The 115,343-nt window shown below is 72.7% G+C and carries 90 protein-coding genes and 2 pseudogenes (2 of these 92 cut by a window edge); 50 read left to right on the forward strand and 42 right to left on the reverse strand.

Annotated features, from left to right (window positions below):
• Positions 1-1,699, reverse strand: the 5' portion of a protein-coding gene (gene typA / locus ACFV3R_RS18600; RefSeq protein ID WP_385583570.1) for a translational GTPase TypA. Its footprint begins 206 nt before the window's first position; the window shows 1,699 of its 1,905 coding nt (coding positions 1-1,699); the start codon lies at positions 1,697-1,699; its stop codon lies beyond the left edge, outside the window.
• A 299-nt stretch (positions 1,700-1,998) separates the two neighbouring features.
• Positions 1,999-4,575 (reverse strand): ABC transporter substrate-binding protein, encoded by a 2,577-nt coding sequence (locus ACFV3R_RS18605; protein WP_385583574.1) that lies wholly within the window; start codon positions 4,573-4,575, stop codon positions 1,999-2,001.
• Between the two features lie 418 nt (positions 4,576-4,993).
• On the opposite strand from ACFV3R_RS18605, the gene ACFV3R_RS18610 reads away from it, so the two are divergent.
• Complete coding sequence (locus tag ACFV3R_RS18610; protein ID WP_385583846.1) at positions 4,994-6,880, forward strand: NAD-binding protein; 1,887 nt, start codon at positions 4,994-4,996, stop codon at positions 6,878-6,880.
• Between the two features lie 111 nt (positions 6,881-6,991).
• Here the strand turns inward: ACFV3R_RS18610 and ACFV3R_RS18615 are convergent, their stop codons facing one another.
• From ACFV3R_RS18615 to ACFV3R_RS18650, 8 genes are all read right to left on the reverse strand, one after another.
• Positions 6,992-7,213, reverse strand: a complete 222-nt coding sequence (locus ACFV3R_RS18615) for a hypothetical protein (RefSeq protein ID WP_385583577.1) — start codon at positions 7,211-7,213, stop codon at positions 6,992-6,994.
• Positions 7,200-7,484, reverse strand: coding sequence for a DUF6400 family protein (locus tag ACFV3R_RS18620; protein ID WP_385583580.1), 285 nt, complete (start codon positions 7,482-7,484; stop codon positions 7,200-7,202). The genes ACFV3R_RS18615 and ACFV3R_RS18620 overlap by 14 nt, the downstream gene beginning before the upstream one ends.
• Positions 7,485-7,729: 245 nt before the next feature.
• Positions 7,730-10,459, reverse strand: coding sequence for a SpoIIE family protein phosphatase (locus tag ACFV3R_RS18625; protein ID WP_385583583.1), 2,730 nt, complete (start codon positions 10,457-10,459; stop codon positions 7,730-7,732).
• Positions 10,460-10,757: 298 nt separating this feature from the next.
• The gene (locus ACFV3R_RS18630) at positions 10,758-11,222 is read right to left on the reverse strand and encodes an ATP-binding protein (protein WP_385583586.1); all 465 of its coding nucleotides are present in this window, start codon (positions 11,220-11,222) and stop codon (positions 10,758-10,760) included.
• Between the two features lie 341 nt (positions 11,223-11,563).
• A complete protein-coding gene (locus tag ACFV3R_RS18635; protein WP_385583849.1) occupies positions 11,564-11,956 on the reverse strand; it encodes a (deoxy)nucleoside triphosphate pyrophosphohydrolase in 393 nt (130 codons plus the stop codon).
• Positions 11,957-12,015: 59 nt separating this feature from the next.
• Positions 12,016-12,195 carry an SPOR domain-containing protein gene (locus tag ACFV3R_RS18640; protein WP_385583589.1) on the reverse strand — a complete coding sequence of 60 codons (180 nt, stop codon included), beginning with the start codon at positions 12,193-12,195 and terminating at the stop codon, positions 12,016-12,018.
• Between the two features lie 261 nt (positions 12,196-12,456).
• Entirely contained in the window at positions 12,457-14,160 is a 1,704-nt protein-coding gene (locus tag ACFV3R_RS18645; RefSeq protein ID WP_385583593.1) for an APC family permease, read from the reverse strand.
• A 318-nt stretch (positions 14,161-14,478) separates the two neighbouring features.
• On the reverse strand, positions 14,479-15,231 hold the full coding sequence (locus tag ACFV3R_RS18650) for a GntR family transcriptional regulator (RefSeq protein ID WP_385583852.1): 753 nt from the start codon (positions 15,229-15,231) through the stop codon (positions 14,479-14,481).
• 260 nt (positions 15,232-15,491) lie between these two features.
• Between ACFV3R_RS18650 and ACFV3R_RS18655 the strand changes: the two genes are divergently transcribed.
• The 6 genes from ACFV3R_RS18655 to ACFV3R_RS18680 all read left to right on the forward strand — a co-directional run bounded on the left by ACFV3R_RS18655 (position 15,492) and on the right by ACFV3R_RS18680 (position 21,868).
• Positions 15,492-16,262 carry a PIG-L deacetylase family protein gene (locus tag ACFV3R_RS18655; RefSeq protein WP_385583596.1) on the forward strand — a complete coding sequence of 257 codons (771 nt, stop codon included), beginning with the start codon at positions 15,492-15,494 and terminating at the stop codon, positions 16,260-16,262.
• Positions 16,263-16,797: 535 nt separating this feature from the next.
• A complete protein-coding gene (locus tag ACFV3R_RS18660; RefSeq protein WP_385583599.1) occupies positions 16,798-19,272 on the forward strand; it encodes a nitrate- and nitrite sensing domain-containing protein in 2,475 nt (824 codons plus the stop codon).
• A complete protein-coding gene (locus ACFV3R_RS18665; RefSeq protein ID WP_385583602.1) occupies positions 19,269-19,676 on the forward strand; it encodes a roadblock/LC7 domain-containing protein in 408 nt (135 codons plus the stop codon). Before ACFV3R_RS18660 ends, ACFV3R_RS18665 begins: the two co-directional genes overlap by 4 nt.
• The gene (locus tag ACFV3R_RS18670; protein ID WP_385583605.1) at positions 19,673-20,038 is read left to right on the forward strand and encodes a DUF742 domain-containing protein; all 366 of its coding nucleotides are present in this window, start codon (positions 19,673-19,675) and stop codon (positions 20,036-20,038) included. Before ACFV3R_RS18665 ends, ACFV3R_RS18670 begins: the two co-directional genes overlap by 4 nt.
• A 13-nt stretch (positions 20,039-20,051) precedes the next feature.
• The gene (locus ACFV3R_RS18675; RefSeq protein WP_385583608.1) at positions 20,052-20,588 is read left to right on the forward strand and encodes an ATP/GTP-binding protein; all 537 of its coding nucleotides are present in this window, start codon (positions 20,052-20,054) and stop codon (positions 20,586-20,588) included.
• 68 nt (positions 20,589-20,656) lie between these two features.
• Entirely contained in the window at positions 20,657-21,868 is a 1,212-nt protein-coding gene (locus tag ACFV3R_RS18680; protein WP_385583611.1) for a cytochrome P450, read from the forward strand.
• A 178-nt stretch (positions 21,869-22,046) separates the two neighbouring features.
• Here the strand turns inward: ACFV3R_RS18680 and ACFV3R_RS18685 are convergent, their stop codons facing one another.
• From ACFV3R_RS18685 to ychF, 3 genes are all read right to left on the reverse strand, one after another.
• Positions 22,047-22,301, reverse strand: a complete 255-nt coding sequence (locus tag ACFV3R_RS18685; protein ID WP_385583616.1) for a Txe/YoeB family addiction module toxin — start codon at positions 22,299-22,301, stop codon at positions 22,047-22,049.
• Entirely contained in the window at positions 22,298-22,579 is a 282-nt protein-coding gene (locus ACFV3R_RS18690) for a type II toxin-antitoxin system Phd/YefM family antitoxin (RefSeq protein WP_385583620.1), read from the reverse strand. The genes ACFV3R_RS18685 and ACFV3R_RS18690 overlap by 4 nt, the downstream gene beginning before the upstream one ends.
• A 174-nt stretch (positions 22,580-22,753) precedes the next feature.
• The gene (gene ychF, locus ACFV3R_RS18695; protein WP_385583623.1) at positions 22,754-23,842 is read right to left on the reverse strand and encodes a redox-regulated ATPase YchF; all 1,089 of its coding nucleotides are present in this window, start codon (positions 23,840-23,842) and stop codon (positions 22,754-22,756) included.
• A gap of 411 nt (positions 23,843-24,253) precedes the next feature.
• On the opposite strand from ychF, the gene ACFV3R_RS18700 reads away from it, so the two are divergent.
• Complete coding sequence (locus ACFV3R_RS18700) at positions 24,254-25,018, forward strand: DUF6542 domain-containing protein (RefSeq protein ID WP_385583626.1); 765 nt, start codon at positions 24,254-24,256, stop codon at positions 25,016-25,018.
• A gap of 66 nt (positions 25,019-25,084) precedes the next feature.
• Here ACFV3R_RS18700 and ppgK read toward each other — a convergent pair whose 3' ends face one another.
• Positions 25,085-25,861: a polyphosphate--glucose phosphotransferase gene (gene ppgK / locus ACFV3R_RS18705; protein ID WP_385583629.1), complete on the reverse strand. Its 777-nt coding sequence runs from the start codon at positions 25,859-25,861 to the stop codon at positions 25,085-25,087.
• Positions 25,862-25,996: 135 nt separating this feature from the next.
• The gene (locus ACFV3R_RS18710) at positions 25,997-27,040 is read right to left on the reverse strand and encodes a 4-hydroxy-3-methylbut-2-enyl diphosphate reductase (protein ID WP_385583632.1); all 1,044 of its coding nucleotides are present in this window, start codon (positions 27,038-27,040) and stop codon (positions 25,997-25,999) included.
• Positions 27,041-27,238: 198 nt separating this feature from the next.
• On the opposite strand from ACFV3R_RS18710, the gene ACFV3R_RS18715 reads away from it, so the two are divergent.
• The 4 genes from ACFV3R_RS18715 to ACFV3R_RS18730 all read left to right on the forward strand — a co-directional run bounded on the left by ACFV3R_RS18715 (position 27,239) and on the right by ACFV3R_RS18730 (position 31,311).
• A complete protein-coding gene (locus ACFV3R_RS18715) occupies positions 27,239-28,741 on the forward strand; it encodes an APC family permease (RefSeq protein ID WP_385583635.1) in 1,503 nt (500 codons plus the stop codon).
• 69 nt (positions 28,742-28,810) lie between these two features.
• Positions 28,811-30,031, forward strand: a complete 1,221-nt coding sequence (gene xseA / locus ACFV3R_RS18720) for an exodeoxyribonuclease VII large subunit (protein ID WP_385583638.1) — start codon at positions 28,811-28,813, stop codon at positions 30,029-30,031.
• Between the two features lie 9 nt (positions 30,032-30,040).
• Positions 30,041-30,370 (forward strand): exodeoxyribonuclease VII small subunit, encoded by a 330-nt coding sequence (locus ACFV3R_RS18725; RefSeq protein WP_385583641.1) that lies wholly within the window; start codon positions 30,041-30,043, stop codon positions 30,368-30,370.
• Between the two features lie 347 nt (positions 30,371-30,717).
• Positions 30,718-31,311, forward strand: a complete 594-nt coding sequence (locus tag ACFV3R_RS18730) for a malonic semialdehyde reductase (protein WP_385583644.1) — start codon at positions 30,718-30,720, stop codon at positions 31,309-31,311.
• Positions 31,312-31,451: 140 nt separating this feature from the next.
• Here the strand turns inward: ACFV3R_RS18730 and ACFV3R_RS18735 are convergent, their stop codons facing one another.
• Positions 31,452-34,103 carry a GH92 family glycosyl hydrolase gene (locus tag ACFV3R_RS18735; protein ID WP_385583647.1) on the reverse strand — a complete coding sequence of 884 codons (2,652 nt, stop codon included), beginning with the start codon at positions 34,101-34,103 and terminating at the stop codon, positions 31,452-31,454.
• A 372-nt stretch (positions 34,104-34,475) separates the two neighbouring features.
• Between ACFV3R_RS18735 and ACFV3R_RS18740 the strand changes: the two genes are divergently transcribed.
• Positions 34,476-37,133 carry a PA14 domain-containing protein gene (locus ACFV3R_RS18740; protein ID WP_385583649.1) on the forward strand — a complete coding sequence of 886 codons (2,658 nt, stop codon included), beginning with the start codon at positions 34,476-34,478 and terminating at the stop codon, positions 37,131-37,133.
• Between the two features lie 139 nt (positions 37,134-37,272).
• Here the strand turns inward: ACFV3R_RS18740 and ACFV3R_RS18745 are convergent, their stop codons facing one another.
• Together ACFV3R_RS18745 and ACFV3R_RS18750 are read right to left on the reverse strand one after the other, a co-directional pair.
• The gene (locus ACFV3R_RS18745) at positions 37,273-38,175 is read right to left on the reverse strand and encodes a DUF2797 domain-containing protein (protein ID WP_385583653.1); all 903 of its coding nucleotides are present in this window, start codon (positions 38,173-38,175) and stop codon (positions 37,273-37,275) included.
• A 200-nt stretch (positions 38,176-38,375) separates the two neighbouring features.
• Positions 38,376-39,878, reverse strand: coding sequence for a family 43 glycosylhydrolase (locus tag ACFV3R_RS18750; RefSeq protein WP_385583659.1), 1,503 nt, complete (start codon positions 39,876-39,878; stop codon positions 38,376-38,378).
• A 594-nt stretch (positions 39,879-40,472) separates the two neighbouring features.
• On the opposite strand from ACFV3R_RS18750, the gene ACFV3R_RS18755 reads away from it, so the two are divergent.
• From ACFV3R_RS18755 to ACFV3R_RS18765, 3 genes are all read left to right on the forward strand, one after another.
• Positions 40,473-41,939, forward strand: coding sequence for a sodium:solute symporter family protein (locus tag ACFV3R_RS18755; protein WP_385583854.1), 1,467 nt, complete (start codon positions 40,473-40,475; stop codon positions 41,937-41,939).
• A 106-nt stretch (positions 41,940-42,045) separates the two neighbouring features.
• Entirely contained in the window at positions 42,046-45,177 is a 3,132-nt protein-coding gene (locus ACFV3R_RS18760) for a glycosyl hydrolase 115 family protein (RefSeq protein WP_385583662.1), read from the forward strand.
• A 443-nt stretch (positions 45,178-45,620) separates the two neighbouring features.
• A complete protein-coding gene (locus ACFV3R_RS18765; protein WP_385583666.1) occupies positions 45,621-45,791 on the forward strand; it encodes a hypothetical protein in 171 nt (56 codons plus the stop codon).
• Between the two features lie 100 nt (positions 45,792-45,891).
• Here the strand turns inward: ACFV3R_RS18765 and ACFV3R_RS18770 are convergent, their stop codons facing one another.
• Positions 45,892-46,509 carry a flavin reductase family protein gene (locus tag ACFV3R_RS18770; RefSeq protein ID WP_385583669.1) on the reverse strand — a complete coding sequence of 206 codons (618 nt, stop codon included), beginning with the start codon at positions 46,507-46,509 and terminating at the stop codon, positions 45,892-45,894.
• Positions 46,510-46,562: 53 nt separating this feature from the next.
• On the opposite strand from ACFV3R_RS18770, the pseudogene ACFV3R_RS18775 reads away from it, so the two are divergent.
• Positions 46,563-46,652: pseudogene (locus ACFV3R_RS18775) on the forward strand (CBS domain-containing protein); the annotation flags it as partial.
• Between the two features lie 725 nt (positions 46,653-47,377).
• Positions 47,378-48,325, forward strand: coding sequence for a zinc-binding alcohol dehydrogenase family protein (locus tag ACFV3R_RS18780; protein ID WP_385583672.1), 948 nt, complete (start codon positions 47,378-47,380; stop codon positions 48,323-48,325).
• A gap of 74 nt (positions 48,326-48,399) precedes the next feature.
• On the opposite strand, the gene ACFV3R_RS18785 is transcribed toward ACFV3R_RS18780, so the two are convergent.
• The gene (locus tag ACFV3R_RS18785) at positions 48,400-49,383 is read right to left on the reverse strand and encodes an Acg family FMN-binding oxidoreductase (protein WP_385583675.1); all 984 of its coding nucleotides are present in this window, start codon (positions 49,381-49,383) and stop codon (positions 48,400-48,402) included.
• A gap of 598 nt (positions 49,384-49,981) precedes the next feature.
• On the opposite strand from ACFV3R_RS18785, the gene ACFV3R_RS18790 reads away from it, so the two are divergent.
• From ACFV3R_RS18790 to ACFV3R_RS18800, 3 genes are all read left to right on the forward strand, one after another.
• A complete protein-coding gene (locus ACFV3R_RS18790) occupies positions 49,982-50,317 on the forward strand; it encodes a hypothetical protein (RefSeq protein ID WP_385583678.1) in 336 nt (111 codons plus the stop codon).
• Positions 50,318-50,757: 440 nt separating this feature from the next.
• The gene (locus ACFV3R_RS18795) at positions 50,758-52,368 is read left to right on the forward strand and encodes a GAF domain-containing protein (RefSeq protein ID WP_385583681.1); all 1,611 of its coding nucleotides are present in this window, start codon (positions 50,758-50,760) and stop codon (positions 52,366-52,368) included.
• Positions 52,369-52,555: 187 nt separating this feature from the next.
• Positions 52,556-53,425 (forward strand): universal stress protein, encoded by an 870-nt coding sequence (locus ACFV3R_RS18800; protein ID WP_385583684.1) that lies wholly within the window; start codon positions 52,556-52,558, stop codon positions 53,423-53,425.
• A 44-nt stretch (positions 53,426-53,469) separates the two neighbouring features.
• On the opposite strand, the gene ACFV3R_RS18805 is transcribed toward ACFV3R_RS18800, so the two are convergent.
• From ACFV3R_RS18805 to ACFV3R_RS18815, 3 genes are all read right to left on the reverse strand, one after another.
• Positions 53,470-54,426, reverse strand: coding sequence for a universal stress protein (locus tag ACFV3R_RS18805; protein WP_385583687.1), 957 nt, complete (start codon positions 54,424-54,426; stop codon positions 53,470-53,472).
• Positions 54,427-54,523: 97 nt separating this feature from the next.
• Complete coding sequence (locus tag ACFV3R_RS18810; protein ID WP_385583690.1) at positions 54,524-55,417, reverse strand: universal stress protein; 894 nt, start codon at positions 55,415-55,417, stop codon at positions 54,524-54,526.
• A gap of 138 nt (positions 55,418-55,555) precedes the next feature.
• A complete protein-coding gene (locus ACFV3R_RS18815; protein ID WP_385583693.1) occupies positions 55,556-58,006 on the reverse strand; it encodes a glycoside hydrolase family 65 protein in 2,451 nt (816 codons plus the stop codon).
• A gap of 184 nt (positions 58,007-58,190) precedes the next feature.
• Between ACFV3R_RS18815 and ACFV3R_RS18820 the strand changes: the two genes are divergently transcribed.
• Positions 58,191-59,180 (forward strand): Acg family FMN-binding oxidoreductase, encoded by a 990-nt coding sequence (locus tag ACFV3R_RS18820; protein WP_385583696.1) that lies wholly within the window; start codon positions 58,191-58,193, stop codon positions 59,178-59,180.
• 68 nt (positions 59,181-59,248) lie between these two features.
• Here the strand turns inward: ACFV3R_RS18820 and ACFV3R_RS18825 are convergent, their stop codons facing one another.
• Genes ACFV3R_RS18825 through ACFV3R_RS18835 form a run of 3 tightly spaced genes read right to left on the reverse strand, consistent with a single transcriptional unit; the run spans position 59,249 to position 61,851 of the window.
• Complete coding sequence (locus ACFV3R_RS18825; protein WP_385583699.1) at positions 59,249-60,022, reverse strand: FAD:protein FMN transferase; 774 nt, start codon at positions 60,020-60,022, stop codon at positions 59,249-59,251.
• Positions 60,015-60,443 carry an FMN-binding protein gene (locus ACFV3R_RS18830; protein ID WP_385583702.1) on the reverse strand — a complete coding sequence of 143 codons (429 nt, stop codon included), beginning with the start codon at positions 60,441-60,443 and terminating at the stop codon, positions 60,015-60,017. The genes ACFV3R_RS18825 and ACFV3R_RS18830 overlap by 8 nt, the downstream gene beginning before the upstream one ends.
• Positions 60,444-60,474: 31 nt before the next feature.
• On the reverse strand, positions 60,475-61,851 hold the full coding sequence (locus ACFV3R_RS18835; protein ID WP_385583705.1) for a ferric reductase-like transmembrane domain-containing protein: 1,377 nt from the start codon (positions 61,849-61,851) through the stop codon (positions 60,475-60,477).
• A 177-nt stretch (positions 61,852-62,028) separates the two neighbouring features.
• On the opposite strand from ACFV3R_RS18835, the gene ACFV3R_RS18840 reads away from it, so the two are divergent.
• Both ACFV3R_RS18840 and ACFV3R_RS18845 read left to right on the forward strand, forming a co-directional pair.
• A complete protein-coding gene (locus ACFV3R_RS18840; RefSeq protein ID WP_385583708.1) occupies positions 62,029-62,760 on the forward strand; it encodes a response regulator transcription factor in 732 nt (243 codons plus the stop codon).
• Entirely contained in the window at positions 62,760-64,205 is a 1,446-nt protein-coding gene (locus ACFV3R_RS18845; RefSeq protein WP_385583711.1) for a sensor histidine kinase, read from the forward strand. Before ACFV3R_RS18840 ends, ACFV3R_RS18845 begins: the two co-directional genes overlap by 1 nt.
• Positions 64,206-64,241: 36 nt before the next feature.
• Here ACFV3R_RS18845 and ACFV3R_RS18850 read toward each other — a convergent pair whose 3' ends face one another.
• Positions 64,242-64,796 carry a hypothetical protein gene (locus ACFV3R_RS18850; protein WP_385583715.1) on the reverse strand — a complete coding sequence of 185 codons (555 nt, stop codon included), beginning with the start codon at positions 64,794-64,796 and terminating at the stop codon, positions 64,242-64,244.
• A 193-nt stretch (positions 64,797-64,989) separates the two neighbouring features.
• Here ACFV3R_RS18850 and ACFV3R_RS18855 point away from each other — a divergent pair, with 193 nt between their 5' ends.
• The 4 genes from ACFV3R_RS18855 to ACFV3R_RS18870 all read left to right on the forward strand — a co-directional run bounded on the left by ACFV3R_RS18855 (position 64,990) and on the right by ACFV3R_RS18870 (position 68,510).
• Entirely contained in the window at positions 64,990-65,727 is a 738-nt protein-coding gene (locus ACFV3R_RS18855; protein ID WP_385583719.1) for a response regulator, read from the forward strand.
• 147 nt (positions 65,728-65,874) lie between these two features.
• Positions 65,875-66,759, forward strand: coding sequence for a universal stress protein (locus ACFV3R_RS18860; protein ID WP_385583722.1), 885 nt, complete (start codon positions 65,875-65,877; stop codon positions 66,757-66,759).
• Positions 66,760-66,855: 96 nt separating this feature from the next.
• Positions 66,856-68,211 (forward strand): nicotinate phosphoribosyltransferase, encoded by a 1,356-nt coding sequence (locus ACFV3R_RS18865; RefSeq protein ID WP_385583725.1) that lies wholly within the window; start codon positions 66,856-66,858, stop codon positions 68,209-68,211.
• Between the two features lie 2 nt (positions 68,212-68,213).
• Positions 68,214-68,510 (forward strand): dsRBD fold-containing protein, encoded by a 297-nt coding sequence (locus ACFV3R_RS18870; protein ID WP_385583728.1) that lies wholly within the window; start codon positions 68,214-68,216, stop codon positions 68,508-68,510.
• A gap of 69 nt (positions 68,511-68,579) precedes the next feature.
• Here ACFV3R_RS18870 and ACFV3R_RS18875 read toward each other — a convergent pair whose 3' ends face one another.
• Entirely contained in the window at positions 68,580-69,050 is a 471-nt protein-coding gene (locus ACFV3R_RS18875) for a universal stress protein (RefSeq protein ID WP_385583731.1), read from the reverse strand.
• 151 nt (positions 69,051-69,201) lie between these two features.
• A complete protein-coding gene (locus ACFV3R_RS18880) occupies positions 69,202-70,935 on the reverse strand; it encodes a GAF domain-containing sensor histidine kinase (protein WP_385583734.1) in 1,734 nt (577 codons plus the stop codon).
• Positions 70,936-71,158: 223 nt separating this feature from the next.
• Between ACFV3R_RS18880 and ACFV3R_RS18885 the strand changes: the two genes are divergently transcribed.
• From ACFV3R_RS18885 to ACFV3R_RS18900, 4 genes are all read left to right on the forward strand, one after another.
• Positions 71,159-71,902 carry a CBS domain-containing protein gene (locus ACFV3R_RS18885; RefSeq protein ID WP_385583737.1) on the forward strand — a complete coding sequence of 248 codons (744 nt, stop codon included), beginning with the start codon at positions 71,159-71,161 and terminating at the stop codon, positions 71,900-71,902.
• Positions 71,903-71,935: 33 nt separating this feature from the next.
• Positions 71,936-72,973, forward strand: a complete 1,038-nt coding sequence (locus tag ACFV3R_RS18890) for an alcohol dehydrogenase catalytic domain-containing protein (protein ID WP_385583739.1) — start codon at positions 71,936-71,938, stop codon at positions 72,971-72,973.
• A gap of 133 nt (positions 72,974-73,106) precedes the next feature.
• Complete coding sequence (locus ACFV3R_RS18895; RefSeq protein WP_385583742.1) at positions 73,107-75,884, forward strand: cation-translocating P-type ATPase; 2,778 nt, start codon at positions 73,107-73,109, stop codon at positions 75,882-75,884.
• Positions 75,842-76,540 carry a potassium channel family protein gene (locus ACFV3R_RS18900; protein ID WP_385583745.1) on the forward strand — a complete coding sequence of 233 codons (699 nt, stop codon included), beginning with the start codon at positions 75,842-75,844 and terminating at the stop codon, positions 76,538-76,540. The genes ACFV3R_RS18895 and ACFV3R_RS18900 overlap by 43 nt, the downstream gene beginning before the upstream one ends.
• A gap of 99 nt (positions 76,541-76,639) precedes the next feature.
• Here ACFV3R_RS18900 and ACFV3R_RS18905 read toward each other — a convergent pair whose 3' ends face one another.
• Positions 76,640-79,042 carry a phosphoketolase gene (locus tag ACFV3R_RS18905; protein WP_385583748.1) on the reverse strand — a complete coding sequence of 801 codons (2,403 nt, stop codon included), beginning with the start codon at positions 79,040-79,042 and terminating at the stop codon, positions 76,640-76,642.
• Positions 79,043-79,307: 265 nt separating this feature from the next.
• On the opposite strand from ACFV3R_RS18905, the gene ACFV3R_RS18910 reads away from it, so the two are divergent.
• A complete protein-coding gene (locus ACFV3R_RS18910; RefSeq protein ID WP_385583751.1) occupies positions 79,308-79,799 on the forward strand; it encodes a hypothetical protein in 492 nt (163 codons plus the stop codon).
• Between the two features lie 160 nt (positions 79,800-79,959).
• Here ACFV3R_RS18910 and ACFV3R_RS18915 read toward each other — a convergent pair whose 3' ends face one another.
• The 10 genes from ACFV3R_RS18915 to ACFV3R_RS18960 form a co-directional block, all read right to left on the reverse strand.
• On the reverse strand, positions 79,960-81,342 hold the full coding sequence (locus ACFV3R_RS18915) for a Ni/Fe hydrogenase subunit alpha (protein ID WP_385583754.1): 1,383 nt from the start codon (positions 81,340-81,342) through the stop codon (positions 79,960-79,962).
• Positions 81,339-82,133 (reverse strand): oxidoreductase, encoded by a 795-nt coding sequence (locus ACFV3R_RS18920; protein ID WP_385583757.1) that lies wholly within the window; start codon positions 82,131-82,133, stop codon positions 81,339-81,341. The genes ACFV3R_RS18915 and ACFV3R_RS18920 overlap by 4 nt, the downstream gene beginning before the upstream one ends.
• 1 nt (position 82,134) lies before the next feature.
• A complete protein-coding gene (locus ACFV3R_RS18925; RefSeq protein WP_385583760.1) occupies positions 82,135-82,941 on the reverse strand; it encodes an FAD/NAD(P)-binding protein in 807 nt (268 codons plus the stop codon).
• On the reverse strand, positions 82,938-83,408 hold the full coding sequence (locus ACFV3R_RS18930) for a cyclic nucleotide-binding domain-containing protein (protein WP_385583763.1): 471 nt from the start codon (positions 83,406-83,408) through the stop codon (positions 82,938-82,940). Before ACFV3R_RS18930 ends, ACFV3R_RS18925 begins: the two co-directional genes overlap by 4 nt.
• Entirely contained in the window at positions 83,405-84,574 is a 1,170-nt protein-coding gene (locus ACFV3R_RS18935; RefSeq protein WP_385583766.1) for a 4Fe-4S dicluster domain-containing protein, read from the reverse strand. Before ACFV3R_RS18935 ends, ACFV3R_RS18930 begins: the two co-directional genes overlap by 4 nt.
• 88 nt (positions 84,575-84,662) lie before the next feature.
• Positions 84,663-85,283: a hydrogenase maturation protease gene (locus tag ACFV3R_RS18940; protein WP_385583769.1), complete on the reverse strand. Its 621-nt coding sequence runs from the start codon at positions 85,281-85,283 to the stop codon at positions 84,663-84,665.
• Between the two features lie 488 nt (positions 85,284-85,771).
• The gene (locus ACFV3R_RS18945; RefSeq protein WP_385583857.1) at positions 85,772-87,286 is read right to left on the reverse strand and encodes an AAA family ATPase; all 1,515 of its coding nucleotides are present in this window, start codon (positions 87,284-87,286) and stop codon (positions 85,772-85,774) included.
• 565 nt (positions 87,287-87,851) lie between these two features.
• On the reverse strand, positions 87,852-88,373 hold the full coding sequence (locus ACFV3R_RS18950) for a hypothetical protein (protein WP_385583772.1): 522 nt from the start codon (positions 88,371-88,373) through the stop codon (positions 87,852-87,854).
• Positions 88,374-88,733: 360 nt separating this feature from the next.
• Entirely contained in the window at positions 88,734-89,501 is a 768-nt protein-coding gene (locus ACFV3R_RS18955; protein WP_385583775.1) for an alpha/beta hydrolase family protein, read from the reverse strand.
• A 130-nt stretch (positions 89,502-89,631) separates the two neighbouring features.
• Positions 89,632-91,176: an FMN-binding glutamate synthase family protein gene (locus ACFV3R_RS18960; protein ID WP_385583778.1), complete on the reverse strand. Its 1,545-nt coding sequence runs from the start codon at positions 91,174-91,176 to the stop codon at positions 89,632-89,634.
• 951 nt (positions 91,177-92,127) lie between these two features.
• On the opposite strand from ACFV3R_RS18960, the gene ACFV3R_RS18965 reads away from it, so the two are divergent.
• From ACFV3R_RS18965 to ACFV3R_RS19000, 8 genes are all read left to right on the forward strand, one after another.
• Positions 92,128-93,024 carry an alpha/beta fold hydrolase gene (locus ACFV3R_RS18965; RefSeq protein WP_385583781.1) on the forward strand — a complete coding sequence of 299 codons (897 nt, stop codon included), beginning with the start codon at positions 92,128-92,130 and terminating at the stop codon, positions 93,022-93,024.
• A 394-nt stretch (positions 93,025-93,418) separates the two neighbouring features.
• Entirely contained in the window at positions 93,419-93,583 is a 165-nt protein-coding gene (locus tag ACFV3R_RS18970) for a hypothetical protein (RefSeq protein WP_385583784.1), read from the forward strand.
• Positions 93,584-94,997: 1,414 nt separating this feature from the next.
• Entirely contained in the window at positions 94,998-96,476 is a 1,479-nt protein-coding gene (locus ACFV3R_RS18975; protein WP_385583787.1) for a cytochrome P450, read from the forward strand.
• A 126-nt stretch (positions 96,477-96,602) separates the two neighbouring features.
• Positions 96,603-98,180 (forward strand): NAD(P)-binding domain-containing protein, encoded by a 1,578-nt coding sequence (locus tag ACFV3R_RS18980; protein WP_385583791.1) that lies wholly within the window; start codon positions 96,603-96,605, stop codon positions 98,178-98,180.
• Positions 98,177-99,289 (forward strand): alpha-hydroxy acid oxidase, encoded by a 1,113-nt coding sequence (locus ACFV3R_RS18985; RefSeq protein ID WP_385583794.1) that lies wholly within the window; start codon positions 98,177-98,179, stop codon positions 99,287-99,289. The genes ACFV3R_RS18980 and ACFV3R_RS18985 overlap by 4 nt, the downstream gene beginning before the upstream one ends.
• Positions 99,283-101,031, forward strand: a complete 1,749-nt coding sequence (locus ACFV3R_RS18990) for an MFS transporter (protein ID WP_385583797.1) — start codon at positions 99,283-99,285, stop codon at positions 101,029-101,031. The genes ACFV3R_RS18985 and ACFV3R_RS18990 overlap by 7 nt, the downstream gene beginning before the upstream one ends.
• Positions 101,032-101,128: 97 nt before the next feature.
• Entirely contained in the window at positions 101,129-102,196 is a 1,068-nt protein-coding gene (locus ACFV3R_RS18995; RefSeq protein WP_385583800.1) for a DUF6282 family protein, read from the forward strand.
• Between the two features lie 120 nt (positions 102,197-102,316).
• Positions 102,317-102,868, forward strand: coding sequence for a carboxymuconolactone decarboxylase family protein (locus ACFV3R_RS19000; protein WP_385583803.1), 552 nt, complete (start codon positions 102,317-102,319; stop codon positions 102,866-102,868).
• A gap of 163 nt (positions 102,869-103,031) precedes the next feature.
• Here the strand turns inward: ACFV3R_RS19000 and ACFV3R_RS19005 are convergent, their stop codons facing one another.
• Positions 103,032-103,970: an Ig-like domain-containing protein gene (locus ACFV3R_RS19005; RefSeq protein ID WP_385583861.1), complete on the reverse strand. Its 939-nt coding sequence runs from the start codon at positions 103,968-103,970 to the stop codon at positions 103,032-103,034.
• Positions 103,971-104,702: 732 nt separating this feature from the next.
• Between ACFV3R_RS19005 and ACFV3R_RS19010 the strand changes: the two genes are divergently transcribed.
• The 3 genes and pseudogenes from ACFV3R_RS19010 to ACFV3R_RS19020 all read left to right on the forward strand — a co-directional run.
• The gene (locus ACFV3R_RS19010; protein ID WP_385583806.1) at positions 104,703-105,098 is read left to right on the forward strand and encodes a hypothetical protein; all 396 of its coding nucleotides are present in this window, start codon (positions 104,703-104,705) and stop codon (positions 105,096-105,098) included.
• 377 nt (positions 105,099-105,475) lie between these two features.
• Positions 105,476-107,500, forward strand: coding sequence for an ATP-binding cassette domain-containing protein (locus ACFV3R_RS19015; protein WP_385583808.1), 2,025 nt, complete (start codon positions 105,476-105,478; stop codon positions 107,498-107,500).
• A 58-nt stretch (positions 107,501-107,558) separates the two neighbouring features.
• Positions 107,559-108,596: pseudogene (locus tag ACFV3R_RS19020) on the forward strand (methyltransferase); the annotation flags it as partial.
• Between the two features lie 134 nt (positions 108,597-108,730).
• Here the strand turns inward: ACFV3R_RS19020 and ACFV3R_RS19025 are convergent.
• The gene (locus tag ACFV3R_RS19025) at positions 108,731-109,624 is read right to left on the reverse strand and encodes a LysR family transcriptional regulator (RefSeq protein ID WP_385583811.1); all 894 of its coding nucleotides are present in this window, start codon (positions 109,622-109,624) and stop codon (positions 108,731-108,733) included.
• A 101-nt stretch (positions 109,625-109,725) separates the two neighbouring features.
• Between ACFV3R_RS19025 and ACFV3R_RS19030 the strand changes: the two genes are divergently transcribed.
• From ACFV3R_RS19030 to ACFV3R_RS19055, 6 genes are all read left to right on the forward strand, one after another.
• Positions 109,726-110,814: an alcohol dehydrogenase catalytic domain-containing protein gene (locus ACFV3R_RS19030; RefSeq protein ID WP_385583813.1), complete on the forward strand. Its 1,089-nt coding sequence runs from the start codon at positions 109,726-109,728 to the stop codon at positions 110,812-110,814.
• A gap of 267 nt (positions 110,815-111,081) precedes the next feature.
• Positions 111,082-111,615, forward strand: coding sequence for a chloramphenicol phosphotransferase CPT (gene cpt, locus ACFV3R_RS19035; RefSeq protein WP_385583816.1), 534 nt, complete (start codon positions 111,082-111,084; stop codon positions 111,613-111,615).
• A gap of 330 nt (positions 111,616-111,945) precedes the next feature.
• Positions 111,946-112,974 carry an ABC transporter ATP-binding protein gene (locus ACFV3R_RS19040; RefSeq protein ID WP_385583819.1) on the forward strand — a complete coding sequence of 343 codons (1,029 nt, stop codon included), beginning with the start codon at positions 111,946-111,948 and terminating at the stop codon, positions 112,972-112,974.
• Between the two features lie 17 nt (positions 112,975-112,991).
• Positions 112,992-114,194, forward strand: a complete 1,203-nt coding sequence (locus ACFV3R_RS19045; RefSeq protein WP_385583822.1) for an ABC transporter substrate-binding protein — start codon at positions 112,992-112,994, stop codon at positions 114,192-114,194.
• A gap of 68 nt (positions 114,195-114,262) precedes the next feature.
• Positions 114,263-115,066, forward strand: a complete 804-nt coding sequence (locus ACFV3R_RS19050; protein WP_385583865.1) for an ABC transporter permease — start codon at positions 114,263-114,265, stop codon at positions 115,064-115,066.
• A 60-nt stretch (positions 115,067-115,126) separates the two neighbouring features.
• Positions 115,127-115,343, forward strand: the beginning of a protein-coding gene (locus ACFV3R_RS19055; protein ID WP_385583827.1) for an ABC transporter permease. It continues 599 nt past the right edge of the window; 217 of the gene's 816 nt are visible here — the first part of the coding sequence; it begins with the start codon at positions 115,127-115,129; its stop codon lies off the right edge, out of view.

Genomic DNA, 115,343 nt, shown 5'->3' on the forward strand with positions numbered 1-115,343 from the left:
CCTTGGTGATGTTGACGTCCATGTCGTCGGAGCGGGAGTTCTCGCCGACGATCATGCCCTCGTAGACCTCGGTGCCCGGCTCGGTGAAGAGCACGCCGCGCTCCTGGAGGTTGGTCATCGCGAAGGCGGTGACCGAACCGGCGCGGTCGGCGACCAGCGAGCCGTTGTTGCGGGTCGTCAGGGTGCCGAACCAGGGCTCGTGGCCCTCGTGGATGGAGTGGGCGATGCCGGTGCCGCGGGTGCCCGTGAGGAACTCGGTGCGGAAGCCGATCAGGCCGCGCGAGGGCACCACGAACTCCATGCGGACCCAGCCCGAGCCGTGGTTGGACATGTTGTCCATGCGGCCCTTGCGGACGCCCATGAGCTGGGTGACGGCGCCCATGTGCTCCTCGGGCACGTCGATGGTCATCCGCTCGACGGGCTCGTAGGTCTTGCCGTCGACCTCCTTGGTGACGACCTGGGGCTTGCCCACCGTCAGCTCGAAGCCCTCCCGGCGCATGGTCTCCACCAGGATGGCCAGCGCCAGCTCACCGCGGCCCTGGACCTCCCAGGCGTCGGGGCGCTCGGTGGGCAGCACGCGCAGCGAGACGTTGCCGATGAGCTCGCGCTCCAGGCGGTCCTTGACCAGGCGGGCGGTGACCTTGCGGTCCTTGACCGCGGACTTGTCGGCGCCCTTGCCGCCGGGGCCGCGGCCCACCAGCGGGGAGGTGTTGGTGCCGATGGTCATGGAGATCGCCGGCTCGTCGACGGTGATCAGCGGGAGGGCGACCGGGTTCTCCGGGTCGGCCAGCGTCTCACCGATCATGATGTCGGGGATGCCCGCCACGGCGCAGATGTCACCGGGGCCGGCCTTCTCCGCGGGCTTGCGGGTCAGCGCCTCGGTCATCATCAGCTCGGTGATGCGGACGTTGGAGATGGTGCCGTCGCGCTTGATCCAGGCGACGGTCTGCCCCTTCTTCAGCTCACCCTGCTCGACGCGGAGCAGCGCGATGCGGCCGAGGAAGTTGTCGGCGTCCAGGTTGGTGACGTGCGCCTGCAGCGGGGCGGCCTCGTCGTACTCCGGCGCCGGGACGTGCTCCAGCAGGGTGGTGAAGAACGGCTGGAGGTTGTCGCTGTCGGCGGGGACGGTGCCGTCCTCCGGCTTGGTCAGCGAGGCGACGCCGTCCCGGGCGCAGGCGTAGACGATCGGGAACTCGATCTGCTCCTCGTCCGCGTCGAGGTCGAGGAAGAGGTCGTAGGTCTCGTTGACGACCTCGTCGATGCGGGAGTCGGGGCGGTCGGTCTTGTTGATGCAGAGGATGACCGGCATCCGCGCCTTGAGCGCCTTGCCCAGCACGAAGCGGGTCTGCGGCAGCGGCCCCTCGGAGGCGTCGACCAGCAGCACGACCGCGTCCACCATCGACAGGCCGCGCTCGACCTCACCGCCGAAGTCGGCGTGGCCGGGGGTGTCGATGATGTTGATGGTGACGGGCTCGCTGCCGTCCTTGGGGTGGTACTTGACCGCGGTGTTCTTCGCGAGAATGGTGATGCCCTTCTCGCGCTCCAGGTCGTTGGAGTCCATCATCCGCTCGTCGAGGTGCTCCGCGGCGTGCGCGGCGAAGGCACCGGCCTGCCGGAGCATGGCGTCGACCAGGGTCGTCTTGCCGTGGTCGACGTGGGCGACGATGGCGACGTTGCGGATGTCGTGGCGCGTGGGCATCTGGGGCGCTTCTCCCGGGTTGTGGTTGGCTGCGCGTTCGTACCGATACGCGCGCCCGCCGGGCATGACAACGCCTCGGCCTTTGCTCCCATGGTACGGGCCCGGCGCGCCCCCGACCGCCCAGACCCCGCACACACCCGCACTGACCTGCGGTTATCCCTCCCGTTCCACCCAGGTTGCACCCCGTTGCGGAGCTCTTCACGCAGGCCCGCGGTCAGGGGAACGCCCGTCCGCCCCGGTGCGGGGAGCACCGGGGCGGACGGGTGGGGACGCGGCCGGCCCGGGGCCGCCCGCGCCGGTCAGCCGCGGAAGCCGACGTCCTCGTAGCGGGGCGTGGCGAAACCGAAGGCGCCGACGTTGACCAGGTTCTTCTTCGTGGCGACCAGCTCGGGACGCTGGAAGAGCGGCACCGACCCGGCCTGCGCCCAGATCCGGGCGTCGGCGTTCTTCACCAGGGACCGCTCGGCGTCCGGGTCGAGCTCGGAGGCGGCCTGGTCGAAGAGCTGGTCGATGCGGTCGGTGCCGACCCGGGTGTAGTTCTGCTCGACGGTCAGCGAGCCGTCCGCACCCGGCTGCGGCTTGGCGTAGATGGGCCGGGCGTCGGTGGCCGGGTAGGCCGTGCCGGGCCAGCTGTAGACGGCCAGGTCGAAGTCGCCGGAGGCGATGTGGTCCTGGAAGTAGCTGTTGTCGGCGACCTTCTGCATGGTGGTGCGGATGCCGATCCGGTCGAGCTGCTCGGCGATCTTGTTGCCGACGGCCCGCATCTGCTCCGAGCCGGGCCCGTCCGGGACGACGAACCGCAGCGTCAGCGGCTTGCCGTCCTTGGTCATGGCGGAGGTGCGCCGCTTGGCGACGCGTCCCGCGTGCGGTCCGCTGGTCGCGGCGGCGTCCTCCTGGGCGGCGAGCCGCTCACGCTCCTCCTGCGCCTGCCGCTCCCGCGCCTTCAGGTCCACCAGCGGCTCGCTCTCGGCGCCCGGCGCCAGCTGCCGCTGCTGGTCGGGGGCGTAGCGGGACCCGTCCTGACCGGTGCCCGGCTCCTCGGCGGGGGAGCCGCCGTGCCCGTCGTGGCCGGGCCGCTCGGCGCGCTTGGCGTCCTCGGCCGGGTCCGCCGGGGACTGCGCGTGCTGCCCCGTGGTGCCCTCGGCCCGGGCCCGGGCGGCCGGGTAGCCGGGGGCGGGCAGTGCCGCGCCGGCCTGGTGGGCGCCGGCCCGGGCGCCCTGGGCGCGGTCGACGGCCTCTGCCCGGTCCAGGGCGCCGTCGGCGTCCTGCGCGTACTGGCGGTAGCGGGTGTAGGCGGCGCTGGAGGTGTCCCCCGCGGCCTGCTCCCGCTGCGCCGAGGCGGCCTCCTGGTAGAGGGCCGCGCTCTGGCGCAGCAGCGCCGCCTGCGCGGCGGCGCCACCGAGCCGGCCGGCGGCGGCCAGTCCGGCCAGGGGCCGGGAGCGGGCGGCCCTCTCGTCCGGCTCCGCCCGCTCCCGGGGCTGGGCCGGGGCCTTGCCGTCGGCGGCGGCGGGCGAGACGGACGGCTTCGCGGAGTGGGCGTCGGCGCGGTTCGGCTGGGGGGCCTTGGAGATGTCGGTGAGCTTCCAGCCGGCGTCAGCCAGCAACTGGGTGGCCGCCTTGGTGTCCTGCCGGCCGAGCGCCCCGCTGCCGTCGCTGTAGCCGGGCTGTCCGCGCATCAGCAGGTGGCTGCCGAGCGGGTCGGTGGGCAGCCCGAGGGGGCCGAGCACGTCGGCGGCCAGGGCCTTGCGGTCGATGGCGCGGGCCACCGCCCGGCGCACCCGCTCGTCGGTCAGCGGTCCGGTGCTGCCGTTGAGGGCGAGCTGGGTGTAGGAGGGCTGGAGCGCCTTGTGGACGGTGTAGCCCTTCATGGTGCGCGTCGCGGCGGCGGGCTCGCCGCGGCGGGCCCGTGGGCCGGGGGCACCGACGATCCGGCCGCCGGCCTGCGTGGTGTCGCCCTTGTGCGCCGGGGAGGCGGAGCCGGCGGGGCGGCCGGCGGCCTCGACCCGGCCCGCGGCGGTGGAGTCAAGCTCGACGACGTCCACCGTTCCCTCGGCCACCGCCTTGGCGCGCTCGCCCCGCGGCACGGCCGTCAGCTCGATGCGGTCCAGCTTGGCCTTGCGCCCCCACCACTTCTCGTCCCGGGCGAGAGTGACCGTCCCCTTGGCTTTGTCCGAGCCCGCCAGCCGGAAGGGCCCGGCCGTCTGCCGCAGGCCCCGGCGGGCGCCGTCGTTGAAGGCGTCCGGGCTGCCCATGACGCTCTTGGGGTAGAGCGGCGTGAACAGCGCGCGCCAGTCGGCGTATGACTTGCCGAAGGTGACCTTGACCTCGTGCTCGTCCCTGCCCTTCTCGACGCGTCGGATGCGGTCGTAACCGGCGTTGCGGGCCGTCCAGTACGCGTTGTCCTGACCGCGCAGGGCGTGCCACTGGGCGACGAAGTCGGCCACCGAGACCGGCCGCCCGTCGTTCCAGCGCGCCTTGGGGTTGAGGCGGTAGGTGACGACCTGGTGGGACGCCTGCGTGCTGACGTCCGCAGCCTCCAGGTAGTCGGCGTTGCGCTGCGGGCGGCCGTTGCGGTCCAGGACGAACAGCTGGGGAAGGGTGGCGCCGGCCACCCGGGCGGTGGCATCGCCCGCGTCGGCCTGGAAGGCGTTGAAGGTGCCGGGTGCCGCGTCGACGGCCCACCGCACCGTGCCGCCGTCCCGGACGGCCCCGCGGTCGGCGGCGGCCACGTCCTGGGCGGCCGCGAAGGACTCCGGTTCGTCGTCGGCTCCGCACGCCGTCAGCAGCGGCAGCGGCAGCAACGCCCCCACCGCGAACAGCGCGGCACATCGGCGGCGGGCGACCGCCGCCGGTCTGGCGCGGACGTGGTCGGTCATGGCTGTTACCTCCGGGGCTCACCCACGCCGCGCCGCCGCTCGCAGGAGCCCTTGCAGCACGAGCGACAAGGTCGCGCGGTGAAGGCACCGCACCTCGCCGGACGCCCATGGTGCAAGGGCTCCTCATCCACCTTCGGCCGACTTTGCGGCTCATCACATGTATGACGAGTCCACTCCAGTCGACACCGGGCATGCCGCGACGCCGACACGGCGAGCGGCGGCCCGCGACCACCTGAACGGCCGCCCCACCGCTACCCGGTCGGCGGGGAACCCCCGCCCGGACACCCGCCGTTCGCCGCATGACAGGCTCGTTCCCGGCCACCGACCGGAAGCGGGGGGAGCGGGGACGATGGACGGCCGGACACGGGACGGGCAGGGCGCGGCGGCAGCGCCGCTGCCGGGGCGGGCCGGGGAGCCCATGGTGGTCTGCGGCGACGACGCGCTCGCCCACCGCCTCGCCGCGGAGCTGCGGACGGTCTACCGCGAACGCGTCACCCTGCTGCTGCCCGCGGGCGGGCCCCCGGACCCCGGCCGGCGCAGGGCCGGCCGGGCGGGGGCGCTGCTGGACCGGGTGACCTCCACGGTGAGCCGGCTCTCCGGCGGCGGGGCGGACGGCGGCGGTCCGGAGGTCCGCGTCCACCCGGCGGACGGTCCCGACGAGGAGGTCTTCGAGGCGGCCGGCGTCCGGCGGGCCAGTGCGCTCGCCCTCGTCTACGACGACGACGAGGCCAACGTCCGCGCCGCCCTCCTCGCCCGGCGCCTCAACCCCCGGCTGCGGCTGGTCATCCGCCTCTACAACCGGCGCCTGGGCGAGCACCTGGAGGCGCTGCTGGACCAGGCGGCGACCGTGGCCGGCTTCGACCCCGCGGAGCTCGACGCCTCGACCACCGTCCTCTCCGACGCCGACACGGCCGCGCCTGCCCTCGTCGCCGCGGCGGTCGCCGGGACCAGCAAGGTCATCCAGGCCGACGGGCTGCTGCTGCGGGCGGTCGAGCGCACCCCGCCGGCGAGCGGGCAGGTCGCGGACCCGGGGCTGTGCACCTTGGCGCTGCTCTCCTCCACCAGCGGTGACCCGTCCGGCGCCGAGGGTTCGGACGCCAGCGACGACGGGCCCACCCTGCTGCCGGACGACGCGGCGGTGGCGGCGGCGGCCGGTCGGGGCATCCTCGCCCTCCAGCAGGTGGCCCCCGCCACGCCGACCGCCCCGCCCCGGCGGCTCGGCGGCATGGGCATGCCGCTGGGCTCCCTCTTCTCCCGGCGCCTGGTGTGGTCGGCCGCCGCCGTGGCCGCGGCGGTGGTCGCCCTGGCGCTGACCTCGACCCTGGTCACCGGCGACCCGCCGCTGCACGCCGTCTACCTGTCGCTGCTGGACCTCTTCGCCATCAACGACCCGGCCGTGGGCGCCCCCCACCCCCGGCAGGTGCTGCAACTGCTGTCCGGGCTGACCGGCCTGCTGCTGCTCCCGGTGCTGGTGGCGGCGGCGCTGGAGGGGCTGGGCACCTTCCGCACCGCCTCCTCGCTGCGCCGCCCACCGCGCGGCCTGACCGGGCACCTGGTGCTGGTGGGCCTGGGGAAGGTCGGCACCCGGGTGCTGCTGCGGCTGCGGGAGATGAACATCCCGGTGGTGTGCGTCGAGGCGGACCCCGAGGCGCGAGGTGTGCCGCTGGCCCGGCGGCTGCGGGTCCCGACGGTGCTGGGGGACGCCACCGAGGACGGTGTACTGGAGACCGCGGGGGTCCGCCGGGCCCACGCCCTGCTGGCGCTGACCAGCAGCGACTCCACCAACCTGGAGGCGTGCCTGTACGCGCGTGCGGTGCAGCCGCGGCTGCGCGTGGTCCTGCGCCTGTTCGACGACGGCTTCGCCACCGCCGTCTACCGGACCCTGCGCGCCGCCCACCCGCGGGCCCTGACCCGCAGCCGCAGCGTCTCCTCGCTGTCCGCCCCCGCCTTCGCGGGGGCGATGATGGGGCGCCGGATACTGGGCGCCATCCCGGTGGAGCGGCGGGTGCTGCTGTTCGCCGCCGTGGACGTGGCCGGGCACCGCGCGCTGGAGGGGCGCAGCGTGGCGGCGGCGTTCCGGCCGGGGGCCTGGCGGGTGGTGGCCCTCGACTCCTCCGGCCCCGACGACCGCACGCCAGACCTGACCCGGGCGGACTTCGCCGAGGGGCAGCGCCCCGACCGGCCCGGCCTGGTGTGGGACGTCCGGTCCGACTACGTGCTGTGCCCGCAGGACCGGGTGGTGCTGGCGGCGACCCGGCAGGGGCTGGCGGAGCTGCTGGAGCGCCCGGCACCGCAGCAGGGCTGAGGCGCAGCCGGGGTGCGCGCAGCGCAGGGCTGAGGCGCAGCCGGGGTGCGCGCAGCGCAGGGCTGAGGCGCAGCCGGGGTTCGGCGGCCGGGCGGCCGGGGCGGGGCGGGGTCAGGCGCGGGGCGCGCCGAAGCGGGTGTCGTGGACCCACAGGTGGGTGCAGGTGCGGCACTGGACGTGGACCGACCTGCCCTCCCAGGCCAGCACGTAGCGCCAGTGGTCGGGGCAGTTGCGCCCGGCGCCGCAGGCCGGGCAGCCCTGGTGGTCGGCGCAGGAGGGGCAGTCGATCCAGGCGCGGCGCGAGATGTCCGCGGTGGGGTCAACGGGAAGCACGGCCGTCCTCCTCCGGGCCGCCGGGGCCCGTGTCGCGGTCGGGGAGCACACCGGCGGCCACCAGCCGCCGGTAGGTCTCCGCCTGCTCCTCGTCGAGCCCGGAGTACAGCAGCCGGTACGCCTCGCGTTCGCCCGCCAGCACGGCGAGCGGGTCCCAGTCCTCGCCCATGGCGGCGAGGAACGCCTCCCGGCGCCGCAGCTCGTCCCTGGTGAGGTCCAGGTCGAAGGTGCGCGGAAGGTCGTCGGGGTGCGGAGTACGGTGCTCGTTCACTCTTCCGTGGTAACAAGCGCGGGCGGCCTGAGGAAGCGTCAGCCCGCACAGGCACCCTCCGCTACCGTCCGCACACCGTCCGGCCCTGCGGAAATCGGGCCGCCACCTGCGGGAACGCCCCGCCACTCGGCCCGGTCGGCCGTGGCGGCGCGGACCGGCGTGTGAGGCGCTTCACCGCGACCGCACGCCGCGGGGGCCGCCGGGCCCGGGCCGTGACCGTGCCGCGGACCGGGCCGGGGAGCGCCTCAGAACAGGCTGAGCAGCGCCTCGGACGGGTCGGGGGCCACGGTGTCGCTGTCCGGCAGTTCCAGCTCGAACCAGACGGTCTTGCCGCGCGGGGTGCGGCGGGAGCCCCAACCCGCGCTGAGCAGGCCGACGAGCTGGAGGCCGCGTCCGCCCTCGTCGGTGTCGCGGGCCCGGCGGCGGCGGGGCTGGGCGAGGTCGGCGTCCCACACCTCGCAGACCAGGGTGTGGTCCAGCAGCAGCCGCAGCCGGATCTCGCCGTGGCCGTGCCGCAGCGCGTTGGTGACCAGCTCGCTGACCAGCAGTTCGGTGGTGTCGGCCAGCGCGTCCAGGCCCCAGTCGGTCAGCTGCTCGCGGGCCAGCTCGCGGGCCCGGGCGACCGAGCGCGCCTCCGGGGCGAGGTGCCAGTCGCCCACCGAGTCCTTGGGGAGGCCGTGGACGCGCGCCATCAGCAGGGCGATGTCGTCCTCGCCGTGGCCGGTGTCCAGCGCCCCCAGCACGTGGTCGCAGGCCTCCTCCAGCGGCCGTCCGGCCTCGGTGAGGGCGGCCCGGAAGGCGCTCAGGCCCTCGTCGAGGGTCTGGTCGCGGGACTCCACCAGGCCGTCGGTGTAGAGGGCGAGCAGTGCGCCGTCGGGGAGGTCGACGGTCGTCTCCTCGAAGGGCTCCCCGCCCACGCCCAGCGGCATGCCGGGCGGCATCTCCAGCAGGTGCGCCTTCTTGGTGCCGCCTGCGCCGTCCGGCCCGTCGCCCTCGCTCTCCTCGACCAGGACGGGGGGCAGGTGGCCGGCGTTGGCGAAGGTGCAGCGCCGGGTCACCGGGTCGTAGACGGCGTAGACGCAGGTGGCGAGGTAGACCTCGGAGAGGTCGGCGGTGCGGTCCTGGCGTCGCGCGCCGCCGGCCTCGCCCGGTGCGGCGTCGGGGCGCGCCCCGCGGGAGCGGACGGAGGGCCGCGAACCGCCGGTGGCCGCGCCCAGGCCGCGGGCGATCTCGTCGAGCGCGGAGAGCACCTCGGCCGGTTCGAGGTCCAGCAGTGCCAGGGTGCGGACGGCGGTGCGCAGCTCTCCCATGGCCACGGCGGCGCGCAGGCCGCGTCCCATGACGTCGCCGACGACCAGTGCGGTGCGGTGGCCGGGCAGCTCTATGACGTCGAACCAGTCGCCGCCCACCTCGGTCGCGGTGGTGCCCGGCAGGTAGCGGCAGGCGATGTCGAGCCCCACGGCCTCGGGGTCGCCGGGCGGCAGGAGGCTGCGCTGGAGTATGAGGGCCCGCTCGTGTTCACGCCGGTAGAGGCGGGCGTTGTCTATGCAGACGGCGGCGCGGGAGGCGAGTTCGACGGCCAGCGCGGTGTCGCGCTCGCCGAACGGCTCGCTGCCCTTGGTCCGGGAGAACTGCACCAGTCCCACGACGGTGTCCCGGGCGACCATCGGCACCACGAGCGTGGAGTGCACCACGGCGTCGCCGCGGGACGGCACGATCTGGACACGGGCGGTGCGCAGCGCTCCGGCGCAGGGCGAGTGGAAGGGGTAGCGGTGGACGGCGCCGACCTCGACCGGCCCGTCGGTGGCTGACTCGCCCGCCGCGCCCCGGCCACCGGACTGCCCCGAGACCAGGGGGGCGCCGGAGACGGCGCTGGCGTAGGCGACGCGGCGCAGTTCCCCGCTGCCGTCCGCCTGTCCGGGCGGCGCCTCGTCGCCCACCAGGAGGCCCTGGTAGAGGTCGACCGAGGCCAGGTCGCAGAACTGCGGGACGGCGACGTCGAGCAGGGTGCGGGCGGTGGTCTCCAGGTCCAGGGAGTTGCCGAGGCGGGCGCCGGCCTCGTTCAGCAGCGCGAGGTTGCGCCGGGCGCTGGCCGCCTCGCGTTCGGCGCGGCGGCGGCCGGTGACGTCGGTGGCGAGCGCCGCGACACCGATCGGCCGGCCGCTGGCCCCGTCGAGCCGGTACATCGACACCGACCAGCGGCGGTTCTCGCTCTCGCCGGGGGCGGAGCCGACGAGCTGCATCTCTGCGACGGGCTCGCCGGTCTCCAGGACGCGACGCAGCGCGACGCCGAGCCGCTCGGCCTCCTTGCGGGCGAGGAACTCGTGCGGGGCCCGGCCGCGGTGCGAGGCCGCGGTGCCGCCGAAGACCGTCGCGAAGCGCTGGTTGACGCGCAGCAGCCGCAGATCGGTGCCGAAGAGCATGAAGCCCATGGGAGATTGACCGAAAACCGCCTGCGCGGCGGCGAGGTCGGTCTCGATTCCCTTGAGGGCGTGGACGTCCAGCGCCAGACAGACCGCGCCGCGTTCGCCGTCCTCGTCCTCGGCGGGCATCACGTAGATCTCGGCGAGCCCCTCGGCCCGCTCCGCTCCGTCGTCCCGGTCCTCGCCCTCGTCGTGGCGTGAGGCGTAGGGGACCAGGCCGGTCCACTCCCGGCCGTCGAGTATCTCGGAGACCTTGCGGTGACTGCTGGAGCGCAGCGCCGGCGGGAGGAACGCCTCGACCGGGTCGCGTCCGACCGCCTGGTGGGCGGGGATGCCCAGCAGCTCGGTGGCGCGCCTGCTCCACTGCACGATGCGGCCGTCGGGGCCCAGGGAGAAGGAGGCCACCCGCACGTAGTCGTAGAGGGAACCGGGGGTACTGCTCTGCCAGACCGGGCCGCCGCGTGCGACGCCCACCGCGGGGTCGGCCCTGCGTGCGGGGCTCTCCCCGCCGGATGACGTCTCGCTCACGAGCCCCGTCCCCTCCAAGCTCATCGTGCCCGGTCCGGACGAGCCGAGTATCCAGCACACACGGCCATTCCGAACACGGCACCCACGATCACAGCACAGTCTCGATCATCGGTCATCGACGAAATGTCGATGATCTCGTGACGACCGGGACTCCCCGGTGTCCTCCCGGCGGTGCTCACGAGGAGGCGGCGGGACGGCCCGGCGCGGAGCCCGGACGCGCCGCCGGACCGCGGCGGCGGGACGGCAGCCCCGGCGTCCGCACGTCCTGCGACCTTCCGCACCCGACGCCCCCCGTTGCTCGACCCGCTCCACGACAGGACTCCTAACCGGCCTCGGCCAGCTCGAACCACACAGTCTTACCGGTCCCGCCGCACCGTGCCCCCCATCGTCGCGCACTGCACGCCACCAACCACAGCCCTCTGCCGCCCTCGTCCTCGGGCGACACCCGTCGCGCCTGCGGCGCCTGGGGCAGCGGATCGGAGACCTCCACCCGCAGCACACCGCCGCGCGCACGGACCAACCGTACGCCGATGGGTGCCGAGGCGTACCGCTGTGCGTTGGTGACCAGCTCGCTGACCAGCAGGACCGTCACGTCGACCAGGTCCTCCAGCCGCCAGGCGGTGAGGGTCGCACGGACCGCGTGCCGCGCCGCGCGCACGGCTTCGGGATCGGTGGGGAGCGTCCACTCGGCGACGGCGCCGGAGGGGCCCGCGGTCGGGGGGAGGCGGGTGAGGTCGCCGGCCGCTACCGGCCCGGGTTCATCCGTGCCCGTGGTCACTCCGTCCATCACACGCCGCCTTCCCGCCGCCCGAAACCCCTGTGGCTTCCGTTTTGTGAAGGTTCTTCGGGGTTTTTCAGGTCTACCCAGCGGTCAGCGGAACCTACCGGCGCAAAGGGGGCGGGCGGTGGCGCACCCCGTCGCGCGGAAGCGGAGGCGGGGGCACGCGACGCCGGGCGCCAGGGGGCGAGGGACGGGGACGGGGACGGGGACGGGGCGGGGGCGGGCGCGAGGGGGACGGGGGCGAGCAAGGGGACACGCTGGTCGCAGCCGGGCGCAGGCTGCCGGCCCCGGCGCGAGGGGGGCCCGGCGATGACGGGGGTGTCCCGCCCCGCGCGGCCGGCCGGGGGTCAGTCGCCGCGGGCCGCCACCAGGCGGCGCATCGCCTCCGCGACGGCGGGACGGTCCTGGTCGAGCCAGTCGACCTCGTCCTGCTCCTCGGGCGTGAGCCAGCGCAGCCGGTCGTGGTCCTCCAGCGGCCGGGGCTCACCGGCGACCAGCCGTGCCGTCCAGACCCAGAGCACCAGGTCGGCCCGGAGGCGCCAGGCGCCCGGGATGCGGTCGAGCGGCTGCACCTCGACGCCGAGTTCCTCGCGCAGCTCCCGCACCAGCGTCTCTTCGGGGCGCTCCCCCGGCTCCTGCTTCCCGCCGGGCAGCTCCCAGCGGCCGGCCAGGGCGGGCGGGGCACTGCGGCGGGCGGCCAGCAGCCGGCCCCCGTGCAGGAGCGCACCGCCCACGACCAGGCGGGGTGGCGGTGCGGCGGGGGCGCCGGCGGTGCCGGGCAGCGCGACCTCGGGGCGGGTCACGTCGCCGCGCGCCCCAACTGCTCGACGTAGTAGAGCTGCCGGTGCCCCCGGCTCTCGAACTCCGCGACGATCTGCTCCGCCTCGCCACGGGTGGCGTAGCGACCCACGCGGTACCGGTTGCCGTTGTCGTCCTCGCGGACGACGGCCCAGGGCAGCTCGGTTCCACTGTCGCTCATCGCGCCCCTCCCTCGCGGCACGGCACCGCGCGCCCCTCCCACGGAAAACTCGAATTCGCATTGCGCATATGCCCGACCCTAACCCCGACCTTCACGCAACGCACACGGTTTTGCACAAAGAGGCACCTAATCGGCCATGCCGGTACGGGCGCGACTCCACCGGCACACGGCAAGCAAAAGGGGGCGCACGCCTCTCCGGCGTGCGCCCCCTTTTGGGTCCACGTGATACCGCGCCCACCCGGAGGCCGACGCGAGCGGCGCTCAGACCTCCGTGCTCGCCGCGGCGCCCTGCTCGCCGCCCTGGGGCTGGGCGGGAACGGCCGCGCCGGCCGTCTCCGCCTCCAGGGCCGCGGCGCGCGCCTCGGCCTCCGCCTGGACCAGGCTCGGGTTGCGCCAGGCGCTGCGGACACCCCAGACGTAGAAGCCCAGGGCGAGCACGGCGACGACGACGATGTCCCAGCCGGAGGGCAGGTAGCCCTTGCCGCCGAACTCCTTGCCGCCCATGTACGACACGGCCGCCATGACCAGCAGGTAGGCCACCACCCACGCGCCGGCCTTCAGGTGCGGCTTGAGCTCGGCCCACGGCCGGCGCAGCTCGTACCAGGCCCAGATCGGCAGCCCGACCGCCATGATCAGGATGACCTTGCCGGTCAGCGGCCAGCAGCCCCAGTACAGGACGAGCGAGCCGAAGATCATCGCGATGGGGGCGATGACCGGCATCGCCCGCAGCTTCACCGGCCGGGCCAGGTCGGGCGAGAGACGGCGCAGCGACATGACCGCCACCGGCCCGGTGATGTAGGAGATCACTGTGGCGACCGAGACGATCTCGGCCAGCGAGCCCCAGCCGCGGAAGACCGCCAGGAAGACGAAGGCCACCACCAGGTTGAGCACCAGCGCGGGCCGCGGCACACCCGTCTTGGGGTCGACGCGGCCGAAGACGCGCGGCAGGTGACCGTTCTCCTGGACGCCGTGGACCATGCGGGAGGTGGTCGCCGCGTAGATCATGCCGGTGCCGGACGGGGAGATGAACGCGTCGGCGTAGAGCAGCATGGCCAGCCAGTTCAGGCCCCAGGCGACGGCGAGGTCGGCGAGCGGGGAGTTGAAGTTCAGGCTGTTCCAGCCGCCGGTGGAGGTCAGGTCGTGCGCCGGGACGCCCACCAGGAAGGCCAGCTGGAGGGCCAAGTAGATGACCAGGGCGATGAGGATGGAGCTGACGACGGCCTTGGGCAGCGAGCGACCGGGGTTGCGCGCCTCACCCGCCATGTTCAGCGGCGACTGGAAACCGTTGTACGCCCACACGATGCCGGAGACCGCGACGGCGGTGAACACCGAGCTCCAGCCCTTGGGGGCGAAGCCGCCGTGGTGGCTGAGGTTGTGGGTGTCGAAGTGGGCGGCCATCAGCGCGACGGCCGTCATCACCGGCACGACCACCTTGAAGACGGTGATCGCGGTGTTCGTCTTCGCGAACAGCGTGATGGCGAACCAGTTGAGGAAGAAGTAGATCAGCAGCAGCACGCTGGCCAGGCCCACACCGGTGCCGGTCAGCTCCTTGCCGTCGTACAGCGACTGCGCCCAGCCGAAGTCCCAGGAGCTCATGTACTGGACGGACGCGGTGGCCTCGCCCGGGATGACGGAGATGATCGCGATCCAGTTGGCCCAGGCGGCCAGGTAGCCGGCCAGCGACCCGTGGGAGTACTGGCCGTAGCGGACCATGCCGCCGGCCTTCGGGAACATCGAACCGAGTTCGGTGTAGGTGAGCGCGATGGTCAGGGCGACGACGGCGCCGATGACCCAGGCGAGGATCGCAGCCGGCCCCGCGATCGCGGCCGCCCGTTCGGCACCGAACAGCCAACCGGAGCCGATGATCGAGCCGAGACCCGTGGCGGTCAGTGCGATGGTCCCCAGGGACCGGCGGTAGTTCCCGTGGGAGTCCTGCTTCCCACCGGGAGTCTTCGTCGTGCTCAACGTGCTTGGTCTCCTGGTCTCTCCCCGTGCCGTGCACAAACCCGGCCATCGTAAGAGCGAATCGGAAGATCGCAATCCACTTGGACGTCAAAATACCTGGCCAGGGGGGCGGGCGTGAGGTTTCCCACATGTTGAGATGGGGCGAAATCGGGGCGAACATCGCTGGAAGGCGCCTGTGCAACGGAGTTACGCACGAGTACACGGCCCCGAAGCCGCCGCGGGACCTTCACGTGACGTACCTCGCGGAACCACCCGCACGCGTGACGAGGCCGACACCCGGGCCCCGCCCCTCCCGGTGGACAGCCGGCAGCCGCCGGCTCACCTCACCGGCAGGTGGTAGGAGAGGCGGTGGCGGTCGGCCAGCGTGACGAGATCGGCCGTCTCCACCGCACGCCCGCCGGCGTAGTAGGTCCGTGAGACCACGAGGACCACGTGGCCGGGGACCCCGCCCAGCACCATGACCTCCTCGGCCAGCCCCGGCCGTGCCCCGACCTCCTCCACCACGTTGTCCACGACCACGCCGAGGGCGGCCATGCGCTCCACCACCCCTCGGCCGGCGAGCGGCCCCTCCTCCGGGAGCATCACCGGGGTGCGTCCGGTCAGCTCCAGTGGCTCCCAGGACGTCGAGAGCATGGTCGGCTCGCCCTCGGTGCGGAAGAGGTAGCGGGTCCACATGACGCGGTCCCCGGCGGCGATGCGCAGCCGGTCGGCGATCTCGGCCGGCGCCTCGGCCTGCTGGCTGCGCGACTCCCAGGTGCCGCGCACCCGCTCGTCCGCCTGTTCCTGGCGGAAGGGAGTGGCGCCGAATCCGTCGCGGTGGCCGGTGCGGGCGATGCGCCGCGGTGCGGGCCGCTCGCGGACGTACGTCCCCGAGCCCGAGCGCCCCTCCACGAGCCCCTCGGCCATGAGGACCTTGCGGGCCTCCAGGGCGACCGTGTCCGAGACGCCGTACTCCTCGCGGATGCGGGCCTGCGAGGGCAGCCGGGTGTGCGGGGGGAGCAGGCCCTCCACGATCTTCTGACGCAGGTCGCCCGCCACGCGTAGATACGCGGGCTGCTCACCGAACGGCACGGGCCCTCCCACGGCTTGACTGTCCGCGACAGCGTGGCAACCCACCGTTCCCGCCCGCAAGCCCGGGCCAGAGCGTTGCCGTACGTGACGACGGCCTGCTCGCGGCCGGTCCGCATGGAGTTCCGCGGCCGGCCCGGACCGGGTTGCCGCGAGCGCCCGGGCTCTCGACAGGTTGTGGGCCCCGCACCCCCCGGTCATGCTGGAACGGGCCGGCGCACGCCGGAACCACCGGTTCCGCCGGTGGACGAGAGGACGGGCCCATGACCTCCGAACCCGAGGCCGCCACCGGTTCCCGCCGGGGCCTGGCACCCATGCCGGCCAACTGGCAGCGGGCACTGGCGATCGCCGCCCACCCCGACGACCTGGAGTACGGCGCGGTGGCCGCCGTAGCGGAGTGGACGGACGCCGGCCGGGAGGTCGCCTACACGCTGGTGACCCGGGGCGAGGCCGGCATCGACGGCGTCCCGCCGGCCGAGTGCGCACCGCTTCGGGAGGCGGAGCAGCGGGCGAGCGCGGCGGTGGCGGGCGTCACCGAGGTGACCTTCCTGGACCACCGGGACGGGATGATCGAGGACGGGCTGCGGCTCCGCCGCGACCTGGTGGCCCAGATCCGCCGCCACCGCCCGGAACTGCTGCTGACCATCAACCACCACGACACCTGGGGCGGCACCTTCTGGAACACCCCCGACCACCGGGTGGTGGGACGCGCCGTCCTGGACGCGGCCGGCGCCGCCGGAAACCGGTGGATCTTCCCGGAACTCCTGACCGAGGAGGGGCTCCGCCCCTGGGACGGCGTCCGCTGGACGGCCGTCGCCGGCTCCCCCTTCCCCACCCACGCCCACGAGGTGGACGCCGGCATCGAGCGGGCCGTGGCCTCCCTGACCGAGCACGCCGCCTACATCCGCGGGCTCGGTGCCGCCGAGAGCGACCCGGCGGCCTACGCCCGGGAGTTCGTGACCGGCATGCTGCGCCGCTCGGGGGAGGAGCACCGCGGTCGTCCCGCCGTCACCTTCGAGCTCCACCCCCGCTGAAGCGGCCCCGGCTCCCGCCCCCGGGTCGGCCGTGACCCCACCACAGAACGCCCACACGATCAACCGCCCGACATACGCGCCGCGTTGATGCCGCCCAGGGGGTCGACGGCGTCCCCGTGGCAGGCCCCGCACCCCGACGGGAGGCGTCACCGGTTCTGCCGGAGGCGACATGGCCGAGGGGGCTCCACCGGCGCCCCGGCCTCAGGGTGGCCTGCCCGGAGACCCGACCGCCCGCGGGACACGAGCCGTTCCCCACCGGTTCTCCTTGACATCCCCTCAACTGTGCGGTTTCTGCGAAGTGGTGAGAGAACAGTGCAGGTCCTTGCGGCATCGTCCACGCCTGGTTGACTACTGGATCGCATACCAGGGACCTCAACTGCACCAGTCAGATCATGTGACACTTTGCTTGCGCAGCGCCCCGGGTCCGCACACCGAGTCCGCTTCGTGACGCACAGGTATGCCCTGGACCGGAAGTCCCGAGGCCGCACGGACAGGGCGGTCCGCCGACCACCCGTACCCGAACACGCGAGGAGCCATGACACCGACACGGACACCCGGCCCCCTGACCCGCCGCGGCCGGGGCGGTGTCATGACGGTGCGTCTCCGCCTCGCCATGGTCGCGGCGGTCGCCCTGGTCGCCCTGGTAGGGCTGGTCGCCGTCAACGCGGCCCAGGACTGGAGGCAGGAGGCCAACCTGCGCAACGACGCGGTGACCGGCGACCTGGGCGGCCGGGCGTCCCTCCCGCTGTTCATCGGCGCCCAGAACGAGCGCAAGCTCTCCGCGGTCTACATGGCCAGCCCCACCGCCGCCCACAAGGCCGCGCTCCAGCACCAACGCTCAGCGACCGACCAGGGCGTGGCCTCCTTCCGACGCCTCTCGGGCACCGAACTGCGCAAGGACCAGCGCCACGAGTGGTCCTACGTCGAGAAGGTCTACGCCGAACTGGACGGCCTCGCCACGACCCGCCGGCGGGCCGACGCCCACACCGGCGACCCCGACCAGGTCACCGGCTACTACACGCGGCTGGTCACCGAACTGGTGCAGTTCTACCAGGCACTCTCGGCCATCGACGATCCCGGACTCACCACCGAGTCGCGGGCCCTCGTCGGCCTGTTCTGGGCCTCCGACGCCCTCTCGCAGGAGGACATGCTCATCTCGCAGGCCCGGGCAGCCGGCAGTATGACCGCGGCCCGCCGCACCGCGTTCGCCGAGGCCTACGGCACCCAGAGCGTGATGTACGAGCGCTGGATCGCCCCCTACCTCCCCCCGAGTGAGAAGGCGGCCTACGACGCGCTCATCCGGAGCGCCGCCTGGCACACCACCGACCGGGTGGCGCAGGCAGTCATCAGCGCGCCCAGCACCACCGGCACGCTCTGGCGGGTGCCGGCCGAGACCGGCCAGTGGGCGAGCGCCTACGCGCAGGTCTCCCAGAAGGTCAACGCCATCGACCTGGCCCGCACCGTGGGCCTCCTCACCCACCTCACCGAGCGCGCCGACCAGGTCCGCACCCAGGTGTACTGGCAGGTCGGCATCAGCCTCGCGGCCGTCGTCCTCATCGCCGTCCTCATCATCGGCCTGATCCGCTCCATCAGCTCCCGCATCCGCCTTCTGCAGACGAGCGCCGAGGAGACCGCCGAGCGCCTGCCCCTCGTCGTCGCACGGCTGCAGGAGGGCGAGCAGGTCGACCCCGAGGCCGAGTTCCCCCACCCGCCCAGCCGGGGCGACGAGTTCGCGGGGCTGGAGCGGGCCCTGAACTCCGCCCAGCACACCGCGCTGCGCATGGCGGACGCCCAGGCCGCCGACCGGCGCGGTTTCGCCGGCTTCGTCGCCATCACCAGCATCCGCGCCCTCAACCTGGTCGAACGGCAGCTGGACGAACTCGACACGCTGGAGCGCACCTACGGCTCGAACGCGGCCCTGCTGCGCGACCTCATCAAGGTCGACCACCGCGGTGTCGCCGCCCGCCGCCACCTGGACAACCTCCAGACCCTGGCCGGCGGCGCGGACCAGCCCTACACCGAGCCCAAGGCCCTGGCCGACCTCGTGCACGACGCCCGGGCGGAGACCGCCGAGCCCGAACGGGTCCGCAACCGCATCCGCACCGACGTGTGGGTGAGCCCGCAGGCCGTGAACGCCGTCATGCACGTGGTGGCGGCACTGCTCGACAACGCCCTGTCCTTCTCCGCCACCGAGGTGAGCGTCACCAGCGTCTCGCCGGTGCACGGTGTCGCGGTGGAGATCGAGGACATGGGCACCGGGATGTCCGAGGAGCAGTACGTCCAGGCCAACGCCAAGCTCTCCGAGCCCCCGACCTTCGAGTCGATGGCCCAGAACGAGGACGGCCGGCTCGGGCTGTTCGTCGTCGGCCACCTCGCCCACGCCTACGGGCTGCGCGTCAGCCTGCGCCCCTCCGACTACGGCGGCACCAAGGCCGTGGTCATGCTGCCGCACGCGATCTTCAGCGACGACCCCACCGCCACCCCCGGCGAGCAGCGGCAGCTCCGGCCTGCGCCGGCCGCCACCGCTGCGCCCTCCGGCGCCCTGCCGCGCCGTGAGCCGAAGCAGCGTCCGGCGCGTGCCACGGCCGAACACAGCCGGCCCCGGGAAACGCTCGCCGCGTCCCCGGCTCCCGACGGGCACCCCGCTTCCCCGCCCGACCGTGCCGAGCCCGCCGCCCACCCGCGCGACGGGGCCGCCCCGGCCCGGCTCCCCGCCCGGGAGGCCGGCCCGGCCCAGACCGGGACCCGCGCGGCGGCGGACCGGACCGCAGCGCCCGCACCGGCCGGAGCCACCTCGACGGCACGCCCCCAGGGCCCGGCCCCCGAGCTGCCCCGCCGGCGGCCACTGACCCACCTGGCACCGCAACTGGCCACCCCGGTCGCCGCGGTGCCCGCGTACGACCCCTCAAAGGACGTTGACGCGGAGACTGTCGGCACCAACTGGGGTGCCTGGCAGCAAGGCACCCGCGCCGCGGAGACGTCCACCGATCAGGAAGACGAGAACCGATGAGGAACCCCGAGGTCCAGAAGCTGCTCGACGAGAAGATCGACGACATCGCCGGTGTGCGGTGTGCCGTGGTACTCGCCGAGGACGGGCTTCCGCTGTACTGGAGCGGCTTCGACGAGGAGACGGCGTTGCGCAGGTCGCCCCTCGCCGCCAGTCTGGGCAACCTCGCCAGCCGCGTCGCCGCCGAGGAGGGCGGCGGTGCGGTCCGCCGCACCCTGATCGAGATGGAGGGCGGCTTCTTCGTGGTGGCCCGGGCCGGCAGCAACACCTTCCTCGCCGTGACGACCAAGCCGGATGCCAATCTGGGCCACATCGGCTACGAACTCACCCTGCTCACCAAGCGCCTGGGTCCGGTACTCGACGCCGAGCAGCGGCCGCTGCCCGCCGAGGGTGGTGCCCCTGCGTGATCGGACCCCGCCCGGCACACGGCCGCCGGTCCCGCTCCTGGTCGGTGACCGGCGGCCGGGTCCAGGACCTGGACGACGCGGACATCCGCCTCGACACCCACGTTCTCGCCACCGCCTCGGCCGCCGAGGGCCCGCCCGCGGGTTCCCGGTACGGGCGGATCGTCCGGATGTGCTCCACGGCCCGAGCGGTGGCGGAACTGGCCGCCCACCTGCGGGTCCCGGTGGGCGTGGCCGGAGCGATGGTCGCCGAACTGCGCGCGGGCGGCTGGGTCGAGACCCGGGCGCCGCTGGACATGACGCGCGGCGGTGTGGTCACCGAAGCGTTCCTAAGGAAAGTGAGAGACAGACTCCGTGCCATCTAGTGCTCCTGACTCCATGAAGATCCTGGTAGCAGGGGGCTTCGGGGTGGGCAAGACCACGTTCGTGGGGTCGGTCAGCGAGATCGAACCGCTCTCCACCGAGGCGCAGCTCACCACCGCCACCGAATCCCTCGACGACACCAGCCGGGTCGCCACCAAGACCACCACCACCGTCGCTCTGGACTTCGGTCGGCGCACCCTCGGCGACATCGTCCTCTACCTGTTCGGTACCCCCGGGCAGGACCGCTTCTGGTTCATGTGGGACGACCTCGTGCGCGGCGCGATCGGCGCCGTCGTACTCGCCGACACCCGCCGCATGTCGGACAGTTTCGCAAGCGTGGACTTCTTCGAGCAGCGCCGCGTGCCCTTCGTCGTGGGCGTCAACGAGTTCCCCGACTCGCACTCCTACCCGCCCGAGGAGGTGCGCGCCTCGCTCCAACTGGCCGACGACGTCCCCGTCGTGCGGCTCGATGCACGCGATCCGTCGTCCAGCAGGGACGTCCTGCTGGCCCTAATCGACCACCGGCTCAGCCAGTCCACCATCTCCGTGTAGGCCCCGTCCACCGCCTCCGCGCAGGCCACCGTCCACGTCCACCGCCTCCGTGTAGAAAGCAGACCGGCGTGACCTCCTCTGCTCCTGTCACCGGCCCCACCTCGGATCTCGACCTCTTCGCCGACGACGTGCTCACCGACCCCTACCCGGCGTACGCCACGCTGCGGGAGCTGGGGCCGGCCGTCTGGTTGCCGAACGTCGGCGAAGGGGTCTGGGCGGTGCCCCGGTACGACGAGGCCCGGACCGTGCTCGGGGACAGCGACACCTTCACCGCGGTCGACGGAATCGCCCTGACCGAGTTCGCGAACCAGCAGATCCTGCGGGGTACCGTGCTCGCCAGCGACGGTCCGGCCCACGTCCGGTTGCGCCGTCCGCTCTCCCGTCAGCTCAGCCCCCGCGCCCTGCGCGACCTCGCCGACGGGGTCCGGGCCCGGGCGGTGACGGCGGTCGACGAGCAGGTGCGGCGCAGCCGGTTCGACGCGGCGGACCTGGCCCGCGACTTCGTGGCCGACGTCGTCATGGAGCTGATGGGTCTGCCGCCCGAGACCCGCGAGGAGCTGATCCACGGGGCAGCCGCCACCTTCGACGTCTTCGGCCCCGACAACGCCCGCCACCGCTCGGCGGCGCCGGTCGCTGCCGCCGTCATCGCCTTCCTCCACGAGAAGGTCTCCCGCGACACCGTCACCCCCGGCTCCTGGATGGCCGCCGTCTACGCCGCGATCGACGCCGGGCAGCTGACGGAGGACGACGGCGTGCCCCTGATGTCGGCCTACACCGCCGCCGGCATGGACACCACCATCTACGCGATCTCACGCGCCGTGCACCTGCTGGCCACCCACCCCGACCAGTGGGAGCACCTGCGCACCGGCCGGGCCCGGCCCGAGGGCGCCTTTCACGAGGCGATCCGCCTGTACGCGCCGGTGCAGGGCTTCGGCCGCCGGGCCACCCGCACCACGGACCTGGGCGGTGTGCGCGTCCGACAGGGCGAGCAGCTGTGGGTGCTCTACGGCTCCAGCGGACGCGACAGGCGCAAGTGGGGTCCGGACGCCGACGCCTTCCGGGTGTCCCGCCCGGACGCCGCGGACCAGCTCGCCCTCGGCACCGGCCCGCACAGCTGCGCCGGCAACCACCTCGCCGCCCTCCAGGCCACCGCGGTCATCGAGGCGCTCGTCTCCCGGTGCACGCGCATCGAGGCGGACGGGGAGCCGGTGCCCGCCCTGAACAACGTGCTCCAGGGCCTGGCCTCGGTTCCGGTGCGGGTGACCCGGGACCGGGCCTGACGGATCGGGCCTGAGGGGACGGGCCTGCCCACCGGCGCCGGCCGGTGTCGGCCGAACCAGCCAAGGCCGCGTCCCTCTGCCCACGGGGCGCCCGGTCCAGTGGGCGAGAAGGCTCGGGGCCGTCCCGGATGAGTGGGCCTGTCACGGCAGACCAGCATGAGCCCGCACCTGATCGGAATCAGTAGTGGTAGCGGGCGGCCAAGACGATGATCTCCCGATCGGTGACCAGATAAACGAAGCGGTGCTCGTCATCAATCCGCCGCGACCAAGCCCCGGGCAGGTGGTACTTCAGCGGCTCGGGCTTGCCGATCCCGGTGAACGGGTCCCGCAGGACGTCGTCGATGAGCCTGTTGATCCGGACAAGCATCTTGCGGTCGTTCTTGAGCCCGGACGTGTAGTCCTCCCAGCCGCCCTCCTCGAAGACGAGCCTCACGCGGCACCCTTCTCGGAACCCGACGCATCAGGGTCGATGAGCTCCCGCTCGGAGAGCCCCGTGCCACCAAGCGCGTTCTCGTACGCCTTGAGCAGTCGGCGCGCGTTGGCCGGCGAGCGCAACAGGTAGGAGCCTTCACGCAGGGCCTCGAAGTCCTCAGCCGAGACGAGCACGGCGTTCCCGTGCTTGGAGACGATCTCGATGGCCTCGTGATCGTCGTTGACCTTCTTGATCAACGGGAAGAGAGCCTTGCGTGCCTCGCTGGCAGTGATCGACATCGATGGAACTCCTTCCAGGACTGGTACCACATAACGTACCACTGGAGAGGTACGGCGGGACTGAGAGACAGCATCAGGTCAGCATGGAAAGAAGAACGGGGCCCGCCTCAAAGGAGGCGAGCCCCGTCCGACCTGCGCGTTCGACAGATCAATCCAGCTCAAGGTGGTCCACGGTCACACGTTGAACCGGAACTCCACCACGTCCCCGTCCTGCATCACGTAGTCCTTGCCCTCCATGCGGGCCTTGCCGGCCGCGCGGGCCTCCGCCACCGAGCCCAGCTCGACCAGGTCCTCGAAGGAGATGATCTCGGCCTTGATGAAGCCCTTCTGGAAGTCGGTGTGGATCACACCTGCCGCCTCCGGGGCAGTCGCGGCCTTCTTGATGGTCCAGGCCCGGGTCTCCTTGGGGCCGGCCGTCAGGTAGGTCTGCAGGCCGAGGGTGCGGAAGCCGACGTGGGCGAGGGTGGCGAGGCCCGGCTCGTCCTGGCCGACGGACTGGAGCAGTTCCAGCGCCTCGTCCTCGTCCAGCTCGGCGAGGTCGGCCTCCAGTTTGGCGTTGAGGAAGATCGCCTCGGCGGGGGCCACCAGGGCGCGCTGCTCCTCCTTGAAGGCCTCGTCGGTCAGCTCGTCCTCGTCGACGTTGAAGACGTAGAGGAAGGGCTTGGTGGTGAGGAGGTGGAGGTCGTGCAGCAGCTCGTTGCGCTCGGTGCCCTGGACGATGCCGTGCTGGAAGAGGGTGTCGCCCTTCTCCAGGATCTCCTTGGCCTCCTCGACGGCCTTGACCTTCGGGGCGATGTCCTTCTTGATCCGGGACTCCTTCTGGAGCCGCGGCAGGACCTTCTCGATGGTCTGGAGGTCGGCGAGGATCAGCTCGGTGTTGATGGTCTCGATGTCGTCCTTGGGCGAGACCTTGCCGTCGACGTGGACGACGTTCTCGTCCTTGAAGGCCCGGATGACCTGGCAGATCGCGTCGGACTCCCGGATGTTGGCCAGGAACTTGTTCCCCAGGCCCTCACCCTCGGAGGCACCACGCACGATGCCGGCGATGTCGACGAAGTCCACGGTCGCGGGCAGGACCTTCTGCGACTCGAAGATCTCGGCGAGCCTGGCGAGCCTGGGGTCGGGGACACCGACCACACCGACGTTGGGCTCGATGGTGGCGAACGGGTAGTTGGCCGCCAGCACGTCGTTCTTGGTCAGGGCGTTGAACAGGGTCGACTTGCCGACGTTCGGCAGGCCGACGATTCCGATCGTGAGCGACACGGTGGCGACTTCCCGGCGGGTTGGGTGCGGACGCGGACGCGAGGGAGCCTTGCGTCCGCGCGGTGACGTTGGGTGCGCGTGGTGGCGCGGGCGGCCGTCGGCGTGGCGCGGCCGAAGAACCAGTCTACGGGCCGTGCCGAGTCGACCGGCGGGCCCTTCGGTGAGAGCGCCGTTCCGGGCCGCGGGGACCCCGGCGACCTGCCGTCGCGCGGGGGGCCAGTGGGCGGCCGCCCCTGCGCCTGGGCGCCGCGGCGGGGGCGCCCACAGCCGTGTGGCGCCGCGCGCTGCGGCAGGCTCGGTGACTCCGCCCCTACTCCCTGTGACGCCATTGTGCGGCGAACCGGGTCCCGACTCACTCAAAAGGCGTGTCCTGTGGCCGGTTAATCCCACTTAGCGGCCTACCGTGGCCGGGTGGAGCAACAGAAAGCGCGCATGTCCCAGGGCCGCACTCCTCTCGGCGGCCGGCGAGCCGTCAGAGGGGAGGTCCGGCTGCCGCGTCTGGAGGAGGACCCCGACGCGGTGGGCGGGGGCGCCGAGGGCGGGCGCCCCGGCGGCGCGGGGAGGCGGCCGGGGCGCCGGCAGGGCGGTGCCGCCGGGACGGGGACGGTGTACCGGGCCGGCGGACGCCGGGTGCTGCCCGCGCTGCTGGAACGGCTGCCCGCGGCCCGGCTGACCGGGCTCGGCTGCGGCCTGCTCTCGACCCTCGCGCTGTTCGTCTTCGCCTGTCTGGACTGGCTGCTCCTGGACGGCTCCCCCGCCGTGTACGGCGGCTTCTTCCTGCTGGTGAGCCTCGCTGCGGCGCTGTGGGTGCGGCCCTACGACCTGATCACGCCCCCGGTGACGCTGCCCATCGCCTTCACCCTGGGCACCGTGCCGATCAGCGGGGACGGCGACGGCGTGGGCGGGCTGGCCGTCGGTGTCTTCTCGGTGCTGGCGCTCCAGGTCGGCTGGCTCTACGCCGGGACCGGGCTGAGCGTGGTGCTGGTGCTGCTCCGCAAGTCCGTGCTGGTCGCCCGGCGCCGCGCGGCCCGGCTGGAGCGGCGGCGGCAGGCGGAGGCGCTGGGCCGGAGGCGGCCGGCACCGGCGGCGGACTCCGCAAACGCCGACGCACCCCCGGCCCCTGCGTCCCCGTCCGCCACACCCCCGTCCGCCACACCCCCTGCCGAGACCCCCTGACGCCCGGAGAACCGGCTCAGGGCCCTCAGGCCACGCCCAGGACTCGTCAGGCCGCCCCGGGGCCCCTCACGCCCCGCTCGCGTCCGCCCCGAGGGACCCGGTCGCCTGGCGCGCGGCCATGGCGGCGCCGACGATGCCTGCGTTGTTCTGCAGCCGGGCCGGCAGGATCTCCGCCTTGACCTCCTCGATGTGCGGCAGGAACTTGTCGGCCTTGCGGCTGACCCCGCCGCCCAGGACGAACAGGTCGGGCGAGAAGAGCATCTCCAGGTGGCACAGGTAGCGCTGCACCCGGCGGGCCCAGTGCTTCCAGCTGAGGTCCTCGGTCTCCCGGGCGTGACTGGACGCCCGCTTCTCCGCGTCGTGGCCGGCCAGCTCCACGTGGCCGAGCTCGGTGTTGGGCAGCAGCCGGCCGTCGACGAACACGGCGCTGCCGATGCCGGTGCCCAGGGTCAGGACGATGACCGTGCCGGAGCGTCCCCGCCCGGCGCCGAACTCCATCTCGGCCAGTCCGGCCGCGTCGGCGTCGTTGAGGAGGGTCACCGGGCGGTCCGTGCCGAGCCGGTCGCCGAGCAGGCCGACGGCGTCGGTGCCGATCCAGTGCTTGTCGACGTTGGCGGCGCTCAGGGTGGTGCCGCCGCGCACCACGCCGGGGAAGGTCGCGCCCACCGGGCCCGTCCAGTCGAAGTGGTCCACCACCTGCCGGACGCACTCGGCCACCGCCTCTGGCGTCGCCGGGTGGGGGGTGAGGACCTTGTGGCGCTCCGCAGCGAGGTCGCCCTTGTCGAGATCGACGGGCGCGCCCTTGATGCCCGAGCCGCCGATGTCCACGCCGAAGACGTTCATGGTCGAAGGGTAGGACGGGAGGGCCGCCGGTGGGGAGCGGACGGGCAGGCGCAGGACCGTCCGGGTGGGGCGCGGGGCGGCGCACGGCGGCCCCGGAGCAGGGCTCCGGGGCCGGTCGGGACGGTGCCGGTCGGGTCAGGCCCCGGTGGGGCCCGCCACCGCTGCCGCGGCCTCGGCGCGCAGGTCGCGGCGGAGTTCCTTGGGCAGCGAGAAGTGGATCGACTCCTCCGCGGCGGTGACCGTCTCGACGTCGTTGAAGTCGCGCCGGGCCAGCCAGGCGAGGACGTCGTGGACGAGGACGTCGGGCACGGAGGCGCCCGAGGTGACGCCGACCGTGCGCACACCCTCCAGCCAGGCCTCGTCGATCTCCTCGGCGTAGTCGACCAGGTGGGCGTCCTTGGCGCCGGCACCGAGGGCCACCTCGACCAGGCGGACGGAGTTGGAGGAGTTCTTCGAGCCGACGACGATGACCAGGTCGGACTCGGCGCCCATCTTCTTCACTGCCGTCTGGCGGTTCTGCGTGGCGTAGCAGATGTCGTCGCTGGGCGGCGAGACGAGGGCGGGGAAACGCTCCTTGAGGGCGCCGACGGTCTCCATGGTCTCGTCGACCGAAAGGGTGGTCTGGGAGAGCCAGACGACCTTCTCCGGGTCGCGGACCTCGACGTTCGCCACGTCGGCGGGGCCGTCGACGAGGGTGATGTGCTCGGGCGCCTCACCGCTGGTCCCGACGACCTCCTCGTGGCCCTCGTGACCGATGAGGAGGATGTCGTAGTCCTCCTTGGCGAACCGGACCGCTTCCTTGTGCACCTTCGTCACCAGCGGGCAGGTGGCGTCGATGGTGGCGAGCTTGCCGCGCTCGGCCTCCTCGTGGACCACGGGCGCCACACCGTGCGCGGAGAAGATGACGATGTTGCCCTCGGGGACCTCCTGCGTCTCGTCGACGAAGATGGCGCCCTTCTTCTCCAGGGTCTTGACGACGTGCTTGTTGTGGACGATCTCGTGCCGTACGTAGACCGGCGCGCCGTACTGCTCCAGCGCCTTCTCCACGGCTACGACGGCGCGGTCCACGCCCGCGCAGTAGCCGCGGGGGTTGGCGAGCAGGACCCGGCGGTCACCACTGCTGCGCGTGGCGTCTCCGCTGGGGGCGGCGGCGGGCGACGGGCTCGGCGTGGAAGTCATGCCACCCATCGTAGGCCGTGCCGTGGCGCCCGAAGGTCAAGCCTCTGCAGGAGACTGGGCACGGGCGTCCGGGCGCGGACGGTGCGGTTCCGGGGCGCGCGCGGGGTGTTCCGCGCGTGCTGCCCGCCCGGCCCGCGGGACTGCGGTACGACAGCTGTGGGGCAGCTCTTCGGGGGGCAGACGAGGAGGCCGATCTGGATGGCGGGTGCGGACGGTGCGGCGGAGGGCCGCGGCGCGGGCGGCGGCGGTGGCCCCGCGACGCCCGGTGGCGGGGCGGCGGGCGGTGGGCCGGGCCGGGGCGCCGGGCGCGCGGCGGGCGGGCTGCACCGCTCGCTGCGCCTGCGCGACCTGGTGGTCTACGGGCTGCTCTTCATCGCCCCCATGGCGCCGGTGGGCATCTACGGGACGTTGCAGGCCAGGTCGCACGGGGCGATCGCGCTGGTCTACGTGGTCGCGACGGTCGCGATGGCCTTCACGGCGGTGAGCTACGCGCAGATGGTGCGGGTCGCGCCGCGCGCCGGCTCGGTCTTCACCTACGCGCGCCTGGGGCTGGGCGAGGCCCCGGGGTTCGTCGCCGGGTGGATGGCGATGCTCGACTACCTGCTGATCCCGGCGGTGGCCTACCTCTTCACCGGCATCGCGATGGAGTCGCTGGTTCCGCAGGTGGACCAGTGGGTGTGGACGGCGGTCGCGGTGGTGGTCACCACCGCGCTGAACCTGCTGGGGGTGCGGACCGCCGCCGTCGCCGGTTTCGCGGTGCTGACGCTGGAGGTGGTGGTGCTGCTGGTGTTCGTGGGGGCTGCGGTGTACGTGCTGGCGGTGGACGGGCCGCGGCACGGCTGGGCCTCGCCGTTCTCGGGCGAGGGCGGCTTCTCGGTGACCGCGGTGCTCTCCGCGGTCTCCGTCGCGGTCCTGTCCTACCTGGGGTTCGACGCCGTGGCCTCGTTCGCCGAGGAGGCCGAGGGAGGTGGCCGGCGGGTGGCGCGGGCGGTGCTGACCTGCCTGGTGCTGGCCGGGGTGCTGTTCGCGGCGCAGACCTACCTGGCGGCGCTGCTCACGCCGACCTCGGCACGGGAGCTGGCGGCACGGCCGGCCGAGCAGGGGGACGCGTTCTACGTGACGGCGAACTCCGCGGTCGGCGAGTGGCTGCAGAAACTGGTCGCGGCGTCCAAGGCGATCGGTGCGGCGTTCGCGGCGCTGGCCGGCCAGGCGGCGGCGGGCCGGCTGCTGTTCGCGATGGCCCGTGAGCGACGGCTGCCGCGCCCCATGGCGAAGGTGGACGCCGGCAGCGGGGCGCCCCGCAGGTCGCTGCTGGTCGCGGCGGTCATCACCCTGGTCGCGGCGGTGTGGGCGGCGCGGCGGGACGACGGTCTGGACCGGCTGTCCTCCATCGTCAACGTGGGCGCCCTCACCGCCTTCGCGCTGCTGCACGCCGCGGTCGTCGGCTGGTTCGTGGTGCGGCGCGGCGGGGCGGAGGGCGGTGGCCGGCTCCGGCCGCTGGTGCACCTGGTGGTGCCGGTGCTGGGGTTCGCGGTGGTGGTCGCGGTGCTGGTCAACGCCTCGGGTACGGCGCTGGTCGTCGGCGGTGTGTGGCTGGGGGTGGGGCTGCTGGTGCTCCTGCTCCAGGCGGTGCGCGGGGGCGGGGCCGGGGACGGCGGTGCGCACCGGGACGCAGCGGGCACCGGCGGGGGCGGAAGGTGAGGCGGAGGGTCCCATTCCGGCGGCGGCGGGCGCACGGTGGTGTCGGTGGCCGCCGCTACGCTCGGTGGCATGGCAGTGAGCACGTCGGCTGAGGAGCCGATCCCGGTCTCCCAGGTCTCGCGTCTGATCGGCGGGTGGATCGACCGGCTGGGGGCCGTCTGGGTGGAGGGGCAGATCACGCAGCTCTCGCGGCGGCCGGGGGCGGGCGTGGTCTTCCTGACGCTGCGCGACCCCTCGCACGACGTCTCGCTGACGGTGACCTGCTTCCGCCAGGTCTTCGAGCCGGTGGCGGACGTGGTCGGGGAAGGGGCGCGGGTGGTGGTCCGTGCCAAACCGGAGTGGTACGCGCCGCGCGGCCAGCTCTCGCTGCGGGCCGCCGAGATACGGCCCGTCGGGGTGGGCGAGCTGCTGGCCCGGCTGGAGCAGCTCAAGCGCCGGCTGACCGCCGAGGGCCTGTTCGCGCCGGAGCGCAAGCGCCCGCTGCCCTTCCTGCCGCAGTTGGTGGGCCTGGTGTGCGGCAGGGCGAGCGCGGCCGAGCGCGACGTGCTGGAGAACGCCCGGTTGCGCTGGCCGGCGGTGAGCTTCGAGGTGCGTAACGTCGCGGTGCAGGGCGTGCGGGCGGTGCCGCAGGTGATCGGCGCCATCCGCGAGCTGGACGCGATGGACGAGGTCGACGTCATCGTGGTGGCCCGGGGCGGCGGCAGTGTGGAGGACCTGCTGCCGTTCTCCGACGAGGAGGTGGTCCGGGCGGTGGCGGCGGCCCGCACCCCGGTGGTCTCCGCCATCGGCCACGAGCCGGACTCGCCGCTGCTGGACCTCGTCGCGGACCTGCGTGCCTCGACGCCGACGGACGCCGCGAAGAAGGTGGTGCCGGACGTCGGCGAGGAGCAGGCCCGCATCCAGCAGCTGCGGGAGCGGTCGCTACGCGCGCTGCGCGGCTTCCTGGACCGTGAGGAGCGCGGCCTGTCCGCTGCCCTGCACCGGCCCTCGATACTGCGTCCGCAGCGGATGGTGGAGGACCGGGAGGCCGAGGTGGCGGCGCTGCTGGAGCGGGGCCGGCGCACCTTCCGCCATCTGCTGGACCGGGCCGACTCCGAGCTGTCGCACACCCGGGCCCGGGTCCTCGCCCTCTCGCCCAAGGCCACCCTGGAGCGCGGCTACGCGGTGTTGCAGCGCGCGGACGGCACGGCGGTGCGCACGCCGGAGGAGGTGGAGCCGGAGGAGGAGCTGCGGGCGCGGGTCGCCGAGGGGGACTTCACCGTGCGCCGGACCGTCAGTGGGCCGTCCTAACCTTGTGGCATGACAGACGGCACCACCGAGCAGTCGGCGACCCCGGACGCGGACTCCGCCCTCGGTTACGAACAGGCACGGGACGAGCTCATCGAGGTGGTCCGCGCCCTGGAGACGGGTGGGACGACGCTGGAGGAGTCGCTGGCGCTCTGGGAGCGCGGTGAGCGGCTGGCGAAGGTGTGCCGCCGCTGGCTGGAGGGCGCCCGGGCCCGGTTGGACGCGGCGCTGACGGCCGAGGAGCCCGACGAGGAGGCGGCGCCGGGCCAGGACGCCGAGGGGGCCGCGGACACCGCCGGCGGTCCGGCCGCCGGGGGCGCCACCCGGGCCGGCGACCGCTGAGGAGCCGCCTGCGGCGGGCAGGCAGTCTGACGCGGCGAGCCGGCCCGCCCCCGCGCCTCCCGCCGACCGCCACGGGCCGACCACCACGGGCCGACCGCACCGCCCGGCACCCGCCGCGGTCCGACCGCATCGGGGCCTTCCCCACCTTCCACGTGCCGCCTTCCCCCGCACCTCCCCTTCCCAGCGCCCCGCCGCCCTCGCTCCTCGCCGGCGGCCGGCCCGTCCGCCTCGTCCGTGACGCCTCCCACATCCCCCGCGGGCCGGGGAACAGAAGCGGTTAGTTGAAAGTTAATCCACTTCGGATACAGTGCACAGGAAGCACAACCCGGAATCCGTAAGGTGGCCCCATGACTCTCGCCCTTGACCCCGCCGCGCAGGACCTCCTCTTCCGTGAGGCCCAGACCGCCAACACCTTCACCGACGAGCCGGTCACGGACGAGCAGGTGCAGGCCGTGTACGACCTGGTCAAGTTCGCGCCGACCGCGTTCAACCAGTCGCCGCTGCGGCTGACCCTGGTCCGTTCCACGGAGGCGCGGGAGCGCCTGGTGGCGCACGCCATGGGCGCCAACGGCCCGAAGACGCTCGCCGCCCCGCTGACGGTGATCCTCTCCGCCGACGTCGACTTCCACGAGAAGCTGCCGCACCTGTTCCCCGCGGCCCCCGGCATCAAGGACACCTACTTCGCGGAGCGCTCGGTCCGCGAGGTGGCGGGCATCCAGAACGCCACCCTCCAGGCCGGCTACTTCATCCTGGGCATCCGCGCCGCCGGTCTGGCCGCGGGCCCGATGACCGGCTTCGACTTCGACGCCCTGGACAAGGAGTTCTTCGGCGACGGCAAGCAGAAGTCGTTCCTGGTGATCAACGTCGGCAAGCCGGGCGAGGGCGCGTTCTTCCCCCGTGCGCCCCGCCTGGAGTTCCAGGACGCCGCCACCACCGTCTGAGCGGTCCGGCATCCGAGCGGTCCGGCAGGGCCGGTGCGGGGACAGCCGCCCACACTCCACGGCACGTGACACGGCGAGGCCGCCGCCCCCCGGCGGGGGGGGGGGGGGCCCCGGCCCGCGCGGCCCGGCCCACCACGGTGTCAGCCGGTGACCGTCACCGTCACCGTGTACCGGGCCTCGTCCCGTCCGGCCCGCAGCGTGACGGGCAGGTGGTACGCGCCGGCGGGGGTGTGCGCCCCGGCGGTGACGCGGAGTGCAAGCTCCCCCGCGCCGGTGGTGCCGTCCAGGTGCATGACCGGTGCGGCCGGCCGGACGGTCAGGCCGTCCGGGGCGGAGGTGCGCACCCGGGCGTCCTTCGCGTGCGAGGCCAGGCGCTGGCCGTACACCGTCACCTCGGTCTCCTCGCCGGGTGCGAGCGTGGTGGCGGCAGGGGTCGCGCCCGCCAGCAGTCCGTGCTCACCGGTCCGGTGGGACGTCGGTGCGGCGGCGGGGCCGGTGGCCCAGGAGGTGTCGGGCTCCGTGGCGAGGCTGAAGTCGAGCCGCCCGCCCCGGCTGACGAGGTCCGCGGGCAGCGAGGTCTGCTGCCAGGACCGCCCGTTCAGCGTGAGGCCGTGCACGTAGGGGGCGTCGGTGGCGGCCCGGGGTGCCCGGATCTGGAGGGTGCGGCCGTGGGGCAGGTGCAGCACGGCCTGCTGGAACAGGGGGCTGTGCACGGACAGGGTGGTGGTGCCCGGGGCCGAGGGGTAGACGCCGAGCGCCGCCCATACGTACCAGGAGGACATCGCCCCGAGGTCGTCGTTGCCGGGCTGCCCGTCAGGGGTGGCGCTGAAGAGGCTGGTGGCGATCTTGCGGACGGTGGCCTGCGTCTTCCAGGGCTTGCCCACCGCGTTGTACGTCCACGGAACGCCGAAGTTCACCTCGTTGCCCGCCCACATGGTGGGCTTGTTGGGCCCGGAGTTGAGGTCGTCCGCGAAGAACGCGTCGAGCCGCTTGTCCGCCTCGGTCCGGCCCCCGATCGCGGTGACCAGCCCCGTCTGGTTCTGCGGTACCAGCCAGCTGTACTGCGCCACGTTGCCCTCGTCGAAGCCGTCCTGGCCGAACTCGCCCTCCTTGGGCGGCACGTAGGCCGGTCCTTCGGGGAAGTGGCCCGCTTCGTCGCGCGGTTGCAGGTAGTGCGTGGCCGGGTTGAGGAGGTTCTGCCAGTTCTGGCCGCGCCTGCCGAACTCCTCGGCGGTCTTCTTCTCCCCCGTCGCCGCGGCGAGGCGGCTGATGGCGAAGTCGTCGATCGCCCACTCCAGAGTGGTGGAGGCACCGGTACGCTGGTGGTCACCGCGGGAGTTCTCGTTGTTGGGGTCGTATCCCAGCCGGACGTAGTCCGCCACCCCGGGCCGCTCGCGGTAGGCACCGGGGCTGCTGTCCTCCGTGGTGGCGCCCTTGACGAGGTACTTCAGGGCGGTGTCGACGTCGAAGTCACGGGCGCCGTAGACGTAGAGGTTCGCGACCAGGGGGACGGAATTGTCACCCGTCATCTGTCCCGTGGTGCCGTTGGCCAGCGGCCACCGGGGCCACCAGCCGCTCTGCCGGGCGTCGTTGACGAGGGACTGCGCCATGTCGCCGGCCTGCCCGGGGAAGAGCATCGCCTGGAGCGGGGCGAGGGTGCGGTAGGTGTCCCAGTCGGAGAAGTTGGCGTACTGGTGGTGCCCATTGGGCAGGGTGCGCACCTTGCCGTCGAAGCCGGTGTAGCGGCCGTCGACGTCGTCGAAGGTGTTGGGGTGCATGAGCGAGTGGTAGAGCGAGGTGTAGAAGGTCTCCAGCTGCCCCTTGTCGCGCCCGGCGACCTGGACGCGGCCGAGCGCCTCCCGCCACCGCTGACGGGTCTCCGCGCGCTGCGCGGCGAGGTCCCAACCGGGCACCTCGGCAGCCATGTTGGCCTGTGCCCCGGCCACCGAGACGTAGGACATGGAGATCTTGGCGCGGACGGTGCGGCTGCTCGCGGTGTCGAAGGTGAGGTAGGCGCCTGCCTTGGGCGAGTCGACCCCGTCGCTGCCGGCGGTGACCTTCTTGCCGTCCCAGGTGCCGTGGGCGGCGAAGGGCCGGTCGAAGGTGACGGCGTAGTGGACGGTGTACTTGTTGCCCTTGCCGCAGAAGTTGCCGGTGGTCGCCGATCCGGTGAGGGTGCGGTCACCGCTGATGTGCAGGTCGGCGGCGGAGTCCCCGGCGAAGCTGCCGCCCCCCTTGACCAGCACCTTGGCCTCGCTGCCCGCCGGGTAGGTGAAGGCGGCGAGTCCGGTGCGGGTGTCGGCGGTGAGTTCGGCCCGGACGTCGGAGTCCTTGAGGGTGACGGCGTAGTAGCCGGGTGAGGCCTCCTCCTGGTCGTGGGAGAAGCTCTCGGTGCGGTTCCAGGGCGTGTCCCCCAGGGCGCCGGTGACCGGCAGGAGCGGCACGTCGCCGAAGGCCGAGCAGCCCACCGAGGCGTGGTCCAGGCTGAACCCGCGGATGTGGTCGCTGTGGTACTGGTAACCGGCGTACGAGCCCTCGGTGTCGGGCGAGAACTGCATCATGCCGAACGGCGTGCTGGGGCCGGGGAAGTTGTTGATCTCGCCGACGCTGTCGCCGCCCTTGCCGGTCCCGTTGAGCGGGTCGACGTAGGAGGTCGCGTCCTGCACGAGGGGCGCGGGGTCGCCACCGGCCTGGTTGGACAACGTTGTCGGAACGGCCTGGGCCGTGGCGGTGCCGCCCCAGAGGAGACCGACCGCGAGCGCCGCGGCCAGGCCGGGTCTACGCCGGATCACACTGAACTCCTTGTCGTACACGATCAAGAGACAGCCACACCCTCGACCCGCCGGACGCGCACGTCAAGGTCTGGGACGTCCAACACGGCCGGAGTTCCTCCGTACGCCGCGCGGCCGTGCCGGGCCACCGGGCGCTCCGCGCCCCGCATGCCGCAACGGCCGCGCCGCCCGCCGCTGCCGGCGCGCCGGCGGGGTGGCGCACGAAGGACGGGGAGGACGGGGAGGCCGGCTCCGCATCCCCGTCCCCGCCAACGTTGTCATGTTCCTGGACTTCGCTCTGACCTCATGCTGTCATTGCCGCTGCCCCCGTTTTTCCAACGATGTACAACGGGACGGGGGTTGTCAGGAATCACCAGACCCCACGGAGGTCCCGTGCGTTCCCGCACCACACACCCCCGGCCGGACGGCAGACGCCGTACCGGCCGCAGATCCCCGGCCGCCCTCCTGGCCGCAGTGGCCTCGACCGCGCTGCTGGCGCTGTCGCCCACCGGGCCCACGGCAGTCGCGGCCACCGCCGACCCCTCCCCCGTGGTGCACGGGCTGAAGGCGGACTACTACACCCAGTCGGCCCCGGGCGCCTTCGACTTCGACCAGCTGAAGGCGACCACCCTCGACCCCCGGATCGACTTCGCCAGCCTCGACGCGCGGCTGGCCACGACGACCGGGCAGTCCGACGACGACTCCGTCCGCTGGACCGGCCGCATCACGCCGGACAAGAGCGGTGACTACACCTTCTCCATGCAGGGCGACAACGGCTTCCGGCTGTGGGTGGACGGCAAGCTCGTCATCGACCACTGGGTGGACGACTGGGAGAAGGAGCAGACCTCCGCCCCCGTCACCCTGGCCGCCGGGACGGCACACGACATCCGGGTGGACTACTTCGAGCACACCGGCGGAGCCAACCTCCACCTGCGCTGGACCCCGCCGGGCGGCAGCAAGGAGGCCGTACCCTCGGCCGTCCTCACCCCGCCGGCGGACTTCCACTACTCCGGGCCCCTCGCGTCCTCGGTGGACGCGGACGGCCGCAGCCTCACCATGGACTTCGCCCAGCAACTGGCCGCTCCCCCGGCCGACTTCACCGACCACCTCCAGGCGGTGATCGGCGGCGCCAAGTGGCCGCTGAGCGGGGCGCACCTCGACCCGGCGGACCCCCGGCACCTCGTGCTCGAACTCAAGGAGCCGGTGGTCGGCGAGGGCGGCACCGCCGACCTGACCTACGACGGCAAGGGCGGCCTGGCCTCCGCGGGCGGCGAGGCCGTCGAGGCCTTCCTGGCCAGCGGCGACAACGACTCGACCTACGAGCTGAGCACCCCCTGGGCCAAGGACGTCTCCGCGGACAACGCCCACCCCGAGTACCCGCGCCCCCAGCTCACCCGCGACCAGTGGCGCAACCTCAACGGTGAGTGGGAGTTCTCGGCCGCGAAGGCGGACCAGCAACCTCCGTTCGGCCGGCACCTGGGCGAGAAGGTCCTCGTCCCCTACCCGGTGGAGTCGCAGCTCTCCGGCGTCCACCGCCACGAGGACCGGATGTTCTACCGCCGCACCTTCTCGGTGCCGGCGGGGTGGAAGGTCGGCTCGGGCAAGCGCCTGAACCTGAACTTCGACGCCGTCGACTGGCAGGCCACCGTGTACGTCAACGGACACAAGGTGGCCGAACACAAGGGCGGCTACGACCGGTTCACCGCCGACGTCACCGACGCGCTCAGGGGTCACGGGCCCCAGGAGCTCGTCGTCGCCGTCTACGACCCGACCGACGCCGCCGGCGGCGAGGACCCGCCGATGGGCAAGCAGCGTCTGGACCCCAGCGGCATCTGGTACACCCCGTCGTCCGGCATCTGGCAGACGGTGTGGATGGAGCCCGTGGCCGCCGACCACACCGACACCCTCAAGACGGTTCCCGACGTCGCGGGCGGCACCGTCAGCGTCGAGCCGCGCGGGGTGCGCGCCGGTCTGCCCGTCACGGCCGTCGCCTACGACGGTCACCGCGAGGTGGACCGCGCCACCGGGACCACGGGCGGGGCCCTGAAGGTGAGGGTCCCCCACGCGCACCTGTGGACGCCGGACGACCCGCACCTGTACGACCTGAAGGTGACGGTGGGCCGGGGCGCCTCGGCGGACCGGGTCGGCAGCTACTTCGGCATGCGCTCCATCGCGGTGGCCAAGTCGGGTGACGCCCAGCGGGTGCTGCTCAACGGCAAGCCGACCTTCATGATGGCCACCCTCGACCAGGGGTTCTGGCCAGACGGGCTCTACACCGCCCCGACCGACCAGGCGCTCGCCTCCGACCTGAAGCTGCACAAGGCCATGGGCTTCAACTCGGTGCGCAAGCACATCAAGGTGGAACCGGACCGCTGGTACTACTGGGCGGACCGGTTGGGGCTGATGGTGTGGCAGGACATGCCGGCCATGGACAACGACACCAACCCCTCACCGGCCGCGCGTGCCGAGTTCGAGCACGAGATGAAGCGCATGATCGACCAGCACGTCAGCAGCCCCTCGGTGGTGATGTGGGTGACGCTCAACGAGGGCTGGGGCCAGTACGACCAGGCGCGCCTGGCCGACCAGGCCAAGGAGTGGGACCCCACCCGGCTGGTGGACAACATGAGCGGGCTCAACTGCTGCGGTGCGGTGGACGGCGGCAACGGTGACGTGGCCGACGCCCACGGTTACCCGGACCCGGCGCTCCCTGACGCCGACGGCCGGCGGGCGGTGGTCAGCGGCGAGTACGGCGGGCTCGGGCTGGCCGAACCCGGGCACGCCTGGCCGGTCCAGCAGACCTACGTGGGCGTGGACGCCGACGCCTACACCGACGAGTACCTCAAGGAACTGGCCAACGTCCGGGCTCTCGCCTGCCGGGGCAGCAGCGGAGCGGTCTACACCCAGATATCGGACGTCGAGGGCGAGTTGAACGGTCTGGTCACCTACGACCGGAAGATCGTCAAACCCGACATGTCCCGACTGCGCACCGCGCAACGGAAATTGATCGCCGACGCGTCACGCGCCCATCCCGCGGGCTGTCCCACGGGGTGACGCACACCGGCCGGCGGGCCTGAGGGATACGGACGACGGTCGCCCGGCGGGGCCGCCTCCCCTGAACGGGGTGGGTTCCCGCCGGGCGGTCGCCGTCCGCCCCGCACTCCCCCCCCGCTTCCCCCGCCACCCCCCTGGTTCAGAACAGCGGCTCAGGACGGGCGTCGGGGGCCACCCGGTCCAGCCCCGCGGTGGGGGGTGCCCCTTCAGGCGCCCGGCGGAGCGTCCAACCGGCCAGGAGCCGGGTGTCCAGCAGGACGAGACCGCCCTCGTGGCGCAGGTACAGGTCGCAGCCGATGACACTCACCACCTCGCCGGCCACCGTGGCGCCGGGCTCCAGCGGGCGGACGGCGGCGGTCGGCCGCAAGCCCTCCGGCGGGAGCGGGTAGCGCGGCATGTGGTCGTCCACCGACGGAAGCTGCGGAACCTGGGCTTCCGGCCAGCCCGGCAGGGCGCGGGCCTGCCGGGAGAGGTCGGTGAGCCGGCCGGCCCGCTCCTCGGCCGGTCCGGGCCGGAGCCGGGCCCGCCGCTTGTGCTGGACCGTGACACGGTCGGGCAGGGCCAGTGCGGCGCCCAGCAGGTTCTCCGTGCGCCGGGCGGCGAGGAGCGGTCCGGTGGACAGGAGGGTGGAGGCCAGCGCGCCCTGCTCCAGGAGTCGGACGCTGCCGCGCTGCCGGGCAGTGATGCCGACCTTGACCAGTCCCTCGCCGTGGTGGGCGAGGTAGACGCTGTAGGGCCGCGGGTCGTCGATCGCGGTGTCGGCGGCGACCGAGCGGGAGCGGTCCAGCGCCGTGCAGTCGGCGCATCGGCCGGACCGGGCGTCCGGCGCCAGGGCGGCGGCGGTGGGGCAAGGGATGTGGCCCACTCGCCGCAGCAGCCCGAGGCAGCACCGGTCGGACCCGGTGGTGAAGGCCAGCCGGGTCCCCGGGCGGAGAGCAGCCGAGGTCTGCGGCTCGGCTCCGGGCCGCCACCACCCCAGGGTCGCGTGGTCCGCCGTCCAGAGGAGCCCGGTGGCACGCCAGGGCGCGGGGCAGGGCTGCATGTCGTCAATCGTCCCGGGATCGGAGGTTCGCGTCCTCCAGCCTACGGTCGTGGCGGGCCCGCCGCCCACTGGCCGCATTCCGGCCGGGCCGCCGGGCCGCCGGGCCTCGCGGCGGCCCGGGTCCGCGGGACCCGGGCCGCCGGGGTGGCGGGCGGCGGCAGCGGCCGGGCGCGCACCGCCGGGAAGCCGCCGCCCCTGTGCTACTTCGTGTAGACCTCGGCGCGGTCGATACTGATCACGGCGGCCTTCGAGGCGGCGTCGTGCTCGCCGGTCACACGTACCCGCACGGTGTGCGCGCCGTAGGGCAGGCGCGGGCTGAGGTACTGGAGGTTCTCACCGGTGCGCGGTGTGCCGTAGTAGTCGAGGCGCTGCTCGGCCCCGCCGTCCACGCTGATCGCGGCGTAGCCGTTGCCGGTGTCGCGGACCGAGAGCAGTGCGAGGCGGGTGCCGGTGAAGGTGAACTCGGCGGTGGCGCCGGCCTGGTCGCTCCAGTGGTCGTCACCCCAGAAGCACTGGGCTGCGCAGCCGTTCCCGCTGTTCCAGGCCCCGGTGAAGGTGACGTGGCCGGTACCGCTGGTGCGTCCGTCGTCGTTGATCCAGGAGGTGCCCGCCCCCGGATCACCGGCGGGGAGGTCCTGGGTGGCGCCCATCGCCAGCGGCACGCCCAGGTCCGGCGTGCCGTCGGCGTTCCAGCTGATCTGCTGCGCGCGGGTCGTGCGGTCGCTGTAGGTGTACTCGGCGGTGGTCTTGGCGTGGTAGACGATCCAGTCCTGCGTCCCGTCGGGGGACTTGAAGAAGGCGTGGTGGCCGGGTCCGAACACACCGTGGTCGTCGGCGCGGGAGAAGACCGCCCCGTCGTGGCTGTGCCAGTTGCCGGGGACGAGGGGGTCGGCGGTGTCGTCGAGGGAGGCGGCCCAGAGCTGGTAGTCCGGCTTGCCGGTGTCGCAGGTGGAGTAGGTCAGCCAGGTGCGGTTGCCGTGGTGGAGGAACTCCGGTCCCTCGCGCACCTCCGGGCACCCGCCGGGGAGGTCGAGGGCGACCGCGTCACCCGAGACGGTCCAGGGGTCGGAGAGCGGGGCGATGTTGAGGCCGTTGTGCTGGTAGGGGTTGATGCCGCTGTAGGCGAGGTAGAGCCGGCCGTCGCGTTGCAGCACCCCGGGGTCGATGGCGAAGTCCTCGGCGTGGTTGGGCGGGGTGAGCCGGGCCTTGAAGTGGTAACCGCCGGCCGGGTCGTCGCTGTCGGACTCCAGGACGAAGAGCCGGTGGTGGTCGTCGGTGCCGTCGTCGGCCGTGTAGTAGAGGTACCAGCGGTCACCGAAGCGGTAGAACTCCGGCGCCCACAGGTGCTGGTCGCGGGAGGGGTCGGTGTCGCGCCAGACCGTCACCGGATCGGCGGTGAGCAGGGTGCCCAGAGAGGGCGAGCGCCACATCTTGATGCTGTCGCCCTGGGTGGTGGTCAGGTAGTAGTTGCCGTTCCAGTAGGTCAGGTACGGGTCGGGGCCGGTGTTGAGCGGGTTGCGGAAGGTCCCGGCCGCCTGGACGGAGGCCGCCGGGTGAGCCCCGGCAGCAGGGGGCGGTGTGGCCGCGTGCGCCTGCGGGGGCCCGCCGCAGAAGAGGGTGGCGAGGGCCGCAAGGACCGCGACGACGACCGCCAGGCGCGCGGCGGGGGTGCGGGACGGGGCGGCGGAGCTGGTCGGTGTCATGGCGGCTCCGTGAGGGGTGTCCGGGCGACCCCGGTCGGTCTCGCGCGGATGCGAGGACGCGGGGCAGCGGCTTTACATCGATGTAACGCCTGCCGCGTGTGCACGTCAACCCACGGAAGTACCCGGCGCGTTGCGGCGGCGGGGCACGGCCGCCCACCCCCTCGGCACGGCCGCCTGCACGCCCCACCCCCAGGGGCGAGACCCCTCGACCGAGAAGCTCCTCCCCCAACGCTGCCCGGTGGCCGAAAGTTTCGGGTTGCTCCCTCAAGACCCTGCCCGCCGGAGCCGGGAGGGACAGAGCATGAGAACCGGCGGCGCACCTCTTGACCCTGAGGAAGTCGCGCTCTTACAGTCCCGTAACTGTTCGCGCACATGTCAGGCCGTCATGGACGTGAACGACCGTGCCACTGCGTCAGGTTGATCGCGAACGAATCATTCGGCAATGGCGTCGACTGTTTCGGCCGGGCGTCCCGGCCGCTGGGGCCGCCTCCCCCGGCACGGGCACCACCGCCCCACCGCACATGCCCGCACCGACCCCTAGGAGACGCCGTGGCCTGGCTCGACTGGACCGCCCTGGGCGGTTACTTCCTCGTCATGCTGGTCATCGGTGTCTGGTCACACCGGCGGGTGGGCGACGTTTCCGACTACTTCACCGGCGGCGGCCGGATGCCGTGGTGGCTCTCCGGCATCTCCCACCACATGTCCGGCTACAGCGCCGCCGTGTTCGTCGCCTACGCCGCGGTGGCCTACAGCTACGGCGTCACCGTCTACGTCTGGGCCTTCGTGCCGCTGGCCCTCGGGACGGGCCTGGGAGCCTGGCTCTTCGCCCCGCGGTGGAACCGCCTGCGCAGCCGCTTCCGGGTCGCCTCTCCCCTGGAGTACCTCGCCCAGCGCTACAACGTCCCCACCCAGCAGGCGCTCGCCTGGAGCGGCGTGCTGCTCAAGGTCTTCGACGTGGCAGCCAAGTGGGCGTCCGTCGCCGTGCTGGTCAACGTCTTCACCGGCCTGCCGATGACCACCGGCATCCTCCTCACCGGCGTCGTCACCCTGCTGTACTGCACGGTCGGCGGGCTGTGGGCGGACGCCCTCACCGACCTGGGGCAGTTCGTCGTCCAGGGTGTCGCCGCCGTGGCGATGGTCTGGGTGGTCGTCGACCGGCTGGGCGGGCCCAGCGGCTTCGCCACCCTCTGGCACCGGCTTCCCGCCGGTCACGGTCATCCCCTGGTGGGCCCCTACACCGCCGGCTTCCTCGGGGCCTACGTCGTCGTGAAGATCTTCGAGTACAACGGCGGCATGTGGAACCTGGCCCAGCGTTACATGGCCACCGACTCCCCCCGGGCGGCCTGCCGTTCGGCCGCCCTGTCCGCAGCGCTCTACCTCGTCTGGCCCGCGGTCCTGCTCCTCCCCGCCGTCGCCGCCCCCGTGCTGATGCCGCACATCGCGAACCCGGAGCAGACCTACGCCCTGATGGCACAGTCCTACCTGCCGATGGGCCTCGTCGGCCTCACCCTGGCGGGCATGTTCTCCCACACCATGGCGATGGCCTCCTCCGACGCCAACGCCATCGCCGCGGTGGTGACCCGGGACATCCTCCCCGCATGCACCTCCCGGGCCCGGACCATGAGCGCCGGGGCGGGGCTGGCGGCAGCGCGGATCTGCACGGTGGTCTTCATCGCCGTCTCCATGGTCATCGCCGTCGAGGCCGACCACTTCGGTGGCGTACTGGGCATCATCGTCGGTCTGGTCGCCGCCGTCATGGGGCCGATATCGATCCCGATGCTCCTCGGCCTCCTCCCCGCCTTCCGCCGCTGCGGACCCCGGGCCGCACTGGCCTCCTGGGCGCTCGGCCTGGTCGGTTACCTGCTGGTGCGCTTCGTCGTGGACGTGTCCTCACAGGCCACCCTGATCGCCGCCCCGCTCATCACCTCCCTGGTGGTCTACGTCGGTCTCGGCCTGCTGCTTCCGGAGCCCGACGTGGAGGCCGACGCCCTGGTCACCGCCGTGTCCGCAGCGGACCACGCAGGCACCACGACGGCGGCCCCGGCGGCCCAGCAGGCCTGAACGCGCCGGTCGGCGTCCGTACTTCCCACCGCCTCGCCCCTCGCCGCACGGCAGCCCGGAGCCGAAGCCCCCAAGGAGTCGCATGTCCCGTCCTGACAGATCCGGAATGAGCCGTCGCTCAGCACTCTCGCTGGGGCTGGGCGCGGCCTCCCTGGCCGGCCCGTTCGGCACCCTCCTCGGCGGACCCGCCGACGCCTGCGCGGCCACCACCGCCCACGCCCTGCAGCCGACGGACAGTGGAACGTACATCTCCTTCACCGCCGGGCCGGACCGCTTCCCCCTGGTCGCCTCGGGGCGCGCCGTGCCACTGCTGGTCAGCGGCGAGGACTGGCCCGGGGTGGTCCGGGTCGTCGGGGACCTGAGGGACGACATCGAACGGGTCACCGGCGTCCGGCCGACCGTCACCACGGACACCGTGCCGACGCGCGGCACGGTCACGCTCGTGGGCACGATCGGACGCAGCCCGCTGATCGACGGGCTCGTGGACGCCGGCCGCCTGGACGTGAGCGGCGTCGCCGGCAAGTGGGAGACCTCCCTGCAGACGGTGGTGGACAAGCCGTGGCCGGGGGTAGAGCGGGCGTTCGTGATCGCCGGCAGCGACCAGCGGGGCACGGTCTTCGGCGTCTACGACGTCTCGCGGGGCATCGGCGTCTCCCCCTGGTACTGGTGGGACGACGTGGTCCCGGTCCGACGCGAGGCCCTGTACGTCCTGCCCGGACGCCATACCCAGGGCACCCCGGCCGTGAAGTACCGCGGCGTCTTCATCAACGACGAGAACCCCTCCCTCGGCAACTGGGCCAACGCCTACTTCGGCCCCGGCAAGGCGCCCGGCTACCCCGGCGGCTTCAACGCCGACTTCTACGCCAGGGTCTTCGAGGTCGTGCTGCGGCTGAAGGGCAACTACCTGTGGCCCGCCGTCTGGGGGCGGGCGTTCGCCGAGGACGACCCGGACAACCACGCCCGCGCCAAGGAGTACGGCATCGTGATGGGCACCTCCCACGAGGCCCCCATGATGCGCGGCATCGAGGAGTGGAACCGGCACGCGGTGGCCGCCGTGCGCGACAAGGACGGCAAGATCGTCACCGCGGGACACGACCCTTACGGCGGCACCGGCGAGTGGTCCTACCGCAACAACGCCGAGGCGCTCCGCGCGTACTGGCGCGAGGGCGTCCAGCGGATGAAGGACCAGGGCTTCGAGGGGGTCGTCACCCTGGGCATGCGCGGCAACGGCGACACCAGCCTGCCCGACGGTGACGGCATCGAGCTCATGCAGGAGATCATCAGCAGCCAGCGGCAGATACTCAGCGACGTCTTCGGCGCCGGTCTCACCGAGGTGCCCCAGGTGTGGACCATGTACAAGGAGGTCCAGCACTACTGGGACAGCGGACTGCGTGCGCCCGACGACGTGACCGTGGTCTTCACCGACGACAACTGGGCCAACGTACGCAAGCTTCCCGACCCCGCCACCCCCCGCACCGGTGGCTACGGCCTCTACTACCACTTCGACTACGTCGGGGCGAGCCGCAACTACAAGTGGGTGGACACCACTTCACTGCCCAACGTCTGGGACCAGCTCCACCAGAGCTTCGCCTACGGCAACCGCAATCTGTGGGTCGTCAACGTGGGCGACCTCAAGGGCAACGAACACCCCACGCAGTTCTTCCTCGACTACGCCTGGGCCCCCGGCCGCTGGACCCTGGACCAACTCCCCGCGTGGGAGCGGCAGTACGCGCGGCAGAACTTCGGGGAAGGGCATGCCGACGCCATCGCCGAGCTGCTCGCCGACTACGGCCGGCTCCAGGCACGCCGCAAACCCGAACTGCTCAACCGCAGGCAGATGCTCGACCCGGCGAAGGGCCCGCAGACCACGGCCGTCCTCACCGACGACCGGGCCACCCCGTTCTCCCAGACCCACCACCGGGAGCTGGAACAGGTCACCGCAGACTGGCAGCAACTCGCCCGCCGTGCCCGGGAGATCGAGCAGGCGCTGCCGACGGAACTCCAGGACCCCTGGTACGAGCTCCTCGGCTACGCTCTGCACGCGACCGCCAACCTCTACCTGCTGCGTGCGGCCGAGTTCACAAACATCCGCTACGCCACCCAGGGACGCGCTGCCACCAACGGTCTCGCCACCGCGGCCGAGGCCCGGCTCGCCGACGACCTCGCCCTGGCCGACCGCTTCGACACCAAGGTGGCGGGCGGCAAGTGGAAGGGGTTCCAGACCCAGACCCATATCGGCTACGGGGACACGGACCGCTACGGTGCGGACGCCTCCTGGCAGGAGCCGCCGCAACCCGACATGATCTTCCCTGCCGTCCGCCGCATCGACGTCCCCGCCACTGCCGAGATGGGCGTGGCCGTCGACGGCTCCGAGGGGTGGTGGCCCCACGAGCAGAGCGAGGCCGTGCTGCCCGCCTTCAGCCCGCACCAGTCCGGGCCCCGGCAGTTCGTCGAGATCTTCAACCGGAGCACGGTCCCCTTCGACTACCGGGTCCTCACCGGCGTTCCCTGGCTGCGGGCCGACCACCCGCACGGCCGGGTGCGGCAGCAGCAGCGCGTCACCTTCACGGTCGACTGGGACCGGGCCCCCGAGGGAAGGACGAGTGTCCCGGTCAGGATCACGGGGCCGCACGGCACGGAGGTGACCGTCCGGGCCGTCGCCGACCGGCCGGCCACCCGCCGCTCCCGGCTCTCCGGCTTCGTCGAGGCCGGCGGGTACGTCTCCATTGAGGCCGCCCACCACACCCGGGCCGTGGGCGGCCGCGGCATCACCTGGCAGCGCCTGCCCCACCTCGGCCGCACCGGGGACGGGATGGAACCGTTCCCCGTCACCTCCCCTCCCCAGACACCGGGCGGGAAGAGCCCGTGCCTGGAGTACGAGGTCAGCCTGCACACCACCGGCCAGGTCACCGTCTGGGCCCACCTGTCCCCCCGGAACCCGGCACTGCCCACCCCAGGACTTCGGTACGCCGTCTCCTTCGACCGGGACACGCCCCAGACCGTCGACGTCATCGCGGCCACCGGGTCGGACGACGGCACGATGAACACCCAGTGGGGCCGCAACACGGCCGACAACGTCAACCGGACCGCGACCGTGCACCGCATCGACCGCGCCGGCCGTCACGTGCTGCGGTTCTGGATGGTCGACCCGACCGTGGTGCTCCAGAAACTGGTGATCGACACCGGCGGCCTCCCCTACAGCTACCTCGGCCCACCCGAGAGCCTGCGCCTGCATTGATCCACCGGTACGACCCCGCCGCCGGTGCCCGGTCGACCCCTGGGCACCGGTCGGGCCCCGGGGGTCCGGTAAGGCCCCGACGGGCGCATCACGCTGCAACCCGTACAGGCGTTGTCACCTGCTGACTGGGACGCTCACCGGCCGTTCCTCGGCACCTCCTGCCCAGGCTGGACGTTCGACAAGTGGCAGCCTCCGCCTGCGTCAGGACGGTGAGGGGGCCGGGGACACCTTGGGCAGAAGCCTCCCCGCCCGCCGGTTCGTCCTCGTCTTCTCGGCCTGGCCGAGGACCCGGCCGGCGCGCGGGACCGGTTCGGCTCGCCAGTGGGCGATGTCCCACGCAGCTCAGAAGCAACGGCACTGTCCCCCTGGGGACCCCCCACAAGAGGGGCACTGGGCGGCGGAGTACCGTGAAACGGTCAAACCGCTCCGACAAAGGCGCCACCATGACACACCTGCTGTACACGCTGGGCGACGTGCTGGGAGACGTCGTCCGGTACACCTCCGACGTCGCCCTCGTGGCCTTCCTCGCCGCCCTCGCCCTGCTGGTCCTGGCCGTGCCGGTCGGCATGGTCTACACCGTCGTGAGCAGCGCCCGGGCGTCCAGGTCGTCCTGACCGAGGTCTGACCCCGACGCCCTCCGGGGCTCGCCGGGCAACGGCGCCCGGCGACCTCCCACCGGGCCTCCGCCGCCCTCGTCGCCCCTGGATCCGCAGGTCAGGCGCCTGCAGGCCCCCTCCAGTCCGCGTACCTGATGCGCTTGATCTCCCGGATGTCCCCCAGCGTCCCCCACTCGTCCTTGCCGAGCCGCGACAGCGGACGCAGACGCGTGATCTCCGGGTGGCCGTCCACCAGGACGTCCTCGTGCACCGCCGCGTGCACCACCCGCCCGAAGACCACCGTGGAGTCCCCCAGGCACAGGGTGCTGTGCAGGACGCACTCCAGGGCGACCGGCGAGGCCGCCACCCGCGGCGGGGCCACCCGTTCACTCGGCTCCGTCGCCACGCCCACCGCGTCGAACTCGCCGACCTTCGCGGGAAAGTCCGTCGCCGTGTCGTTGACCACCTCGAACTGGGACTCCGTCGCGAAGTTGACCACGAACTCGCCGGTGGCCTCGACATTACGGAGAGTGTCCTTCCGACCGGCCGAGGTGAACTGGACGATCGGCGGCTGCACGCAGGCGACCGTGAAGAAGGAGTGCGGGGCGAGGTTCGGAGGAAAGCCGTCTCGCGAGACCGTGGACACCCAAGCGATCGGACGGGGCACGATCACCGAGGTCAGGAGCTTGTAGAAGGCTCGCCCGTCCATCTGTTCCGGATCGAAGTCAGCACGCATGACTGCCAGTATCCACCGGTGCGGAGCAGCCGTAACGTCGTGGCGGCCGCCCGGTCATGCAGCACCACCATGTCAAACGCCTGCCCGTGGTCGACGAGGCGGACCGGCTCGTCGCAATCGTGCGCCGCGCCGACCTGCTGCGGGGCCTCCGGGCGCCCCGGCCGGTCTCATCCGCCGGGCGGCACGGGGCGTGCCCGACGAGAGGGCGGCGGGCTGCCGAGGAGCTGCCCGCCGCCGTCGCCGGCTCGCGGCGTGGTCCCCTCCGGCCGCCGCTGGAACGGTTCACGCACCGCGGTCGGCGCGGGAGCCGAACGGGCTCCGCGTGTGCCGGTACTCCCGCAGGAGGATCTTCAGCATGGCAGGCACACCGGGCCGTGCCGGGCGGTCAGGAGGCCAGGCCCCCTCCGCTCGGCAGCGCCGGTGGTGGTCTCCTCCAGACATACTCATCCGGCGTTCCTTCGGTGATGCTGGAGGTGATGGTCCGGGGCCCGGCACGGCGTGAGCGGCACGCGGCGTCGGGGGCAGTCGGCCCGGGGGAGGCCGGCCTTCCAGCCGCGTGTCCCCGCGCCGCGAACGCCATTCCCCGCTCTTTCGAGGGAACGACACGGCACGGGCCGGGTGCGCGGGCGGCGCCCGGGCGAGGCGTGGGACGTGCTCACCGAAGGCATCGACGACAGCCGCGTCGAGTGAGAACTCCACCACCTGCTGTCCGTCGCCGAACCCGCCCCACATAGTTGCGCGCGCGGGTTATCGGCTTGAGTCGATGTAGTTGCCGCCGCTCTGTTCCAAGGCTTCTCTGGGGGCACCCGGCTTTCCCGTTCATCGAGCCAACACCGCAGCGCCGGGATGCGAGAACCAGGAGTGAGGCATGTTCGCCGCCCGTCTGCACCGGTGGAACGAGGTTCCCGTTCTCGAAGAGGCCGCGTCGCCCGGCTCGGCGCAAGCCGGTGAGGTCAGCGTGGAGATGGAAGCCGCAGCTGTCACTCATCTGGATCTGACGCTCACCACCGGCACTTTCGCCTACCGGCCTGAGCTGCCCTTCATTCCCGGCACGGCCGGTGTCGGCAGGGTGACCGGCGGGGAGGCGGGACTCGTGGGGCGCCGGGTGCTGGTCCGCGGTGCCGGCATCGGTCTGGAGCGACCCGGTACGTGGGCCACCCAGGTGACGGTCCCCGTCGCAGGGGTGCGCACGGTTCCGGAGCGGATCGACGCGGCTCTGGCAGCCACGTGCTATTCGCCCATGACGACCGGCTGGGCTGCGGTCGATCCGGTCGGCCGGATCGACCGCGGTGACCGCGTGCTGGTCACGGGAGCCTCCGGGGGCGTGGGGTCCATGGCTGTCCAACTGGCCGCGCGAGCAGGTGCCACCGTCCTCGCCGCCGTCCGCACCCCCGCCAAAGCCGCTGCCGTACCTGAGGCCGCGCACGGCGTCCTCGTCGGCCAGGGCCCGGACGCTCTCGCTGCGGCGGCTGCCGAGGGCGGCGTCGACGTTCTGCTGGACACCGTGGGTGGTGCCGCAGTCCAGACGTTCCTGCCTGCCATGCGGCCCGGTGGGCGCGTTGTCCTCATCGGCTACACGGCAGGCAGGACCTTGAGTGTCGATCTGCCCACCCTGATGGCCCAGGACATCACCTTGCTACCGATGAACATGGTCCGCCGCCAGGTGCCCGACGATGTCTTCCACGAACTGTTGCAGGACCTGGGCGACGGGCGGTTGGAACTGCACACCATCTCCTACCCGTTCACCGGCCTGGCCGAGGCGATCACCGCCCGCACCACCGGCTCCGCCTCCGGCACCGTCGCAGTCACGATGTGACGTGGCCGCGCCCCCACGTACAACCAGGCCCGCCTTTCTTCGTCGGCTGAGGTCTCGGCGCGGTGTCCGCCTCCTCACGGAACCTCTTCCAGCACCTCCCTCACCGGTCGGCGGCGGCGCGTCGGTTCGTCAGGAGGGCCGTAGCCGAGCCGCATCACCATCTGCACGCATCCTCGCCCACCGGCCGGGGCCGTCAGCAGCCTGCGCAACCGCGGGTGTTCCAGTGGTTGGGTGGCGAGCCCCGTCGAGAGATGCGCCAAGGTGGCGGCGAGGAGAACCCTTTCCGTGGCCTGTCCGGCCGCGAGCCACTGAGCGGGCCCGTCCTGCTCCGTGGTGACCAGCGCCATCTGGGGGTGCTGTTCGAAGTCGGTGGTGGCGCGCTCCCTGCCGGTGCCGCGGGCGAAGTCCCGTGCCGAGCCTCGATGGTGTCTGCTGCGGGGCCCCACCGCCGTGTACGAGACCCCGTCGTCGGTGCCCGTCTCGGGCCCGAGGCCCACTCGCGTCCAGCGGCGCTCGTCGGGATCGCCCCCCTCCTCGGCCGCCGCCTCGGCCTCGTCCACGAGGTCGAGCACCATGTCGTTCTGTCGCTCACCGGGAAAGACCAGCCGTGCTCCCTCGCCGGCCGCCTCTCCGACGAGCGCGAACTTCACCTCACCCGGTATCGCCGCGTCCTCGAAGGGGGACCGACTGGTGTGGCGGCGTGCGACCGCCGGATGGAGAGCTGCCAGGACCACGTCCCCCTCGCCCTGCTGCACCAGGCGGACAGCCGCCACCAGGTCCGGGTCGGACGGGTCGGGAAGCAGTTCCACCTCGCACCTCAGTCCGGCATCGGCGGCGGCCACCCGCAGGTTGAACAGGGCGGCGCCGCATCCCAGGTGCAGCGCCCGGCGGTCCGGGTCCGCGTGCGGCATCGTCCGGCTGGGGTCGGCACGCACCTCTATCACGGAGGCGGCGCGGCGGTGCCGGAACACCCAGGGCTGGGCGTTGTGCATCGACGGCGCTGCGACCGCGTCCCCGACCAGGATGCCGGCCGTCTCGTCCGCTATCGGTTTCGGCATGGAGATCGCCTTCCTGCGTATTCGGCTCGACCACTCACCGGCGGAACGGCGCCCGCTTCCCTCGGTGCACCCGCTCCGGTTCCTGACCGCTCACGCGCTTCGGTTCCTGACCCCTCACGTGGTGTCCCCGCCGACCGAGCACGGTGATCGGCGGCCCGGGCCGGTACCGCTCAGCCGTCGTACCTGCCCCGCACTTCCCGGGTCCCCGCCCGCGGCCAGGTAATCCCGCCTCGCCGGTCCGTACCGACGCCGTGTGCCCCGGGCCTCCGGTACGGGCCGGCCGTCTGCGCGGGCAGTGGCGCGCGGCGGAGCGCCGAGGGGCGGGTAGGGCCGGACGGGGCCGTGCGAGCAGGACGACAGGTCCCGCAGGAGGTCTCTTCGGCCCCCTGCGGCCAGGCCGTTCGGCGCATGGCGCGCAGGGGCGGACGCCAGGAGTCTGGAGAGGTGAGAACCGGAGGTAACCGGTAGTCCGACACAAGGGTGGCGGGAGGTCGCCATGCATGCAGGTGTGAGCGCGGGAGGGGGAGCCCCAGCGGCTCCTCGACGAGACGCGGAAGGCCAGGTCGCGCGGGGGTGGAGCTACCTCGCAGGTGTACTGATGCTGTTCGGTGGCCTGATGGGTGTCTTCGAGGGCATCGCCGCGATCTCACGGGACTCGGTGCTGGTCCGTGCGCCCGACTACACCTTCGCCTTCAACCTGACGGGATGGGGCTGGCTCCATGTCGCGCTGGGCGCCGTGGTGGCCCTGGCCGGAGTCGCACTGTTCCGCGGGGCGTTCTGGGCGAGGATCGTGGGGGTTGTCGTAGCGGGAGCGTCCATGCTCGCCAACTTCGTGTGGCTGCCCCACTACCCGCTGTGGGGAGCGACGCTTCTGGTGGTGGACGCAGTGATCATCTGGGCGCTGTGCACGATGGGGCGGACCAGCAGGGACTGACCGGGAAAGGAAAAGCGTGCGGGGAGCGGCGCAGAGCCGCACGAGGGCGTCGGTGGCCGAGTGTCACTGCCGCCCTTCTTCGCGTGCCGACACCCGGCGGGCGCGACGCCCCAGCTGGCCGCAGGCGCCGGCAGTCCCCGGCCACGTGCTGAACCTTTCGTTGCCGGGAGACGTGCCCCGGGCGTCGCCGTACAGCAGGCGGGCCCGCCCCGGTGTCCACCCGCCTCCGGGCCATGGACTGCCCGCTCCTGCCGGGGCCGGGCCCTGCACTCCACCGGCCCCGCTCCCTCTGCGGCGGCCCCCGCGGCGACCTACCGTCGTGGGGAGTCTCGGTGGCCGGACGGGAGCCTGACGTGAGTGACAGCGAACCTGGGGGACCCCGTCGTGCAGGGCCCGGGCGCCGTCCGGCGACGGACGGTGGACGGTCCTCGCGCCGGCTGTTGCAGGGGTTGCTGGACGAGGTCCTCTCGGCAGGCCGGGAGATGGACCTCCCCGACGTCCTGCGGCGGGTCGTGACGGCGGGGACCGAACTGGTGGATGCCCGCTACGGTGCCTTCGGCGTGGTTGACCGGCACCAGGTCATCACGGAGTTCGTGCCCGTCGGCACGGACGAGGCGGAGGCTGCGCGGATCGGCCGCCTGCCCACCGGGCACGGCCTTCTGGGGGAACTCATCCGTCGGCCGGAACCCCTGCGTCTGAGTGAACTGGGCGAACACCCGTCGTCTTCAGGTGTTCCGGCCGGCCATCCGCAGATGCACTCCTTCCTCGGGGTGCCGGTACGGGTGGGCGGTGAGGTGTTCGGGATCCTCTACCTGACCGAGAAGCGGGGGGACACCGGCTTCACTGAGGGTGACGAGACCCTGGCGGAGCTCCTGGCGGCTGCCGCCGGTGCGGCGGTGGAGAGCGCGCGCCGCCACGCGGACGCCCGCCTGGCCGCACGTCTGGCGGCTGCGACCGCTGAGGTGACCTCTCTCGCGCTCGCCGGGGACACCCCGCGGCGCCTGATGGACCGTGTCGCGGAACTCGCCCGCGCAGCGGTCACCGCCGACCTTGCCCTGGTCCTCCGGCCCGCTTCACCCGCCACGGTGGACGGGTTGGAGGTCCTCGCCGCAGTGGGAGAGGGAGCCGACCGTTTCCTCGGCGTCCGCCTGCCGCAGACCGCGGCCTTTCCGGTGTCCGTCCTCGCCACGGGCAAGGCGGCGACGGTCCCGGATCTGGCGCACGACCCGGCCGCCGAGGCGCCAGCCGGTCTGTGGGCCGGACTGGGTTCTGCCGTCGCGCTGCCCCTGCCCTCCTCCGGCGGCCCGGGCAGCGGCCTGCTGCTGCTGGCCCGTGCCAAACCGGCAGCGGCCCTGCCCGGGATGGAGCGGGCCGCATGGTCCCCGCTGGCCGACGCCGCCGCACTGGCCTGGGAGGTCGCCTCTGGCCCGCAGGCGGCCGGCGAGCCGCCTGCGGAGGGGGCGGAGCGACAGGTGGCCGGTGAACTGCGGAGCCTCGCCGCCCGGCTCTCCGGCACCGAACGGCAGGCTCCGGCTTCCCGGACGTCCGTGCAGGCGTACGACGACGCACGGGTCCGGGCCGGGGACCGGGAGCGCGGCAGCGTGACGCGCCGGTTCCGTCCCGCGACCGGAGGGGACGCCGACCCGCCGCATGCCGAGGAGGGCCTGCGGGTGCAGGTCACCCGAGCGGTGCACGAGGCCGCCTCCCGCCTCGGCTTCGCCCCCGAGGTGACACTGACGGGGGCTCCTGACGACGTTGTGCCCGCAGCGGCCACAGCCGTGACCGTCTCGGTCCTCACCGACGCGCTCTCCCTTCTCAGCCGTGCGCGCCAGGTCAACCGGATCGAGGTGCTTCTCCGCATCGGCACCGGCCGCCTGGTGGCGTCGGTGCGCTCGGACTCGACGGCAGGTGCCGAACATCTCGGAGAAGCCCTCCGACAGGGTCGCGGAGGCGAAGGACAACTCTCCGTGACGACATCGGACGGCATGACGACCGTGCTCTGGCGGCTCGACATCACCCCTGCGCGGGGGCCGGCGGGGGAACGACCGTGACCCCGCCGGCCCCCGGTGCACCATTCCCCGGTGACCAGCCCTCCCCCAGCCCGCGCCACGGCGCTCCGGCACCGTCGAGGGCGCAAAGGGACTGCCCCCGCTCCGCAGCCGCCTTCCGGCGTCACGGCAGGACACCGCACACGCCTGCGCACCGCTCTCCCCGTTCCGTCCCGCCCTGGAGGTCCCCGTGAGCCCTGTGGCACCCCCCGGCGCCCCCGTCATCGTCGGCGTCGCGTCGGTACGCGACCACACCGCGTTGGCCTGGGCAGCTGACGAAGCCGCCCGGCGCCGTCTGCCCCTGCGCGTCGTGCACAGCCTGGAGACCACGTCGCCCCCGGCCAGTGAGGCGGACCTGCTTCCCTCGTACGAGGAGTGGCACCGCACCCTGCGCACCGCCGCGCGCAGGGTGCTGGAGGAGGCTCAGGTCTTCGTCCGCGCCCGCCGCCCCGAGGTCCACGTCTCCGGGCTCCTGGCCGGCTCGCCGGCGGCAGCCGCCCTGCAGCAGGAGGCAAGGACGGCGTCGATGGTGGTGCTGGGGTCGGGCGCCGAACGGCACAGGAGGTTCCACGTCGCCTCCGTCGCCCAGTCCGTGGTCGCCCACGCGCCCTGCCCGGTGGTCGTGGTGCGGGAGCCGGAGCAGACCATGCAGGAGCCTCCCCACCTGGTGGTGGGGGTCGACGGGGGGCCCGGTAGCCGCGCGGCCGTCGACTTCGCCTTCGAGGAGGCGGCGCTGCGCCGGGCACGCCTGATCGCCGTCTGCGCCTGGCACCCGCCCGTCCTCGGCGTCCTCGACGAGGATCTGGCCCGGCAGGACGCGCGGACGGCCCTGGCCGAGGCCACGGCCGGCCGGGCCGAGGCGCAGCCCGACGTCGAAGTGCGCCACGAGGTGCTGCGGGGCCATCCCGTGGAGGTGCTCGTCCGCGAGTCGCGGCATGCGCTCGCCGTCATCACCGGTACGCGGGGGCGCGGCGGGTTCACCGGGATGCTGCTGGGCTCGGTGAGCCAGGGCCTGCTCCATCATGCGCAGTGCCCGGTGATCACCGTGGCGGGTGCCTGACGGTAGCGGGCGGCCCGGTACCCGTCACCCCGCTGTGTGCCCGGTCAGCGCCCCGGAACGGGGGTGTAGACCGGGTGGTGACCGCCTGCGCCCCATGTCACCTCGGATTCCTGTGGGGCGGCGTCGTCCTTCGGGTGGTGCTGCCCCTCGGGGACGACCGTGACCGTGCACTTCGCGTGGTGGAGCACCGCGTGGCCCACCGGCCCGAGCTGCATGCCGAGATGTCCCTCCCGGCGGCGCGCGCCCACGACGATCATCGCCGCCTCCCGGCCGGCTTCCAGCAGGACGTCACGCGCCGGCCCCTCGGCTTCCACCTGGCGTGCGGGCACGTCCGGGTGGCGGGAGACCGGACCGGCGGTCGCCTCGCCCAGCCACTGCTGCGCCTCCCGCTGACGCAGGGTGCGGGACTCGTCGAACTGTCCGGTGTGCGCCGTCGCGCTCTCGCGCCGTGGGCACATCCACGCGTGCACCACGGCGACGCCGTGACCGGTCAGGTGGGCCTCCTCGAAGGCGTACTCCACAGCCGCGGGAGAGGTCTCCGGGCCGCCCAGTCCCACCACGACCCAGCCGTCCTGCGCGCTCGCATCGCCGCGTACCACGGTGACGGGGCATTCGGCGCGTGCCGCCACAGTGAGGCTGACGGAGCCGAGGAGCAGACCGGCCAGCCCGCCGTGCCCTCTGCTGCCGACCACGACGGCGCTCGCCCAGGCGCTCGCCGACACGAGGTACTCGCCGGGGTCCTCCGCCAGGACGTCGGAGCGCAGCGGCACGTCAGGCTGCCGAAGGCGAGCCCTCTGCTCGGCCTCCGCAGCGACCCGCTCGGCTTCCCAGGTATGGTCCTCGGCGCTGCGTGAGGTGGGCAGACCTTCGTAGTACGTCCACCGGGAGGCATGGACGATCCGCAGCGGGAGACCGTGGCGCCGGGCTTCGTCGGCGGCCCAGTCCACCGCTCGGAGCGCGTCCTCGGAGCCGTCCACTCCTACGACCACAGGCGGGTTCATTCCGGCCACCTCCAGGGCACGGGGTCTTCTGTCCGTCCGGCTTCACCCGGCCGGCTGCACGGGCCGCGCGGCGCGGCGGCCCGCACGCGGACCGCGTTCAGTGCTCGGGTACCACGACGACGGGCGCTGCTGCGTGGTGCATCACCGAGTGCGCCACATGGCCGATGTGCGGGCCCGGCCGGCCGTGGGGGCGGTTGCGGCGGCCGACCAGCATCACCGAGGCGCGGTGGGAGAGGTGGGCCAGGTACTCGGCGGGCCGGCCTGCATGTGCGTCCTGGAAGACCTTCACCTCCGGGTACTTGTCCGACCAGGGCCGCACCGTCTGCTGCAGCCACTCGTCCTCCTCGCGCACCAGGGCGGCCTTGCGGTCGTCGCTCAGGATGCTGGTGTCGGCAGCCGCAGGTGCCGGCAGCCGCCAGCAGTGGACGATCCGCAGCGTCTGTCCGCGCCGTGCCGCGGCCTCGAAGGAGAGCGCGAAGAGCGCGTCGTTCTCGGCAGTGTGGCCGACTCCGAGGATCACCTCCTGCTCCGAGGGAGGCGGAGGCGGCGTGGGGCCCGTCTCGCTCACGTCGTGCAGGGGGGCCGGGACACGGACGAGCGCCACGGGGTGGTCGCTGCGCGCCACGGCGGACTGCGCGACGGATCCGATCAGGAAACCGTGCATGCCCCCGAGGGCCCGGGAGCCCAGCACCAGCATGTCGCTGTCGCGGGAGGCCACCAGGAGGGCTTCTGCCGGCGGCCCGGTAGCCCGCTCACCCGCCACCTCCAGTCCCGGGTACCGCTTGGCCAGTTCCGCGGCCCCGCGCAGGGGGAGTTCCTCGACGAAGCGGCGCTCGGTCTCGGCGTCCATGAGGGTGAGCGAGTAGGGCTGGTAGTCCCAGGCGAAGACCAGCTTCAGCGCCTGTCCACCGCGCAGCGCCTCCTCCGCGGCCCAGTCTGCCGCCGCCCGGCTCTCGGGGGAACCGTCGTATCCGAGTGTCAGAGTCCGCATGTGGCCGGCCACCTTCCCTCACTCACCTGCTTTTTCTCCTTACTGCTCCAGCTTCTTCGGGGCCGGTGGGCTCGCAGTAGGGCCGGGCAGGGTGCCTTTCGGTGCCCGACCGGCCCGCTCCCCGGCCGGCAGCGGGACCTACAGGGACAGCCAGCGGGACTCGCCCGGGGCGAGGAGGTGTTCACGGCCTGCGACCACCAGGCGCAGCGGGGCCTCGGTCGAGGCGGGGACCGTGACGCACAGGCGCTGACGGCGGACCTTGACGTCGATGTCCCAGTGCCGGCGGAAGCGCAGGGTGAAGCGGAACTTCGACAGGTGGGGAAGCGGCGCGGGGTCCAGTACCAGGACGTCGCCGTCGGCCTCCAGTCCGGTCAGGCCGCGCTGGAGGAGGTCGAGGGTGCCCGCCATCGCCCCGAGGTGGACGCCCTCCGCCGTCGTACCCCCCTGGACGTCGGCGACGTCGGAGTCGAGTGCTTCGCGCGCCTGGCGCCAGGCCTCGGGGCGCCGCTCCCGGGCGAGAACCCAGGCGTGGACGAGGCTGGAGAGGGTGGAACCGTGGCTGGTGCGCGGCAGGTAGTAGTCGGTGGTGGCCCGCCACAGGTCGTCGGTCAGCCGGTACCCCAGCCGGTCGAACACCCCGGCCAGCTCTCGTGGGGAGAAGAGGTAGCCCAGCATCAGCACGTCCGCCTGCTTGCACACCTGGTAGCGGTTGGTGCTGTCCCCTTCCGCCTCCAGCACCCGGTCCAGGCGCCGGATGTCGCCGTACTGCCTGCGGTAGCGGTCCCAGTCCAGTTCGCGCAGGTCGCCGTAGCCCTCGAACTGGCTGATCACTCCGGCGTGGTGCGGCACGCGCAGCCTGCGGGACACCTCCTCCCACCGGGTGAGCTCCGAGGCGTCGAGGGCGAGTTGTTCGCACAGGGCCCGGCGGCGCGGTTCCGGCATGCGTTCCAGCAGGTCCAGTGCCCGCTGGAGCACCCAGGCGGCGGTGACGTTGGTGTAGGTGTTGTCGCGCAGGCCGGGCTGGTCGGCCCCGGGGTAGGCGTCGTGGTACTCGTCCGGTCCGACCACCCCGTGCAGTCCGTATCTGCCGTCCGCGCCGGGCTCCGCGCCGTCCGCCCAGAAGCGGGCGATCTGGAGGAGCATCTCCCCGCCCCTGGTGTGCAGGTAGGCCGTGTCGCCGGTGGCCTGGTGGTAGCGCCAGACGTTGTAGGCCACGGCGGACCCGACGTGGTGCTGCAGGTGGGAGTGGTCGGGCAGCCAGCGCCCCGAGCGGGGGTTGAGGTGCAGGGTCTGGGACTCCTCACGGCCGTCGCTGCCGCTCTGCCACGGGTACATGGCGCCCCGTCGTCCGCTGTCGGCGGCTGCACGGCAGGCCTGCGGCAGGCGGCGCCACCGGTAGTCCAGGGCGGCCCGCGAGATCTCGGGGAAGTGGAAGTCGAGGTAGGGCAGGACGAACAGTTCGTCCCAGAAGACGTGGCCGCGGTAGGCCTCCCCGTGCAGGCCCCGGGCCGGTACTCCGACGTCCAGGGCCGCGGTGTGCGGCGAGAGTGTCTGCAGGACGTGGAACTGGTGCAGGCGCAGGATGCGGCCGGCCTTCCCCGGCACCTCGAGTCGCGCGCCGTGCCACAGGTGGTGCCAGGCGGTGCGGTGCTCGTGGCGGAGGTCGGTGAAGGGACGGGCCCGGGCCACCCGTTCCACGGCCGCTGCCAGCGGGTCGCTGACGGCGGTGTCCCGGGAGGTGTGCAGGGCGACGACCTTGTCCACCACCAGGGGGCTCCCCGGGCCCAGGCGTGCTGTGATGCGGTGGCCTGCCCGCGTCGGCCCGGTGAACGGCTCGTACCGCTGTGTCTTACCGGCCCCGGCCAGGGTGCGTGCGGCCATGGCGACGGTGACGTCGGAGGTCAGGGTGCGGCAGCGGAGCCAGACGCCGTCCCGGTCGCCGGTGCCGGTGCGCAGTGCCGTGAGGTGCCTGCCTTGCAGGTTGCGGTAGCGCGCCACGCCCGCGTTGCGCACGTCGCCCTCCAGCGCCGACTCCACTTCCAGGTCGCCGTCCCAGCCCAGGGCCGTGAAGACGGTGCGTTGCATCGCGAGGTGCGGATCCCGCATGTGGACCAGGCGTAGCTGTGTGACGCGCAGCCGCCGCCCCGCCTCGTCCTGGTAGACGGCCTCCGTGGTGAGTTCGCCGTGCCGCAGGTCCAGGACCTGGCGGTGGTCGACGAGTTCCGGGCCGTCCGGTGCGAGCCATGCTCCGTCGGGGCGGATGCGGTATCTCAGGGGGAGCCAGTCGGGCAGGTTGACCATGTCCTCGTTGGTCACCTCGCGGCCCGCGACGCTCGAGGTCGCCCGGTCGTAGAGGCCGGCGGCGTAGGTGCCGGGGTAGTGGACGTCGTCGGCCGGGCGTTCCCCGGCCGCGCCCCGGGTGGCGAAGTACCCGTTGCCCAGGGTGCACAGCGCCTCCCGCAACGCCTCCTGCTCCGGCCGGTACCCCTCGTAGGCCCAGGTCCAGCCCGGTTCCGGCTGCTCCGGGCAACCGCAGCCCGCGGTGGGCGGGACGGCGCCGCCGGCGGGCGGGCTACCAGGTGCCGGCACGGTACGGGTCCTTCCGACGGGGTACGGGGCGTTCTCGCCTCCCGCCACGCACCTGTGCGGGCGGGGCCCAGCCCCTACGGCCAGTGTGCCGTGGCCCTCCGGTCCCCGCCCTGCGGAAGCAGGGCCGACCGGCCCTCCCCCCGCCGGCGGTGGCTGCGCACCATGGACGGAAGGAGGTGCCGTGATGAGTGACGCCCCTGTGGCGGACGCGCTCCTGGTCGGCCTGGTCCAGGACGCGGTGTGCGCCGTGTCGATGCACAATGCGCAGCCGTGGTGTTTCCGCCACCACCGTGCCACCGGAACCGTCGACGTCCTGCGGGACACCGCCCGCGCCATGGAACGCTCCGACCCGGACAACCGGGGCCAGTACCTGGCCTGCGGGGCCGCGCTGCTCAACCTGCGTGTCGCCGCGGCCCGTGCCGGGCTCTTCGCCGAGGTGACGCTGCTGCCGGAGTCGCGCGAGCCCACGCTCGCCGCCTCCGTCCGGCTCCGACCGGCCGGAGGCGGGGATCGTCAGCCGGCTCTGGGCGGGTTGTACGAGGCGTTGCGGCGCCGGCACACCAGTCGGCAGCCGTTCGTGGCGGAGCCCGTCCCGCACTGGCTGCTCGCCGAGCTCTCACAGCAGGCGCGGGCCGAGGACGCGTGGCTGGACTACCCGTCGGCCTGGCACGCGGCGCTGGTGGCACAGCTGACGGCGCAGTGCGAGGCGGAGGCCGACCGGCTGGGCGACCCGGACGAGGCGGCCTGGTACGAGCGCCCGCCGGCGGCCGGCGGTGAACCGGTGGACGGCGTGCCCTGGTACGCGGTCGGCCCCCGCCCCGTGCGGGGCCGGGTGCCTTCCCGCGACTTCTCCCGCGGCACCGGCCGTCCGCGGGTGGCGGCCGAGTTCGAGTCGGACCCGGCCATGGCCCTGCTGTCGACCAACGCGGACACCCCGGAGAGCTGGCTGCATGCGGGGCAGGCGCTGGAGCGGGTGCTGCTGCACGCCACGCACCGCGGTCTGGCGACCTCCCTGTCCAGCCGTGCGCTGGAGAAGGAGGAGCAGCGGTGGCTGCTGCGCGATCCGACACACGGCAGGGGCCCGGTGCAGATGGTGCTGCGTCTGGGGTACGGACCGGTCGGGTCCATCACGCCCCGCCGGCCGGTGGCCGACGTCCTGGAGTTCGTGGACTGAGCCGGCGGCGGGACCGGCACATGCCACCGCGTGACGGCCCGACGGTCCGCAGGCGGCTGCCGGGGCCGTCACCCGGCCGCGGCCCTCCCGTGCGGGAACCCGCCCGTGGCCAGGACCGTGCCGTCCGCGGTGACCACCAGGAGTTCGTAACCCTCGATGTCCGCCATCCACGGCAGGGCTGCCGTGCCGTGCACCACCGCAGCGGTGGCGTAGACGTCCGACCAGGTCAGGCTGGGGCCGACCACGGTGGCGGAGAGCAGGGTCCGCGCCGGCTGCCCGGTGCGGGGGTCGAGGACGTGGGCACCGCGTTCGGCGGGACCCGAGGTCGCCACACCGCCCTCGCCTGGTGCGACCGAGGCGATCAGCCCGCCGGCGACCCGGGGGTCGGCGACACCGACCGTCCAGGGCCGACCGGGAGCGGCCGCACCGCGCAGCCGGATGTCGCCGCCCCCGTTGACCGCGTAGTTCCGCGCACCGGTCCGCTCCAGGAGGCGAGCGGCCTCCTCCACCGCCCAGCCCTTGACCAGGCCGCACGGGTCGAGGGCTCCGCCGGCCCTCGCGTCGAACCGGCCCTCGGTGCGTGCGTTCGCCTCTTCACACAGGGCGAGCACCTCGGAGACCTCCGCCGGCTCCTGCCCGGGTGTGAGCTCACCCCGTGCAAGCCGGCTGATGGCGCTCTGCGGCCGGTACGGGGAGTAGACCGCGTCGACGTGGTGCAGCCAGTCGACGGCCTCCTCCACCGCCGCCCTGAGCTGCGGCGTCGCCTCGTCCCGCACGTCGAAGGTGAAGACGGTGCCCATAACGTGTTCGACGTGGTGCACGCCCGGCCCGCGCTCAGCCACGGGCCTCGTCCAGGGCGCTCTGCAGGGAGGCGATGTACCCCTGGCTGGTGTAGCTGGCGCCGGTCACGGCGTCGATGGTGGCACTCTGGGCGCCCAGCGCCTCACTGGTCAGGCGGGGCACCGCGTAAGCGGCTATCTCCTGGTCCCGTCCGCGGCCCGAGGGCACCTGGAGGACGGCCACCTTCGTCAGCCGGCCGCCGGAGACGGTGGCCCGCACCTGCACCGGCCCGTAGCGGGTCTGCACGGTCCGGCCGGTGAAGACACCGTCTCGGCTCTTGCCCTTGCTCGGCGCGTCTGCCCCGGCGCCGCTGCCGCCGCCCGGCGCCACCGCGGCCGGCGTCGGGGCGTGGTGCGGTTTGAGGGACAGGAGCAGGACAACTCCCGCGGTGGTCGAGACGGTGGTGAGGAGGGCTCTGCGCACGGTGACTCCGGCAGCTGGTCGGGGTGGGGGCTCAGAAGGCGAAGGACTCGTGGTGCACGCGGCCACGCGGCACGCCGGCCTCGCGCAGTGCCGCCTGCGCGGCCCGGGCCATGCCCGGTGGACCGCAGAGGTAGACGTCCCGCCGGGCCAGGTCCGGGACACACGCGGTGAGTGCTGCGGCGGTCAGCGGGAGCGAGTGGCCGGCCGGCTCGGTCACGCAGTACACGACACGGGCTCCGCGGCGGGCTGCCACGGCGTCCAGTTCCTTCCGGAAGACGAGGTCGGCGGTGCTGTGCGCCCAGTACAGCAGGGTGACGTCACCGGGCAGTGTCTCGAAGAGCGTCCTCAGCGGTGTGATGCCGACGCCTCCGGCCAGGAGCAGGGCGCGCCCGGTGCGGGCCCGCTCCGCGGTGAGCCCGCCGTAGGGCCCCTCGGCCCACACCCGGGTCCCCGGGCGGAGCCCGGCGACCGCGGCACTGTGCCGGCCCGCGGCCTTCACCGTGATGCGCAGCCGGTCACCGGTCACCGGGGCGGAGAGGGAGTAGGGGTTGGCGGCCCACCACAGCCCCGGGGTGAGGAACCGCCAGCGGAGGAACTGCCCCGGGCGGGCCTTCAGCCGCGCCAGGTCCCTGCCGGTCAGCTCCACCGTGACGACGCCGGGCGCCTCCTGGCGTATCTCCGCCACCCGCAGCCGGTGCCGCCTGGCGGCGCGCAGCGGGGTGAGGACGCGGTACCAGAGCAGCAGGGCCGCGGACCCGAGGTAGAGCGTGTACCACGCCGCCTGTGCCAGGTGGTTGCCGACGAAGTCCGCCCCGTTGGACAGCTGGTGTCCGAAGGAGAGGAAGAGCGCGAGGTAGGTGGCGCAGTGCAGCAGGTGCCACGTCTCGTAGCGCAGCCGTCGCCGCGCCAGGCGGGCGGAGAGCACACCGGTGAGGAGCAGCAGGAGGAAGCCCGCCGTGGCCTTGAGCATCTCGGGGTAGTGCAGGACGATCGTCGTGGCCTGGTCGACGACCCCCGTCCGGCCGGTGAGGGCGTAGCCCCACACGATGGTCAGGACGTGCACGAGGATCAGGCCGACGGTGTAGCGCCCGGCGGCCGCGTGCCAGCGCGCCGTGCGGTCGGTGCCGGCGGTGCGGTCGAGCAGCGGGAGGCGCGCCATCAGCAGCAGGAGGACCGCGCAGCCGTAGCCCGCCAGCAGGCCGGTGATGCGTCCGGCGCCGGTCAGCCACCCGGCGAGGCCGACGACGGAGGAGGTGTCGGCCCACCAGAGGGCGACCACCGCGGCCGCCCCGGCCCACCCGAGCAGTCGGGCGAGCAGCGGGACGTGGCGGGTCGGGGGGCGGCGGGGTGCGGCCCGGTGGCTCGGTGCGGCGGGCCGGTCGGCCAGGGTGGTGGTGGGGAGGGCCATGTGGTCAGCTCTCGGTGGGGGCGTTCGGACCCGGCCAGTGTGTGGGCGCAGCCTCTGAGTTCCCTCAGAGACCGGGCGCTGCGGGCGTCCGGATACCGGATTCAGAGGGAACTCATAGCTCCCCGGCCGGCTCTTCGACGCTCGTTCCTGCCGCGGACCTGCGATTCTGTAGGAACCATGGACAGCCCCACCCCCTCCGCCGCCCCACTGCGCCCGGACGGCACCCCGGTGCGCGTCCTCGTGGTCGACGACGAGGAGGACCTCACCCAGGTTCTCGGCTCCGTCCTCGGTGCCGAGGGCTTCGCCGTGCGTACCTGCGGCGACGGGGCCGGGGCGGTGCGGGAGGGGACGGAGTTCCTGCCCGATGTCGTGGTGCTCGACTGGATGCTGCCGGACATGGACGGCCTGAGGGTGCTGCGCGAGCTGCGTGCGCGGGTGCCGGCGGTGTGTGTCCTCTTCCTCACGGCGCGCGACGCGGTGGAGGACCGGGTGGCGGGCATCACCGCCGGCGGGGACGACTACGTCACCAAGCCCTTCAGCCTGGAGGAGGTGCTGGCCAGGTTGCGGGGGCTGCTGCGCAGGGCCGGCATGACCCGCGAGTCGGCGGAGCCCCGGTTGGTCTTCGCGGACCTGGTGATGGACGAGGAGGCCAGGGAGGTGAGCCGGGGCGGTGTCCCCGTGGAACTGTCACGCACCGAGTTCGAGTTGCTGCGGTTCCTGATGCACAACCCGCGCCGGGTCCTGTCCAAGGAGCAGATCCTGGACCGGGTGTGGTCCTACGACTTCGGCGGCCGGGCGCACGTCGTCGAGCTGTACATCAGCTATCTGCGCAAGAAGGTCGACGCGGGCCGGGCGCCGCTGATCCACACCGTCCGCGGGGTCGGGTACGTCCTGAAGCAGGAGCAGTGATGCGCCGGCTCCGGATGCCGCGGTCACTGCGCGCCAGACTGACGGCGGGACTCGTGGTCCTGCTGGCCCTGGCCTGCCTGGCGGTCGGGACCGGTACCGTCCTGGCCCTGCGGGGGTTCCTGGTGGGCCGGATCGACCAGCAGCTCACGGCCTCGCAGGGCCGGTTCGCCGCAAGCCTCGAGCACGAGCGGCACCCGGACGCCGACAACCGCGGCGACACCCGCGGTCAGGCGGCCGGCACCTTCGGGGCGAGGCTGCTGCACGGCAGCACCACCCAGGCGGCCGTCGTGGGGGACGGTGGCGCGCATCCCGCCGTCCGGCTGAGCGCCGCCGACCGTCGTGCGCTCGCCGGCCTCCCGGTCGACGGCACGGGCCACGAGGTGAGGCTGTCCTCCCTGCACGCCTACCGGATGGCCGCGGTGACCGGTGACGACGGCGACGTGCTGGTCACCGGTCTCCCGCTCCGTCCCGTCGAGGAGACGCTGCACAGGCTGGAGTGGGCGGAGGCAGCTGTGTTCGCGCTGACACTGGTGGTGACCGCACTGGCGGGCGCCCTGTGGATCCGGTCCAGTCTGCGGCCGCTGGGGCGGATGGCGAGGACCGCGCGGGCGGTGACGGAGCTCCCCCTGGCCAGCGGGGAGGTGGACATGCCGACGCCCGTCCCGGTGGGCGACCCGGCCACCGAGGTGGGGCAGGTCGCGGCGGCTCTGAACCGGATGCTGGGGCACGTCGGGGACGCTCTGGCCAGACGCCATGCCGTGGAGGAACGGCTCCGCCACTTCGCCGCCGACGCCAGTCACGAACTCCGCACCCCGGTGGCCACGGTCCGTGCCCACGCCGAACACGCGCTGCGCCGCCCCGAGCCGCTCCCTCCCGAGGTGCGGCACGCGCTGGAAAGGGTGCAGGCCGAGTCCGAGCGGATGGGCGTCCTCGTCGACGACCTGCTGCTACTGGCCCGTCTGGACGCCGGGCGGCCACTGGCGCGCGAGGCGGTCGACCTGACTCTGCTGGTCATCGACGCGGTGGCGGACGCCCGCGCCCTCTCACCCGGTCACCGCTGGCAGCTGGACCTTCCCTCCGAGCCGGTCGTGGTGGAGGGCGACCGCGACCGGTTGCACCAGGTGGTCGCCAACCTCCTGGCCAACGCCCGCGCGCACACCCCCGCCGGGACGACGGTGACCACGACCCTCACCGACGCGCCAAAGACCGTGGCGATCGAGGTCCGGGACGACGGCCCGGGCATTCCCGCGGACCTGCGGGACCAGGTCTTCCAGCGGTTCACCAGGGCCGATCCCTCCCGCACCCGCCGCGGCGGTGGCACGGGGCTCGGGCTGGCCATCGTCGCGGCCGTCGCCACGGCCCACGGTGGCGAGGTGGACGTCGCCAGCAGGCCGGGCGAGACCCGGTTCAGGGTGCGCCTGCCCCGCGGTGACGGTGGCCGCTGAACTCGGACCCGGCCAGGAACGGCAGGCGCGGGAAAGTCAGCCCCGCCCCGTCCACCCCGCCTCGGTCTCGTCCCACTCCCGCCCCCACTCGCGCTCGCGCCCCGCTGCCAGGTGCCCGCGGACGAGCCGGTAGCCGCCGCCCGCGAGCACGGCGACGCAGGCGAACATCCCGGAACCGGTGGCCGAGGAGACCAGGGCGACATCGGTGGGTTCAGGCGGGGGCGGCTGTGTGCGGCCGCGCGCGTCGAGCCACACGGTCACCCGGGAGTGCGCCGCGAGGCCGCCGGTCACGTAGGCCTCGGCGTGACGGAGCCGACCGCTGGGCGTGCGGTAGGTGACCGGCGCCCGCATCGTCGGTGCGCCGTCGGGAGCACCGGGGTCGGACGGCACGTCCCGCCGGAGGTCCGCGGTGACCGGGGTGAGACGGGCCCGGTCGCCGGCCAGACCGTCGGCGACGGCGAGGCCGCTGACGGCCCCCGCCACGGGCCCTCCCAGGGCCACCACGGCGGCGGCGCACACACCCACCCAGCCCTGGACGCGGTCGCGCCGCCGCACCAGCGGGTTGCCCCGATGACGCCAGGGTGCCGTCATCCTCACCCTCCCCGTGCGCTCCGTCTCTCACCTGGCAGGTGCCCCGGGTGGCGTTCCCGGTGCAGGGCCGTTCGGGCACCGCGCGGGGCCGGTCCGGCACCCGTACCGGCCCCGTCCGGCCGCAGTGGCCTGCGTCAGCTGTGCTCCGGGGGGTTACCCGCACCGGTGACGGCTGAGCGACCTGGGGACGGGCATGAACGAACCGCAGCACTTCTCGTCCGAGCGACCGATCCGCGTCATGGTCCTGGACGACCACGAAGTGGTCCGCACCGGCGTCCGCGACCTGCTGGAGGCCGAGCAGGACGTGGCGGTGGTCGGTGAGGCCGCCAGCGCGGCCCAGGCCCTGGCTCGCGGTCCCGCGCTGCGGCCCGACGTCGCGATCCTGGACGTCCGCCTCCCCGACGGCGACGGCGTCACCGTCTGCCGCGAGCTGCGCTCCCGGCTGCCGCAGCTGGCGTGCCTGATGCTGACCTCGTTCGACGACGACGAGGCGCTGCTGGACTCGATCATGGCCGGGGCCGCCGGTTTCGTGCTGAAGCAGATCCACGGGGCGGACCTGGTGAGTGCCGTCCGCACGGTGGCGGCAGGGCAGTCGCTGCTGGACCCCGCCACCACCTCCCGGTTGATGAACAGCCTGCGGGGGGAGGGCCGGCAGGATCCGGCCGGCCCGGACGAGGAGGCTGTGGTGGCCCTCACTCCCCGCGAACGCGAGATCCTGGGCTTCATCGGCAAGGGCCTGACCAACAGGGAGATCGGCAAGGAGCTGTACCTGTCGGAGAAGACCGTCAAGAACCACATCTCCCGGCTGCTGGCCAAGCTCGGGGTGGAGCGCCGCATCCAGGCGGCGGTCGTCGGGGCCCACGCCCACCTCGACGACGGGGCCTGCGCCCCCCGCTCCCCCGGCCCGCCGCACGAGCCGCCCTCCCACTGAGGCCCTCCCCACGGGACCGAACGGCCCCGTGCATCGAGCCCCGTGGCCCCTGGCCCCGCGCCGGTGGCGGCGCCCAGCCTGAAGGGGTGAGGCGACGGGACCGGAAGCCGGGGCCCGTCCGGCCGGCGTCGAGGGAACGAGGTCGCCATGGAAGCGGCAGAACCCGCAGTGGTCACAGTGGGCCTGGACGGCTCGCCGGAGAGCCTGACCGCCGCCCGGTGGGCGGCCGCGGAAGCCGAACGACGGCACGGTGTGCTGCGGCTGCTGCACGCCTGGGTGCTGCTGGCCACCGGCGAGACCGACACCCCGCAGATACGCGAACGCAACCAGGGGGCCCGGGAGGTGGCGGCCGAGGGACTGCGCTGTGTACGCGACCGGCATCCCGACCTGCCGGTGATCGAGGACCTCGTGGGGGAAGAGCCCGAACCCGCACTGCTGAGGGCCGCGGCCGAATCGCAGGTTCTGGTGCTCGGCACCCGCGCGCTGGGCGGCGTCGCCGGGTTCACGATGGGTGACACGAGCCAGTACGTGGTGGGACGGGCCGACGGCGTCGTCGTACTCGTCCGCGCCGGCCTCCCGGAGGAGGAGGGAGCCTCCACACCCCGCGAACCGCGGGTGGCGGTGGGCCTGAGTCTGCACGGCTCGTGCGACGAGGTGCTGGGTTTCGCCTTCGCCGCGGCCAAGGCCAGGGCGCTGCCGCTGCACGCGGTGCACGGCCGTGCACTGCCCGGCTCCGCGTACGCGCCGCGCGGCTCCCAGTCCGACGTCGAACGGCAGGTCTACGAGGCGGCCGAGCACGATGTGGTGGCAGCACTGCAACCGTGGCGGGAGAAGTACCCCGAGGTCCCCGTGCAGCTCTCGGTCGTCCTGGCCAGCTCGGCACAGGTCGCCGTCCACTGCGCCCAGGGCGCCGACCTGCTCGTCGTCGGGCGGCGCAACCGGCACGCCCGGTTCGGTCCGCACCTCGGCCCGGTGGCCCACGCCGTCGTGCACCACGCCCGCTGCCCCATCGCGGTGGTGCCGCAGCGATGACCGGGGCGCGACACCGGTCGGACCCGAGCAGGGCGGTCCCGTGCACGCACTTCCCGTCCCGGCGACGGAGGCACCCGCACCGCCGAGGAGGCGCAGATGAGCAATGCCACCCTGACCGATCTCTACGAGGTCAACATGGCGCTGTCGTACTTGCGGGAAGGGATGAACGGCGAGGCCACGTTCAGTTGCTTCGTGCGTCACCTGCCCCCGGACCGGGGGTTCCTGGTGGCCGCCGGTCTGGAGTCGGTGCTGGACTTCCTCGACGGGTACCGCGTGACGCGGGAGGACGTCGAGGCGTTCGCAGCGGTCTCCGGCCGCCCGGTGCAGGAGACGGCCTCCCTTGAGGGCCTCACCTTCCGCGGCGAGGTGCGCGCGGTGCCGGAGGGACGTGTGGTGCTGGCCGGCGAGCCCCTGCTGGAGGTGACCGCCCGCCTCCCCGAGGCGCAGCTGGTGGAGACCTTCGTACTCAACCAGCTCAGCCACCAGACCGCGGTGGCCTCCAAGGCCGCACGGTGCGTCCTGGCGGCCGGAGGGCGGCCCGTCGTCGACTTCTCCATGCGGCGCACCCACGGCATCGAGGCCGCCCACCAGGCGGCGCGGCTCGGTTGCCTCGCCGGCTTCTCCGCGACCAGCAACGTGGCCGCCGCGGCCCGCGAGGGGCTGCGTTCCACCGGCACCATGGCGCACTCCTACGTGGAGGCCCACGAGGACGAGGAGGCGGCCTTCCGCGCCTTCGCGCTCACCCACCCCGGACCGGTGACGCTGCTGGTCGACACCTACGACACCCTCGCCGGAGCGGCGACGGCCGCCGAGGTCCTGCTCGACCTGGAGATCGAGGAGGGTTCCGCCGTCCGGCTCGACAGCGGTGACCTGGGCCGGCTCGCCCACCAGGTCCGGCGGCTGCTGGACTCGCGCGGTCTGCCCGGGGTGCGCATCGTGGCGAGTGGGGGGCTCGACGAGTTCGCCATCGAGGACCTCGTCCGTTCCGGGGCACCGATCGACGTCTTCGCCGTCGGCACGAAGGTGGGCGTCAGCGCGGACGCCCCCTACCTCGACTCGGCCTACAAACTCGTCGAGTACGACGGGCACGGGGTGATGAAGCTGTCGTCCGCCAAGGTGACCGCGCCCGGCCGCAAACAGGTCTACCGCGGGCCCGGCCCCTCGGACGTCATCGCGCTGGCCGACGAACCGGCGCCGGCGGGTACGGAGCCGCTGCTCCTTCCGGTGATGCGCGACGGCCGGCGCACCGGGCCCGGCGAGGGCCTGGCCGAGGGCCGTCGGCGGCTGGAGAGGGACCTCGCGGCCCTTCCGGAGGCGGCGAGGTCGATCCGTCTCCCCCAGGCGCCGCGCGCCGCCTTCTCGCCTGCGTCGGCGGCACTCACCCATCACGTACAGGACCGGCTCGAACACCGGGCCGGCACCCACGGTCCGAACGGAACGGCAGGAGGATGAGCATGGACAGGGTCACCCAGTGGAGCGTGCACGTCTACCTCTTCGAGCACGAGAGGAGCACCACCGCGCGGGCGGAACTGGACACCGGCACCAGCCGCATCACCGGACACGGCACGGCGCACCGCGCCCCGCAGGACGCCGAGGTCCCGGAGATCGGCGACGAGATCGCAGCGGGGCGCGCCCTGCAGGAGCTCGGCCGGCGGTTGCTGGCCTTCGCCGACGAGGACCTCAGCGCACTGGCCACGCCCGGCACCCGCACCCCGGTGCACCATTCGGGGCACCTGTGGACGGACGAGTGAGACCCGGTGGGTCCCGCAGTCTCCGATGAGGCCCGGTCGGCGGCCCGCAGGGCGCCCGGCCGGCGCGGGTCAGCCGCGGCCCCCTGCTTCGCGGGCGCTTCGGACGACGACCACCGGGCAGGTGGCGTGCTGGGTGCAGTGCTGTCCCACGGAACCCAGCAGCGCTTCGGCGAAACCACCGTGCCCGCGGTTGCCGACGACCAGCAGGGAGGCGTCGCGGGCGGCGTCCAGCAGGACCGCGGGGGCGGTGCCGTAGGCGACGGTGGTCCGCAGCGCCACCCCGCCCTGGTCCCCCAGTGCCTCGCGGATCGCGTTGCCGAGCGTTTCGCGGGCGCCGCTCTCCATCTCCTTCATGTTCACCGGCCCCGGCACCCAGCCGATGGAGCCGAGCATCGCGGGCATCTCCCACGCGAGCACCGCGTGCACGGGCGATCCGGTCAGCTCCCCCTGGCGTACCGCCCACCTGAGGGCCGCCTGCGAGGAGTGGGAACCGTCGACCCCCACCACGATCGACGCCTCCTGGGATTGTCGGTCGGGCATCTCGGCCACCTCCGCGAGTGACAGTTCCGGCGGGGCCCCGCACGCGGCGCGGCCCTTCCCCCCTTCCACAGTGGTGGCCGCCACGGGTCGGGGCCACCGCAGACACTCCGGCCCGGGCAACCTGCGGGCCCGTCCGCCCGTGGCGGCACGTTCACCGGCCCGCTCCGCCCGCCGTCAGCGGCACCCGCCAGACCAGGGTGGTTCCCCGAGCCTCGGAGGAGTGGACGGCCAGGACCCCGCCCAGTTCCTCCGCCCTGCTGCGCAGGTTGCCCAGTCCGCCGCCCGAGGCACCGACGGGGATGCCCCCGCCGTCGTCACGGACCTCCAGGGTGAGCTGGTCGGAGGCGGCGACCAGGCTGATGTCGGTGCGGTGGGCGTGCGCGTGACGTGCGACGTTGGACAGCGCCTCGGCCAGCACCGCCACCACGTGGTCGGCCGTGCGTGCCGGCACGTCGGTGTCGAGCAGGCCCTCCATCCGGATGGCCGGGGTGAAGCCCAGGTGCGGAACGGCCTCCTGCACCGTGCGCGCCACCCGGATGCGCAGGCCCTCGGTGGCGGCGCCGGATGCCTGCTGCTCGCGCAGCCCGAAGATGGTCGACCGGATGATCTTGATGGTGGTGTCCAGCTCGTCGACCGCGCGTGTCAGCCGCTCCCGGGTGAGCGGGTCCTCGGCGTAGCGCAGGAGGCTCTGCAACGTCATACCGGTGGCGAACAGTCGCTGGATGGCGAGGTCGTGCAGGTCGCGGGCGATACGGTCGCGTTCGTCCATCAGGGCGACCCGCTCGGCGTCCGCCCGCCGGTCGGCGACCTCCGTGACCAGTGCTGCCTGCCGCGAGAAGGCGCGCAGCGACCCGATCTCCGGCTCCGTGTACGCCGGGCGCGGCCGGCGACGGGCCAGCAGCAGCACGCCGCGCACCACTGCGCCGGAGGCCATGGGGACGGCCACGGCGGCGCCCAGTCCGGCCCAGCGCCGTGGTCCGGCCGTGATCCGGACGTCGTGCTCCAGGTCGGCGCTGCTCACCGCCTGCTCCGTGGTGAAGGCCTCCCCCAGCACCGAGCCGGCTACGGGGACGAGCAGGCCCTGGTGCCGGTCGGCGGCCTCGCCGTCCGCGACGACGATCTCCAACCGGTCGGCTGCCTCGCCGGCCGGTTGCGCCAGCACGCCCAGGTCGGCGGAGAGGATGTCGCGGCAGAAGGCGACGATCCGCCGCATGACGCCGTTCCGGTCGGCCCCCGACAGGAGCATCCGGGTGATCTCCGCGTCGGCCTCCACCCACTTCTGCCGGCGGCGGGCCCGCTCGTAGAGGTGGGCGTTGTCCACCGCCGCCCCGGCGGCGACGGCGAGCGCCTGCAGGGCGAGTTCGTCCCTCTCGTCGAAGGCGGTGCCGTCCCGCTTCCCGGTCAGGTAGAGGTTGCCGAAGACCGTGCCCCGCACCCGTACCGGGACAGCGAGGAAGGAGCGCAGGGCCGGGTGGTGGGGTGGCAGACCGCAGTAGGCCGGAGGGTCGGCGAGGTCGTGCAGGCGCAGCGGTTCCGGGCTGCGGATCAGTCCGCCGGGCAGTCCTTCGCCGGTCGGCAGGTGCCCGATGAGTGCGGCCTGGTCCGCGTCCGCTCCCACGGTGACGGACTCGGCCGGGGTGCCGTCCTCGCCGATGACGCCCAGTGCCCCGTGCCGGGCGCCGACAAGGGCCACGGCGGCCTCGACCACGTAGCGCAGGACCCGGCGCGTCTCCAGATCCCGCCCCACCGACATCACGGCCTGGAGCAGGTCGCGGTCGCGCAGCCCGTACCAGGTCTCGGCGGATCCGGCGAAATGCCCGCCCAACTCGTCGAGCAGGCCTCTCAGCCGGGCGCCGGGGTCAGGGTCCGCTCCGCTGTCGGCCACGGCTGCCACGTTCTCCCGTCCCGTCGCAGGGCCCCCCGCCACAGTAGAACGGCGTCAACCGCCGCGCAGTCCGGGCCGGCCCCGGGAGGGCACCCGTCACCCGGGCCGACAGGCACCCCTGTCGCACCCGCCCGGCCCACTGCCCGGCCCGGCCTGCGGCGTGAGGCTGGGAAGCAGGGCGTTCCATACGCCCTGGACCGGACGACGAGTGGGGAGCCGAGTAATGCGCAACCGTACGCTCAGAGACCTGATGTCGGCCGCGGTGGTCACCGCGCACCCGGAGGAGGGCCTCAAGGACATCGCCAGGCGCCTGTCCCGCAACGACGTCACCGCTCTTCCCGTGACCGAGGCGAACGGACGGGTGGTGGGGGTGGTCTCGGAGGCCGACCTGCTCCGCGCACAGGCCCGCCGGCCCGACCCCAGCGGACTGGATCCCTCGCTGCTGCTGCCCCACACCAGTCAGGCACCGGCACCCGGCGTCACCGCCGGTGACCTCATGACGAGCCCGCCGATCACCGCCCGCCCGGGCTGGAACGTCGTGGAGGCCGCCCGCGTCATGCAGCACCACCATGTCAAACGCCTGCCTGTGGTCGACGAGGCGGACCGGCTCGTCGGGATCGTGAGCCGCGCCGACCTGCTGCGGGTCTTCCTCCGCCGGGACGAGGCCATCGCGGAGGAGATCACCGAGGACGTCCTGCACGGCACGCTGCACCTGGCACCGGCCGAGGTGACCGTCTCGGTGCACGACGGCAGGGTGAGTCTGCACGGCACGGTGGAGGACGCGGAACTTGTGCCCGTCCTGGAACGGCTGTGCCGCGGGGTGGACGGCGTGGTGGACGTCGAGAGCGTCGTCGGCGGGCCGAGGCTGACGGGCGCTGCGCAGGATGTACGGCGGACCGCCGAACCGTCCGTGGCCAGTGGCAGGTATCCGCGCGACATGCGCGCTCCCCGAGGCGGCACCGGCTGAGGCCCGGTTGCGCCTGGCAACGGAAGGTGAACCATGAAGGGATACGTCTTCGACGGCCCGGGCCACGGTGCCTGGCGGGAGGTGGCCGAGCCGGCTCTCCAGGACGCCACCGACGTCATCGTGCGCGTGAGGACGACCACCATCTGCGGCACCGACCTGCACATTCTCAAGGGCGACGTCCCGGAGGTCGCTGCGGGCACGACGCTCGGTCACGAGGCGGTGGGTGACGTGGTCGAGACGGGTTCGGCGGTGCACGGCGTGCGCCCGGGCGACCGGGTCCTCCTCTCCTGCATCTCCGCCTGCGGCCGGTGCCGGTACTGCCGGGAGGCCGCCTACGGTCAGTGCACGGGCGGCGGGGGCTGGATCCTCGGCCATCTGGTGCACGGCACGCAGGCGCAGTACGTCCGGGTACCGTTCGCCGATCTCTCCCTGCACCCCCTGACCGAAGCGGTCCGCGACGAGGACGCGGTCCTGCTCTCCGACATCTACCCCACCGGGTACGAGGTGGGGGTCCTCAACGGTACGGTCCGCCCGGGCGACACGGTGGTGGTGGTCGGTGCCGGGCCGGTCGGTCTCGCGACCGTCGCGACCGCCCGCCTCTTCTCACCGAGACGCATCGTCGCCGTGGACCTGGCGCCTTCCCGCCTCGACGCGGCGCAGGCCGTCGGGGCCGACACGCGGTGCCTGGCCTCGGAGGATCCGGAGCGGCTCGTCGAGGACGTGACGGGTGGCCTCGGGGCCGACGTGGCCGTCGAGGCCGTCGGCATCCCGCAGACCTTCGAGTCCTGTGCCCGCATGGTGCGGCCGGGGGGTCACGTGGCCAACGTCGGCGTGCACGGTGAGCCGGCGACCCTGCACCTGGAACAGCTGTGGATCCGGGACGTGACGCTGACGACCGGGCTGGTGGACACCCGCACCACGCCCCTCCTCCTGGACATGCTCGCCGACGGCCGGCTGCCGACGGCTCCGCTGGTCACCCACCGTTTCGCGCTCGACGAGGCGGAGGCGGCCTACGACGTGTTCGCGAGGCCCGACGACACCGGCGCTCTGAAGGTGGTCCTGCACTCCTGAGCGTTTCCTCGCGCAAGGTGCCGCCGTCCGGGTCTGCGGGGGCGCCGGGCAGGCGTGGAGCCGGGGCTCCGCCGCTGCGGGCAGGCACCATCCCTTGCGACGACCAGGTACGGAGCGGATGGGAGGTGCGCCGGTGACGGGACCTCTGGCGGCGCTCGTCACGGGTTCGAGCCCGGCGGTGCACGAAGTCCCGCCGGCCGAGGTGTGGGAACGCCTGAACGTGTCCGAGCGGGGTCTCGGAGCGGCGGAGGTGGCCGCGCGGCGGCGGGAGCACGGGCCGAACGAGATGCCGACGACCGCCGGCGAGAGCTGGTGGCGGCAACTGGCGGCCCAGTTCACCGACCTGTTCGCCGTGATCCTCATGGTGGCCTCCGCCATCACCTTCCTGGCCTACCTGCTGAGCAGTCCTCGGGAGAGCGGCACCCTGCAACTCGCCGTGGCGATCCTGTGCGTCGTGCTCCTCAACGCGGCCATCGGCTTCTTCCAGCAGCACTCGGCGGAGCGCACCGCCCAGTCACTGCAGGCCATGGTGGCGCACACCTGCCGCGTGGTCCGTGACGGGGGCGTGGCCGAGATCCCCTCGGGTGAGCTGGTACCTGGTGACGTGGTGCGTCTGGAGGCGGGCGACGCCGTGCCCGCCGACTGCCGCCTGGTGTCGGCGCACGAGGTGACCGTCGACAACGCGGCCCTCACCGGAGAGAGCGACCCGGTGGGCCGGACCGCGGACGCGGCGGGTCCGGGCCCCGTTCTGCAGGCGCGCAACTGCGTCCTGATGGGGACGGACGTGATGTCCGGTTCGGCGACCGGTGTCGTGTTCGCTACGGGCGGTGAGACGGAGTTCGGACGGGTCTTCCGCCTGACCGCCTCAGCTCCCCGGCAGCGCACACCGCTGCAGTCGCAGGTGGCTTCCATGGCGCGCCGGGTGGCGGGGGCGGCCCTGGCCATGGGCGCCGTGGTGTTCGCGGTCCGCGTGCCCGCCGGGCAGCCGCTGGTCGCCACGTTCGTCTTCGCCCTGGGCGTGATGGTGGCACTGGTGCCGGAGGGGCTGCCCGCGACCCTGTCGGTCTCGCTGGCCATCGGGGTACGCCGGATGGCCCGGCGCCACGCCCTGGTGAAGAAGCTGCTGGCCGTGGAGGCTCTCGGCTCGACGACGGTGGTGTGCACCGACAAGACGGGGACGCTGACCCAGGCGCAGATGACGGTGGTGCAGCTCTGGTCCTCGGGGGCCGAGCACCGGGTCACGGGCGTGGGCTACGCGCCGCAGGGAGAGGTCGAGGAGGCCGGGCGGGTGCGGGACCTGCTGCGCACGGCGGCGCTGTGCTGCAACGCCAAGGTGGTCCCGCCGCGGGAGCGGGAGGGCTGGCGGGTGCTGGGCGACACCACCGAGGGGGCGATCCTCGTCGCGGCGCGGAAGGCCGGGATGGAACGGGAAGCCGAGGAGCGGGCCACTCCACGGACGGGCGAGTACCCCTTCGATCCGCGGCGCAAGACCATGGGCACGGTCCACCGCCTACCGGACGGCGGGCAGCGGCTGTACGTCAAGGGGGCCCCGGGCGAGGTGCTGGGGCGGTGCACCTCCGTGCTCTGGGAGGGGCGGCCCCGACCGCTCACCGACGAGCTGCGCGCCGCCGTCTCGGCTGCCGGTGACACGATGGCGGCCCGCGGCCTGCGGGTGCTGGCCGTCGCGGTACGGGAGGTCACCGGTGTCCACCAGGACCGGGACGCCGCCGAGGTCGGCCTGACGCACCTGGGGCTGCTCGGCATGATGGACCCGCCCCGTCCGGACGTCCGGGAGGCGGTGGCCGCCTGTGAGAGGGCCGGGATCCGGATCGTGATGGTGACCGGCGACCACCCTCTCACCGCGGAGGCGGTGGCCCGACGGGTCGGCATCGTGCGCGGCGAGCACCCGGCGGTGGTGACCGGTTCCGACCTGGACGACATGGACGACGCGGCGCTCGACAGGCTTCTGGCGGGCTCCGAGGAGTTGCTGCTGTGCCGGGTGGGGCCGGAGCACAAGATGCGGGTCGTCACGGCTTTCCAGCGCCGCGACGCCGTGGTGGCCGTCACCGGCGACGGGGCCAACGACGCTCCCGCCCTCAAACACGCCGACATCGGGGTGGCGATGGGCGCCTCGGGCACCGACGTGGCCAGGGAGGCCGCCGTGATGGTGCTCCTGGACGACTCGTTCTCCTCGATCGCGGCGGCCGTGCGGCTGGGGCGGTCCGTCTACCAGAACATCCGCAAGTTCCTGATCTACCTCTTCAGTCACAACATCGCGGAGCTGGTCCCGATCCTGGCCGCGACGTTCGTCGGCTTTCCGCTCGTGCCCATCAGCGCGGTGCAGATTCTCGCCATCGACCTGGGCTCCGATGTGCTGCCCGCTCTGGCGCTGGGCGCCGAACCGCCCGAGCCGGACGTCATGGAGCGCCCGCCCCGGCCCCGTCGGGAGCGGCTGTTCTCCGGGGCCGTGGTCGGGCGGATCCTCTTCCTCGGCGGCATCCAGGCGGTGGGCGTGTGCGCGGTGTTCTTCTGGCGCCTGCACACCGCCCAGCTGCCCTACGCCCGCTTCACACCGCAGACACCGGCCTACCGGGAGGCCGTGACACTGGTCCAGGCGGGGATCGTGGTGAGCCAGTTCTTCAACGCCCTGGCGGTGCGGAGTGAGCGGCAGAGCATCGTACGGCTCGGTGTGCTGTCCAATCCCTGGCTGCTGGCGGCGGGTGCGTTCGGGGTCGGTCTGATGGCCGCCATCAGTTACGTACCGCTGTTGCAGGAGCTCTTCCACACCGCTCCGCTGCGCGCAGCCGACTGGGGCGTTCTCTCCCTCCTCGGTGCGTTGTTGCTGGTCGCGGAGGAGGCGCGGAAGGCGTGGCTGCGCCACCGCTCGGCGAGGAGGACGGAAACGGCATGAGGATGATCGTGGTCGGGTGCGGCCGTGTCGGTGCCGCCCTCGCACAGAAGCTGGCGGCCGAGCGGCACGACGTGCGGGTCATCGATCCGCGGCCCGAGGCGGTCGAGCGGCTCCCCGCACGCTTCACCGGCCGCTTCCTGTGCGCCGACCCGGTGACCGGCGGCGTACTGGAGTCAGCCGGGGTCGGTGAGGCCGACGCACTCGTGGCCTGCACCACCGACGACGCACACAACCACGCGGTGACGGTCGCGGCCAAGCACACCCATCGGGTGCCGACGGTCGTCGCGCGCGTCCACGATCCCCGGGAGGCGCAGCGCTACCTGGGCACCGGCATCCACACGGTCGCCGACGTCCCCCGCACCGTGCTGCGCATGCACCGCCTGCTGCTGCACCGGCATCTGGAACCGGAACTCACCTTCGGCAACGGCGAGACGCTGCTGGTGCGTTCGCCGCCGCCGGGCCATCTGGTCGGCCGTCCGCTGTCCTCGTTCGAGGTGGACGGGGAGATCCGACTGGTGGAGTACACCCGGGGCGGGGTCTCCCACGTTCCTGCGCGAGGCACGGTGGTGCACAGCGGGGACCTTCTCACCTTCGCCGTCTCGGCCACGTCACTGGGCCGGTTGCGGGATTTCCTGGCCCGTCCGCTCGGAGGATGACCCCTTCGCCTCGTCCCCTTTCCGGCCGGCGCGGAAGTCAGGCCGCCCGCGCGCACCACCTCCCGCCCCGTCCCTGTTTGTACGGGGCCCCGTGCGGTCTCACTCCTTCCCCGAGCGGGACCAGGACCACTGCGCGACCTCGGGCAGGTCCGTGCCGTGCTCCCTCACCCACGCGTGGTGACGGGTCCGCACGTCGGCGAACTCCTGCCGCACCGCGGTGGCACGGACGGCCAGCCCGGCGACCCGGTCGATGACGTCCATGGCCAGGCGGTAGCGGTCCAGGTCGTTGCGGACCACCATGTCGAACGGCGTGGTGGTCGTCCCCTCCTCGCGGTACCCGCGCACGTGCAGGTGCGGATGTCCGGTGCGGCGGTAGGTCAGGCGGTGCACCAGCCACGGGTAGCCGTGGTACGCGAAGATGACGGGCACCTCCGGTGGGAACAGGGCGTCGTACTCGCTGTCCGGCATTCCGTGGGGGTGCTGCTCGGCGGGCATCAGCCGGGCGATGTCGACGACGTTGACCACGCGCACGGCGAGGTCGGGCAGGTGCCGCCGCAGGAGGCCGGCCGCGGCCAGCGTCTCCTGGGTGGGCACGTCGCCGGCGCAGGCGAGGACGACGTCGGGCACCTCCTGCCCGGCTTCGTTCCCGGCCCAGGACCACACGCCGGCGCCGCGGGCGCAGTGGGCCCGGGCCTCGTCCAGGGTCAGCCAGTCGAAGCAGGGCTGCTTGCCCGCCACGATGACGTTGACGTAGTCGCGGCTGCGCAGGACGTGGTCGGCGGTGGCGAGCAGGGTGTTGGTGTCCGGCGGCAGGTAGACGCGCACGGCCTCGGGGCTCTTGTTCATGACGTGGTCCACGAAACCGGGGTCCTGGTGGGAGAAGCCGTTGTGGTCCTGGCGCCACACGTGGGACGTCAGCAGGTAGTTCAGGGAGGGCAGGGGGGCGCGCCACGGCAGCCGGCGGGTGGTGTGCAGCCACTTGATGTGCTGGTTGACCATGGAGTCGACGATGTGCACGAACGCCTCGTAGCAGGAGAAGAGTCCGTGACGGCCGGTGAGGAGGTAGCCCTCCAGCCAGCCCTGGCAGGTGTGTTCGGAGAGGATTTCCATGACCCTGCCGCCCCGGCCGAGGTGCTCGTCGGTGGCGAGGAGGGGTTCCTCCCAGGCCTTGGGGGTCGCCTCGTAGACGTCCTGGAGCCGGTTCGACGCGGTCTCGTCCGGGCCGACGAGCCGGAAGTCGCGGCGCTCCGCGGTCGCCTCCATCACCCGCTCCAGGAGCCCGCCGAGGACCCGGGTGGGTTCGTGCATGCCGGTCCCCGGCCGGTCCACCGCGACGGAGAACTCCTCCAGTGGCGGCAGCGGGAGTTCACGGGTGAGCAGGCCGCCGTTGGCGTGGGGGGTGGCGCCCAGCCGGCGGCGCCCGGTGGGCATGACCGCCAGGACGTCAGCGCAGGGTCGGCCATCGGCGTCGAACAGTTCCTCGGGCCGGTAGGAGCGCAGCCAGGACTCCAGCTGCCGCAGGTGCCCGGGGTCGGTGCGGACCTTGTCCAGCGGTACCTGGTGCGCCCGCCAGGTGCCCTCGACCGGCAGGCCGTCCACCGAGCCGGGACCCGTCCAGCCCTTGGGGGTGCGCAGGACGAGGACCGGCCACCGCGGCCGTTCGGTGACGCCCTCCTCCCGGGCAGCCTGCTGGATCGCGTCGATGCGGTCGAAGGCGGTGTCCAGGGCCTCGGCCATGGCGCGGTGGACGGCGAGCGGGTCGTCGCCGGTGACGTGCAGCGGTTCGTGTCCGTAGCCGCGCAGCAGGGCGTCCAGCTCCTCCTGCGGGAGGCGGGCGAGTACCGTCGGATTGGCGATCTTGTAGCCGTTGAGGTGCAGGACGGGCAGGACCGCTCCGTCGTGGACCGGGTCGAGGAACTTGTTCGAGTGCCAGGACGCCGCCAGCGGCCCCGTCTCCGCCTCCCCGTCGCCGATGACGCAGGCGACCACCAGGTCGGGGTTGTCCAGTGCGGCCCCGTAGGCGTGGGAGAGCGAGTACCCCAGCTCGCCGCCCTCGTGGAGGGAACCGGGCGTCTCCGGGGCGACGTGGCTGGGCACTCCGCCGGGGAAGGAGAACTGGCGGAAGAGCCGGGCCATCCCCGCGGCGTCACGGGTGACGTCCGGGTACACCTCGGAGTAACTGCCGTCGAGCCACGAGCCCGCCAGCACCGCCGGCCCGCCGTGCCCCGGCCCCCAGACGCACAGCACGTCCCGGTCACGGTCGGCGATCACCCGGTTCAGATGGGTGTACACGAGGTTGAGCCCGGGCGAGGTCCCCCAGTGACCGAGCAGGCGCGGCTTGACGTGTTCGGGCCGCAGCGGTTCGGTCAGCAGGGCGTTGTCCATCAGGTAGATCTGGCCCACCGCCAGGTAGTTGGCGGCCCGCCACTGCGCGTCCAGCCGTCGCAGCCGCTCGCTGCCCGGCGCCCGGGGGCGACGCCCCTGCTGCTGTCGCGACCTCATGCCTGACTCCTCACGGAGGGTGACCGCTGATATCGACGACGACTGGGTTACCGCACGGGGAGATCACTAACTCCGGCTCCTCCCTCCGGCTGCGGACAACCGGGAAGATCTCACCGGGTACCACCGCTCCGCCTCCCGGTGGGCGTCGGACCGGCCGGTGAGCTGCCGCGACGAGCAGCCACGCGCAGGGCGGCAGTACGGACCGGCGCGTGAGGTACGCCGCCGGGTTTGTGGTTACCCACCAGTGGACTGGAGGTGCATGCCCATGGTGTCCCATCCGCACGCCGGCGCCCGCCGCGCTGTGAACCCCAGCACGCCGAAGCGTGACCGCCGGCTCCCCACCCGGCAGGTGCCCGCCGGTGCCGCCGGCTGGACGGCACGTCTTTTCGGAGGACTGCTGTGCCTGGGGGTCAGTGCCGTCCACGTCATCGACCAGAACGGCATCGCCGGCGACAAGAGTCCCCAGTACCTGGCGATCCTGTACTGGATCCTGGAGATCGCCGGCGTGGTGGCCGCCCTGCTCCTGGTCGCCGGCCTGGTGCGTCTGGGATGGCTGCTCGCGCTGTTGGTGGCCGCGGGACCCATTCTGGGCTACGTCCTCTCCCGCGGACCCGGGCTGCCCGACTACGACGAGGACGTCGGCAACTGGACCGAGACGCTGGGGCTCGCCAGCCTGGCTCTGGAGGGCCTGTTGCTGCTCACCGCGGCAGTGTGCATGGCGGTGGGGATGCGCAAGGATCGACGGACCTCCGCGTGAAGCCGTCCGGCCGGGTGGCGCGTCGGCCTCGCGGTCGCAGAGGCCGAGGGCCCGCCTGCGGCACAACGCGCAGCCCCGTACCGGGGTCGCCCTCCGCCGGTCCGGCGTCGTCGTCCCGTACGCACCGAACGGTGCGGCCCGGGAGTGAATGCGCCTCTCCTCAGGCAGAACCCGCTTCCCGTTCGAGGTTCACGTCGAGGAAGTGGGCCGAGCAGGAGATGCAGGGGTCGTGGTTGCGGACGGTGCGCTCGCACAGGTGGGCGAGATCGGCGTCCGACATGGTCCCGCGCGCAAGAGCGGCCTGAACGTGGACGCGCAGGTCCTCCTCGATGGCACCCTGGTTCTGGGCGGTCGGTGGGACGAGACTCACGTCCGTGACCAGACCGTCCTCGTCGAACACGTAACGGTGGTAAAGGAGCCCGCGGGGGGCCTCGGTGGCACCGTGCCCCACCGCTGCCGGCGTCGGCACGTCGGTGTGGGGCTGCGCGGGTGGGTCGTAGGCGTCGATGATCCGGAGGGCCTCCTCCACCGCGTACAGGATCTCCACGGCACGGATCACGATGCTCCGGTAGGGATTTCTGCAGACTTCTCCCGGCACGGCGCCGGAGGCCGGCGGAGGATCGCTCAGGCCGGCCTCGCGCGCGGCCTGGAGGGCCAGCGGGGAGAGCAGGTGACCGCTGATCGCGTAGCGGGCAAGGCTTCCGGTGAGGTGGGTGCGGCCGTCCAGCCGGGAGTGGAGCGCGGTGGAGTGCCGGACCTGCTCCTCGACGACGTGGTCTTCGAAATCGCGGAGGGGGAAGCTGCGCCGGGCCGGCGTACCGGCGGACACGAGCACGGTGGGCACCCCCGACTCGATGGCGTACGTACCGGGCTCGGCCAGGGCGAACAGGTCGGCCTCGCAACGGGCGTCGGGGAACTCGAAGCCGGCGACCCAGCGTACGGTCTCCCAGGCGTCGTCGAGGGCGACTCGAAGACGCTCTGCGAGAGGGCGTAGTTCGGCACGGCTCGGGGTGCGGTGGAAGCCTCCCAGACGGACGTTGACGGGGTGGATCGCCCGGCCGCCGAGCTGTTCCACGATGGCGTTCCCGGCTTGCTTCAGCCTCAGCCCTCGTTCGACGCACGAGGGGTGCGTGCGCGCCATGGAGACGACGTCGTCGTGGCCGAGGAAGTCCGGGGCGTGCAGCAGGTGGACGTGGAGTGTCTGGCTCTCGATCCACTCGCCGCAGTACAGCAGGCGGCGCAAGGCTGCGACACGGTCGTCCACGACGACTCCGCAGGCGTCCTCGATGGCACGGCAGGCGGTGATCTGGTAGGCGACCGGGCAGATGCCGCAGATGCGTGAGGTGATGTCGACGGGCTCGGGGTGGGCCCGGCCGCGGAGGAACGCCTCGAAGAACCGGGGTGGCTCGTAGATGCTCAGCCTCGCCTCGGTGACGGTGTCCTCGCGGATCCGCAGGTGCAGGGCCGTCTCGCCCTCGACCCGGGCCAGGGCGGGAACGCGGACGACGCGTGAGGTGGTGGAGCGGGCGGCGGGCTCGGTCACGGCAGGTCTTCCTCCTCCACCGCGGTGAAGTCGCTGACGTTGAAGGTGTGCAGGAACCGCCCGATGTCGTCCTCGCTCATCCCGTCGCGACGCAGTACGGGGACGAGGGCGGGGAGGTGGGTGGTCCCGGCGGGGCCGAAACACCCGTAGCAGCCCCGGCCGTAGGTGGGGCACAGGGCGCCGCATCCGGCGTGGGTGACCGGCCCGAGGCAGGGGGTGCCGTGCGCGACCAGGACGCAGACGTTGCCGCGCCGTTTGCAGGCGAAGCAGACGCTGTGGTCCGGGATGCCGGGCTTGCGGCCGGCAAGGAAGGCGGTGATGACCTCCAGGAGCTGGCCGCGGTCGATCGGGCAGCCGCGCAGTTCGAAGTCGACCGGCACGTGGTCGGAGATCGGGGTGGAGGTGGCGAGGGTGTCGATGTAGTCGGGCCGGGCGTAGACCACCTGGAGGTAGTCCGCTGCATCGGCGTGGTTCCGCAGCGCCTGGACACCTCCGGCCGTGGCGCAGGCGCCGATGGTCACCAGGTGACGGGATGCGTCGCGGACGCGGCGGACGCGCTCCAGGTGTTCGGGGGTGGAGACCGACCCTTCGACGAGGGACAGGTCGTACGGCCCGGTCCCGATGTCGCTGGAGGCCTCCGTGAAGTGTGCGATCTCCAGGCGTCCGGCGATGCCCAGCAGCTCGTCCTCGCAGTCGAGGAGGGTCAGTTGGCAGCCGTCGCAGGAGGCGAACTTGAACACGCCGAGCCGGCGGCGGGCTCCCTCCGCAGGTGGGTCGACGTCGGCCCTCATGTCACAACTCCCTTACGGTGAGCAGTGGTTCGGCAAAGTCGTAGCCGACGACCGGGCCGTCCTGGCACAACAGCAGCGGCCCGAGCTGGCAGTGACCGCAGTGGCCCGTGGCGCAGCGCATGTTGCGTTCGAGGGAGATGCGGACACGGTCGGGGCGCACCCTGCGGTGGACCAGTTCGCGGGCGGTCGCCCGGATCATGACCTCGGGGCCGCAGACGAACGCCGTGGTCCGTTGCGGAGTGAAGAGCGCCTCGTCGAGCAGGCTGGTGACGACCCCCACCTGGCCGGCCCAGCCGGCGGTGGGGCGGTCGACGGTGGCGGCGGCGTAGGGCTGCCGCCAGGTGGGGAGTTCGCCGGGGTACAGCAGGTCCTCGGGGGTGCGGGCGCCGACCAGGACGTTGAGCCGCCCGTACCTGACCGGCTCGGCCAGGACCGCTTCGATCAGGGGCCGCAGCGGGGCGAGCCCGATGCCCCCGGCGATGACCACCAGGTCGTGCCCCTCCGCGGCCCTCATGTCCCAACCGGTGCCGAAGGGCCCGCGCAACCCGACCACGGCCCCCTCCGGCAGGTCGTACAGCGCTCGGGAGACGGCTCCGACCGCGCGGACGGTGTGGGTGAGTCGTCGGCCGGGACCCGTGCGGGAGACCGAGACGGGAATCTCACCGACGCCGAAGGCGTACACCATGGCGTACTGGCCCGGTGCGAAGGCCGGCAGTGAGGCACTGACCGGCTCCAGCACGAAGGTGACCGTGTCGGCCGTCTCCCGGTGGCGGTCCACCGAGCGATAGGGCACCGGCACCAGGGTCATGGCGTGCCTTCCGTCTGCCGTGGCCCGTACAGGTCGAGCAACCGGGTGCGGGTGGCGCGCAACCGGTCTCCGATCGTCTCGGCGACGAGGGTGACCAGCGCCAGACCGAACGCCGGATGCGCGGTGCACAGGTCGCGCACCGTGTCGGCATCGAACGCCCAGGCCGCCACAGGGCCTCGCGTCTCCGCCCCGAGGTGCCACCGGTGAGGCGGGCACAGCCACGACCAGCCCAGGAGGCCGCCCGGCCCGACGGTCTCCACGACGGCACGGCCGCGGCCGGGGATCTGGACGTCGAGCGCGACCGTGCCCGTGCGGAGGATCCAGAAGTGTTCGGCCGCTGCGCCCTCCTCGAAGAGCCGGACGGCGGCCGGGTGTTCCACCTCGCGCGCGAGCTGCATGAGCCGCTCGCGGTGCTCGGCAGGCAGTTGTGCGAGCACACCTGTTCCGGGAACCGGCCACGAGGTCATTCCGTGGTCCGCCGGTCCGTGGCCTCCCGGTGCAGCGCGTGCGCCTCCTCGGTGAGGTCGATGCCGGTGGGGCACCAGACGATGCAGCGGCCGCACCCGACGCACCCGCTACTGCCGAACTGGTCGTGCCAGGTGCCGACCTTGTGCGTGAGCCACTGCCGGTAGCGGCTGCGTCTGCTCGCCCGGACGGGGCCGCCGTGCAGGAGGGTGAAGTCGAGGTCGTAGCAGGAGTCCCAACGCCGCCACCGTTCGGCGTGGTCGCCGGTGAGGTCGGTGACGTCCTCGGTGGTGGTGCAGAAGCAGGTGGGGCAGACCATGGTGCAGTTGCCGCAGTTCAGGCAGCGGGAGGTGACGTCGTCCCAGCGGTCGGCCTCGAGGGTGTCCCGCATCAGGGTCCGCAGGTCGACGGGCGGCATCGAGCGGCCCATGTGTTCGGCCGCCTCCCGCACCGCGTCGGCCGCCGCCAGGCGAGTGGTGTCGTCGGCGACCCGCCGCGGGAGTGCGGCGAGTACGGCGGCACCCTCCTCGGTCCCGCTCCGGCACAGGAAGCGGTGACCCGCGTCGTCGAGCACCTCGGTGAGAGCGAGGTCGTAGCCGTCGTCCACCGCCGGGCCCGAGTCCATGGAGACGCAGAAGCAGGTGGCACCCGGCTCCGTGCACTCGACCGCGACGAGGAAGGCCCGTGTGCGCCGGGAGGCGTAGGCGGGGTCGGTGAACCGGCCCCCGGTCATCACCCGGTCGAGGATGCGGATGGCCCGCAGGTCGCAGGGCCGGACGCCGAGGAACGCGTACGACACCTCCGGCTGCTCCTCGGCACGGACCGTCAGCGCACCGTCCGCACCGCGATCGGCGCTCCACTGCCGCACCCGCTGCGGGTGCAGGTAGGACTTCCAGGACTGCGGCCCCGCGCTGTGCGCGAAGACGGCCGCGTCCTCCCTCCGGCTGATGCGGTACTGCCCTGCCTCCAGCTCGACGCCCCAGCCGTACGGCAGTTCCTCCGCCGAGTCGATCTCAGCGAGCACGATCGCGCGGTCCCGAACCGTGGGGCCGATCACCGTGCGGTCACGCTCTCTGAGGACCCGCACCAGCGCCTGGAGGCCGTCGCGATCGAGGACCGCCTCGACCTGCCCGTGCGGGCCCGCTCCGGCAAGCCCGGGGTCGGTCATCACCGTTCCTCTCTGCTCCTGGCGGTCCGGCGGGCGAGAACCACCCCGTTCCGCACGTCCGTACGGACGGCACGGGCACCGGCCACGGTCAGGGTGCCAGGTCATCAGGCCGCACTACCGGTGTCCGTCCGGCGTGTCCAGCGGGCAGGCCCGGAACGGACGAGGCGCGGCGGTGATCCGCCCGCGAAACCCACGCGGCCGGGCCGTTCGCCCCGGCGAGGGCGTAGCGTGCGAGATCGCCCTCGATGCGCTCGACGAGAGGCCCCACCGCCGCGGCCACCGCGGGTGTCAGTCCTGTGCCCAGTGCACGCTCGGCGCCCTCGACTCCGTAGACGAGCAGATGCCGGGGACAGCGTCCGAGGGTGTGAGCGAGGCGGACCGTCCGGGCCACCCCCCACCCGTGGGTGCTGCTGTGGGTCCCGGCAACGGCGTGCGGGAGGAAGTCCAGGAGACGGCACCAGCGATGGATCCGTCCTGGACGAGGGCTGGGCGGAAAGCAGGCGTCGACGAGGACAGCCAGGTCTGCGTGCTCCCACAGCCTGATCAGCCTGCCCGGGTCCCCGTCGCTCGCGTGGACCGTGGTGCCCGGCGGCAGCGGGCGCGCGACGGCCCGCTCCCGGACCTCCGCGGCTACGGCGAGGCCGACGCCGTCGTCCCGCCGGAACTCGTTCCCGATGCCGATGACCGCTGCCCCGGTGGTCTCCGTCATCCCTGTCGTCCTGCAGGAACCGCAGTCATGGACGTGGCGTCACCCGGGGACATGTGGTGTGCTCGGCGCTTCGGCCCGCAGACGGAGCGGTTGGCGACGCCGTCCCCGCCTCCGGAACGTGGTGCCTGGCGTGAGAACTGGGCGCATGCCGGCGTTCGGCCGTCTCGCCGGTGCCGGACCTGCCCCGCGGCAGCCGGACCACCGCTCGCCTCGGAGGCCACCGGATGCCTGCCGCAGGGGACGATCAGACGAACGCCGACCGCGAAGCACGCATGACATGGACATGCGCCGCCTACCTGGCACGCGGCCTCCTTCGCCGCATACTCGTCGCCATTCGGTGTCTCCATGCTGTCCTCCTGACAGGCCGACGCTGCCGGAGCCGGCATTGTCGACGCGCGCGGTGTTCTGCCTCCGCAGCGAGGCGGAGAGGGCTTCCGCAGGCTGCAGCCCACGAACCCGGGAAGCCCGGGAGTCACCCGATGGCCTGCTCACCGGGCGCCCCGAGGCCGCTGGTCTTCGCAGCACGCCTGATCCGGTCCCGCACTGCCGCGGCGGAAGACCGGCCTCTCGCTTCCGGCCGGCGGGCCGACGGCCGCCAGCGCCTTGTTCACCGCTGCCTCCAGAGAACCTCCCGTGTCGACGTCTTCGGCTTCCGGCCACGGCGACTCCCTGGCCGCCATGACGGTGGCGATGTCCCGGTCGGCGTCGGAGGGACCGGGGGCACGCCTGCGCAGGCGCGCCGCCGACACGTCGCTGGACACGTGGCAGTGCAGGGCCACCAGGTCGGCGCCGGCGCGTTCGGCCACCTGCGCCGCCGCCTCCCGCTGTCGGGCATCGGACCAGCTGGCGTCCAGGACGACGGATTCACCGGCGGACAGCAGGGTGGCTGCACGGTCGAGCAGGGTGGCGTACGTCCTGGCCGTCCACTCCGGGGTGTAGAGGCCCTCACCGTAGCGAGCCGCCGCAGACCGCTCCGGGGGAATGCCGGCCAGCTCCTTGCGGAGGCGGTCGCTGCTGAGGAGTGCGGCCCCCAGCCGGTTCGCCAGCGCACCGGAGAGGGTGGACTTCCCACTCCCCGGCAGTCCGCCGACCAGCGTCAGACGGACCGCCGAGGTACGCAGGTGACGCAGGGTCGTCGAAATCAGCCGTCGCGACGACACCTCCGCTCCGGGCGCGCCCTGGCCCGCCTGGATCAGGGAGACCTTGGCACGCACGAACGCGCGGTAGGCGACGTAGTGGTGCCACAGGGACGGAGGCGCGGGGTCCCCCGAGTACTCGCAGTACCGGGCGAGGTAGTGCGCAGCCGCCTCCGGAGCTCCGAGCTGTTCCAGGTCCATGGCGAGGAAGGCGGCGTCGTCGAGACCGTCGACGTAGCGGAGGCGGTCGTCGAACTCCAGACAGTCCAGGATCCGGGGGCCGTCATCGAGGCAGAAGATGTCCTCCGCGAGCAGGTCCCCGTGCCCGTCGACGACCCGTCCCTGCTCGATCCTCGTGTCGAACAGGGGCCGGCGGCCGGCGAGATAGCGGCGCACCAGCCCTTCGGCCTCCGCCACCCCGTCGGGCGGAGTGCCGTCTTCGGCCAGGGCCCGGACCTGGGCGAAGCTCGCCTCCCAGCGTGCGGACAGGGCGTCTCGCGTCCCCTCCGCGTCCACCTCCGCGCCGCGGGGCGCACCCGCGTGGAGTACCGCGAGCAGTCTGGCTACGAGCCGCAGCGCCTCGTCGACGGCCGCCCCCTCGCGCACGAGGCGGGAGAGGCGACGTTCCGCGGGCATGCGGCGCATCACCACGAGAGGCTCGGGCGCCTCGCCGTCGGGGCTGTGGAACTCCCCGACGCCGAGGTAGACGTCCGGGGCGAGGCGGCGGTTGAGGCGGAGTTCCTGCTCGCACGCTGTCCGCCGCGCCGCAACCGTCGTGTAGTCGAGGAAGCCCAGGTCCACCGGCTTCTTGACCTTGTAGGCACGGTCTCCGACGAAGATCACCACCGCCGTGTGGGTCTCGACCACCTCGGCGCGCGGGAGCGTGGAGGGCCCCGGGACGTCGCCGGGTCGGGGGCCGGCGGTCCGTCCGGGTGAGTCGGCGGGGCCGACGGTCGGCTCTCGTTCCATGGCGACCTCCGTCCGGTCGAAGCCGGGTCACAGCCAACACCGACCTGGCACCGCCCCCAGGGTGGTTGCGGTGCGGGACCGGCCAGGGGACGTACTGGTCGACGCCTCCGAGCGCCCGGGCCCGCGAGCACGTATCGAGGAGTACCTCAGATCCCTGCACGGCGCATGTGCGCTGCGGAGGTGTGGTGCCTCCGCTCCCCGCCCCCCGCGCTGCCGGGGTGATCACATGGGCGGCGTGTCCGCCGGGGGCGGAGCAGCCTGCCCACGGATCGACGGTGCGCCCCGATCGCAAGGGGACGGCTTCGGGAGCCCCGCACGTGCGAGGCGGCTGCGTCACCTCCCCACGCGCAGGTTGGGCGGGAGGCGACGGCGACCGACGTCGTGATCCGCTACGACGCCGCAAGGCCGGTGCCGGTGGTCAGCGTCGTTCGCGTCGTCCACACGTGGCCCTCCCCGGGTGGCCTCACTCGTAGACGCGGGCCGCGCAGAGCTGCCAGGCCACGGAGGACCAGCTCACCACTTCGATCGGCGAGCCGTCCGGGAACACTTGTGAGCTGCCGAGGTGGGACTCCAGCCATGCCTCCCACGAGTCCAGGAATCCCGTCATCGAGCCGCTCGCCCAGCCACCGCCGTCCCCGGCCCACAGCCCCCGGGCCACCCTGTCCTCCGTCCAAGCGCGGTCCCGGGCGTAGTCGGCCGCCAGCGCCTGCAACAGGACTCGCAGCGCCCCGGGAGAAGCGACCGGCAGTTCCTCGCCAAGGGGCGCGGGCTCGGCGGGCCCGGCCGACGGGGCGTCCAACGCGCCCAGCAACTGGTCGGCCAGGCCTGGCCAACCGGGCTCCGGGCCCCGTTCAGGAAGGGTGCCGGCCCAGCGGAGCAGCACGTCGTCGATCTCCGGGGCGTCGGCTCCGAGGCCCTCGAAGTGCCTGATGAGGCACCGCAGCAGAGCACGAAAGTCCTCGCCGGTCTCCACCGTGTTCGTCATCGGCGCGAGGCTAGGGCTACAGAACCGGGTTCGTCGACTGGGTATCAGTCCGGTCGAAAGGCCCGCCTCTCGGCGCCTGCAGGAGAGGACGGTCCGGCTCATCTCCGGCACGCCCTGGCCCCGTCGGTCCCCCCTCGAAGGCGTCGCGCGGCCTGGCCCCCGCGCACCGCGCAGCCCGGAGCCGGCGGGCGGTGGCGAGGGCTTCGTGGACCGACCTGGGTCAGGGAACCTCAAGGGCACCGGCATGCGCACAGGGGCGGCGTTGCCGGGTGACGGCGCGGTCGGCCGTGCACGTCGGTGCACCCTTCGACCCGGCGGCCGGGCCGGCGAGGTCCGGCCTCTCGACCTGCGCGGAGGCCGCTACGGCCGTGCGCCGGGGATGTACTGGTCGGCCCAGGCACTGATGATGTGGGCGGCCCGCTGCGCTTGTCCGCGTGCGGTCAGAAGATGGTCTGCTCCCTCGAGGGCCACGAAGCTTCGCGGGTGTCGTGCCTCGCGGAAGATCTCCCCGGCGTTGTCGATGTCGACGGTCTGGTCGGTGGGCGAGTGCAGGACCAGCAGCGGCAGATCCAACTCGCCGATCCGGTCGCGCAGGTGGGCATGGTGGACGTCTTCGACGAAGGCGCGTTTGAGGACCAGGGTCCTCCCGCCGACGAACCACTCGTGCTCCCCTTCGCTGAGGACACGGTCCATGACGGCGTCGTACTGCCGCTCGACGTGACTGGGGTCGATGGGCGCCCCGATGGTGGCGATCGCACGGACGCCGGTGATCTCGGCCGCTGCGGCCAGAACGGCGGCCCCGCCCCATGAGTGCCCCACCAGCAGGTCGACCGGGGTTCCCCGATCCGCCATCAGGGCTGCCGCACGGACCGTGTCCTGAACCTTGACAGTGAAGGATCCGTCCCCCCAGTCGCCGTCGGAGTCCGCGATGCCGAGATTGTCGTAGCGCAGCATCCCGATTCCCTCGCGGGCCAGCTGCTTACTGACGCGCGAGGCGGCCGGCGAGTCCTTTCCGAGGGTGAAGCCGTGAACGAAAAGGCCCCAGCCTCGGATCTCACCGTCCGGCAGGTCGATCGCTCCGGCCAGTTCGGGGCCGACGACACTGGGGAATCTCACTTTTTCGGTCATGTGGTGATCACCTGGATATCAACTGTTCATGGGGGTTGATGGAATACGGGAGACGAGGGGCGCCGACCCGCGTCACGCATGTCCTGCGGTCGGGAGAGCGGTGGGTGCGGTGCTTGCCACTGCCGGCGTGTCAGGCGATCGGTTCCTGCGCGGAGGCCGGCTCGGCGGTGAGCAGAGCAGTGATCTCCTCGGCGAGCTGCGGGCCGAGTTCGCCCCAGCCGTCCTTGTAGCCGTAGACGCTGAGCAGGCTGCGGGCCTCGTAGTCGCCGTTCAGTATCTCGATGTCGGTGGCTGTGATGAGCGCGGGGTGGGCGACGCCGACAGCTGCCGAGATCTTCATCAGCTCCTTGCGCAGCGTGCGCAGGTAGACGGCGGCCCGGGTGGCCTTCGACGTCGGGTCCAGGCCGCGGGCCAGCCTCGGGTTCTGGGTGGCGATGCCTGTGGGGCACTTGTCGGTGTGGCACTTCTGCGCCTGGATGCAGCCGATGGAGAGCATCGCCTCGCGCGCCACGTTGATCATGTCGGCCCCCAGGGCGAAGGCGACCGCGGCGTTCTCGGGCAGGCCGAGCTTGCCGGAGGCGATGAAGGTCAGCTCATCGGTCAGCCCCAGCTCGGCGAAGGTGCCGTAGACCCGGGAGAAGCCCATCCGGAAGGGCAGCGACACCGAGTCGGCGAAGGTCAGCGGCGCCGCCCCGGTACCGCCCTCGCCGCCGTCGACGGTCACGAAGTCGACACCGCGGTCGCCATGCGCCATCAGCGTGGCCAGCTCCTGCCAGAAGTCCATCTCCCCGACCGCGCTCTTGATCCCGACCGGCAGGCCGGTCTCGGTGGCGAGCAGTTCGACGAAGTCGAGCATCGAGTCGACGTCGCTGAACGCGGTGTGCCGCGACGGGGAGGCACAGTCCTCACCGACCGGGATGCCGCGGATCCCGGCGATCTGCGGGGTGACCTTCGCGCCCGGCAGCATCCCGCCCAGTCCTGGCTTGGCGCCCTGGGAGAGCTTGATCTCTATCGCCTTGACCGGGGCGCCGGCGACCACGTCCCTGAGCTTGTCGATGTTGAAGCTGCCGTCCTCGTCACGGCAGCCGAAGTACGACGTACCGATCTGAAGGACGAGGTCGCCGCCGTTGCGGTGGTACGGCGAGAGGCCGCCTTCCCCGGTGTTCTGCATCGCGCCCGCCAGCGCGGCCCCCTTGTTGAGCGCCGTGATCGCCGCCCCCGAGAGCGATCCGAAGCTCATCGCCGAGATGTTCACCACGCTCGCCGGCCGGAACGCCTTGGCGCGCCCGCGCGGCCCGCCCAGCACCTTGGCCGACGGCAGAGGGGCCTGCGGGTCGTGCACGTCGGGCAGCGTGCCGGCGAACGTGCGGTGCTTGAAGTAGGCGTGCCCCTGCATGTGCTCGACGTCGTTGTCGGTTCCGAACCCGAAGTAGTTGTTCTCCCCCTTCGCCGACGCGTAGATCCAGGTGCGCTGGTCGCGGCTGAACGGGCGCTCCTCGTCGTTGGAGGTCACGATGTACTGGCGCAGCTCCGGCCCGATCGCCTCCAGCAGGTACCGGGCGTGCCCCACCACGGGGAAGTTCCGGAGCAGTGCGTGCTTCTTCTGGACGAGGTCGCGGGCTGCCACCGCTGCCAGTCCTGCCGCGGTGGCCGCAGCGATACTCCGGACGCGCATGAACGTTCCTCTCCTCGGTGCTCGACTCCATCGCCGTGCGGTGGGGTCATGTGTCGGACGTCAGGCGGCGGGCACGACCAAGCGGGCGTCAGCGTCCGTCGGCGAACGCGAGATGTGATCCAACCCGAGATGTGATCTTAGGAACCCGCGCGGACAGGCATGTCACCAGGGTCGTCGTACAGGGTGGCCGGCCCGGCGGCGGGAGCCCGTGACGGGGCCGGCCGGCTGTGTCCGGCGATGACCGCGCCGGCAAGGACGGAGGAGGCGCGGAGCTGCGACGACCGGCTGCGGTCCGCTCGGCGACGTGCCGCGCTCGTCGTCGAGGCGGTACCGATGGCCTCGTACAGGCGGCCACGACGGAAGAGGGCCGACCTCGTAGTCGGCCGCGCCGGATGGGCGCGCGGGCGGGGCGGGTGAGGCGGGCCGCCCCTTGAACTCGGCGACCTGCGCAGGATCGGGGCGAACCGGTCAGCCGACGGCATACGTCGTCAGCACGGCCGTGCGCGAGTGCACCTACCTGTCCGAGCTCCAGGACCGCGCGACGCTCCGAACTCCGTACTGCGGTAGGGTCCCTGCCATGTCCTACATGTTCGTCCGTCTTCGGGCCGCCTGAGACGACGTCGGCGCCGCAGCCGTCCAGCGGCCGGCCCCCGCCGAGGAACCCGCAGCAGACCGTGCCCGTCTCACGGCAGGTCCTGCGCGTGGCACTCGGCCCCGACGTCGACGCGCACCGCGACCGGTGAGCGCCGCCACCCCGCGTACCGCCCTGACCGGGTGGTGCGCGCCGGTCGGCCGCTGCCCTCGGTCTGCGTGCGCCCGGTCATGGAACGCGTCGCGCCCGGTGGCAGACGCGTCCGTCTCCCCTCTCACGTTTCGGCGGCGCACCGCGTCGGCAGCGACCCGTCGGGCGCTGCCCGTCCGCGCCGCCACAGGACATTGGATCTGACCCGAATGACATCTCTTCCCAGCAACTCCCGTCGCCCGCGCACGGCCCGCGAAACGGGTGCGACGTTCGTGCTCGTGCACGGCGTGTGCAGCAGTTCGCTGATGTGGGCTCCCGTCCAGCGCGAGCTGGCGCTGCTCGGCCACCGCAGCCTCGCCGTGGACCTGCCGGGACATGGCTTCGACGCGCAGTTCCCGGTGGCCTACCAGGCACCGCAGGACCTCGGGGCGTGGGCAGCGGAACCGTCCGCGCTGGCCGGGGTCACCCTGCGGGACAACGTCGACGCGGTCGTCGACGTCGTCCGGCGGGTGGCCGAGCACGGGCCGGTGGTCCTGGTGGGTGCCAGCCTCGGCGGGACCACCGTCACCGGCGTGGGCAACACGGTCCCCGAGCTGGTGAACCGACTCGTCTACCTCTCCGGCTGGTCGTGCGTGGAGCGTTCCAACCCCATCGAGTACATGCAGGAGCCCGAGTTCGCGGACAACCTGATGGGCCCTCTGGCCGCGCTGAACGTCGGTGACCCCGTCGCGCTCGGTGTCGGCCGGGCGAACTACCGCACCGCCGACCCGGACATGCTGGCCGGGCTCAAGGCGGCGATGATGGCGGAGGCCACCGACGAGCAGTTCCGCGCCTTCCTCAACATCCTGCAGCCGGACGAGTCCCTGGCGGTGATGACGTCCGACGCCCGCGTCCAGGCCGACACCTGGGGCACCGTCGCCCGCACCTACATCCGCCTCACCGAGGACAGGTCGCTCCCCCTCGCCATGCAGGACCGCCTGATCCGCGAAGCGGACGCCCTGACACCCGGCAACCCGTACGACGTGCACACCCTGGCCACCAGCCACGTCGGGTTCCTTCTCAAGCCGGCGGAGGTGGCCGGCATCCTCGATCGACTCACCGTCTGATCCGGACGGCACGGGCCGCCGTCCACGGCGCGGAGAGGGGGCAGCGAGCGGCTGCCCCTCGACGTGCCGGGGCCGGCGCCCGCGGGCCTCGGACGAGGATGACCCGGCGTCCTTGCCAGTGACCGGCATGGCCGTCGCTGTGCGCCACCGCGGCCCCCGCGAGAGGGGAGGACTCCTCGGCCAGGATGTGGAGCCTTCCCCGCGCGATGAGGGTGACGGTCTCGGCGAGCCCCTCCGGCACGCTTCCGGCCACGCCGGCGAACCGGACGCCGGGGCCCCGGCTCGCCGAGGCCGGCGGTGGAGACCGCCTTCGGCGCATCGCCGGTCAGCTCGGTCGTCTCCTCCGCGAGGGCGGTCAGCTCTCCGTCTGCTCCTCGCCTCGGCCGGAGTCGGCGTGGCCGTCCTCCCCACCGCCACCGAACGCATCACCCTCCCCGACCTCGCCTACCGCCCCCTGCGGGACACCGCCGACCGGCTGGAGGTCGTGACCGTGAGCAGGCCCAACGAACTGGCAGGCCCCGTCCGCGCGTTCCTGCGCGCAGGAGCGCCGACGGCCTGAGCGGTCCGCCCCGTGCCCGAGCGTGGCATTTCGAACGACGCCTGCGGGCACCCTCGCGTCCGTCGTCCGGCTCCGTGAAACCTCACTTCACGCCATTCTGCTGGATTCGGTCGGGGACCGGTCGCGGAAAGCAGTGGGGCCGCCCGGCGAATAGCTGTCGCACAGGGCGCGGATCTGGAGAGATCTAGCGGTGATCAACCTTCCCCCGACGGCCACAAGAGGTACCGCGGGCACACTCCCAAGCGTGTGATCCAGGTCACTCGAACCTCCTCTGGTTGTGTGCTTTAACCGTCAAGTACTGTCGCCATGCTCACACGGGAACGGGGATTCCGGGGAGGAGATTCTCATGCCCGATACGGGACGGGGCGGGCATGTCGGCCCCGGCGTCGAACCCTTACGAGGGAAAAGGCATTCCGTTGGAAGAAATCACAGAAGAGACCTCCTGACTGTCGAGGAAAATCAGGAGGGGAGACTCTCCTTATCCTCACCACGACGGCACACGGAGACGTCCGTCACCACCTCGGCCTCCGCCACCACCGTCCCCTGCGACCCCGAGTACGCCTCCCGGCGGCGCCACCCGCGGGCTCCTTCCGGGGCCCGTCCACCGACCCGGGGCGGGCACCCTTTCGACCACCTGTCGGGGCGGGTGAGGGAGCCTTCCGCTTGTCGAGCCGGCCGACCGGACCGACAAGGGCGGGGAGACCGGGGAGAACGACCGGTCCCACACGACCACCCGCGCGGCCGCAGTGCGCCGGGGAGGCCACCGGCCGAAAGTCCGACGGACCGACGGCGTCGGCTGCATACGGTCGTGCCACATCGGAGGACCATCAGCGGCTCAGGCGTCCTCACGACATGCCTCTCCGGGTCGCGTGGCCCGCTGCCGCATCTCGTGGAATTACCGAAAAGCCCGTTCAGCTCTGCCACGAGGGCGCTCCGGCGCCCCGCGAGGAACGGCACCGGACCGCACGACCTGCTCGAACACTCCGGTGGCAAGGACTCCGCACCGCCCCACCGGGCCCCTCCTTACCGCGCAGGCCTGCAGGAGGACGTCCCCGTGTGCGGCATTTCGCGCCGATACGAACCCTGCACCGCACACCGGATTTCCCGGTGGGACCACTTACGGAATTCGCCGGAGAACATCCCTGGCCGGCGCGTCGGCATACCGGTCGACCGAACTTTCCGCGCCCTCGTTCGCCTGCACATCGGGTCCCGCATTCCTCCGGTGCCCCTCCTGGGGGTTCTCCCGTAGCGGCACACGCATTCCGGCTCCGCGGCCGGGCAACCGAGCGGCCGCGACGGTGCTCGGCCGGTGCCGGCGCAGTCCGGATGAGCAGACCGCGCAGTTCCCCCGGGCGTCCGGCCGCCCTCCGGCCCCGTGCGATTCCCGTCCCCACTGCGTGAGAGGAGCGCGACGATGTCCGGATCCAAGGCCGCGGCGTCCCTGGCGGCCGGCGCCCTGCTGCTGTCCACCCCGGCGTGGCTGCCCCGCTCGGTCGTCGCCCTGCGGATGAAGGTGTTCGGGCGCGTCAACGGTGACGAGGGCGTCACCTTCCCCAACGCCACCGTGGGCGCCGACCGGTTCCAGGAGGTCTACGGGCACCCCGCGGCCAACGGGCGCAGCAAGGGTGCCGTGCTCTCCGACCTGTTCTGGTACTGGCTGGCACCCGGCGCCGACGTCCACCAGGAGCACCTGGAGCCCGGGCCCCGCTACGACGAGGTCGCCCGGTGCACCCTCGACTTCCTCTCGGGCGCGTCGGAGACGCTGTACGCGGATGCCGCCCGGCACACCGCGGCCGTCCTCGACTCCGCGCTCGGCGGGCGGATCAACCTCGTCCGGCTGCGCGACCTGCTGATGCCGGTGTGGGCGGAGTTCTTCCACGGCCTGGTCTTCGACGGTCCCTGTCCGGCCCCCGTCCGCAAGCTGATCGTCGACAACGCGGAGGACGTGGTCAACGCGCTGAAGTGCACCCGGCCCCGCCACCTGAACCGCCGCCACCGGCTGACCCGCCACCTGCTGCGCAGGCTCGCCGCCGGGGACGCCACCCGGCGTCCGCTGCCCACCGGCCTGACCCGTCGCCAGCAGGCCTACTACCTGCAGGGCACCTTCTTCAACACCGCCGTCGTCCAGATGTCGGAGGCCATGGCCCACCTGCTGCTCGTCCTGGCCCAACACCCCCAGGTGCAGCAGCGGGTGGCCGAGCACCCCGATGACGACCGCTACCTGTCTCACGTCATCGACGAGACCTTCCGGCTCTACCCCCTCTTCGGCGTGGCCCACCGCATCGCCACCGCGGACATCTCCCTGCCCGGACTGCCCACCATCGCCGCGGGATCCGTCCTGTGCTTCAGCTACCCCGACTACCACGCCTGCGGTTACCGGGACTCCGACCGGTTCGACCCGGAGCGCTGGGAGCGGGCCTCCGCGCGGAGCGCCCACCACATCCCCTTCGGAGTGGCCGCCAACCGCCCCTGCCCGGCCTGGCGCCTGGCCCCCCTGGTCATGCGCGCCGCGACCCGCGAGGTCCTGGTCCGCTTCCGCCTCGACTCCCCCGTCAGCCACACCAGGTCCATTCCGCACCGGGCGCCGTGCCTGCTCATCCGCCGCGACGCACCGCTGTCCCAGCGGCGGCTGACCGCCCTGCGGGGTGCACTGCGGGTGCGGGACCGTTTCGAGGACGTCGGACGCAGCATCGCCCAACTCGGTTTCGGCACCTGGATGGTGCTGGACGCCCGCCGCACCCGCCCGGCCACCCGTTACTTCGCCTCGTACGACACCCAGGGGCGACCGCTGCACCGGTCGGCGCCACCGGCCGACAGCGCCTCCCCCACCGGCACCACCCCTGCCCCCGGCACGGCCACCTCCACCTGTCCCCACTCCGGCCCCTCGTCCTGACGAGCTGCCGGGCCCGCCGCTGCGGCAGCGCCAGGCCCCGCCCGGCCCTGCCGTCGCCGGGACGAGGCCGCAGCCCGGCAGGTCGACGTCCATCCCACCCCCGAACGCGCCCCGGAGCTCAAGCTGATGCAGAAGTCGCTGGACTACCTCGTGATCGGAGCCGGACCCGCCGGCGTACAGCTCGCCTACTTCCTCAAACGGGCCGGCCTGGACCACCTCGTCCTGGAGGCCGGTTCCGTGCCGGGGGCGTTCTACCAGCGGTTCCCACGGCACCGCCAGATGATCTCGATCAACAAGCCGTACAGCGGGTTCGACGACCCGGACCAGAAGTTGCGGGTGGACTGGAACTCGCTGCTCGGCGACGCGGACATGCCGGTGTTCACCCAGTACACCGACCGCTACTTCCCCCACGCCGACGACTACCTGCGCTACCTCGCGGACTTCGCCGCCCACCACGAGCTGGACATCCGCTACGACACCCGCGTCACCGAGGTCGCCCGCGACGGCGAGCGCGGCCCGTTCCGGGTGACCGACGAGCACGGCACGGTGCGCACCGCCCGGCGGCTCGTGGTGGCCACCGGCTTCTCCCGGCCCTACGTGCCGCCGATTCCCGGCATCGAGACCGCCGAGGCGTACGCCGACATGACGCTGGACCGGGACAGCTTCACCAACCAGCGGGTGCTGATCATCGGCAAGGGCAACTCGGGCTTCGAGACCGCCGACCACCTCACCGAGCGTGCCGCCGTCATCCACATCCTCGGCCCCAGCTCCATCAAGCTCGCCTGGAAGACGCACTTCATCGGCCACCTGCGGGCGGTCAACAGCCACTTCCTGGACACCTACCAGCTCAAGGCCCAGAACTCGGTGCTCGACGCCACCGTGGACCGGATCGCGCCACTGCCGGAGGGCGGTTACGAGGTCACGCTGACCTACCTGCGCCGCGACGAGACCGTCTGCTTCCGCTACGACCGCGTCCTGGCCTGCACCGGCTTCGCGATGGACACCTCGATCTTCGCCCCGGAGTGCCGGCCCGAACTGGCCGTCAAGGACCGTTTCGCCGCGCTGACCTCCTCCTGGGAGTCCGTCAACGTCCCGGACCTCTACGTGGCCGGCACCCTGACCCAGGTCCGCGACTTCAAGAAGTACACCAGCGCCTTCATCCACGGTTTCCGCTACGGGGTACGGGCCCTGGTGCGGATGCTGGAGCGTCGCTACGAGGACACCGAGTGGCCGCACCGGGTGGTGCCGTCGGACCCGGAGGGGCTGGCGGACGCGATCCTGGCGCGGCTGGCCACCACCTCCGGACTCTGGCAGCAGTTCACGTTCCTGTGCGACCTGCTCGTGGTGGACCCGGACGGCGTGCGCCACCACGAGGAGATGCCGGTGGACTACCTGCACGACTCCGACTTCGGGCAGCGGGACAGCGTTCTGACGCTGACCTTCGAGTACTACCCCGGGCACGACGAGCTGGACCCCTTCGACATCGCCGCCGGCCGCGCCTGGGAACAGGAGCACCAGCACGACGACCGGTACCTGCACCCGGTGGTGCGCCACCTGCACCGCGGTCAGGTGGTCTCCGAACACCGCATCAAGGAGAACCTCGACAACGAGTGGACCGACCCCCTGCTCCACGTCAAGCCGCTGGTGGAGTACCTGACCGACACGCTGGCCCGCCCCCTTCCGGTCGGGGGTGGGCAGCGGTGAGCGCCGACCGGGAACCCGCCCCCCTGGCGCCGCGGTTGCTGAGCGTGCGCGAGTACGAACCCCTCGCCCGCGACCTGCTGGACCCGGTGCACTACGACTACTTCGCCGGCGGCGCCCATGACGAGATCACCCTCCGCGCCAACGAGGCGGCCTTCGCGCGGCTGGCGCTGACACCCCGGATCCTGCGCGGCCGCGGCCGGCCCGACCTGGCCACCGACCTGCTCGGCCACCGCACCTCGATGCCCGTCCTGCTCGCCCCGACCGCCTTCCACCGGCTGGCGCACCCCGACGCCGAGCGTGCCACCGCGCGCGCCGCCGCGTCCGCCGGGGCGATCCTCATCACGGCGATGCTCTCCACCGTGGCCGTGGAGGACATCGCCGCCGAGGCCCGCAAGACGGCTGCGGACGCGCACCTGTGGTTCCAGCTCTACATCCAGCGGGACATGGGGTTCACCGAGGCCCTGGTGCGGCGTGCCGAGGAGGCCGGCTGCACCGCGCTGGTCGTCACCGCCGACTCGCCGGCCCTGGGCCGCCACGTGCGCAACGACCGCAACGACTTCCACGACCTGCCGCCCGGCGTGCGGTGCGAGAACCTGCGCTCGCTCCGCGCCGACGAACCCGGACACGTCCGGCAGGTGGACCTCTCGCCCGAGCTCTCCTGGGACCACGTCGAACGGTTGCGGGCGATGACGGACCTGCCGGTGCTCATCAAGGGCGTGCTGCACCCGGAGGACGCCCGGATCGCGGCCGACCTGAGCGTGGACGCGGTGATCGTCTCCAACCACGGAGGACGCCAGCTCGACACCACCCCGGCCACCATCACCCAGCTCCCGAGGGTGGCAGAGGCGGTGGGCGGCCGCATTCCCGTCCTGCTCGACGGCGGGGTCCGGCGCGGCACCGACGTCGCCAAGGCGCTTGCGCTGGGTGCGGCGGCGGTCGCGGTGGGCCGCCCGGTGGTGTGGGGACTGACGGTCGGCGGACAGCGCGGGGTGGAGGAGGTGCTGGAGATCCTGCGGGACGAACTCGGCCACACCCTCACGCTCTGCGGCTGCGCCACCCCGGCCGAGCTGGCCAGGAGCATGGTCACGGGAGAGGGGTCGCCGTGCTGAGCCCGGCCCGGACGGCGGGCCGCGGGCCGCGGCGAGCGGTGTTCGCGGCGGGCGCCGTCCTGGTCGTGGCGGGGGTGCTGCTGCACGTGCCGGCGTACTGGGCGATGCGCGAGGAGCACTTCGTCATGGCGGGCATGGGCATGGGGCCCGCCATGTCCACCGGCATGGTGCTGATCGTGGTCGGTCTGGCCGCTGCTGCCTGGAGCCTGCTGCCCGTCCGGGGGCAGGCCGGCGACCGTGACGCCGGGGCCCGCACCACGCGGTACGCCGCCCTGGACGGGGCCGGCTTCACCCCGGCTCACCGGCGGCTGGTGGCAGTGCTGACGGTGGCTCTGGTGGTGGACACCATGAAGCCCGCGTCGCTGGGGTTCACGGTGCCCGGCATGCGCGAGGAGTACGGACTGACTGCCGGGGAGGCGGCCCTGCTGCCGCTGGTGGCCATCGGCGGCACCGTCGCGGGCTCGCTGCTGTGGGGCTGGTTGGCCGACCGCTACGGCCGCCGCTCGACGGTCCTGCTCTCGGCGCTGATGTACCTGGCCACGGCCATCTGCGGGTTCATGCCGTCGTTCGGCTGGAACCTGGTGATGTGTGCCCTGATGGGGATGGCCGCGGGCGGCATGCTGCCGACGGTCTACGCGCTGATGTCGGAGTCGGTGCCGGCCCGGCGCCGCGGCTGGATCGTGGTCGCGCAGAGCGGGTTCAGCGCCGCGGCGGGCTACCTCGTGGCGAGCGGCTGCTCGACGCTGCTCGTCCCGGACTACAGCTGGCGGGCGCTGTGGCTGCTGGGGTTGCCGACCGGTCTGCTGCTGGTGGTGCTGCGCCGGTGGATACCGGAGTCGCCGCGCTTCCTCATCGAGACCGGGCAGCACGCGGAAGCGGCACGGGTGATGGCGCGCTACGGCATCCGGGCGGTCGCGGGGCCACCCGGCGGCACCGCGGAGACCGGGCCCGGCTCCGGGGAACCGGCCGCGGGAGCGACCGGCGGGCGGGAGGCGCCGCCGACCGGCGGGCCCGGGCCCGTGCCGGGGCGTCCGGACGACTTTGCGGGGGCGGACGCCCGGACCGCGGCCGGACCGGACGCCGGGACACACCGTTTCCGCAAGCTGTTCTCGGTGCCGTACCGCCTGCGGACCTGGGTGGTCCTTCTGTTCGGGCTGAGCTGGGGCATCGTCAACTGGGGCTTCCTCACCTTCCTGCCCACCTTCCTCGCCTCGGCCGGCACCACCACCCGCGCCAGCACCCTGCTCTTCCTCTCCTCGGCCGTCGCGATCCCCGCCACTGCCCTCGCCGCCGCCCTGTACGCGCGGTGGAGCAGCCGGAAGGCGATGTGCCTCTACGCCGGCGCCACGGCCCTGGTGCTGGTCGGGTACGCGGTACTGCGCCCGGAACGGCCCGGGCACGGCGGCGCCCTCGTGGTGCTGACCGCGCTGCTGCTCACCGCCTCCGGCGGGATGGTGGCCCTGCTGGCGCCGTACGCCACCGAGGTCTACCCGACGGCGCTGCGCGCCACCGGCAGCGGTGTGGCCGCGGCCGGCAGCAAGGCGGGCGGGCTGTTCGGGCCGCTGCTGCTCAGTTCGGCTCCGCGCCTGGAAGGCCTGGCGCTGGTGAGCGCGGTGCCGCTGGTCGCGGCCGGACTGGTGCTGTGGCGCTACGGGGTCGAGACCCGCGGCAGGCCGCTGGTCGAGACGACCGGTCCGCTCCGGCCCGCACCGGCACTCAGCCACGCCCCAGCCGACGGGTGAACCGCGCCCCGGCAACCTCCGCCCCAGCCACTTTGCGCGCACGGCGCGGCGGGGGACCACCCGCAGGACCCACCCACACGGAAGGCGAACGAGGATCATGGACGACATCTCCGGTGACCGGGAGCTGATGGCCGAGGCCGGGCTCCGCCGTCCCAACAGCGCCCCCCACGACCGTTTCCTGGCCGCCTACCGGGCCCGCATGGGCTACCGCGACACGCCGCTGCAGCCGCCGGCCGTCCACGGCGTGGAAGGCGCGATCGACATCCACTGCCACGCCCACGAGGGCCAGCAGGACGCGCTCGCGGTGGCCAAGACGGCCGCCGCGAGCGGCATGGGCGGACTGCTGTTCAAGAGCAGCCTGGGCATGAGGCGTCCGGACGTGGCCGGCCCCGCCGGGGTGATCCGGGAGGTCGACGCCGACCTGCGGCGCTGGTGCGAGGAGACCGGCGTGGCGCCGATCAGCCTGTGGGCGGGCTGGATCACCAGCTTCACCAAGGGGCTGCCGATGCTGGAGGCCGCCCGCACCCAGTTGGCGGACGGCGTCAAGGCGGTGTGGATGCCGGTCTTCCGCAGCGCCAACACGCTCAGCAAGGTCGGTGGGCCGCCGATCTGGTGGGGCGGCAGCACCGACCCGGGCGAGTGGAGCGACCCGCTGCCCTGGGAGCAGGCCCTCAAGGTCGGTGAGCACACACTGGACGCGCGCGGCCGGCTCAAGCCGGAGTACCGGGAGGTCTTCGCGATGGCCGCCGACCACGACGTGATGGTCTCCTTCGGGCACGCGACCCACGAGGAGATCTTCGCCATGGCCGAGGTGGTGCGCGAGCTGAACATCACCAAGGCCGTGGTGGACCATCCCTTCAGCCCGGTCATCGATCTGACGGTCGCCCAGATGCGGGAGTTGACGTCGGCGGGTGTCTACATGAACTTCACCTACGACGAGATCTCCCCGCTGCTCGGCGTCAACCCGGCCGACATGGCCGCAGCCGTCCTGGAGCTGGGCACCGACCGCGTCACCTTGTCCAGCGACGCCGGCGAGCCGCTGTTCCCGCACACCGTCGAGGCCATCCGCTTGGTGCGGGCCCACATGCGGGCGTTCGGACTCAGCGAGGAGCAGGCGCACCAGGTGTGTGTGGTCAACCCCGGTGTGCTCATGGGAGCGAGGTGAGGCGGCGGCCCGGCACGCCGCCGCGCGGGGCCCGGCCCAGCCCGGCGACGCAGCCGTCGACCACCGCTCCTGAGACCTGACCGCCCTCCCCCGCCCGGCCCCGCAACCGAGGAGGAACCCGTGGCCTTCCTGTCCGCACTGCCCGCCGACGCCACCGTCATGGACGTACTGAAGACGTTTCCCGAGCCCGCGGGTCCGCTGATCGACTACCACCAGGTCGTACTCCGCGGTCCGTCCGAACTCACCGTGGGGGAACGGGAGCTGATCGCCGCGTTCGTGTCGGGGCTGAACGCGTGCCACTACTGCTGCGGGGTGCACGGGGCGGTCGCCGAGCGTTTCGGCATCGAGCCCGGCCTCCTCACCGCGCTGCTGGTGGACGTCGCCACCGCACCGGTGCGCGAGTCCTTGAAGCCGCTGTTCGCCTACGTGCGCAAGCTCACCCGGGAACCGAGCCGCATGACCGCAGCCGACGCCGAGGCCGTCCTCGACTGCGGCTGGCAGCAGCGGACCCTGTACGACGCGGTGTCCGTGTGCGCCCTGTTCAACCTGATGAACCGGATCGTCGAGGGAACCGGTGTACGGGCGCCGGACGAGCACTACTTCAGCGCCGCCGCACAGCGCCTCTCCGCCGATCCGGAGTTCTCCGGCTACCGCACGCCGGACACTCCGTGACACCGGCCGTGCAGACCCTGCGGCGGCGCGGCCCGGCGGACGCCTTCGGAGCCTTCCGGGGCCCCGGTACCGGGGGCGTGGCAGCGCGGGCGGGGCGTGACAGTGCGGGAGCCCGCCGAGCCGGTCTCGTCCCGAGGGCCCCCGAACCGCCGGCGTCAGTGCCTCACAGCGTTGAGGTCGTGCCCTCTCCTGACGCGCTGCCCGCGAGCCACTGGTCCCAGTCCAGGTTGAACGCGGCGTAGCCGTTGTCGGCCGGGGCCTTGGCCCGGGGGGAGCCGGTGATGGTGACCGGGTCGCCCTGCTTGACCTGGCCGTAGAACCACTTGGCGTTGGAGAGGGACAGGTGGACGCAGCCGTGCGAGCCCCGGGCGCTGCCGCTGCCCGGCTGGGGGTCGCCGGTCGAGTAGTGCACGTAGGTGCCGGACTGGGTCAGGTGGACGTCCCAGGGCAGCGTCAGGTCGTAGTAGTTGGCGCTGCCCTTCTGGCAGCTGATGCCCACGCTGCAGGAGGTCATGTGGACCTTCTCCTGCTTGTCGATGACGGCCATCGTGCCGTTCCACGTCGGGTACTGGGCGCTGCCGGCGTTGATCGGCAGGGTGCGCACCGTCGCGCCGTTGCGGGTCACCTTCATGGTGTGGCCGGTCACCGAGACGTCCGCGCGCACGTCGTCGCCGACTTTGAAGGTGTGCGTGTAACTGTGCACGCCGTAGCGTCCGTTGCCGTTGCTGACGCCCTTCATGTCGGCCTCGACCTTCACCTTGGTGCCGGAGGGCCAGTACGTCTTGGGGCGCCAGTCGGCACGCTTGTCACCGAACCAGTGCCAGGCGCCGGCCACCGGCTGCGAGGCACTCACCTTCATGTGCTTCTCGACCGCGGCCCGGGCCTTCTGCGCCACCGGATTGGTGAAGACCACCGAGATCGGCATGGCCACACCGACCGTGGTGCCTGTCTGCGGGGTGATCGTCTCCAGCAGCATCGGCGGCCCCGCGGGCTTCGTCGGGGAGGGGGAGGCGCTCGCACCCGGCTTGTCCGACGCCTTCGCGTCGTCCCCGCTCGCCTGCGTGCTGCCGCCTCCGCTGCAGGCGCTCACACCCACCAGCATCACACCCGTGGCCAGTGCCATACCTATGCCGCCGTTGCGCCGTCCCACGACCTGCCCCACTCTTTAGCTGTCCAGCCCTGACGGGCCCACCTCACTGCCAGACACCTGGGAGGCGGACCCCAGTTGCGTGCGTGCGCGTAAAACCTTCCCCAAAGCCCGGCACCCGACACACAGCCCGGCCCGACACGGCAAGCCGGCGGATGCCGTGCCCACCCCCCGCGAGCCGGCGAGCGCCTCAAGGGGGCCTGCCGCCCACCACCTGTCGCACGGGGCCGGCGCCCCCGTCGCGTCCCCGGGGCAACCCGTCCGGCGACGCCGGTGCTGCCGGGCCCGGTGAGGACGTTCGCCCCGTGTCGTCGGACGACAAAATGCCCGGCAGGCCGAATGCTTTCTTCGCGGAATCCGGAAGTGGCGGGTTGAGGACGGAGGACCGGGGGAATCGTTTATCCAGGCGAATCGTTCGGTGCCTCACGTCGCGCCATCGGCATCCGCATCGACACCGCGGACACACGGAGACGGATGTGCGGAGGTTTCTGCTTCTTCCTCCTTCTCCAGTTTTCACGCCCCCCGCACGCTCCCCGTGCGCGGTGATGCCACCAGGCACGTACCGGCGTGGAATTCCGCCGCCCTGCCGTCCCCACATCGGGCGGCTTGCCGACTGACGGGGCCCTTCTCGGGGATACCGATCGCGAAAGGACCGCGATCCGTGGTCCCGCCTGAGAAGAGGAAAGCATGCGTCCATCTGTGGTGCTCCGGACCGTGGCAGGGCTTGCGGTCGTCTCCGCCCTGGCCACTGTCCCCGCCGCGCACGCGACCACCAGTTCCCCGCGAACGGGGAACCCCACGATCGCGGCACCCGCCACGAACAAGCTCCAGGCGAATCCCCGGACGGTCAAAGTGCGCGAGGAGGTGGAGTATTCAGGCCGGACCTCCGGCATCAGGGCCGGTACCAGGGTGCAGCTCCAGCAGCTGATCGGCAATCACTGGACCAACGTGCAGGGCAAGACGGACACCATCACGAACAACGCCTACACCATCAAGGACGACTTCAGGACTTCCGGCAAGAAGTCCATGCGTACCGTCGCGGCGAACGTGCACTCGAACACGGTTTTCGTCACCGTGAAGTGACGCGTCCGCACGCCGGACGGTGCGGACGGCCGCCAGGGAACTGACGACGCCGGACAGAAGCTCCCGCCGGGTCACCGGCGGGAGCTTCGCGTCCGGGCGCACACGGCAGGACCCGGATCAGGGCTCCTCCGGTAGCTGGAGAGTCGCTCCGATCCGACCGCACACAGCGGCAGCGCCCGAGCATCGGCGTTTCGGCCAGGCTCGCCCCGCCCTCGATCGCTTGTGCGGCAAGGGCCGGTGCACTGCACCCCTGCGGAGAACCGCTTGTACGCGGACGCCGAACTCGTCCGAAAGAGCATGCGTTCGACATCGCGGCGCCGTCGTTGAACACCCCGACACGGCCCGTACCGTCCGCGAGGGGGAAGACAGTGACGTCAGTGGCATCAAGTGGCGACGAGACGGCAGAACCGCCGGAAGCCGTGTCCTCCGGCACCGTCTCGGACGCTGAACGGGAGCTCTACGGCGGCCGGCTGCGCTACGACCAGTCCTGGGTCCGTCATGAAGGCTCGGTGGCGCGACTGAGATTCGGGCGCATGGCAGCCGCGCTCCCCCGCATGGTGGGGACGGTGCTGCGCACCGGATGGCAGACGGACCCCCGGGCGCTCACCGGCGTCGTGGTGGCGCAGCTCGGGCAGGGCGTGACGGCCGGCTGGGGCCTGGTGGCGGTCAACAGCGTCCTCACACAGCTGTTCGCCGACGGCCCGACCGCGGACAAGCTCCGCGAGGCACTGCCGTCGCTGGCGGTGCTCGCCTTCGCCGCGGTGGCCACTGCGGCACTGTCGGCGTGGTCGACGGCCATGTCCGGGCGTCTTGAACCGCAGGTGGAGCGGGCGGTGTCCGCCCGGTACTACACGGCCGTCACCGGTGTGGAGGTGGAGGCGACAGAACGGCCGGAGGTCCAGCGGGTACTGGAAGCGGGGAGGTTCGGCACTGACTCCGCCCGCAGCATGCTGCGGCTGTCGGTCGGTGTGGGCAACGTGGTGATCGGCATGGCGGCGGCTGCGGTCGTACTCGCGGCGCTGCACTGGGCGCTGCTGCCGATGCTGCTGGCGATCGCCCTGCCCAAGGGGTGGGGGGCGGTCCGCTCCGCGCGCCGGGACTACCTCTCGCGGCTGAACTGGGTCGACCACCGCAGGGCGATCGCCTCCCTGCTGGCCTACCTGACCCGCCCGCACGCCGCCGGGGAGCTTCGCGTGCACGCCGCCGGCAGAAAGCTGCTGTCCGGCTACGAGGAGATGTCGCGGCAGACGGAGGCCGAACAGCGGCGCCTGGCCCGGGCGCAGGCATCCACGGACCTGGTCGCGGGAGCCTTCGCCGGCCTGGCATCGCTGGCCTGTTACGGCGTGCTGTGGTGGCTGCTGGCGACCGGAGGTCTGCCGCTCGCCGTCGGCGGGACCGCGGTGATCGCCATCCGCACCTCGACGGCGCGGCTCACGTCGCTGGTGCAGCAGGTCAACCGGCTGTACGAGGAGCTGCTCTACCTCACCGACACGGAGGACGCCATCAGGGTGGCAGGGGAGAACGCCATCCCGCTGACCGGAACGCCGTTGCCCACGCCGGTGCGGGAGGTACGCACGGAGGCGGTGTCGTTCACCTACCCCGGGGCGGACTCCCCCGCCCTGCAGGACGTCAGCGTGCGCATTCCCCGGGGGAAGGTGACGGCTCTGGTGGGGGCCAACGGGTCGGGGAAGACCACCTTGACGAAGGTGCTGGCCGGCCTTCTGCTGCCCTCGCAGGGAAGCGTGTGGTGGGAGGGCGACTCGGGCCGCCCTGTCGAGCTCCGTGAGGCGGACCGGTCCCAGGTCTTCGCCGCGGTCGGGGTGCTGGCGCAGGACTTCCCGCGCTGGGAGATGACGGCGGCGGCGAACGTGGCCATCGGCGCCGGCGACCGCCCCCGGGACATGGACCGCGTGCGCACGGCCACTGCGGAGGCAGGCGTGCTCGACCTGATCGAGGGCCTCCCGCACGGCTGGGACTCGATCGTCTTCAAGGGCTACGAACGCGGCGTGCAGCTCTCGGGCGGTCAGTGGCAGAAGCTGGGGACCGCGCGTATCCGGTACCGGCAGGCGCCGTTCCTGCTGGTCGATGAGCCCACCAGTGCGCTGGACCCGCATGCGGAAATCGCCTCGTTCCAGGGGCTGTGGTCGATGGCCGAGCAGGGCCACGCGGTCGTGCTCGTCACCCACCGGCTCGCCGCGACCATGAAGGCCGACCACATCTACGTGCTCGACCAGGGGTGTGTCGTCGAGGACGGCGACCACGAAGACCTCATGGCACGCGAGGGCGGCCTGTATCAGGGCATGTTCCACGCCCAGGCCGCCCAGTACGGAATCGCCCCCGGAGCCGACCTGCTTCCCGGCCCCCGCGGCGTCCACTCTCCCAAGCAGGAGACGGCGAGCTGACGCAGCCACGCCACCTCCCCAGGCCGCCCTCGCACCTCTCGGCCTGAAAGGGATCGTCATGCCTCACCCTTCTCCTTCACGCTGCCAGGTTCGCCCGAGCGCGGACTGCGCCGTCCTGCCTGCCGGCACACCAGGACCACCCCGGCAATCGAGTCCCCTCACCGCTGCTGAGGAGCACCTCGTGGCGTACAACCGCTCGGACTGGTCCACGCACTACGACGAGGGGAAGGGCTTTCGGCCTCTGCGGGAGGTGGAGCGCGAGCTGTTGACCCGGCACACGCCCGCCTCCCGAGGCGGCCGGGCACTGGACGTGGGGTGCGGTACCGGTGAGCTCGCCGCCTACCTCGCTGCACTCGGCTACGAGGTCGACGCCGTCGACTTCGCCGAAGGCGCCTTGGTTCGCGCTCGCACGGAACACGCGGGCGCGCGGGTGCGGTGGAGGTGTCTGGACATCGAAGGCGATGACACCGACCGGCTGCACGAGGAGGGTTATGACCTGATCACCCTTCGCCTGGTGCTCGCCTTCGTACAGGACCGCACCAGGGTGCTGCGGGATCTCGCGTCCCGCCTGCGCGCCGGAGGGGCCCTGGTCGTCATCACCCCCCTCGAAGCACGCACCCCCGAGGAGCGGAGGCTGACCGCCCTCGACGAGACGGAGGTGGCACTGCTCACGCAGGGCTGGGAACAGGTACGGCGATCCGACGCCGACGGGTTGGAGTTCCTGGTGCTGCGGGGCCCGGGCGGCACGTACGAGGTAGTGGAGAAGGGCGTCCCGGCACCGCAGGCGATCCTCGGCTCGGCGGTGGTGGTGGCGGACGGCAACGGCCGTGTCCTGCTGGGGCGATCCACCCGCGGCATGTGTGAGCTGCCCGGCGGGCGCGTCGAGACCGGCGAGTCCGTGCAGCAGGCGGCGGTGCGGGAGCTGGCCGAGGAGACCACGCTGTGTGCCGGCGTCGAGGACACCCATCTGCTGACGATCCTGCACGACGACCGCGCAGACGTCCGAAGGGTCACCGCCGTGGTCCGCGTCTCCACCTGGAACGGCACGCCCGAGGTGGCCGAGGCGCACCGCTTCACTCGCTGGGAGTGGCACGACCTCCACACGCTGACCACCATCGGAGCGCTCTTCGCGCCGAGTGCTGCGGCCCTGGATACGGTGTGGCCCGGCGTACTCCCGGGACTCCCCCCGGTGCTCTCCTGTCCCGTCAGGTGCCCGGCCTTGGTGGCGGTTCAGGCGGTCGCAGTGATCGCTCGGGTGACGGCGGCGATCGCCGGGGTGGGGTGGCCGGGGAGGCGGGCCACGAGCACCCGGCGGATCTCGGAGGGCACCCCGTCGACGCGCAGCAGGCTCACCCCGGTCGGCAGCACCGGTGAGAGCCGGGACGGCACCGTCGTCACGCCGAAGCCTCCGGCGACCAGCTGGAGCTTCGTCAGCCAGTCGCGCGCGGTGTGGACGACGCGAGGCCGTCCGGGCAGGCCGGGCCAGACGCCGAGCAGCGGCTCGGAGCTCGACGAGGGGGTGGCGATCCACCCGGCGTCGACCAGCTCGTCGACGTGCACGGTGGTGCGGCCGGCGAACTCCCCGGTCGAGGGCACCGCCACGGCCAGTTCGGTGTCCGCGACGGTCTCGACGTGCAGGCGCGGCGAGTCACCGTCGAAGGGCCGGTGGGGTGGCCGGGACGTCAGTACGGCGAGGTCGAGCGAGCCCGCGCGCAGCGCCCGGATCAGGGTGGGCGTGGTGCCCTCGCTGGTGCGGGCCGTGATCTGCGGGTCGGCGGCCGCGAGGTGGGCGAGTGCGGCGGGCAGGACCGCCGCGCCTGCGCTCGGGACCACTCCGAGCCGCACCAGTTCGGTCCGCGGGAGGGCCCCGGTGAGTGCACGCTCAGCCGTTGCGAGCGAGGCCAGGACCGTATGGGCGTGCCGCAGCAGGGTCAGGCCGGAGGGAGTGAGCCGCACCCCGTCCGGGCGGCGCTCGAACAGGGCGGTGCCGACGCTGCGTTCGAGGGCGGCGGCCTGGCGTGAGACGGCCGACTGCGTGTAGCCGAGTCGGGCAGCTGCCGCGGTGAAACTGCCCGACTCGGCGATCTGCCGCAGGACCCGCAGTCCCGCGCTGGAGATGTCCATGCGGTATACGCATACCACAGATGCTAGATCCTCGCTTCCCGCATGCCCCTCCGGCTCCTAGTGTCGATCCCGCGAACAGGGACGAACACGGAGGTCATCAGGTGCGAGCAGCAGTTCTGACGGAGTTCGGCGCCCCGCTCACGGTGCGGGAGGTGCCCGACCCCGCGGCCGGGGGCGGTGAGGTGGTGGTCGAGGTCCTCGCCGCCGGCGTGGCGCCCTACGCGGCCGAAGTCTTCGGCGGCAAGCGGAACTACCCCCTCGTCCCTCCTGTCGTGCCCGGTGTCGGCGGCGTGGGGCGGATCGTCCACGTCGGTCCGGACGCCACCAGGCTGCGCGTCGGCGACCTGGTGTGGTGCGACTCGACGGTGCGCTCGCGGGACGACGCCCTGACGCCCGACATCACGCTCCAGGGCTGGAGCTCGCGCGGCGAGGGCGGCGCGCGTCTCGCCCGGCACCTGCACGACGGTGCGTTCGCCGAACTCATGCGGGTCCCGACGGAGAACGTCTTCCCGTTGCCCACCGCGGCAGGCGACGATCCGGCCCGCTGGGCCGCGCTCACCGTGCACACCATCTCCTACGGGGGATTGCTGGCGGGCGGGCTCGCAGCCGGCGAGACGCTGCTCGTCAGCGGGGCCACCGGCAACCTCGGCAGCAGCGCGGTTGCGGTCGCCCTCGCGATGGGTGCCGGCCGCGTGGTCGCCCCCGGCCGCAACCAGGCCGTGCTCCGCCTCCTGGCCGACCGGTTCGGTCCACGGTTGTGCCCGGTCCAGCTGACCGGAGACGAGGCAACCGACCGCGCGGCGATGTCCGCGGCCGCCGACGGCCCGGTCGACATGGTGATCGACATGCTCCCGCCGAGCGCACCCAGCTCGGTGTCGCGCACGGCGGCCATGACCGTGCGCGAGTACGGCCGCGTCGTCCTCATGGGCGGCGTCGGCATGCTCGGTGGCGACGACCTCGCACTCCCCTACCCGTGGATCATGCGCAACTCGATCACCGTGCGCGGGCAGTGGATGTACCCGCGCACAGCCAACGTCGGCATCATCCGTCTGCTCGCCTCGGGCGCTCTGGCCCTCGCCCCCGAACGGGTCCGGTCGTTCGGCCTTGACGCTGTCAACGACGCCGTCGTGTACGCCGCCGAGCACGGTGGCCCGTTCGACCGCACCAGCCTCCTCCCCTCGGCCGGCTGACAAGGCCCGGGGCTGCGTCGGCATCGCCGGAGGTGTCATGGGCGTGCCCGACGTGGTGGCCCTCGCGCGCCGGGAGCCGTGCCGCGTGGCCGGTGCGGATGCGTCCCGAGGTGGTGGGGAGGCACCGCCTGTGGCAACGGAGGCCGGCGGCGAGCGCTGGAAACGCCTGCTGGTGCTGTGATCGTGAAGGTGTACCGGTTCCGGCAGGCCGGCAGCCTTCGCGGGAAACCGCTTCGACGGTTGCTGCGCTTCCTCTACTGTGGCGCGGTGACGGCTGACGTGATCGTACTCAACGGTGGTTCCAGCTCGGGGAAATCCGGTATCGCCCGGTGTCTGCAGGCGGTCCTGCCGGAACCGTGGCTGGCCCTCGGGACCGACACGCTGGTCGACGCGATGCCCGCGTCCATGCGGGCGTCGGATGCGGGCATCGAGTTCGCTCCGGACGGACGGGTGGCCATCGGCCCGGAGTTCCGGGCCCTGGAAGCGGCATGGATCGAAGGGGTCGCCGCCATGGCCCGTGCGGGGGCCCGGGTGATCGTCGACGAGGTCTTCCTCGGCGGAGCGGACTCACAGGGGCGATGGCGGAAGGCTCTGGGCGGACTTCGGGTGGTGTGGGTCGGTGTCCGGTGTGACAGTGCGGTTGCCGCAGGTCGTGAGGTCGCACGGGGCGATCGGGTCGCCGGCATGGCGGCGTCCCAGGCGGATGTGGTCCACCGGGGCGTGGTCTACGACCTGGAGGTGGACACCACGCACGCCGAGTCGATGCAGTGCGCACGGACCATCGCCGCACGGCTCGGCTGATCGGCGGCTCGGCCGACTGGCACTGTGACCGCAGCGCGGGGACGACCAGGCCTTCGGTCGGACGGGTGTTCCGGCTTCAACTGCCGTGCCCCGGGCCCCCGGTAACCGGCTCGTCCGCGGGCTCCGGGACTACGGTGAGCCCTGCGGCCGTCCTTCACACACCTGTTCCGTGGCATGACACGGATGCCGGCTCCCGGTGCGCGCGAGGCGGACTTCGATGATTGTGACGCGCTCTCGTGGGGCAGTGCATTACTTGCGAACGCCCCCTGCCGGGGGATGCCGTCGTGCCTCTATGATCCAGTCCCCGCCGGGTCCAGGAAGGCCGCCTTCATGCCGCCAAGCGCGATTCGACTGCGGAACGTACGCAAGTCGTTCGGCCGGACCACCGCTGTCTCGGGCGTCGACCTGGAGGTCGGGGACGGGGAGTTCTTCTCCCTGCTGGGGCCCTCAGGATCCGGCAAGACCACGGTGCTGCGGATGGTCGCCGGTTTCGAGGAGCCCACCGAAGGCACCATCGAGCTGGCCGGACGGGACGTCACCGGTCGTGCGCCGTTCGAGCGGGACGTCCACACCGTGTTCCAGGACTACGCGCTCTTCCCGCACATGACGGTGGAGCAGAACGTCGCCTACGGACTCAAGGTGCGCGGGGTGCCCCGCCGCGAACGTGTGGAGCGGACGCACGCGGCGCTGCGGTCAGTGCGCCTGGAGGGCTACGGCAAGCGGCGCCCCTCCCAGCTCTCCGGTGGACAGCGTCAGCGCGTCGCCCTGGCCAGGGCACTGGTGGGCCGCCCCGGTGTCCTGCTGCTCGACGAGCCCCTCGGAGCACTGGACCTGCAACTGCGGCAGGAGATGCAGGTCGAGCTCAAACAGCTGCAACGCGAGGTCGGCATCACCTTCGTCCTGGTGACTCACGACCAGGCGGAGGCACTGGCCATGAGCGACAGGATCGCCGTGCTGCACCGCGGCCGGGTCGAGCAGGTCGGCACGCCCGCGGACATCTACGAGCGTCCGGCGACCGCGTTCGTCGCAGGTTTCGTGGGCACCACCAACCTGCTGACCCACGAGGTGGCCGAGCGCGTCATCGGCATGCCGGGCTCCTACAGCGTCCGGCCGGAGAGAATACAAGTGCACGGCTGGAATGCCGTGTTCGAGCCCGGCGACCACTGCGTGGCGGCCGGCACGGTCGCCGACGTCGTATACCTCGGCGACGCCACCCGCTTCCTGGTGGACCTCGACGCGGGCGTGCGGCTCACCGCCCAGCAGCAGAACACGGAGTCCGGCTCCGCCGAGGTGTCCGCCTACCGCGGTTCCCGCGTCCGGTTGCGGTGGCTCAGGCGCCACAACCTGCCCATCCACTGAAGTGAAACGGAGAGTTCGTGCGACTGAACCGTGTGCTCACCACAGCCGTCGCCCTGGCCGCCATCGCCCTGGCCACCTCGTGCGACTCCTCCCCCGGCACGGACGGATCAACGGCCGCCGGCCCCTTCACCCCGCCCGAGATGACGGCGCAGAAGTCGCTCGGCAAGGGCGAAGGCGCGGTGAACCTCATCGCCTGGGCGGGTTACGTCGAGGACGGCTCCGACGACCCGAAGGTCGACTGGGTCCATCCGTTCGAGAAACAGACCGGCTGCCGGGTCAACGTCAAGATCGCCGGCACTTCCGACGACATGGTCAACCTGATGAAGACCGGTCAGTACGACGCCGTATCGGCCTCCGGTGACGCCTCGCTGCGCCTGGTCGCCTCCGGCGACGCGGCCCCGGTTAACACGCGTCTCGTGCCCCACTACAAGGACGTGTTCAGCAACCTCAAGATGCAGAAGTGGAACTCCGTGGACGGTGTCGCCTACGGCATCCCGCACGGTTACGGTGCCAACCTGCTCATGTACCGCACCGACGAGGTCTCGCCCGCACCCGACTCGTGGGGCACGGTGTTCGAGAAGGACTCCCCCTACCGCGGCCACGTCACCGCGTACGACTCCCCCATCTACATCGCCGACGCCGCCCTGTACCTGATGAAGACCAAGCCGTCTCTCGGCATCCGGAACCCCTACGCGCTGGACAAGAAGCAGTTCGACGCGTCCGTGGCACTGCTCAGGCAACAGAACGCCAATGTCGGCGAGTACTGGAGCGACTACCTCAAGGAGGTCTCCGCGTTCAAGAGCGGGGACTCCCGGATCGGCACCACCTGGCAGGTCATCGCCAACACGGCACGCGCGGAGAAGGCTCCGGTCAAGGCGTTCCTGCCGCGCGAGGGCTCCACCGGCTGGTCGGACACATGGATGCTCTCCAGCAAGGCCAGGCATCCCAACTGCGCCTACCGGTGGATGGACTGGATCGTCTCACCGAAGATCAACGCGCAGGTGGCACAGTACTTCGGTGAGGCGCCGGCCAACCGGTTGGCCTGCCGCTACACCATCGACAAGAACTTCTGCGCCGACTACCACGCGGGCGACAGCGCCTACTACGAACGCGTGTGGTTCTGGACCACTCCGATTCCGCAGTGTGTGGACGGCCGGAAGAACGTGAGCTGTGTGCCCTACGCGAAGTGGGTCCAGGCATGGACCGCCATCAAGGGGTGAGCGCCGTCTCCGGGTTCAGCCGGACGCTCGCCGGCGCCCTGCACCGCAGGCCCCGCGTCCGTCTGCTGATGTTGCTGTCGGCGCCGTTGACGTGGCTGGCCGTGGCCTATCTGGGCTCTCTGGCCGCCCTGTTCCTCTCCGCCTTCTGGACGACCGATCCGTTCACCTCCGATGTGGTGCGGACATGGAACGTGGACAACTTCAGGACGCTGTTCACCACCGGCGTGTACCGGGACGTCGCAGTGCGCAGCCTCGGAGTCGCGGTCGGGGTGACGGTGGTCGACATCGTGGTCGCCTTCCCGATCGCCTTCTACACGGCTCGGATCGCGCACCCGCGGTACCGTCGCCTGCTGCTGGTCGCGGTGCTCACCCCGCTGTGGGCGAGTTACCTCGTCAAGGCGTACGCGTGGCGGATCATCCTGTCCGAGGGCGGACCACTGGACTGGGCGCTGCGACCACTGGGACTCCACGGGCCGGGCTACGGACTCCCGGCCGTGATCGCCGTGCTGGCGTACCTGTGGCTGCCCTACATGATCCTGCCCATCCACACCGGCCTGGCCAACCTGCCCGACAGCCTGCTCGACGCCTCCGCCGACCTGGGAGCGAGGGCGTCGCGCACCTTCAGGTCCGTCCTGCTTCCGCTGGTCGTGCCCTCGATCGCGGCAGGATCGGTCTTCACCTTCTCACTGAGTCTCGGCGACTACATCGCGGTGCAGATCGTCGGCGGCAGGACCCAGTTGATCGGCAACCTCGTGTACTCCAACGTCACGCTCGACCTGCCGCTCGCAGCGGCACTGGGCATCATCCCGGTCGCCCTCGTCGTGCTGTACCTGCTGGCGGTACGGCGCACCGGGGCGCTGCGTGCGCTCTGAGCACCCCAGCCGCCTTGGCCCTCCCCGCGACCACCCGGCACACGGAAAGGCGACCGACCCATGCGACTCTCCCGACCGGCTCGGACGGCGTTGCGCATCGCGGCAGGTGTCGGCTTCGCCGTGCTCTACCTCCCGTTGCTGCTGGTCGTGCTCAACTCCCTGAACGCCTCTCCCGGCTTCGGCTGGCCTCCTTCCCGGCTCACAGCACAGTGGTGGGCCGACGCCTGGCACAGCCACGGGGCCCGCTCGGCGCTGTGGACCTCGGTACTGGCCGGAC

This window comes from Streptomyces sp. NPDC059740 (assembly GCF_042733155.1).
Taxonomy (GTDB): Bacteria; Actinomycetota; Actinomycetes; order Streptomycetales; family Streptomycetaceae; genus Streptomyces.

Excerpts from the sequence above, each read along its gene's own strand:
- ACFV3R_RS18605 (WP_385583574.1), bottom strand. The coding sequence starts at position 4,575 with ATGACCGACCACGTCCGCGCCAGACCGGCGGCGGTCGCCCGCCGCCGA.
- ACFV3R_RS18610 (WP_385583846.1), top strand. The coding sequence starts at position 4,994 with ATGGTGGTCTGCGGCGACGACGCGCTCGCCCACCGCCTCGCCGCGGAG.
- ACFV3R_RS18625 (WP_385583583.1), bottom strand. The coding sequence starts at position 10,459 with ATGAGCTTGGAGGGGACGGGGCTCGTGAGCGAGACGTCATCCGGCGGG.
- ACFV3R_RS18630 (WP_385583586.1), bottom strand. The coding sequence starts at position 11,222 with ATGGACGGAGTGACCACGGGCACGGATGAACCCGGGCCGGTAGCGGCC.
- ACFV3R_RS18640 (WP_385583589.1), bottom strand. The coding sequence starts at position 12,195 with ATGAGCGACAGTGGAACCGAGCTGCCCTGGGCCGTCGTCCGCGAGGAC.
- ACFV3R_RS18655 (WP_385583596.1), top strand. The coding sequence starts at position 15,492 with ATGACCTCCGAACCCGAGGCCGCCACCGGTTCCCGCCGGGGCCTGGCA.
- ACFV3R_RS18660 (WP_385583599.1), top strand. The coding sequence starts at position 16,798 with ATGACACCGACACGGACACCCGGCCCCCTGACCCGCCGCGGCCGGGGC.
- ACFV3R_RS18665 (WP_385583602.1), top strand. The coding sequence starts at position 19,269 with ATGAGGAACCCCGAGGTCCAGAAGCTGCTCGACGAGAAGATCGACGAC.
- ACFV3R_RS18675 (WP_385583608.1), top strand. The coding sequence starts at position 20,052 with ATGAAGATCCTGGTAGCAGGGGGCTTCGGGGTGGGCAAGACCACGTTC.
- ACFV3R_RS18690 (WP_385583620.1), bottom strand. The coding sequence starts at position 22,579 with ATGTCGATCACTGCCAGCGAGGCACGCAAGGCTCTCTTCCCGTTGATC.
- ppgK (WP_385583629.1), bottom strand. The coding sequence starts at position 25,861 with ATGAACGTCTTCGGCGTGGACATCGGCGGCTCGGGCATCAAGGGCGCG.
- ACFV3R_RS18710 (WP_385583632.1), bottom strand. The coding sequence starts at position 27,040 with ATGACTTCCACGCCGAGCCCGTCGCCCGCCGCCGCCCCCAGCGGAGAC.
- ACFV3R_RS18715 (WP_385583635.1), top strand. The coding sequence starts at position 27,239 with ATGGCGGGTGCGGACGGTGCGGCGGAGGGCCGCGGCGCGGGCGGCGGC.
- xseA (WP_385583638.1), top strand. The coding sequence starts at position 28,811 with ATGGCAGTGAGCACGTCGGCTGAGGAGCCGATCCCGGTCTCCCAGGTC.
- ACFV3R_RS18725 (WP_385583641.1), top strand. The coding sequence starts at position 30,041 with ATGACAGACGGCACCACCGAGCAGTCGGCGACCCCGGACGCGGACTCC.
- ACFV3R_RS18730 (WP_385583644.1), top strand. The coding sequence starts at position 30,718 with ATGACTCTCGCCCTTGACCCCGCCGCGCAGGACCTCCTCTTCCGTGAG.
- ACFV3R_RS18745 (WP_385583653.1), bottom strand. The coding sequence starts at position 38,175 with ATGCAGCCCTGCCCCGCGCCCTGGCGTGCCACCGGGCTCCTCTGGACG.
- ACFV3R_RS18750 (WP_385583659.1), bottom strand. The coding sequence starts at position 39,878 with ATGACACCGACCAGCTCCGCCGCCCCGTCCCGCACCCCCGCCGCGCGC.
- ACFV3R_RS18755 (WP_385583854.1), top strand. The coding sequence starts at position 40,473 with ATGCTGGTCATCGGTGTCTGGTCACACCGGCGGGTGGGCGACGTTTCC.
- ACFV3R_RS18760 (WP_385583662.1), top strand. The coding sequence starts at position 42,046 with ATGAGCCGTCGCTCAGCACTCTCGCTGGGGCTGGGCGCGGCCTCCCTG.
- ACFV3R_RS18765 (WP_385583666.1), top strand. The coding sequence starts at position 45,621 with ATGACACACCTGCTGTACACGCTGGGCGACGTGCTGGGAGACGTCGTC.
- ACFV3R_RS18770 (WP_385583669.1), bottom strand. The coding sequence starts at position 46,509 with ATGCGTGCTGACTTCGATCCGGAACAGATGGACGGGCGAGCCTTCTAC.
- ACFV3R_RS18780 (WP_385583672.1), top strand. The coding sequence starts at position 47,378 with ATGTTCGCCGCCCGTCTGCACCGGTGGAACGAGGTTCCCGTTCTCGAA.
- ACFV3R_RS18785 (WP_385583675.1), bottom strand. The coding sequence starts at position 49,383 with ATGCCGAAACCGATAGCGGACGAGACGGCCGGCATCCTGGTCGGGGAC.
- ACFV3R_RS18790 (WP_385583678.1), top strand. The coding sequence starts at position 49,982 with ATGCTGTTCGGTGGCCTGATGGGTGTCTTCGAGGGCATCGCCGCGATC.
- ACFV3R_RS18805 (WP_385583687.1), bottom strand. The coding sequence starts at position 54,426 with ATGAACCCGCCTGTGGTCGTAGGAGTGGACGGCTCCGAGGACGCGCTC.
- ACFV3R_RS18810 (WP_385583690.1), bottom strand. The coding sequence starts at position 55,417 with ATGCGGACTCTGACACTCGGATACGACGGTTCCCCCGAGAGCCGGGCG.
- ACFV3R_RS18820 (WP_385583696.1), top strand. The coding sequence starts at position 58,191 with ATGAGTGACGCCCCTGTGGCGGACGCGCTCCTGGTCGGCCTGGTCCAG.
- ACFV3R_RS18835 (WP_385583705.1), bottom strand. The coding sequence starts at position 61,851 with ATGGCCCTCCCCACCACCACCCTGGCCGACCGGCCCGCCGCACCGAGC.
- ACFV3R_RS18840 (WP_385583708.1), top strand. The coding sequence starts at position 62,029 with ATGGACAGCCCCACCCCCTCCGCCGCCCCACTGCGCCCGGACGGCACC.
- ACFV3R_RS18845 (WP_385583711.1), top strand. The coding sequence starts at position 62,760 with ATGCGCCGGCTCCGGATGCCGCGGTCACTGCGCGCCAGACTGACGGCG.
- ACFV3R_RS18850 (WP_385583715.1), bottom strand. The coding sequence starts at position 64,796 with ATGACGGCACCCTGGCGTCATCGGGGCAACCCGCTGGTGCGGCGGCGC.
- ACFV3R_RS18855 (WP_385583719.1), top strand. The coding sequence starts at position 64,990 with ATGAACGAACCGCAGCACTTCTCGTCCGAGCGACCGATCCGCGTCATG.
- ACFV3R_RS18860 (WP_385583722.1), top strand. The coding sequence starts at position 65,875 with ATGGAAGCGGCAGAACCCGCAGTGGTCACAGTGGGCCTGGACGGCTCG.
- ACFV3R_RS18865 (WP_385583725.1), top strand. The coding sequence starts at position 66,856 with ATGAGCAATGCCACCCTGACCGATCTCTACGAGGTCAACATGGCGCTG.
- ACFV3R_RS18870 (WP_385583728.1), top strand. The coding sequence starts at position 68,214 with ATGGACAGGGTCACCCAGTGGAGCGTGCACGTCTACCTCTTCGAGCAC.
- ACFV3R_RS18875 (WP_385583731.1), bottom strand. The coding sequence starts at position 69,050 with ATGCCCGACCGACAATCCCAGGAGGCGTCGATCGTGGTGGGGGTCGAC.
- ACFV3R_RS18885 (WP_385583737.1), top strand. The coding sequence starts at position 71,159 with ATGCGCAACCGTACGCTCAGAGACCTGATGTCGGCCGCGGTGGTCACC.
- ACFV3R_RS18890 (WP_385583739.1), top strand. The coding sequence starts at position 71,936 with ATGAAGGGATACGTCTTCGACGGCCCGGGCCACGGTGCCTGGCGGGAG.
- ACFV3R_RS18905 (WP_385583748.1), bottom strand. The coding sequence starts at position 79,042 with ATGAGGTCGCGACAGCAGCAGGGGCGTCGCCCCCGGGCGCCGGGCAGC.
- ACFV3R_RS18910 (WP_385583751.1), top strand. The coding sequence starts at position 79,308 with ATGGTGTCCCATCCGCACGCCGGCGCCCGCCGCGCTGTGAACCCCAGC.
- ACFV3R_RS18920 (WP_385583757.1), bottom strand. The coding sequence starts at position 82,133 with ATGAGGGCCGACGTCGACCCACCTGCGGAGGGAGCCCGCCGCCGGCTC.
- ACFV3R_RS18925 (WP_385583760.1), bottom strand. The coding sequence starts at position 82,941 with ATGACCCTGGTGCCGGTGCCCTATCGCTCGGTGGACCGCCACCGGGAG.
- ACFV3R_RS18930 (WP_385583763.1), bottom strand. The coding sequence starts at position 83,408 with ATGACCTCGTGGCCGGTTCCCGGAACAGGTGTGCTCGCACAACTGCCT.
- ACFV3R_RS18935 (WP_385583766.1), bottom strand. The coding sequence starts at position 84,574 with ATGACCGACCCCGGGCTTGCCGGAGCGGGCCCGCACGGGCAGGTCGAG.
- ACFV3R_RS18940 (WP_385583769.1), bottom strand. The coding sequence starts at position 85,283 with ATGACGGAGACCACCGGGGCAGCGGTCATCGGCATCGGGAACGAGTTC.
- ACFV3R_RS18950 (WP_385583772.1), bottom strand. The coding sequence starts at position 88,373 with ATGACGAACACGGTGGAGACCGGCGAGGACTTTCGTGCTCTGCTGCGG.
- ACFV3R_RS18955 (WP_385583775.1), bottom strand. The coding sequence starts at position 89,501 with ATGACCGAAAAAGTGAGATTCCCCAGTGTCGTCGGCCCCGAACTGGCC.
- ACFV3R_RS18960 (WP_385583778.1), bottom strand. The coding sequence starts at position 91,176 with ATGCGCGTCCGGAGTATCGCTGCGGCCACCGCGGCAGGACTGGCAGCG.
- ACFV3R_RS18965 (WP_385583781.1), top strand. The coding sequence starts at position 92,128 with ATGACATCTCTTCCCAGCAACTCCCGTCGCCCGCGCACGGCCCGCGAA.
- ACFV3R_RS18975 (WP_385583787.1), top strand. The coding sequence starts at position 94,998 with ATGTCCGGATCCAAGGCCGCGGCGTCCCTGGCGGCCGGCGCCCTGCTG.
- ACFV3R_RS18980 (WP_385583791.1), top strand. The coding sequence starts at position 96,603 with ATGCAGAAGTCGCTGGACTACCTCGTGATCGGAGCCGGACCCGCCGGC.
- ACFV3R_RS18995 (WP_385583800.1), top strand. The coding sequence starts at position 101,129 with ATGGACGACATCTCCGGTGACCGGGAGCTGATGGCCGAGGCCGGGCTC.
- ACFV3R_RS19005 (WP_385583861.1), bottom strand. The coding sequence starts at position 103,970 with ATGCTGGTGGGTGTGAGCGCCTGCAGCGGAGGCGGCAGCACGCAGGCG.
- ACFV3R_RS19010 (WP_385583806.1), top strand. The coding sequence starts at position 104,703 with ATGCGTCCATCTGTGGTGCTCCGGACCGTGGCAGGGCTTGCGGTCGTC.
- ACFV3R_RS19025 (WP_385583811.1), bottom strand. The coding sequence starts at position 109,624 with ATGGACATCTCCAGCGCGGGACTGCGGGTCCTGCGGCAGATCGCCGAG.
- ACFV3R_RS19040 (WP_385583819.1), top strand. The coding sequence starts at position 111,946 with ATGCCGCCAAGCGCGATTCGACTGCGGAACGTACGCAAGTCGTTCGGC.
- ACFV3R_RS19050 (WP_385583865.1), top strand. The coding sequence starts at position 114,263 with ATGTTGCTGTCGGCGCCGTTGACGTGGCTGGCCGTGGCCTATCTGGGC.